Raw genomic sequence first — 110843 nt, forward strand, 5'->3', positions numbered from 1 at the left:
CAGCGCATGGACATAGTCCTCGCTGTGCAGCAATTCCCACAGCCGGTTCGCGCCGCGCCGTGCCAGCGTATGCTCGACCGCGACCGACCCGCGCAGCTTCGCGACATCGGCGGCGGTGTAGGGGCGGGTGATCCCGTCGAAGCGGCCGGGCGGGGCGGGGACCAGATCGGCGATATCCATTGTCATGTCCTTCACAGTATCGGTTGTCGTTGACACCGATATGCCGCGGTGGGCGCGACCTGCGCAGAGGGCATGTGCGAGAATTACAGTTGCAATGTCGCGCCACGCGGGCTTTCCTTCGTAAAGCTGTAAATTCATGACAGGAAGCAGCCATGGAAACCAAGCTCTTCGCCGGTCACGCCGTCCGCCGCCTCCGCCGCGGACAGGCGCTGACGCAAGCGGCGATGGCCGAACTGCTCGGTGTCTCGCCCAGCTATCTCAACCTGATCGAGCGCAATCAGCGTCCGTTGACCGCGACGTTGCTGGTGGCGCTCGCCGAACGCTTCGGGTTCGACGCGCGTACGCTGGCGGCGAGCGAACCGGCCGGCGGCGCCGATGCGCTGCGGCGGCGGCTGGCCGACCCGATGTTCGCCGACCTCGCGCTCGATCGTGGCGACGTTGCCGAGTGGCTGGCCAGCGCGCCGGGCGGTGCCGAGGCCTTTGCCCGCGCCTTCGACCGGCTGGGCAGCGGGGCAGGGGAGACGATCGCCGCCGACCCCGCGATCGAGGCCCGCGCCGCGATCGAGCGCTGGCGCAACCATTTCCCCGATCTCGACGCGCAGGCCGAGGCACTCGCCGACGACCTTCGCCAGAGCGGCGGTGACCCGGCGGCGGCGATGGCCGATCGCCTGCGCGTCCGTCATCACCTCTCGGTCCGCCTGCTGCCGGTCGAAGCGATGCCCGACCGCCTTCACCGCACCGATCTGCATGCGCGCCAGTTGCAATTGTCCGAACGCCTCGACCCCGCCTCGCGCAGCTTCGCGCTCGCCCGCGCGCTGGGTCATGCCGAGGCGCGCGCCGAAGTCGATGCGGTGGTGCGCGGTGCCGGCCTGACCGATCGTACCGCCGAACTCTGGTTGCGCCGCCATCTCCACGGCTATTTCGCCGCCGCCGTCATGATGCCCTATGCCCGCTTCCTGCGTGCGTGCGAGGCGACCGGCTATGACATCGCACTACTCGGCCGCCGCTTCGGCGCGGGGTTCGAACATGTCGCCCACCGCCTGACCACGCTCCACCGCGTCGGCGCGCGCGGCCTGTCCTTCTGCCTGCTGCGCATCGACCGCGCCGGCCAGATCTCGAAACGCTTCGCCGGTGCCAGCCAGTCGCCGCTGGTCGAGGGCGCGCCCTGTCCGCTGCTCGGTGCGTTCGACGCCTTCGCCCGCAGCGGCGAGGCGATCGTGCAACTGGTCGAACCCGAAGCCGGCGGCCGCTGGCTGACCATCGCCCGGACCGTCACCCCGCCCGGCGCCCTTGCCGGCGAAGTCCGGGCGCGCTTCGTCGTCATGCTCGGCATCGCCGCCGAACAGGCCGCCGGCCTCGCCGCCGCGCGTGGCCTCGACCTCACCGCGCGCGGCGCGCCGGTCGGGGCGGGGTGCCGCGCCTGCACGCGGGGCGACTGTCCGCAACGCTCCGCCCCGCCCGCCGGCCGCGCCATGCGCCTCGACGATCGCGACGGCGGCCTGACCCCCTTCGCCTTTGCCGGGGATTAGGATTATCGTGGCTTTACATCTCCGTTAACCAAGTTCTGGCAGGAACAGGCCATGCGAGTCCTCCATATCCTCGATCATGGTCTGCCGCTGCACAGTGGGTACAGCTTCCGCACCCGCGCGATCCTGACTGCGCAGATGGCGCGCGGCTGGAGCGTCGCGGCGGTCACCGGCGCGCGGCAGGGGACGAGCCACATCGCAGGCGAGACGATCGACGGCATCGACTTCCATCGCACCGTGCCGCCGCGCAGCCTGCCCGCACCCCTGGGCGAACTCGCCGAAATCCGCGCTTTCGCCGCGCGCATCGACGACGTGGTCGCGCAATTCCGCCCCGATATCCTCCACGCCCATTCGCCGGTGCTCGATGCGATCGCCGCACTGAAGGTCGCCCGCAAGCGCGCCTTGCCGTTGGTCTATGAGATCCGCGCCTTTTGGGAGGACGCCGCCGTCGGCAACGGCACCGGCACCGAAGGCTCGCTCCGCTACCGCGCGACTCGCGCGCTCGAAAGCTGGGCGGTGCGTCGCACCGATGGCGTCGCCGTCATCTGTGAGGGCTTGCGCCGCGACTTGATCGCGCGCGGCATCGATCCCGCCAAGATCATGGTCTCGCCCAACGGCGTCGACCTGACGCTGTTCGGCGATCCGCCCGCGCCCGACGCGGCGCTCGCCGCCGAACTCGATCTGACGGGCCGGGAAGTGCTCGGCTATCTCGGCAGCTTCTATGACTATGAGGGGCTCGACACGCTGATCGCGGCGATGCCCGCGCTGGTCGCCGCGCGGCCGAACGTTCGCCTGCTGCTGGTCGGCGGCGGCCCGATGGAATCGGAGCTGCGCGCCCAGGCCGAGGCGTCCAGCGCGGCCCGTGCGATCCGCTTCATCGGCCGCGTGCCGCATCACGAAGTCGAACGCTACTATGGACTCGTCGATCTACTCGTATATCCCCGTAAGGCGATGCGCCTGACCGATCTTGTCACCCCGCTCAAACCGCTCGAGGCGATGGCGCAGCGCCGGCTGGTCGTCGCGTCGGACGTCGGCGGTCACCGGGAGCTGATCCGCGACGGCGACACCGGCACGCTGTTCGCCCCCGACGATCCCGCCGCGCTGGCGACCAGCGTCGCAGCCTTGCTCGCCGACCGGTCGGGGTGGGAAGCGATGCGCGACCGCGCACGCGCCTTCGTCGAATCGGAACGCAACTGGGCGGCAAACGTCGCGCGCTATCAACCGCTCTATCAGCGGCTGATCGGTCGTAACGCACCTGCAACCACTGCGCCCGCCGGGCCGTTGGTCGACGCATGAAGCGCTCGCAGGTCCCGATCGTCGCGATCTTCACCGCGCTGACGGTGGCGCTCGTCATCGCGCTGCTGCCGGTGTGGCGGATCGAGGCTGCGGTCGAGGCCAGCGGCCTGCCGGCGCTGCTCCCCGCCGCCGCGCCGCCGCTGGGCATGACCGCGCGCGTCACGCTGATGCTCGCCGCCGCGACGCTGATCGCCGGGCCGCTGTGGATCGGGCTATGGCTGCTGCTGCCCGCCAAGCGCCGCCGCCGCGCCGCCGGTGCCGAACCCAGTGTCCGCCGTGCCGACGCCCATCCTGACGCCCCGCCACGCCCGCCGGTCCGTGCCGCGCGCGACCTCGGCAAGCCGTTCCTCGACCCGCTCGATCCGGTCGAGACCGAAATGGACCTGCCGCGCGACCTGAACGTGCCGATGGCGATCTTCGACCCTGCCGCCGTGCCCCCGGTTCCCGCCGCCCCGGCACAGGCGGTGCGGCCGCTCTTCCGCCCGACGCCCGCGCCTGTCGACGAACCGACCGTCGCACCCGACGCCTTCTTTGCGCCCCCCGAACAGGAGGCGCCCGTGCCGCCGACGCCCGTCGAACCGCCGCATACCGAAGAGCCGCTCGCCGAAGCGCTGCCCGCCGAAGCGCCGACGCAGGAAGATGCCGCGCCGCTGTTCGCGCCGGAGCCGCCGGTGGTGCTGGAACCTGTCGCTACGTCCGAGCCGGGCGAGGTTGCGCCGTTTGTGACCGAAGTGCCCGTCGAACCCGAATGGGTGGACGTCACTCCGTCGCCCGCCGCCGAATCGCCGGTCGCGGAAGCACCAGCGGCCCAACCCGATATCGCGCCCGCCGAACCGGCGATCGAACCGGCACCCTTGCCCAGCCTCGACGCGCTGCTCGACCGCCTCGACGAAGGGCTGCAACGTCGCCGGACCGCCGAAATCGAACGCCACGAAGCCGCGAAGGCCCAATCCACCGGCCTCGCCTCCGCGCTGGGCGCCCTGCGCCGCATGGCCGGCGGCGAGTAACCCAATACCCTCTCCCCGGACAGGGGAGAGGGATACCGAAGCTTGCCAGCCTGCTGGCTAGCGCAGCTTGGGAGAGGGGTGAGCGAGCCAACGGCTCGCGCGCTCGCTCAAGCGAGCGCTCACCGCTCCTCGACGGTCAGCACCTCCACCACCACCGCATCCCCCGTCCGCGCCACCACCGCGACATCCGCGACCAGATGCCCGCGTAGCGGCAGGTTCGCCTCGGCCAACCCGACCACCCAGGCATCGAACGCCACGCCCGTTCCGCTCAGCGTCAGCCGATGCCGCGCCCCGACAAAGGTCGCGCTGGCCCAGCGGGTCCAGTCCGCCTCGCCGACCGTGACCACGACCCCCGCCGCCTCGGCCGCGATCCGCAACCGCCGTTCGAGCAGCGTCGCCGCATCGGGACCCCGGCTCAATGCCGACGCTCCTGCGCGTCGATATAGGCTTCGATCTTCGCGATCAGCGGCGGGCGTGGCTGCCGCCCGTTGCGCAGGTCGCCGACCAGTCGCGGATCGCCCGCCGCCCGCCGCCCGAACAGCGTTTCCGGCGTGCCCGTAGCCTGCAGATGCTGGCTGATCCGTTGCAAAATCGTATGCATTCATACCTCCCGTCTGCCCCTTCGACTCGATATGTGTTCATGATCTGTTCCTTGAAATCCAACTTGTCTAGGAAAAATCCTACGGCTAGGAATTGGCTATGGAATCGAACGACATCCGTGCCGCGATCGCGCGCCTCGCCGGGGAACGGGGCGTCAGCCTCGCGGAGCTGTCCCGCGTGCTGGGGCGTAACCCCGCGTATCTTCAGCAATTTATCGAACGTGGTTCACCGCGGAAGCTGGCGGAGGCCGATCGGGCGACGCTCGCGCGCTATCTGGGCGTCGCCGAATCGGTGCTGGGCGGCCCGCCCGAAAACCCGCTGATCGCGATTCCCCGGATCGATGCCGCCGCCTCCGCCGGGCCGGGCGGACTCGTCGAGGATGATCTGGGCGACGGCGCGCTACGCATCGATGCCGCGCTGCTGCGGCAATTGCGGGTCCGCGCCGAAAACGTGTCGATGATTACCGTCGCGGGCGATTCGATGCAGCCGACACTGTCCGATGGCGACGCGATCCTCGTCGATCGCGGCGACCGGCGCGGCGTGTCGGGCGCCATCCATGTCGTGCGCCATGACGGCGTGCTGCTGGTCAAGCGTCTGGCCCGCACTCGCGACGGCGTCGAACTGCTCAGCGACAATCCGGCCTATCCGCCGATTGCGGTGACCGGCCGGCCCGACATCATCGGCCGCGTCGTGTGGCTGTCGCGCTCGCTATAGCATTTCCTACAGGTCCGGCATTTGCGAAGGTCGCCGGGTTCCCTGCCATGTCCGAAACCGCCAAGCCGCCCGGTGTCACCTTATCCGTCGAAAGTAACGCTCAAGTCCTTATAAACGAACCGGTCTGCCCGCCGCACGACCCTGACATCGTGTCACCTTCGCCAACTTTCAGCGGCGGTCGCGCTGCCAGATTATCACGGCAATTCCGATACCCAGCGCCAGCCCGACCAGAAACCCGATCGTCGCCTCACCGAACACCGCGCCGATGATGGCACCGCCTAGCGTGCCGAGCGCGATCGGCATCCCGCCGGCCTTGGGGCTTTGCGAAGGTCTATTCATTGCCGACCTTTGCCACACGCGCCGCGCCCGCGCCACCGCGTGCCGTCCGTGCCGCTCCGGCACGCCTCGCCGTCCCGAAACGGGATGGCGGTGACGGCGGTAAACATCGTCTCCCGCGGCTGACGCGGTCGGTACGGTTCCGGCACGAACCGTGATACAAGCGCGGCCATGCTCGATTCGATCGCCCTTCCGCCCTATATTTCCGATGCATCCGATCTGGCGACGGCGCATGAGCTGATCTCCGATTTCGGCACGCGCGCCGCCGACGAAGCCGTTGCGCGGGCCGCCGATGCCCGCGACAACGATAATGTCATCCAGTTCTGCCGCTGGCGACAGGTCGCGCGCCTCGTCAATCTGCTTGCACGTCCGGGCGTTTGGGGCACGATTCACTAAGCTTGGCCCTTGGCGGGGGTGGTGCTGCTCCGCTAGGAGCTTCTCATGTCGAGCTGCCGGCTTGCCGTGCTGTTGAGCGCCGGATGGCTCGCTTTCGCGGGCCCGGCGGCGTTCGCGCAGGAAACGCCGCTCGATCCCGATGCGCCGATGACCGACCTGCCCGATATCGGCGTGGCGTGGCCCGACCTGTCGACCGCGCCCGCCGATCCCGACGCGACCGCCGGTCCGCAGCGTGCCGGCGGCGAATTCCGCTATAATTACCGCATCACCGGCATCGACGGCATCAATACCGACCTGTTTCGTCAGCGGTTCAACGAACTCTCGACGCTCCGCGCCAATGAGGGCGACCCCGCCAACGCCGCGCAGATCGATCGCCGCGCGCGCGAGGACGCCCGCCTCCTCGACGAACTGCTTCGCAACGAAGGCTATTTCGACGCGCGTATCTCGACCAGCGTCCGCCCGGAAGGCGACAGGCTGATCGTCTATCTCGAGGTCGAACCCGGCCAGCTCTACCGCTTCGCGCAGGTCCGCACGCCGGGCATCGCCGCCGCGGGTGACAAGGCACCGGAACTGCGCGACGCCTTCCCGATCAAACCCGAAACCCCGGTACAGGGCGACAGCGTCGTTGCCGCGCAGGACCGGCTGACGCAAACGATCGGCCGCGAAGGCTTTCCCTTTGCCAAGGTCGGCGAGCCGGAGATCACCGTCGACCACGCCACTCGCACCGCGACGCTCGACATTGCGGTCGCGCCCGGCGGCGAGCGCCGCTTCGGCCGGATCGTCACCGCGCCCAACCGCATCTTCGACGGCGACCATGCGCAGGACATTGCGCGGTTCAAGCCCGGCGAAACCTATGATTCGACGCTGGTCGACGATCTGCGCCGTGCCATCGTTCAGACCAGCCTCGTGTCGCAGGTCCGCCTGACCCCGGTCGAGGGGACGACGCCCGGCACCGTCGACCTGAACCTTGCCATGGAACCCGCCCCGCCGCGCACCATCGCCGGCGAAATCGGCTATGGTACCGGCGAAGGCGCGCGGGTCGAGGCGAGCTGGACGCATCGCAACCTGTTCCCGCCCGAAGGGGCGCTGACGCTGCGCGGCGTGCTCGGCACGCTCGAACAGGTCGCGGCGGTGACGTTCCGCCGCAACAATTTCCATGGCCGCGACCGGGTGCTGACGGCGCAGGTCGCCGCGACCCACCTGGTCCGCAACGCCTTCGAAGCGAACACCGTCTCGCTCTCGGCCGGGCTGGAGCGGCAGACGAATATCTTCTTTCAGAAGACCTGGACCTGGTCGCTCGGCGGCGAACTGGTCGCGACCGACGAACGCGACGTCATCGCCGCCACCGGCGAACCGCGCCGCCGCACCTATTTCATCGGTGCGCTCCCCAGCAGTCTGAATTATGACGGCTCGGACGACCTGCTGAATCCGACAAAGGGTTTCCGGCTGGGCGGGCGGATCAGCCCCGAATTGTCGCTGCAGGGGCAGGTGTTCGGCTATACCCGTGCCCAGATCGACGCCAGCATCTATCGCCCGGTCACCGGCCGCGTCGTGCTGGCCGGCCGTACCCGCATCGGTTCGATCCTCGGTGCCCCGCGCGATGCGGTGGCACCCTCGCGGCGTTTCTATGCCGGGGGCGGCGCGTCGGTGCGCGGCTATGGCTTTCAGGATATCGGTCCGCGTGACCCCAACAACGATCCGATCGGCGGCCGCAGCCTCGCCGAATTCTCGCTGGAGGCGCGCGTTCGCGCCTTCGGCAATTTCGGGGTCGTGCCGTTCCTCGACGCGGGCAATATCTACACCTCGACGCTGCCGCGCTTCACCGGCATGCGTTTCGGCACCGGCATCGGCGTGCGCTATTACAGCAATTTCGGCCCGATCCGCGTCGATGTCGGCACCCCGATCAATCCGCAGCGCGGCGACCCGCGCGTCGCGGTCTATGTCTCGCTGGGGCAGGCCTTTTGACCGAAGCGCCCGCCGACACCGCGCCCGGGCCGAAGCGCCGCATCGGCTGGGGCCGCCGTTTCGTGCAGCTGGTGGCGGCGATCGTCATCGCCATCGCCGGGCTGCTGGTCGTGATCGATACCGGCCCCGGCCACCGGTTGATCGCCAACAAGATCGCGACGCTCAAACCCGCCAACGGCATGCGCTATCGCATCGGGCGTATCGATGGTTCGATCTATCGCAAGGCGCGGCTGATCGACGTGCGCATCTATGATCCCAAGGGGCTGGTACTGCGCGCGCCGGTCGCCGATCTCGACTGGCGGCCCTGGGAATTTTGGTCGAACCGGCTGGCGATCACCAGCCTGACCATCCCCCGCGCGATCCTCGCCAAGCTCCCGCAGCCCAACCCGACCGGACGCAAGAGCCCGATCCTGCCGAGCTTCGACATCCGTATCGGCCGGCTGAGCGTCGAGCGGCTCGAACTGGCCAAGGCGGTGACCGGCACCGCCCGGGTCGGCCGCCTCGCCGGACAGGCCGATATCCGCTCGGGTCGCGCGCTGGTCGACCTCGCGCTCGACATCGCCAATAGCGACCGACTGCGCCTCCGCCTCGATGCCGAACCCGATCGCGACCGGTTCGATGTCGACCTGCGCGCGCGCGGCGTCGCCGACGGCCTGCTCGCGACCGCCAGCGGCATCCGCCGGCCCCTGTCGGTAGAGGTATCGGGCGACGGCCGTTGGGCGGCATGGGACGGGCGTGCGGTCGCCGATGCCGGCCGCGCCCGCCTGCTCGACCTGACGCTCGGCGTCCGCGCCGGCCGCTATACGCTCGGCGGCACGCTCGCCCCCTCGACGCTGTTGCAGGGCAAGCTGCAGCGCCTGACCGCCCCGCAGGTCCGCGTCACCGGCAGCGCGACCTTCGCCAACCGGCAGATCGACGGCGTCCTCGCGCTGCGCAGCCCGGCGCTGGCGCTGGAGGCCGACGGCATTGTTGATCTCGGCACCAGTGCGTTCCGCGACCTGCGCCTGCGTGCGCGCCTGCTGCGCCCGACCGCGCTGTTCCCCAACATGACCGGCCGCGATATCGAACTGCGCGCGATCCTCGACGGCGAATTCGCGACCGCGCGCTTTGACTATCGCCTGCGCGCCGCCCGACTCGCTTTCGACCAGACCGGTTTCGAGCAAGTCGTGGCCGCAGGGCAGGGGCGCTTTTCGAAGGCACCGGTGATCGTCCCGGTCCGGCTGGCGGCGGCGCGGGTTACCGGGGTAGGCGATGTCGCGGGCGGCATCCTGCGCAACCTGTCGGTCACGGGCAAGCTCGCGGTCGGCACGCGCACGCTGGTCGGCAACGACCTGATCGTCCGCTCGGACAAGCTCAACGGCCGGATCATGCTGACGCTCGACCTGACCACCGGCCGCTACGAGGTCGGGATCAGCGGCGCGCTGCAACGCTATCTGATCCCCGGCCTCGGGCTGGTCGATGTCCAGACCCGGCTGACCGCGGTGCCGATCCCCGGCGGCGGTACCCGCATCGTCGGGCGCGGACTGGCGCAGGTTCGCCGGCTCGACAACGGCTTCTTCCGTTCGCTGACGCAAGGGTTGCCGCGCATCGAAACCGGGCTGGAGCGCGGCAGGGACGGCATTCTGTACCTGCGCGGCCTGCGCCTGACCTCGCCCGGCCTGACCCTCAGTGGCAACGGCTATCGCCGCCGCGACGGAACCTTCCATTTCGAAGGCAGCGGGCGGCAGGCGACCTATGGCCCGGTGCAACTGGTCCTCGACGGCAATATCTCCAAACCGACGCTCGACCTGCGTTTCGCATCGCCCAACGCCACGCTGGGTCTGGCCGACGTCATCGCCCATCTCGATCCCACGCCCGAGGGTTTCGCCTATCGCGCCGCCGGTGGATCGCGGCTGGGACCCTTCACCGCCAATGGCCGCATCCTGTTGCCGAGCGGCGGCACCGCGCGCATCGCCGTCGACGAACTGGAGGTCAGCGGCACCCGCGCCAACGGCGCGATCGATATCGTCGAGGACGGCTTCCTCGGTCAGTTGAACGTCGATGGCGGCGGCATCGCCGGCACCATTGCCTTCCGTCCGCAGGGCAGCGACCAGCGCATCGATATCGCGCTCGACGCGACCCGCGCCCGGCTGGGCGCCGCCGGCATGGTCCGGCGCGGCCGGCTAGAGGCGGGCATCGTGCTGGCGGAGGGCGGCACGACCCTCGACGCGACCTTCACCGCGCAGGGCTTTCGCCGAGGGCAATTGTCGATCGCGCGGCTGGCCGGCAGCGCGAAGCTGGTCGACGGCGTCGGCGAGGTCCGCGCCGCCATCGCCGGATCGCGCGGCCGCGCCTTCTCGATCCAGAGCGTGACGCAGGTCGCCACCGACAGCTATACGATCTCCGCCGAGGGCACGCTCGACCGCCGCCCGCTCAAACTCGAAACCCCGGCGGTCCTGCGCCGCGAAGGGGAAGGCTGGCGCCTCGCCCCGACACGCTTCAGCCTCGCCGGCGGCACCGCCACGGTCGGCGGTGCGTTCGGTGCGACTGCCAGCGAACTGACCCTCGACGTCGCGCGCATGCCGCTGGCGGTGCTCGATATCGGCTATCCGGGGCTTGGCCTGGGCGGCACCGCATCGGGCAAGATCGCCTATGCGCTGACCGGCGATACGCCCAGCGGCCGGGTCGACATGATGATCCGGGGCCTCAGCCGGTCCGGGCTGGTGCTGTCGTCGACCCCGATCGATGTCGGCATCGCCGCCGTGCTCGACGCCAATCGCGCGGGGGTGCGCGCGGTGATGGCCAGCGGCGGCAAGACGATCGGCCGCGCCCAGGCCCGGCTGGCGCCGCTGGGGCAGGGCGACCTCGCCACCCGCATCGCCAACGCGCCGCTGATCGCCCAGCTTCGCTATGGCGGCCCCGCCGATACGCTGTGGCGGCTGACCGGCATCGAATTGTTCGACCTGTCCGGCCCGGTCGCGGTCGGTGCCGACGTGTCCGGGCGCCTTGCCGACCCGCGCATCCGTGGCGTCGTCCGCTCGAGCGGCGCGCGCATCGAAAGCGCGATCACCGGCACCGTGCTGACCGGCGTCGAGGCGCAGGGCCGCTTCGACGGATCGCGGCTGGTGATCGATCGCTTCGCCGCCAGCGACGGGCGGCAGGGGCGGGTGACCGGCACCGGCGCATTCGAATTCGCCTCGGTGCGCGGCTTCGGCATCGACCTGTCGCTCAACGCCGATCGCGCGCGGCTCATCAACACCGATTCGATCGGCGCGACCGTCACCGGCCCGATCGCGATCCGCAGCGACGGCGCGGGCGGCACCATCTCCGGACAGGTGCGGATGGACGGCAGCCGCTATCGCCTCGGCCGCGCCACCGCCACCGCGCCGCTGCCGCGCCTCAATATCCGCGAGATCAACCGCCCCGATGGCGACGACGAGAGCGCCGCCGCCGTCGTGCCGTGGAAGCTCGACCTGAAAGCCCGCGCCCCGGGCGGGCTGATCGTCACCGGCCTCGGCCTGACCAGCGAATGGTCCGCCGACCTTGCCATCACCGGCGAGCCGACCAATCCGATCATCAACGGCCGCGCCGATCTGGTCCGCGGCGATTATGAATTTGCCGGCCGCGAATTCCGTGTCGATCGCGGCGTGTTGCGCTTCAACGGCGAAAGCCCCGCCGACCCCGCGCTCGACATCGTCGCCGCCGCCGACACGCAGGGGTTGAACGCGACGATCCGCGTCGCCGGCACCGCGACCCGCCCCGAAATCAGTTTCCAGAGCGTGCCGGCCCTGCCCGAGGACGAACTGCTGTCGCGGCTGCTGTTCGGCACCTCGATCACCAATCTGTCGGCGCCCGAAGCGTTGCAACTCGCCGCCGCCGTCGCCGCGCTCCAGAATGGCGAGGGTGGTCTCAACCCGATCAATGCCGTCCGCCGTGCGGCCGGCCTCGACCGCCTGCGCATCCTGCCCGCCGATCCGCAGACGGGGCAGGGGACGTCGGTCGCGGCCGGCAAATATCTGACGCGGCGTTTCTATGCCGAAATCGTCACCGACGGGCAGGGCTATTCCGCCACCCGCATCGAGTTCCAGGTGACCCGCTGGCTGTCGCTATTGGCGTCGATTTCGACGCTGGGCCGCCAGAGCACCAACGTGCGCATTTCGCGGGACTACTAGTCCCCTCGACTCACTCCGTTCGGTTCGAGCAGCTTCGAGCTTGTCGAGAAGCGTCCGTCGAGAACGCGCCACCGCCCTTTCCTACAAACCGGCGGACGGTCAGAATGCCCGCGCTCTTTGACACGTCCAGCCCATCAATGCCTTCTCGACGTTGCTCGAAGCAAACGGGGGAAAAGTTACTTACGCAGGAAAGCCACACACCGCACAAACCGTGCACGAATGTGAACTTCGTGAACTTTGACCCGCTCAAACCACCGCGCGCACCGGCACGGCCGCGCTGTACAGGCTCTTGCCCGCCTCGTCGCGCAGGTCGAACGACAACAGGTCGCCCGCCACCTGCACCATGCCGAATCCGGCCGCCGCGCGGCAGAAGCGCGTGCCTTCGACCGGCGATACCGGCCGCGCCTCCATGCCCCCGCCGCACTGGATCATGTCGATCCCGTCGCGGCGGATATGCTGCAGGTCATGGTCGTGCCCGGCGATATAGGCCTGCACACCGTGCCGATTCAGGATCGGTAGCACCTGCGCGATGATCTCCGGCTGATCGCCATGGCCGCTGCCGCCCGAGCGGATCGGATGGTGGCCGGTGACCAGCTTCCATTTCGCCCGCGACTGCGACAGCGCATGGTCGAGCCACGCCAGCTGCGCCTTCGTATCCTGCGACCGGGTATTGCTCCCGATCAGGCCGTCATTGTCGCGATAGCGCCCGACGAAGGGCGAGGTGTCGATCGCGAACAGATCGGCATCGGCGCGGACCAGCGCCGCATCGGCGACCTGATAATAGCGCGCCGGCATCCGCCACCGCTTGCTGCGCGTCGCATAGTCGAGCTGCGCCTGCGGATTGCCGCGATAGTCATGATTGCCGAGCAGGGCATACCACGGCACCTGCAACGCCGGGTGAGTATAGACCCCCTCGAACACCGACTGCCATAGCGGGTCGTCGACCGACGCCACCCCGTCGCTGTAGAAATTGTCGCCGATCGCCAGCACGAAGTCGCTCCGCGCCGCCGCCGCCGCCCGACCCATCGCCGCCGCGACATGATGCTGTTCCGGCGTGTCGCGGCCCCAGTCGCCGAGCACGGCGAAGGTCGCGCCTTTCGGCTGCTTCTCTCGCGCCGCGGCGGCGGGCGGTACGGTCAGCCCGGCGGCCCCGACGGCGAACCCGCTCAACAATGTCCGGCGGTCGAGAAGGATGGTCATGCGGGCAGGTCCTGCTGGCGGGTTGGTGGGAAGCGATAAGACACGGGGATGTGACGTTTCTGTGGCAGGCGCTGCGGTTGCGGTCGGTGGCAGTGTCGCCTGAACGTAACCGCCGGATCTCTGCCGCGCGCCGATGGGGACTTTCGATCGAACATGGTCGCCCGCACTCTTCGACGCTTTTGGCGTCTTTTCCTTCTCCCGGCGGGAGAGGGTGGGAACGGCCCAGCCGCGAAAGGGTGAGGTGATTCTTCAGCGGTTGCCGCCGAACCCCGACCGCGCGAGCCGTCGGTCCCGGTCAAGCCTCAACGGGCAAGGAAAAAGGCGCCGGGATCGCTCCCGACGCCTTTCTCATCTCTGCGCGACGTGGCCAAGCCACGTCGTCGGTCCTCGCCCTGAGGCGAGGCCGGCCGACAGCGCGTATGGCGCTTTGCGCCACCGGCTGTCGGCACGACAGCCTTACGCGCTGTAGTACATGTCATATTCGACCGGGCTCGGGGTCATTTCCCAGCGAGCCACTTCGCCGCGCTTGATCTCGATATAGGCTTCGATCTGGTCCTTCGAGAACACGTCGCCCTTCAGCAGATAGTCGTAATCGGCTTCGAGGCTGTCGAGCGCTTCGCGCAAGCTACCGCACACGGTCGGGACCTGCGCGAGTTCTGCCGGCGGCAGGTCGTACAGGTTCTTGTCCATCGCCTCGCCCGGATGGATCTTGTTCTGGATGCCGTCGAGGCCGGCCATCATCAGCGCCGCATAGGCGAGATACGGATTGGCCATCGCGTCGGGGAAGCGGACTTCGACGCGCTTCGACTTGGGACCCGTGCCGTACGGGATGCGGCACGATGCCGAACGGTTGCGCGCCGAATAGGCGAGCAGCACCGGCGCTTCGTAACCCGGGACCAGGCGCTTGTAGCTGTTGGTCGTCGGGTTGGTGAAGGCGTTCACCGACTTCGCATGCTTGATGATGCCGCCGATGAAATACAGGCACATGTCCGACAGGCCGGCATAGCCGTCGCCGGCGAACAGCGGCGACCCGCCGTTCCAGATCGAGAAGTGGGTGTGCATGCCCGAGCCGTTATCTTCCTTGATCGGCTTCGGCATGAACGTCGCGGTCTTGCCATAGGCATGGGCGACCTGATGCACGACATACTTGTAGATCTGCATGCGATCGGCGGTCGTGGTCAGCGTGCCGAAGGTCAGGCCCAGTTCGTGCTGCGCGGCGGCGACTTCGTGGTGATGCTTGTCGCAGGGCAGGCCCATTTCGAGCATGGTGCTGACCATCTCGCCACGGATGTCGACGGCCGAGTCGACCGGTGCGACCGGGAAATAGCCGCCCTTGGCGCGGGGACGGTGGCCCATATTGCCGGCTTCGTACTCACGACCCGAATTGCCCGGCAGTTCGATGTCGTCGATCTTGTAATAGCTGGTCGAATAGCTGTTCTCGAACCGGACGTCGTCGAACATGAAGAATTCGGCTTCCGGGCCGACATAGACGGTGTCGCCGATGCCGGTGGTCTTCAGATACGCCTCGGCGCGCTTCGCGGTCGAGCGCGGGTCGCGGGCATAGAGTTCGCCGGTCGACGGCTCGACCACGTCACAGAAGATGACCAGCATCGGCGTCGCCGAGAACGGATCGGTATAGACCGCGTCCAGATCAGGCTTGAGCACCATGTCGGACTCGTTGATCGCCTTCCAGCCCTCGATCGACGAACCGTCGAACATCAGGCCGTCGGTCAGCTCGTCCTCGCCCAGGATCGACGCGACCATGGTGAGGTGCTGCCACTTGCCCTTGGGATCGGTGAAGCGAAGATCGATCCATTCGATCTCCTCGTCCTTCACGCGCTTCAGGATGGTGCTGGCGGAAGTAGCCATCGAAAACTGCCCTTTCTGATTAAACCCCGCATTCCGACGCAACGTATCGTGCCGGAACGCCCCTCGATTCGAAACTTTGCTGCGCTGCGTCAGATCGCGTCGTCGTTGCGCTCACCCGTGCGGATGCGCAAGGCGGTCTCGACCGGAATGACGAAAATCTTTCCGTCGCCGATGCGGCCGGTCTGTGCGGCGGCCGCGATCGCCTCGACGACGCGTTCGGCAAGGCTGTCCTCGACCACGACTTCCAGCTTCACCTTGGGCAGGAAGTCGACGACATATTCGGCACCGCGATACAGTTCGGTATGGCCTTTCTGCCGGCCGAATCCCTTGGCTTCGGTCACGGTGATGCCGCTCACGCCGACTTCGTGCAGCGCCTCCTTCACCTCATCCAGCTTGAACGGCTTGATGATGGCCTCGATCTTCTTCATGCGCCTTGCCGATCCCCTCGGACACGGCCGGTCTGGCCGTTTACGTCCCGTTAAACAAAGATTGTGCCAACCGGCGATTCGCCTCGGCTACGATCATCGGGGATTTGGTCGGGGGTGTCGATATTGCCCGCAGAAGGGGCAGGGTGCCGGTTTTTCGGGCAGCGATTTTGAGAAATCCTCCCCGGCACGGGGAGGGGGACCATGCGCAGCATGGTGGAGGGGGGCCTCCTCCTCCACGACGGTTGCGTTTTGCGGAAACCCCCCTCCACCAGCCTGCGGCTGGTCCCCATCCCCGTGCCGGGGAGGAATTTACAGATACGGCGGCTTCGTGTAGCCCTTCGGACTGAGCGTAAAGATCTCGCAGCCATCCTCGGTAATGCCGATCGAATGTTCGAACTGCGCCGACAGCGAGCGGTCGCGGGTCACCGCCGTCCAGCCATCGTCGAGCATCTTCACGTCGGGCCGGCCGATATTGATCATCGGCTCGATGGTGAAGAACATGCCCGGCCGCAGCTCCGGCCCGGTCCCTGGACGGCCGGCATGGATCACTTCCGGCGCGTCATGGAACAGCCGGCCCAGGCCGTGGCCGCAGAAATCGCGGACCACGCCATAGCGGTGCGATTCGGCATTGCGCTGGATCGCGTGCGCGACATCACCCATCCGGTTGCCGGGCTTCGCCTGTTCGATACCGATCATCAGGCATTCATAGGTCACGTCGACCAGCTTGCGCGCCTTGATCGGCACATTGCCGACCAGATAGGTGCGGCTGCTGTCGCCATGCCAGCCGTCGAGCAGCGGGGTGACGTCGATATTGGCGATGTCACCGTCCTTCAGCGTCCGGTCCGACGGGATGCCATGGCATACGACATGGTTGATCGAGATGCAGGTCGAATGTGCATAGCCGCGATAGCCGAGCGTCGCGGGCACCGCGCCGCCCTCGCGCATCAGGCGGAAGATGATCGCGTCCAGCTCGGCAGTGGTGACGCCCGGTACGACATGCGGCGTAATCTCGTCGAGAATATGCGCGGCCAGCCGCCCGGCGCGGCGCATCCCTTCGAACCCGGCGGCATCGTGCAGCTTGATCGCGCCGGTCCGGGCCAGCGGCATATCGGTGGTGACGGTCTGATATTCGGTCATTACGCCCATATAAGCGAGGAAGTGGTGCTAGGCGAGGGTGGGCCGCCACGCTATGTCCGCGCGCATGACCGACCGCATCTGGACCGCCGCTTTGATCGTCATCGGTGACGAAATCCTGTCCGGCCGGACGCAGGACAAGAATATCGCGCAGTTGGCCAGCTGGCTGAACGTGCAGGGCATAAGGCTGGGCGAGGTCCGCGTCGTCGCCGATCGCGAGGAAGCGATCGTCGAGGCGGTCAACATCCTGCGCGCGCGCAACGATTATGTCTTCACCACCGGCGGCATCGGCCCGACCCATGACGACATCACCGTCGACTCGATCGCGGCGGCGCTGGGCGTGCCGGTCATCGTCCATCCCAAGGCACGCGCGATCCTCGAAGCCTATTACGAGACGCGCGGCGGCTTGACCGACGCCCGGTTGCGCATGGCACGGGTGCCCGAGGGCGGCGACTTGATTGAAAACCGCATGTCGGGAGCGCCGGGCATCCGTATCGGCAACATCTTCATCATGGCCGGCGTGCCGCATATCGCCGCCGCGATGCTCGACAGCCTTACGGGCACGCTGGAGGGCGGCCGGCCGGTCGTCTCGGCGACGCTCGGCTGCTGGGTCGGCGAAAGCGAGGTTGCCGACATCCTGCGCGACGTCGAGCGCGCGCATGACGGCGTCGCGATCGGCAGCTACCCGTTCTTTCGCGAAGGTCGCACCGGCGCGAACTTCGTCGTGCGCGCCACCGATACGGCCGTGGTCGACGCGTGTATCGCCGATCTGGCCGAGCGGTTGCGCACCGCCGGGCGCGAGCCGGTGACTGGCGGAATCTGAGCGAAGCCCAGTTGCAAGGCCGCCGTCCTCCCGATATGTCGGACTAATAACCCATCAGGAGAGCGACGTTGGCTAACGCCCCGACCCGCATCGCGTTGGCCGGTATCGGCAAGATCGCGCGCGACCAGCATATCCCGCACATTGCCGCCAGCCCCGATTTCGAACTGGTCGCCGCCGTCACCGGCCACAGCGCGCCCGAGGGCGTGCCCGGCTTCAGGACGATCGCCGAGATGATGGCATCGGTGCCCGATGTACAGGCGATCTCGATCTGCACCCCGCCGCGCGGCCGGCTGAACCTGATCCAGCAGGCGCTCGACCACGGGCTCGACGTCATGATCGAAAAGCCGCCCGCCGCGACCCTGTCCGAGGCGCAGGCCTTTGCGAAGGCCGCCGAAGCGGCCGGCAAGCTGTTGTTCGCGACATGGCATTCGCGCGAGGCCGCCGCCGTGGAGCCGGCGCGTGCATGGCTCGCCGAGCGCACCATCCGCCGGGTCGAGGTCAATTGGAAGGAAGACGTCCGCGTCTGGCATCCGGGACAGGCATGGATCTGGGAACCGGGCATCGGCGTGTTCGATCCGGGCATCAACGCGCTGTCGGTCATCACCCGTATCCTGCCGCGCCCGTTGCTGCTCGACGCCGCCGAACTACGCTTCCCGTCGAACCGTGACGCGCCGATCGCCGCCGATCTCGACTTCACCGACACCGCCGGGGTGCCAGTGCGAGTCGAATTCGATTTCGACCAGACCGGACCGCAGACGTGGGACATCGATGTCGAAACCGACAACGGCCATCTGAAGCTGTCGATGGGCGCATCGCAGATGGCGGTCGACGGGGTCGCGGTCGACGTCGGCGACGAACCCGAATATGCCCGCCTCTATCGCCGCTTCGCCGAATGCCTGCGCGACCGGGTGAGCGACGTGGACCTGTCGCCTTTCGTCCATGTCAACGACGCGTTCCTGCTGGGCCGCCGGGTGACGGTGGGGGAATTCAGCGAGTAACGACCGGTCCGCGCGCCATCGCATCGGCGATGGCGTCGCGGGCGCGGCCGGCGACCGCCTTGCGCCCCAGTCCGGCCGGATCGAACGGCGGCAGGAACTGGATCGTCAGCCCGATCCGGCCCGGTCGCGCGAGGATACGCGCGGCATTGGTCGTGCCCGGTTCGTCGCCGATCCACGCGACCTCGTGCGCATCGCCGTAATCGAGATAGACCGGCTGCACCCGCAGGCCCGGCGGCGGCGGATCGATCGCACCGAGCAGCGCGGCCTTGAACGGCAGCAATTCGCCCGGATGTGCCGTCGTCCCTTCCGGAAACACCGTCACCGGATGATCGGCGAGCAGCGCCTGCCGTAGCGTATCGATCTGCCGCGCTACCCCCAGCCGGTCGCCGCGGTCGACAAACAACGTGCGGTTGAGCGTACACAGCCACCCGACCAGTGGCGCATCGCGCAATTCGCCCTTTGCGACGAACGCGCTGCCGCTGGCCCCGGCAATGGCAAGAATGTCGATCCAGCTCTGGTGATTGGCGAGATACAGCACGTCGCGCGCGACCGGCGTGCCGATCACGGTCGTCCGTACCCCCACCACCCGGGCAATCGCTCCGAGGAAGCGCGGTGGCCATGGCGAGCGCAACCGCACCATTCGCCAGAGGCCATGCAGTATCAGGTAGAGAAGCAGTGTCGCCAGCATCGCTGCCGCACGCGCCGTCAATCGCAGGCGCGCGCCGGGCGACATGCGATCAGCCCTTGCGTTCGAGGCTGACGCCGTAAAGTTCCATACGGTGATCGACGAGGCGGAAGCCGAGGCGCTCGGCGATCTGCTTCTGCAGCAATTCCAGTTCGGGATCGACGAACTCGATGACCCGCCCGCTTTCGACGTCGATCAGATGGTCGTGATGCGCTTCGGGTGCCGGCTCGTACCGGGCGCGCCCGTCGCCGAAATCATGGCGGTCGAGAATGCCGGCCTCTTCGAACAGGCGGACGGTGCGATACACTGTCGCGATCGAAATGCCCGGATCGATCGCCGATGCCCGCTCATAGACCTTCTCGACATCGGGATGGTCGTCGGCTTCGGACAGCACGCGTGCGATCACGCGGCGCTGTTCGGTGATGCGCAGCCCTTTTTGTTGGCACAATGCTTCGAGGTCGATCTTGCGGGGCATGCGGTCCTGTACGTCCAGAGGAGGTGCGCCGACACTAACGCGCCCTGCCGCCGAGTGAAAGCCGCTAAGTGGCGTCGGGGCCGTCATCGGTCCGAACCGACGCGGCCCCGCGCGGATCAACGCGTGCGGCGTTGCGTGCCCAGACCGATTTTCTTCGCCAGCGTGCGACGCTGTTCGGCATAGTTGGGCGCGACCATCGGATAGTCGGCGGGCAGGTTCCACTTGGCGCGATATTGTTCGGGCGTAAGATTGTAATGCGTCATCAGGTGACGCTTGAGCATCTTGAGCTTCCGTCCATCCTCCAGACAGACGATGAAGTCGGGCTTCACCGACGCGCGCACTGGCACCGCCGGTTCGGCGGGCGGGGCGACGGGTTCGGCCGGCGTGCCGAGGTCGTTCAAGGCGTCGTGTACGCTGCGGATCAGGACGGCGATATCGCCGACATCGACATGATTATTCCCGACATGCGCCGCCACGATGTCCGCGGTCAGGGCAATGAGCGTGTCGTCGCGCTCCGCGTGGATGTCCATTCTATTCCCTCTTTACTCAACCGCCCGAGCGGTTCCCGCCTGATATCGGACCAGAATGGAGGCGGTGCAACAATATTCCCGACTTTTTTAGAATATCGCCGACGTCATTCAGCCTCTGTTACATTTTCGCCGGAACGGGGTCGGAAAGCGATCGGACATAGGTATGGGCGTCAAACCGTTCGCCGCTGCGACCGCCATAATAGTTGCGACGTTCGCCGCATTTGACGAAGCCTTCGCCGACATATAACCGCGTTGCATCGTTCCCGGCGCGCATCTCCAGACAGACACGCACCGCACCCCGCGACCGCGCTTCGGCAACCGCGCGTTGCAGCAGCGCCCGCCCGATCCCGCAGCCGCGCCGGTCGGGCAGAACCGCGAGCAACAGCAATTCGGCGTCGTCGGCGACCGTCCGCGTCAGCGCGAAACCCGCCAGGCCGTCCGCATCCTGCGCCAGCGTCAGCCAGACTCCCGGCAGCGACAGCATGCCAAGGCATTGCGAGGCCGTCCATGCCTCGCCGAAGCGCGGGTCGAACGCCGCCTGCATGACGCGGTCGACCGCGTCGACATCGGCGGCACTGCCCGTCGCCAGCGCGATGGCGCTCCGCACGTCGCTCATGCGCGTACGCTCGGCACTGCATCGGGCGCCCGGCCATAGAGCGGGGCGGGGGGCAAGCTGCGCTGTTCGGCGCTCAGCAATATCGCATCGGCAGCGTCCGGCAGGCGATCGCAGGCGGGCAGGGCGGGGTCGATCGTCCGCAACCGGGCAAGGCCCTGACCGACCACGCGCCGGCCGTGCAACGCGGCAACGGCATCGTCCGGTTTGCGGGAGATGGCGGGGCCATCGGCGATCAGCGCACCGTCGAATCCCTGCTGGAACACTTCACCATGGCCGCCGTCGAGCACCGCGACGATCGCATCGCCGGGCTGTTCGGCCAATGCGGCGGCGGCGATCGATGCCAGCGACGAATAGCCATGCACCGGCACGCCCCAACCGATGCCGAGTCCGCGCGCCGCCGCCAGCCCGACGCGGACGCCCGTGAAACTGCCCGGCCCGCAATCGACGAGGATCGCATCGGCGCGGCCGTGGCCGGGTAGTCCGGCAATGATCGGCACCAGTCGTTCGGCATGGCCGCGCCCGACCACGACATGGTCGCGCGCGATCACCGCGCCATCCTCGATCAATGCCACCGAACAGGCGGCAGTGGCGGTTTCGATGACGAGCGTCCGCACGTACGCGTCAGACGACCCGGTTGAACTTCGCGAAATCGGGCCGGGGCGACCGCGGGTGCAATGTGTTCCTGTCGCCATAGCCGAGCGTCGTGATGAAATTGGCATGGACCGATGGCGTGTCGGCAAAGAACGCCTTGTCGACCGCGCCGGCATCGAACCCCGACATCGGTCCGGTATCCAGCCCCAGCGCGCGCGCGGCGAGGATCAGATAGGCACCCTGCAACGACGAATTGCGGAATGCCGATGCCTGCCGCAACTCGGCATTGCCGTCGAACCACGATTTGGCGTCGGCATGCGGGAGCAGTTCGGGCAGATACTGGTGAAACTCGGTATCCATGCCGATGATCGCCGTGACCGGCGCGGCGCGGATCTTGTCCGGGTTCGTGCCGGTGGCACATGCCGCCAGCTTTTCCTTCGCCTCTGCCGAGCTGCACCACAGGATGCGTGCGGGCAGCTGATTGGCGCTGGTCGGACCCCATTTCATCAGGTCCCAGATCGCCTGAAGATCGGCGTCGGTCACCGGCCGGTCGGTATAATGATTGAAGGTCCGCGCGCTGCGGAACAGGGTATCGAGCGCCTGATCGTCGAGCTTGGCCATTAGACTGCACGAACCTCCGTGACTTCGGGAACATAATATTTGAGCAGTTGCTCGATCCCGTTCTTGAGCGTCGCACTCGACGATGGGCAACCGGAACAGGCCCCTTGCAGCTGCAGATAGACCTTGCCCTGGTCGAAGCCGCGATAGACGATGTCGCCGCCGTCATTGGCGACCGCGGGGCGGACGCGGGTCTCGATCAGTTCCTTGATCTGTTCGACGATATCGGCATCGGCAGGATCGTCGGTGAAGCTCGTCTCTTCGGCCGGTACCGAAAAGCCCGCGCTCCCGGTCGGGTTGAACAACGGCATGCGTCCGCCGAAATGATCGAGCATCAATGCCAGCACATCGGGCTTCAGGTCGGCCCATTCGCTACCCGGCGCCTTGGTCACCGACACGAAGTCGCGGCCGAAGAAGACGCCGACCACATCGCCCAGCGCGAACAGCTGCGTCGCGAGCGGCGATGCCTCGGCCTCTTCGGGGCTGGCGAAATCGCGGGTGCCCGCGTCCATCACGACCTGCCCGGGCAGGAACTTCAGCGTCGCCGGATTGGGCGTGGATTCGGTCTCGATCAACATGGCGCTCATTTGGCGTCCGGCGGACAAGGGATCAAGGGCAGGACATGGAAACGCTCCGTTGATGGGGAAGCGCGGCGCGTTGCCTCGATCGTTACGCTCCTGTACGAGCCGGCAACTGCAAGAGGGGAAGGCACCCGTGATCGAGACGCATCTGGCGAAATTGCGCGCGCGCGACACGATTTCGGTGGAGGAGGAACGGGTGATCCGTGACTCGCTGGGGGAGGTGCGCTCGCTGCCGACGCAGCATACCTGCATCCGCGCCGGCGAACGCCTGCATTCCAGCACGCTGTTGCTGGAAGGATTAATGTGCCGGTACAAGGATTTGCCAGGCGGTGATCGGCAGATCACCGAACTGCATGTCGCCGGCGACTTCCTCGACCTGCACAGCTTCTCGCTGAAGCAGCTCGACCATAATGTCATGACCCTCACGCCGTGCCGGGTCGTGCTGGTCCCGCATGCGAAGCTGAAGGACATTACCGAACAGCATCCGCATCTGGCACGCGTCTACTGGTTCCTGACCGCACTCGATGCCGCGATCCACCGCGAATGGGAATTGTCGCTCGGCCGGCGCAGCGCGATCCAGCGTATCGCGCACCTGATCTGCGAATTGCGCGTCCGGCTGGGACTGATCGGGCAGGCCGATGACGATGGCTTCGGACTGCCGCTGACGCAGGCCGACCTGTCCGATTGCACCGGGCTGACCCCGGTGCACGTCAACCGGACGCTGCGCGACCTGCGGGAGCGTGGCCTGATGGATTTTCGCGGGCGGCGCGTGACGATCACCGACCTGCCGGGATTGCAGGCGATCGCCGAATTCGACGATTCCTACCTGTATCTGCGTCGCGAAGACCGCTGATACCGAAACTGAGCGGACGCTGAACGGCGGAACCCCGACAGCTTTATATTTCGCGCCGTTTGTCGATACTGGTCGGGGCGTTGCAACGACGCTACACCTTGGCGCATGGCATTTCCGTTCCGCTTGGCCACGGGCGCGTTTTCGACCCTGGCCCTGATCGCCGCGCCGCTTGCTGCGCAGACCCCGCCCGCATCGCCGGCCCCCGTCCGCCAACTCCCCCCGCTCGAACCGGTGGCGCAGGGGCCGGACACGCCATGGCTGTTCAAGGGTAGCGACATTCCGCCCGACCGGTCCTGGACCTATGGGGTACTGTCCAACGGTCTGAAATATGCGGTGCGCAAGAATGGCGTACCGCCGGGGCAGATCGCGATCCGCGTCGCGATCGGCGCCGGCTCGCTCATGGAAACCGACAGCGAACGCGGCTTCGCCCACCTGATCGAGCATCTGTCGTTCCGTGGTTCGGCCTATGTCCCCGATGGCGAATCGAAACGGGTGTGGCAGCGGCTCGGCGTCACCTTCGGCTCCGACAGCAACGCATCGACCAGCTTCACGCAGACGGTCTACAAGCTCGACCTGCCATCGGCGACGCCCGCCGGCCTCGACGAGAGCATGAAGATCCTGTCGGGGATGATGACCGAACCGACGCTCAGCCAGGCGGCACTCGACGCCGAGCGGCCGGTCGTCCTGTCCGAACAGCGCGAGCAGCCGGGGCCGCAGGTGCGGCTGGGCGATGCGACCCGTGCGCTGTTCTTTGCCGGACAGCCACTCGCCGACCGCTCGCCGATCGGCAATGTCGATACGCTGCAAGCCGCCACCGCTGCCAGCGTCAAGGCGTTCCACGACCACTGGTATCGTCCCGACCGCGCGATCATCGTCATCGCCGGCGACGCCGATCCGGCGATCCTCGAAGCGATGGTGAAGAAGCATTTCTCCGCTTGGGCCGGCACAGGCCCGGCACCGGCCGAGCCGAAATTCGGATCGCCCAAGGCCGACGAACCGGTCGCGGCGACGGTCAGCGAACCGACCATCCCGACGCTGTTGCAGATGGCGGTGCTCAGGCCGTGGACGGTCGGCGACGACACGATCGTGTTCAATCAGGAGCGGATGATTGACCAGATCGGGTTGCGGATACTCAACCGGCGGCTGGAGAGTCGGGCGCGCAGTGGCGGCAGTTTCATCTCCGCGGGCGCCAATCTCGACGACGTGTCGCGATCGGCGAACATCACGCAGGTGTCGATCCTGCCGCTGGGCGACGACTGGGCGGCAGCTTTGCGCGACGTGCGACAGGCGATCGCCGATGCGATCCGCACCCCGCCGACCCAGGCCGAGATCGACCGCGAGGTCGCCGAGATCCGCGCCGGCATGGAAAACGAGGTCCGTACCGCGCCGGTGACGGCGGGCGCGCTGCTCGCCGATAATCTGATCGCCGCGACCGATATCCGCGAGACCGTGGCCGGGCCGGAAACGTCGCTGCGTATCTTCGAAGGCGCGGTGACCAAGAAGTTCTTCACCCCCGCCCGGGTGCAGGCGGCGACGAAGAAGGTGTTCGAAGGGACCGCCACCCGCGCGCTGGTCAACACCCGCACTCCCGATCCGACGACGCTGGCGAAGCTGACCGCCGCGCTCAACGAAAAGGTCACCGGCACCAACGCGAAGCGCGGCGGGCAGGCGGCGATCGGCTTCGATCGCCTCGCCCCGCTCGGCAAGCCCGGCACGATCGCCACGCGCAGCATGGCGCTCCCCGATCCGCCGGTCGAGCGCGTCGACTTCGCCAATGGATCGTCGCTGCTGCTGTTCCCGAACGAGTCCGAGACGGGCAAGGTCTATGTCCGGGTCCGCTTCGGCCGGGGACTGAACGCGCTGCCCACCGATCGCCGGACCCCGGCCTTCGCCGCCGATCTCGCGCTGGTCGCCTCGGGCATCCAGACGCCGAAAGGCGTGCTGGGGCAGGAGGAACTCGACCGGCTGACCGGCGGGCGGCAGATCGGATTGTCGTTCGGCATCGACGACGACGCCTTCATCATGGCCGGCACGACCACCGCCGCCGACCTGACCGATCAGTTGAAGCTGATCGCCGCCAAGCTGCAATCGCCGGCATGGGACCCCAGGCCAGTGGCGCGGGCGCGGGCGGTGATGCTCGCCAGCTACGACGCGCTGGGTGCTTCGCCCGACGGCGTCATGGGCCGCGATCTCGAAGGACTGCTGCACGCCGGCGACGCACGCTGGGTCAGCCCCGACCGCAAGGATATCGAAGCGCTGACCCCCGCCAGCTTCAAGGCGTTCTGGGCGCCGCTGCTCGCGACCGGCCCGATTGAGGTGCAGGTGTTCGGCGACGTCCCGCAACAGGCGGCGATCGATGCAGTCGCCGCGACGATCGGGGCCATGACCAAGCGCCCGGCGGATACCAGCCCGCCACCGTCGGTCCGATTCCCCGAACATGTCGCGCAGCCGGTGACGCGCACCCATGGCGGCCAGCCCAATCAGGCGGCGGCGGCGATCGCATGGCCGACCGGCGGCGGCAGCGCCGGCCTGACCGAAAGCCGCAAGCTGGAGGTGCTGGCGGCGGTGTTCCGCGACCGCCTGCTCGACCGGCTGCGCAGCCAGGCGGGGGTCAGCTATTCGCCGAACGTCGACAATAACTGGCCGGTCGGGCTGCCGGGCGGCGGGCGGATCATGGCGATCGGCATGGTGCCGCCCGACCGGACCGGCTTCTTCTTCGACCTCGCGCGCGAACTCGCCGCCGATCTGGTCAAGACCCCCGTGCCGGCCGATGAACTCGACCGCGCCAAGCTGCCGGTGATCCAGCTGATCGCCCGCATGTCGAGCGGCAACATGTTCTGGATGAACCAGACGCAGGGCGGTACCCGCGATCCGGCCCGGCTGGCGGCGATCCCCGGCATCATCAACGACATCCGCGGCACGACGCCCGAGGAATTGCAGGCACTCGCCGCAAAGTACCTTGTCCCCTCCAAGGACTGGTCGATGGCTGTGGTCCCGGAGAAGAAATAATCCTCCCCGCGCTGCGGGGAGGGAGGCCATCCGCAGGATGGTGGAGGGGGGGCGTCCACAGGCGTCCCCCTTCGTTACAAGAAGATCGGTTCACGCGAAGGCGCGAAGGCGCAAAGTAGAGTTGGTTCGCGCAGAGGCGCAGAGGCGCGGAGGGGTTGCGTGCGTTGCTCGATCGCCCGCGTAAGCGGCCTTAGCACTCCGCTGTCCCGTCGCGGACGGTCTCCCGTCCGTAAAGCGCCTGCCCGGAACGCAACCCCTCCGCGCCTCCGCGCGAACCCCTTCCTCTACTTCAAGGAATCAGGCCGCCGCCCGCCGCCGCACCGGCGCGCCGGCCATCACCGCCAGCCCCCAGATCGCAAATCCGCCCAGCGCCAGCCCGGCCCCGACGATCCCGGTGGAGGTCCAGCCATAGCCGGCAGCGATCGCCAGTCCGCCCGCCCATGGCCCGATCGCATTGGCGGTGTTGAACGCCGAATGGTTGAGCGACGCGGCAAGGCTCTGGCCGTGCTCGGCAATATCCATCAGCCGCGTCTGCAGCACCGTGCCGAGCGCACCGCCGATGCCGATCAGGAACACGATCACCAGCATCGACCACAACTGCCCCGCCGCCAGCGGATACAGCGCCAGCGTCGCCGCGCTCCACAACAGCAGCCCGCCCGCGGTCGGCATCAGCGCGCGGTCGGCGAAGCGTGGCACGACCAGATTGCCGACGGTCATGCCGATGCCGAATACCGCCAGCACCACCGGCACCATCGCCGCACCGGCCCCCGTCACCTCGATCAGCGTCGAGGCAAGATAGGTATAGACCGCGAACATGCCGCCGAAGCCGATCGCGCCGATGCCGAGCGTCAGCCACAACTGCCCCGAACGCAGCACGCTCAGTTCGGCAAGCGGGCTGGCCGACCGGTCCGGCCGGTCATGGGGGGCCATCCATGCGACCATCGCCATCGTCGCCGCCGCCAGCACCGCGACGACGCCGAAACCCCAGCGCCACCCGATCGCCTGTCCCAATGCATTGGCGAGCGGCACACCGACGATCGTCGCGGTCGTTAGCCCCAGCATGACCCGCCCGACCGCCTGCGTCCGCTTTTCGGCCGGAACCAGCGACGCCGCGACCAGCGCCGCGATCCCGAAATAGGCACCATGCGGCAACCCGCTGAAGAACCGCGCCACCAGCATCGCGTCGTAATTCGGCGCGAGCGCGCTCGCCGCATTGGCGATACCGAAACACGCCATCAGCGCGATCAGCACCGTCCGCCGCGCCATCCGCGCGGTCAGCACCGCCAATAGCGGCGCGCCGACCACCACGCCCAGCGCATAGGCACTGATGACATGCCCCGCCGTCGGTTCGTCGATGCCCAGCCCGGGCGCGAAGAAGGGCACGAGGCTCATCGTCGCGAACTCGGTCGTCCCGATCGCGAAACCGCCGAGCGCAAGCGCAAGGTGGACGAGGGCAGGGTTACGGGTCACGGGCACGCTCCTTGCTGCGACGCAGCATTTCACAGCGGGCCATATGGGAGGGGATGGCGATCGATCAACCGGTCAAACGGCTATCCATACGTATTCGTCATTTTAGGGCCTTGAGGATGCCTTGGGCGGCTTCACCGTAGAAGGAGCTAATATCGAACCACAATTCGCGATCTTTGCCATCGGCATCGGTACCCATCAGCATGTCGAACATCCTCCCATCCTGTTCGATCAGCGCCTGCCCACGAGTTCGCACGCCGAGCTTGCGGGCGATCTGATATTCTTCGGCGACGCTGTCGACCTTGTAGGCGGTTGCCGCCGACGCGCCATCACGACCGACATTCGCCTTTTCCAGCCGACGCGGCAGTCGTGGGTCGACCAGTTCGGCCGGCGTTCCGGTGAACGCGAGAAGGAGAGCCAGCAGCATGATTTTTTCCCCCGGTTTTTGCGAAGGCTGTCGCAAGCGGGTCTTGCCGTCAATCGGGAAGAGTGATGCTATCGCAAGTTATTCCATTTTAAATCAATGTCGTACGTCGGTGTGCGTTTCGACGCTGCAACAGTGGGATCTTTGCAAAGAGCTTGTGCCAATCCCCGAGCCCTCGCGTGCCTCCGCGAAGGCGGGGGTCCAGAGCCACGCAAAATCAAGGCTTGCGAATGCGGTCCTGGGTCCCCGCCTTCGCTGGGACACGATATAGCGGACTTTCGGCAAGGGTTCGCAAGAGCGGGACCCCGGATCAAGTCCGAGGTGACGATCTGGCTGGTAGGTAACGCCTTCGCCTTTCCGATCGCCGCCAGCCCACAAACGTCTTTCCTACAGCCCGGACCGCATGCGATGCCCGAGGCGCACTCTGTCTCACCATCGATCCCGCATCGCCGCCCTCGCCAGCCGAGCGCGCGCCGCGCAACATGCGCGCGAGTGTGAACTTCGTGAACTTTGGCGCCGCGTCACCCCCGGTACAACGCGTCCAGCCGTTCGCCATACACGTCCTTCAACACATGCCGCCGGATCTTCAGGCTTGGCGTAAGTTGCTGATTTTCGATGGTGAACGGTTCGTCGGCGATGATGAAGCGGCGGATGCGTTCGGTGACCGACAGGTCCTTGTTGACCCGCTCCACCGCCGCGCCCAGCGCCGCGCGATAGTCGCTGTCCTCGCGCAGTCGGGCGAAGTCGCAGCGCGCGCCGCCCTTCGCGCAGAATTGCTGGGTCCAGTCGGCATCGGGCACGATCACCGCGACCATGTAGGGCCGCCGGTCGCCGACGATCATCGCCTGCGCGATTTCGTCCTGCAGGGTCAGCATCCCCTCGACCTTTTGCGGCGCGACATTGTCGCCCTTGTCGTTGACGATGATGTCCTTCTTGCGATCGGTGATGCGGATGCGCCCCCGGTCGTCGATCTCGCCGATGTCGCCGGTGTGCAGCCATCCGTCCTTCAGCACGCGCGCGGTCTCGGCCTCGTTGCGCCAATAGCCGTGCATGACCAGCTCGCCGCGCACGAGGATCTCGCCGTCCTCGGCAATGCGGACTTCGGTATCGGCGAGCGGCGGGCCGACCGTGTCCATCTTGACCCCCGCCGCCGGGCGGTTGCACGAAATGACCGGCGCGGCCTCGGTCTGGCCATAGCCTTGCAGCAGGCACAGTCCCATCGAGTCGAAGAAATTACCGATATCGGGATTGAGCGGCGCGCCGCCCGACACCATCGCCTTCAACCGCCCGCCGAAGCGTTTGGCGACTTTGGGCTTGAGCAGCGTGTCGACCAGCAGCTTGGCCGGACGGTCGGTCAGGCGCGGCCCGCCTTCGCGTGCGCCGATCTCGATCGCCCGATCGAGCAGCCACGTCGACATGCGTCCCTGCTTCTGGATGCCCTTGGTAATGCGCGCCCGCAGCACCTCGAACAGGCGCGGGACTACGACCATCAGCGTCGGGCGCACTTCCTCGATATTGCCCGCCAGCTTGTCGAGCCCTTCGCTGTAATAGATCTGCCCGCCCAGCGCGATCGGGAAATATTGCCCGCCGGTATGTTCATAGGCGTGGCTGAGCGGTAGGAACGACAGGAACACCTCGTCGCGCCAACCGAAGTCCTCGGCGATGACGACGCAGCAGCCATTGACGTTGTGCAGGATCGCGCCGTGATGTTGCATCACGCCGCGTGGGGACCCGCCGGTCCCGGAGGTGTAGATGATGCAGGCAAGGTCCTCGCGCTGCATATCGGCCGCGGCCGCGACCTGCGCTGGATCGGCCGGATGCCGCGCGATCAGATCGTGCCAGTCGTGGAATTCCAGACTGCCCTGCTGCGCGGTCTTCATCGGTTCGATCGTGATGATCTTTTCCGACGAATTGGTCGCGCGCAGCGCGGCGGGCAGGACGGTGCGCGCCAGCTTTTCGGTCGACACGATGATCGCGCAGGCGCCCGAATTCTCGATGATATGCCCATGATCGCGCACGGTATTGGTGACATAGGTCGGCACCGTCACGCACCCCGCCGCCATGATGGCGAGGTCGGAGATGCACCATTCGGGCCGGTTCTCGCTGACCAGCATCACCCGGTCGCCGCGCTTCAGCCCGATCGCCTTCAGCGCGGTCGCCAGGGAGGCGACTTGTCGGGCCGCGTCGGCCCAACTGATCGACACCCACCCGCCGCCGGTCTTGCGCCAGAGGAAGGGCGCATCGCCGCGCTCGCTGGCCCGCGTGAAGAACATCGTGATTAGATTGGGGAATCGTTCGAGCTGCCGGACCATTCGTCATCCTTCTCCAGATGCCAGGGTGTAGGCAGACGCTACGGTCTCGGCAATGTCCGAACATGGTCCGAACGCGGGTGACGGGGCGGATCGTCTTGGTTAGACACGGCAGCCATGAGGAAATTGACGATCGCCGCCGCCCTGCTCGCCACCGTGTCGCTGGGGGGCTGCAACCTGTTGCCGTTCGGCAGGCCCGAGGTCGCGGCCCCCGCTGCGCCTGCCTCCGCCCCCGCCGCCCCGGTCGCGGAACAGCATCAGAAGTTCGTGGTGTCGGCCAATCCGCTGGCCAGCGAAGCCGGCATGGCGGTGCTGCGGCGCGGGGGCAGCGCGGTGGACGCGGCGATCGCGGTACAGGCGATGCTGTCGCTGGTCGAACCGCAGAGTTCGGGCGTGGGCGGCGGTGCGTTCATGACCTATTTCAATGCGAAGACCGGCAAGGTCGAAATCTATGACGGACGCGAGGTTGCCCCTGCCGGCGCGACGCCGACGATGCTGCTGGGTGCGGACGGTAAGCCGCTGCCCTTTGCCGAAGCGGTGCTGGGCGGGCGGGCGACCGGGGTGCCCGGCGCGGTGCGGATGCTGGGGCAGGCGCATGACGACCATGGCACGCTGCCATGGGCCGACCTGTTCGACGATGCCGAGCGGACCGCGCGCAAGGGCTTCGTCATCTCGCCGCGCCTCGGCCGCTTCCTGACCGGGCGCTTCCCCGAGTTGCAGGCGGAGGATGTCCGCCGTTACTTCAAGGGGAAGAACGGGGCGGTGGCCACCACCGGCGACCGGATCAGGAACGGTGCCTATGCCGATTTCCTCAAGCGGCTGGCGAAGCAGGGACCGGATGCGCTCTATACCGGCGAGACGGCGAAGCGCATCGTCGCACGCACGACGACGGGCACGCTGCCGGGCACGATGACGCTCGCCGACCTGGCCGGCTATCGTGCGGTCAAGCGCGATCCGCTGTGCGCGAACTGGCGGGTCTATATCGTCTGCACCCCGCCGCCGCCCTCCAGCGGGGTCGGGCTGATCGAGCTGCTCGGCATTCTCGGCCGCACCGATATCGACCGGCGCGGGCCGAACGATCCGCAAAGCTGGTATCTCTTCGCCGAGGCGAGCCGGCTGATGTACGCCGATCGCGACCTGTATGTCGGCGATCCCAAGTTCGTGAACGTGCCGGTCGCCGGGCTGCTGGCACCGGCCTATCTGTCCGAGCGGGCGAAGCTGATCGGCGCGACCGCCGGTCCGGCGCCCGCGGCGGGGGTCCCGGCTGGCACGGTGACGGCGGCGGCGGACACGACCCGCGAACCGGCGGGAACCTCGCATTTCATCGTCGGCGATGCGGCGGGCAACGTCGTGTCGATGACGACGACGGTCGAAAGCATCTTCGGCAGCGGCCGGATGGTCGACGGCTTCTTCCTGAATAATCAAATGACCGACTTCGCCTTCTCCCCCGTCGATGCGCAGGGCCGCGCCGCCGCGAACGCGGTCGCACCGGGCAAGCGGCCGCGATCGTCGATGACGCCGCTGGTGATGATCGACCGGCAGGGAAAGTTCGCCGGCGCGCTGGGATCGGCGGGGGGCAATGCGATCCTCGCCTATGTCGGCAAGTCGCTGATCGGCGCGGTCGAATGGAAGCTGCCGATGCAGCAGGCGCTGGCGCTCCCCAACCTCGTCGCGCGCGGCGACAGTTTTCAGGGGGAGGTGACGAAATTCTCGCCGGAAATCCTCAGCGCGCTCGCGGCGAAGGGCATCCGCCTGCAGCCGGGGCAGGGCGAGGATTCGGGACTGCACGGCGTGATCGTGCGCGACGGAAAGATCGATGGCGGCTTCGATCCGCGGCGTGAGGGCAAGGTGATCGTCGAGTAGACTGGTTCACGCGAAGGCGCGAAGGCGCGAAGGGTTGCGAACGAGGCGATACCTCCGCGACCGGAAGACCTTATCCTTCGTTGCCGCGACGGAAGAGGCCGCTGACGCGGATAAGGTTGCCAACGGCACCAGTTCCTTCGCGTCTTCGCGCCTTCGCGCGAACCGCTACTTCTTCCGCCGCGCCTGCGCGAAATGCTCCGCCCGTTCGAGCAGCAGCGTCAGATCCTCCGGCGCAATGTCGAACGCATCCGGCGTTTCGGCCAGCGCCGCGTCGATGTCCTCGACCCGGATCCCGCCCGGCTCCACCGCCGCTGCAACTGCAACCGGGGAGGCCGGCTCGTGCGGATAGCTGAGCGCGGTCATGCGGTGATAGAAAATGCCGATCGACACCAAAGCGATCGAATTGATCCCGACCGGCGCGAAGGCGAACGCATAGCCCGCGTCGTGGATACCTGCGCTGCCGATCACCGCGGTCAGCGCCGCCGCCCCGCCCGGCGGGTGCAGGCAGCGGCACAGCGACATGGCGAGGATCGCGCAGCCGACCGCGACCCCGGCGGCGACGGTGACGTTCGGGATCGCCTGAAACGCCGCCACGCCGACCAGCGTCGACAGGATATTGCCCCCGACCACCGGCCAGGGCTGCGCCAGCGGACTGGCCGGGACCGCGAACGCCAATACCGCCGAGGCGCCCAGCGGCGCGACGATGATCGGCAGGTCGCCTTCGATCCACGGCACCTGCGAACACACGACCATGGTCAGCGCGATACCGATCGCGGCACCGATACAGGCGACCAGCCGCCGCCCGAACCCGGCATTGGCGAGCAGTGGCCGGAACAGCGGGATCACAGCCCGTCGACGATCCGCCGGGCGAGGCCGGGCCCTTCATAGACCAGCGCACTGTACAGCTGGACGAGGCTGGCCCCGGCATCGAGCCGCCGCCGCGCTTCGTCCGCCGACCCGATCCCGCCCGCCGAGATCAGCGGGATCGCGCCGCCGGCGATCTCGCGCGCCTCGACCAGCTTGGCCAGCGCGAGCGGGGCGAGCGGCGCGCCCGACAGCCCGCCGGTTTCCTTGGCATTCCCCGACCGAAGCGTTTCGGGACGCGATATGGTCGTGTTCGACACGATCAGCGCATCGACCCCGCCATCGACCGCCGCGCGGATCGCGACTGCCAGCCCGTCGCGCGACAAATCGGGCGCGACCTTCAGGAACAGCGGCACCCGCTTGCCCCCGACATGGCGCGCGGCGTCGCTGGCGGCGATCAACTGCCCCAGTTCGGGCTGCGATTGCAGGTCGCGCAAGCCCGGCGTGTTCGGGCTGGAGATGTTGATGGTGACATAGTCGGCGAGCGGCGCGGCCTTCGCGACGGCCGTCCCGTAATCGGCGATACGGTCGGTCGAATCCTTGTTCGCGCCGACATTGATGCCGATGATGCCGGGGCGGGGGGTCAGGACTTCCACGCGCGCCAGCGCCGCGTCGATGCCGCCATTGTTGAACCCCAGCCGGTTCACCACGCCCCGGTCCTCGGGCAGGCGGAAGATGCGCGGCTTGGGATTGCCCGGCTGGGGCTTGGGCGTCAGCGTACCGACCTCGACAAAGCCGAAGCCGAGGCCGAGGAAACCCGCGACCGCGCGCGCATCCTTGTCGACACCCGCCGCCAGCCCGACCGGATTGGGGAAGCGGATGCCGGCGACCGTCACCGCGTGCTTGCTGTTGGTGCGGGGTGCCATCGGCGCGCCCGCCTTGCCCCACGCCTCCAGCATGGCGATCGTCAGCGAATGCGCGCGTTCGGCGTCGAGGGCGAAGAGGAGCGGGTGATACCAGGCCATGGGTCGCGCTGTATCGCCGGCGGGCGGCGGAAGGAAGATTCGGTTTCACGCGAAGGCGCGAAGGCACGAAGAAGATTGGTTCGCGCAGAGGCGCGGAGGCGCAGAGGGGTTTCATCTGGACCAGCCGATGCAGTTCCTCCACCGCATACGTCATCCCGGCGAAGGCTGGGATCTCTGCGTATCGGCCCGCTCGCCTCGCCGCAGAAGGCCCCAGCCTTCGCTGGGGCGACGTCGTATCTGGCTAGTGACCAGGCGGGTTCGATACACGAGGCGCACTATCCCTCGCGCCTCTGCGCGAACCTCAAACCTCCTTCTCTTCGTGCCTTCGCGCGAACCAAATCCTTCAAGTCCCAAACAATCGATCACAACGATCGAAACAATCCCGGTTGACCTCACGCCCCCGCGCGACCACATGCCAATCCGACCGGAATGATCCGATTAAGGAATCCATGCGCCTTTCCAGCCTTGCCGACTACGCCGTCGTCCTGCTTGCCGCCACCGCGCGGCGGGACGGGGACGTGCGCGTGACGGCGACCGCGCTGGCGGAGGAAACCGGCCTGCCGCTGCCGACCGTGCAGAAGCTGGTCAGCCGCCTGTCCGCCGCCGGACTGATCGAGACGGGACGCGGTACCGGCGGCGGTTTCCGCCTTGCCCGCGCGCCCCACGCGATCGACCTGGCGCAGATCATCGAGGCGATCGAGGGGCCGATCGCGCTCACCACCTGCGTCGATGCCGCGCGGCACGATTGCGCGGTGGAGACGAACTGCATGATCCGACCCCATGCCGGCACGGTCAACGCCGTGGTCCGGGGCGCTCTGGCGGGCGTGACGCTCGCTCAACTCGCGAACACCGGGGCGATGCCCCAAGAGGTAGTGTGATGGCCACCAAGAATGCCGAGGCGCTCGCCGCCGCGAACAAAAAGTACGAGTGGGGTTTTTCCTCGGACATCGAACAGGACTTCGCACCCAAGGGGCTGAGCGAGGATACGGTCCGCTATATCAGCGCCAAGAAGAACGAGCCCGAATGGATGCTCGACTGGCGGCTGAAGGCGTTCCGCCTGTGGCAGACGATGGAAGCGCCCGACTGGTCGAAACTGAACATCGATCCGATCGATTATCAGGACGCCTATTATTACGCGGAGCCGAAGAAGAAGCCGACCCTGTCGTCGCTCGACGAGGTCGATCCCGAAATCCTGCGCGTCTATGAAAAGCTCGGCATTCCGATCGAGGAGCAGAAGGTGCTCGCCGGCGTCGAGGGATCGCGCAAGGTCGCGGTCGATGCGGTGTTCGACAGCGTTTCGGTCGCGACGACCTTCCGCAAGGAACTCGAAGCCGCCGGCGTCATCTTCCGCTCGATCAGCGAAGCGATCCGCGAATATCCTGATCTGGTTCGCAAATGGCTGGGCAAAGTCGTGCCGCAGCGGGATAACTTCTTCGCGACGCTCAACAGCGCGGTCTTTTCGGATGGCACCTTCGTCTACATTCCGGAGGGCGTGCGCTGCCCGATGGAGCTGTCGACCTATTTCCGGATCAACGCGGAAAATACCGGCCAGTTCGAACGGACGCTGATCGTCGCCGACAAGGGTAGCTATGTCAGCTATCTCGAAGGCTGCACCGCGCCGATGCGGGATGAGAACCAGCTGCACGCGGCGGTCGTGGAACTGGTCGCGCTCGACGACGCCGAGATCAAATATTCGACCGTCCAGAACTGGTATCCCGGCGACGAGAACGGCAAGGGCGGCATCTACAACTTCGTGACCAAGCGCGCGCTTTGTCAGGGGAAGAACAGCAAGGTGTCGTGGACGCAGGTCGAGACCGGCTCCGCGATCACCTGGAAATACCCATCCTGCGTCCTGGCGGGCGAAAACAGCGTCGGCGAATTCTACTCGGTCGCGGTCACCAACAACCGCCAACAGGCCGATACCGGCACCAAGATGATCCATCTGGGCAAGGGATCGCGCTCGACCATCGTGTCGAAGGGGATCAGCGCGGGCCGCAGCGACAATACCTATCGCGGGCTGGTGCGCGTCGGCCCCTCGGCGGAGGGCGTGCGCAACTTCACCCAGTGCGACAGCCTGTTGCTCGGCGACCAGTGCGGCGCGCACACCGTGCCCTATATCGAGGTCAAGAACCCCTCGGCGCAGATCGAGCACGAGGCGACGACTAGCAAAATTTCCGAGGACCAGATGTTCTACGCGATGCAGCGTGGGCTGGATTCGGAGGCGGCGGTCGCGCTGATCGTCAACGGCTTCGCCCGCGAAGTGCTGCAACAGCTGCCGATGGAATTCGCGGTCGAGGCGCAGAAGCTGCTGGGCATCAGCCTCGAAGGGTCGGTGGGGTGATCGCGCTGCTACTGGCGCTGCAGGCGGTCGCGCCGACCGCGCCCTATGCCGAATGCCTGTCGGAGCGGATCAATACCGATCCGCGCATGGCCAAGCCGCCGACCGAGGCCGCGGCGCGGGTCGCGATCTTCGACGATGCGGCGAAGGCTTGCGCACCGGTGCGGGCAAAGGTTGCGAAGGCACATGCACCGATGCTCGACAAGATCGACGCATCGATGAAGGCGGTGCTGACCAACCCGGACGCCGCCGAGGCCGAGTTCGGCACCGAACCGGTTGCTGGCGAGACGCCCTAAGCTTTTGAGATACGCGGGCGCGGCCCCGCACGAACAGGACGGAACATGCTGAACATCGACAATCTCCACGCCGAAATCGACGGTAAGGAAATTCTGAAGGGCCTGTCGCTCACCGTGAATGCGGGCGAGGTCCATGCGATCATGGGGCCGAACGGCGCCGGCAAGTCGACGCTCGGCTATGTGCTGGGCGGGCGGCCCGGATACGAAGTGACCGAGGGCAGCGTGACCTTTGCCGGCGAAGACCTGCTGGAGATGGAGGCCGATGCCCGCGCCGCCGCCGGCCTGTTCCTCGGCTTCCAGTATCCGGTCGAGATTCCGGGCGTGTCGAACGTCCAGTTTCTGCGCGAGAGCCTGAACAGCCAGCGCCGCGCCCGCGACGAAAAGCCGCTGTCGGGTGCCGAATTCCTGAAGCTCGCCCGTGCGCAGGCCGACGCGCTGGGCATGGACATGGACATGATGAAGCGGCCGGTGAATGTCGGCTTTTCGGGTGGCGAGAAGAAGCGCAACGAGATGGTGCAGATGGGCATCCTCGACCCGAAGCTCGCCATCCTCGACGAAACCGACAGCGGCCTCGACATCGACGCGCTGCGCATCGTCGGCGACGGCATCAACCGCATCATGCGTCGGCCGGACAAGGGCGTAATCCTCATCACCCATTACCAGCGCCTGCTCGACTATGTGCAGCCTGACTTCGTCCATGTGCTGGCCGACGGCCGCATCGTCCGTTCGGGCGGCAAGGAACTGGCGCACGAGCTGGAACGCGAAGGCTATGGAGCGGTGGCGGCTTAATGGCGACGCTTCCTACCAACGCGCAAGAGGCGTTCCGCTGGACCGACCTGGCCGCGCTGACCGCCGCGGCCGGATCGGCCCGTGGTGCAGCGGCGAGTGCGGACGGCTATTGGCTCGACCTCGCCGGCCCACGGATCGTGTTCGTCGACGGCGTCTATGCGCCCGAGCGCAGCACCCCCGGCCATGTCGCGTTGTCGCCGCTGACGCTCGACACCGCGCACCCGCTGGGCGTGCAGGCATCGGGGGCGGCGGGCTGGTCGATCGACCTGTCGGCGGCCGAGGTCGTCGAACCGGTGCAGATCGTCCATATCGCGACCGGTGCGGAGAACCATCTCCCCGCACGGCTGACGCTCGACGAGGATGCCGTCGCCTCGGTCGTCGAGACCTATGTCGGCAGCGGCTGGACCAATCGCCTGACGCAGATCGACCTCGAACGCGGTGCGCGGCTGATGCGCAACGTCCGCCTGCTCCAGACGGACGGCTTCGTGTCGATCCGCGACGAAGCGGTGGTGGGGGAAGCGGCGAGCCTCGTCAGCCAGTTCCTCGGCGCCGGCGGCATGGGCAGCCGGATCGACGCGCAACTGACGCTCGATGGCGACGCCGCGTTCGTCGATTATGGCGGTGCGCTGTTGACCCGCGAACAGCAGCGGCAGGAATGCGCCGTCGCCGTCCGCCACGCTGCCCTCAACGGATCGAGCCGCCAGACGTGGCGCGCCGTCGCCGCCGATCGCAGCCAGGCAAGCCTTGCCGCCCGCGTCGAAGTCGCGCGCGGGGCGCAGAAGACCGATGGCGAACAGTCGCTGCGCGGCCTGCTGCTCCAGCGGACGGCGACGGTGAACCTGAAGCCCGAACTCGAAATCTTCGCCGACGACGTGAAGTGCGCGCATGGCGCGACGGTCGGCGAACTCGACGCCCGCGCGCTGTTCTACCTGCGCAGCCGCGGCGTCGGCGAGGCGCGGGCAAAGGCGTTGTTGACCCATGCGTTCGTCGCGGATGCGCTCGACCGGATCGGCGACGACACGGTGCGCGAAGCCTTCGCCGCCGACGCCGACGCATGGCTGGAAGCGGCACTTTGACCAGCACTACCCCCCTCGACCGCGTCGGCGACTTCCCGGCAATCCCCGCCGGCTGGTCGTATCTCGACACCGCCGCGACGTCGCAAAAGCCGCAAGCCGTGATCGACGCGATCACCCGCGCGTATGATACGACCTATGCCACCGTGCATCGCGGCGTGTACCAGCGTTCGGCCGACATGACGCTGGCCTATGAGGCAGCACGCCGTCGCGTCGCGGCCTTCCTCGGTGCCGGCGCGCCGGAAGAATGCGTGTTCGTGCGCGGCGCTACTGAGGGAATTAATCTTGTCGCGCAAGGTTGGGCCGAGCGGCATCTGAAGGCCGGCGACCGTATCCTGTTGTCGATGCTGGAGCATCATTCGAATATCGTGCCGTGGCAGCTGGTCGCCGAGCGGATCGGCGCGGCGATCGACGTCGTCCCGCTGACCGCCGACGGCAGGATCGATCTCGACGCGATGGCGGCGATGATCCGGCCGGAGCACAAGCTGGTATCGCTGGCGCATGTGTCGAATGTGCTCGGATCGGTCCTCGACGCGCGGCGTGCCGCCGATATCGCCCATTCGGTCGGCGCGAGGCTGCTGCTCGACGGGTGTCAGGCGGTGCCGCGGATCGCGGTCGATGTCGCCGCACTCGACTGCGACTTCTACGTCTTTTCGGGCCACAAACTCTACGGCCCGACCGGCATCGGCGTGCTGTGGGGCCGCGCGGAACTGCTCGAAGCGATGCATCCGGTGCAGGGCGGCGGCGCGATGATCGACCGCGTGACGTTCGAACGCACCACCTATGCCCCGCCGCCCGCACGGTTCGAGGCGGGGACGCCGCATATCGTCGGCGCGCTGGGCCTGCATGCCGCGATCGACTATGTCGAGAGCATCGGGCTGGACGCGATCCACGGCCACGAAGCGGCGTTGGTCACCGCGACGCGTGAAGCGCTGGGCCGGATCAACTCGGTCCGGCTACTCGGGCCGGACGATGCCGCCGGGATCGTCAGTTTTGTCGTGGAGGGGGTGCATCCGCACGATGTCGGCACCATCTTGGACGAGGAACGCGTCGCGATCCGCGCCGGCCATCACTGCGCACAGCCGCTGATGGACGTGCTGGGCGTCCCCGCCACCGCGCGGGCGAGCTTCGGCGTGTATAACGGACGGACCGATGTTGACGCGCTGGTGCGCGGACTGGAACGGGTAAGCAGGATTTTTGGATGAACGACGAACGCCATTTCGAGATCGAGGAGGTGAGCGCAGTGCCGTCGCCACCGCGCGCGCGCGTGACCGATGCGGAGGAGGCGCCGCCGCGTCGCCGCGACTATCTCGAAGGATTTCTGGCGCAAAAGCCCGAACCGCAACCGGCGGGAGAGCCGGGCGGTGACCTGTACGAAGCGGTCATCGCCTCGTTGAAGGAAATTTTCGATCCCGAGATCCCGGTCAACATTTACGATCTCGGGCTGATCTACGGCGTCGATGTCGCGGACAACGGCCATGTCGCGGTGACGATGACGCTCACCACGCCGCATTGCCCGGTCGCGGAGTCGATGCCGGCCGAGGTCGAATTGCGCGTCTCGGCGGTGCCGGGCGTCTCGACCGCCGATGTCAACCTCGTCTGGGATCCGCCATGGGATCCGCAGAAGATGTCTGACGACGCCAAGCTCGAACTGGGAATGCTGTAATGGCCACGCGCGTCCGCCCCGCCGCGATCAACCTTACCCCGAACGCCGAACGCCGCGTCGCCGATTTGATGGCGAAGGCACCGGCGGACGCGATCGGCGTCAAGCTGTCGACGCCCCGGCGCGGCTGTTCAGGCCTTGCCTATTCGGTCGATTACGTCACCGCCGCCAATGCGATGGACGAACGGATCGAAACGCCGGGCGGTACCTTCTTCGTCGATGGCGGATCGATCCTCTACCTGATCGGTTCGACGATGGACTGGGTCGAGGACGATTTCACCGCGGGCTTCGTCTTCGCCAATCCGAACGCCAAGGGCGCGTGCGGGTGCGGGGAAAGCTTCACGGTCTGATCGTCCCATAAGGGGGCAGGCGTGAAGCGTTTTCTGTGGGTGCTGGCCGCATGGCCGGGCGTGGCGGTGGCGCAGGACGTGCCGGACATCGTCGTCACCGGCCGTGGCCTAGATGATGCACCGGGCGACCGGGTCTATGACATCGTCACCATCGATCGCGACCGTATCCTGTCTTCGGCGAGCGGCCGGGTCGAGGATGTGCTGCGCGACATCGCCGGCTTGCAGCAATTCCGCCGGTCGGATTCACGCACCGCCAACCCGACCAGCCAGGGCATCACCCTGCGCGGCCTGGGCGGCAATGCGTCGAGCCGTGCGCTGCTGTTGCTCGACGGCGTGCCGCAGGCCGATCCGTTCGGCGGCTGGGTCGCCTTTCCCGCCTATGCCACCGACCGGTTGGGCCGGGTCCGCGTCACGCGCGGCGGCGGCAGCGGCGTTGCCGGACCGGGCGCGCTGGCCGGCACGATCGAACTCGACAGCGCTACGCCCGACGACCTTTCACCACTTTCCGGCTCGCTGAGCTATGGCAGCAGGGAATCGATCGATGCGCGCGGCACCGCCGGCCTGACGCGGAGTGGCGGTTTCGCCACCTTGTCGGGCGCTTATGCCCGGGGCGATGGTTTTATTCCCATCGTCGCGGGCAGTCGCGGTGCCGCCGATCGCGCGGCCCCGTATGAACAGGCCAGCGCCGCCGCGCGCGCGGTCGTACAGGTCGGTGCGGCGACCGAATTGCAGGCGAATGTCTCCGCCTTCACCGATCGCCGCGATCGCGGCCTCGACTTCACCGATAACCGCAGCGAAGGCGCCGATGCCAGCATCCGGCTGGTCGGGCGGGGAATCACCGGCTGGTCGCTGCTCGGCTATCTCCAGACCCGCGCCTTCGCCAGCCGCTTCGCCAGCGTCGGGGCAGAGCGCGCGACGACGGCATTGACGCTTGACCAGGTCAATGTCCCCGCGACCGGCATCGGCGGCCGGGCGGAAATCGCCCCCATCCTCGGCGACGTGTCGCTCCGTTTGGGCGGCGATGTGCGCGTCGTCAGCGGCGAGACGCAGGAGCTTTACACCTATGTCGCCGGCAACCCGACCCGGCGGCGCGTCGCGGGCGGTCGCAACACGACCGGCGGCCTGTTCGCCGACGCCAGCCTTACCACCGGCGACATCGTGGTGAGCGCCGGGGGCCGGATCGACCGCTGGACGATTGCCGCAGGCCGGCTGCAGGAAGCATTGCTGACGGGTGCCGCCCTTACCGACCAGCGGTTTGCGACCCGCAGCGGTTGGCAACCGACCGGTCGCGCGGGCGTCGCATGGACGCTCGACCCGGCAGTGACGCTCCGTGCGGCGGGCTATCGTGGCTGGCGGCTGCCGACGCTGAACGAACTCTATCGTCCGTTCCGGGTCGGCGCCGACGCCACCGCCGCCAATGCCGCGCTGTCGCCCGAAACGCTGTGGGGCGGCGAGGTCGGCGTGGAATTGCGCCCCGCCGCGCGCACCCGCATCGCCGCGACCGGCTTTGCCAATGATCTGCGCGACGCGATCGCCAACGTTACCGTCGCCAACGGCCCCGGCACCTTTCCCGGCGTCGGCTTCGTCTCGGCCGCCGGGGTGTTTCGCCGTCGCGCCAATCTCGACCATGTGCGCGTACGCGGCGCCGAACTCGACGCGTCGACCGGCTGGGGTGCATGGGAGGCGCGGCTGTCCTATGCCTATACCGATGCGCGGGTCGTCGACGGTGGCGTGCTCGACGGCCTTCGTCCGGCACAGACACCCGCGCATAGCGGATCGGCGACGCTCGGCTGGCGGCAGGGGCGGTGGCAGGCGGCGACGACGCTGCGCTATCTGTCGGGTCAGTATGAGGATGATGCGAACCTGCGTCGCCTTGCCGAGGCGGCCACGCTCGATGCGGTGGTGACGGTACCGCTGTTGCGGCGGCTGTCGCTGGAGGGCAGGGCAGAGAATCTGACCGACGCGCGGATCGAGGCGGGGGTCGGCGGCGATGGCGTGGTCGAACGCGCATCGCCGCGGACATTATGGGTTGGGGTGCGGTTCGGCGGCTGACCGCCTGGCCCGGATTCAGGCCCCGGTTTGCGACGCCATGCTGCCGCGCGGCGCGACCATCGACGGGACCGGTCCGGTCGCGGGACGCAACGCCTCGCGCTCGGAGGCCGGAACGGCGGCGGTCGGATCGGGGCGGAAGGCGTCGGGGGCGCGGTCGGTCGCCGTCGGATGCGGCTTGTCGAGGGCGAGGTCGGGCGCGGCATGACCTTCGCCCGGCGTCTTGCGCCGCGCGAGCAATACGCCGAACAGTCCAACGGCGATTCCGGCAGCACCCAGTGCCACGGTCCGCAGCGTCGATACCCCGGCCTTACGCGATTTCGGCTTTTGTTTCTTGTGCTTGGCCATCGATTTTACCTTTCGCTTGTCGTCCGCTCCAACGACCGGACGCCGCGCAGGTTCAATCGTGGGCCAGCGTTTCGGCCCGGCGCACGGTGGCGGCTTCGCGGATCAGGCGCTGTTCGGTAGTGCGCTCGGCGCGCTCGGCCATCTCGGTCCATGCGAGTTCGGCGCGGCGGCAACGATCACGGACATTGTCGAGCGTCGCGGCATCGGCGTTCGCGCGTTCGACGGCGGCGCGGGCGCGGTAGGCTTCGGCGGTATCGGCCAAGGGGGCAGGACCTTTACGTGCTGGAGGAAGGCGCGGACGGACCATCCGCCCGCGCCCGGATCGATCAGTCGGCGGCGGTCAGGTTCACCGCGCTCACGCGACCGCGGCCATCCTCTTCCAGCTCATATCCGACGCGCTGGTTCTGGTTCAGCGTCACCATCCCGGCGCGTTCGACCGCCGAGATGTGGACGAAGGCATCGCCGCCGCCATTGTCCGGCGCGATGAAGCCATAGCCCTTGTCGATGTTGAAGAATTTTACGGTGCCAAGCGTGGCCATGCAGGTTCCTTTCTGTTTGCGGGCGGCGGAACGCCCGTCACCCGCGCCGTAGGCAGCAGGGAAAGAAGGAACTTGCCGCAAAGCAGGAAACCGTCGATTTGCGACTGTAGCAGGAACTAAATGGGGATCGGCCCGCTTCCTTGCAAGGGAGCGGACCGATCGAGTGGTTTCGACAGGGTCGGATCAGCGGCAACGCACGTTGTTGCGGTCGATCGCCTGGCCGCCGGCCGCACCGGCCGCGCCGCCGAGCAGCGCGCCGAGCAGCCCCGACCCGCCCGGGCGCAGCGCCGTACCCAGCACGCCGCCGGCGATCCCGCCGATGATCAGCCCGGTGGTGCCATCGTTGCGGCGGCAATAATAGCGACCGTCCTGTCCGACATAGACCCGGTCGTTCTGCGACAGGCGCCGCTCGCGATAGCGCCGGTCGTCGCGATAATAGCGTGCGGCGTCATAGCCGTTATAGGCGGGGTCGGGCCGGTCATAGTCGTAGCGGCCATAGCCCGCATCGGCATAGCGCGGACCGCCGCCGCCCAGACCATAGTCGGAACAGCCGGAAACCAGGGTAGCAGCGGCGACGAGGCCGAGGGTAAGCGCACGCATGTCGACGGGTCCTTCGCTTGATATCGATCAAGCCCGAATGCCGCGCGCGGGGGGTTGTTCCGTAAAACCTGTTCTGCGGTCGCGCTTTACCAGCGCCCGCCCGCCGCCTCGATCGCCGCCAATAGCGCCCGCTTGCTCTCGGTGCGGTTGTTGCCGGCATTGCGCGGCGGCTCGGGATTGCCGAGCGCGGCGCGGCGACGCGTCAACTCACGCCCGAACGCTTCGAGCGTCATCGCCTTGGCGGCGGGAGCGGAGGGTTGCGATGCCATGTTCGTTCAACGTTTCTTCGCGTATCCGACGTTCCAGATAATCCATGTCCGCATCGGAATAAAGGTCGAACAGCGTTTGCGCTTGTCCCAGCATATCCGGTGCACTGCCCGACGCATATTGACCCATGCGATCCGCGATCAAGTCTTCGACCGAAATGATTTCGAAATCGTCAGCGGCGCGGGAGGAGAACATGCGCACCCTGCTGCGGTCGGCGGCACCGTCGAGCAGGACTGAATCGACGATCTCGAATCCCATCCGCAACTCACGATACACCCAGCCGCGGGTGGCGACCCCGGCACCGCGCGGCCGTTCGAACCCCAGCGTGACGAACACGTCTTCCAAAACGTCGTTGCGGCCGACGACGATGTCGAAATCCCCGGTGGCAATGATGCCGCCCGTATAAATTTCGACCGCCGCGCCACCGACCAGCACCGGCCGGGTAAAACCCCGCCGCTGCATCTCGGCACTTACCCGCCCGAACAGCTCCAACCCCGCGACGAATTCATCCCGCCATGGATCCATAATCCCCCCGTTAAGGCTTACTCCGCCGCCTGCGCCCGTGCCGGATCGAGCAACGGCTTCAGATATTTCCCCGTAAAGCTCCCCTCGACCGCTGCGACCTTTTCCGGCGTGCCTTCGGCAACCACGCGCCCACCCTTGACGCCGCCTTCGGGGCCCATGTCCAATATCCAGTCGGCGGTCTTGATGACGTCGAGATTATGCTCGATCACCACTACCGTATTGCCCTGTTCGACCAGTTGGTGGAGCACCTCCAGCAGTTTGCGCACATCCTCGAAATGCAGGCCCGTCGTCGGTTCGTCGAGGATATACAGCGTGTTGCCGGTCGCTCGCCGTGCCAGTTCCTTGGCCAGCTTCACCCGCTGCGCCTCGCCGCCCGACAGCGTGGTCGCCTGCTGCCCGACCTTGACGTAACCGAGACCAACCTCGGCCAGCATCGCCATCTTGTCGCGGATTGGCGGCACCGCCTTGAAGAACTCGACCGCGTCCTCGACGGTCATGTCGAGCACGTCGGCGATGCTCATCCCCTTGAACTTCACCTCCAGCGTTTCGCGATTATAGCGCGCGCCATGGCACACGTCGCACGTCACATAGACGTCGGGCAGGAAGTGCATCTCGATCTTGAGCACGCCGTCGCCCTGACAGGCTTCGCACCGGCCGCCCTTGACGTTGAAGCTGAACCGGCCGGGCTTGTAGCCGCGCGCCTGCGCCTCGGGCAGTCCGGCGAACCAGTCGCGAATCTGGGTGAACGCGCCGGTATAGGTCGCCGGGTTCGACCGCGGCGTGCGGCCGATCGGCGACTGGTCGATGTCGATCACCTTGTCGAGATGCTGGAGTCCGGTAATCTTTTCATGCTTGCCTTGTACGATCCGCGCGCCGTTCAGCGTGCGGGCGGCGGCGGCGTAGAGCGTGTCGATGGTGAAGCTCGACTTGCCCGATCCCGACACGCCGGTGATGCAGGTGAAGGTGCCGAGCGGCAGCGAGGCGGTGACGCCGGTCAGGTTGTTGGCGGTGGCATTGTGCACCGTCAGCTTCTTGCCATTGCCCTTGCGCCGCTTGTCCGGCAGGGGCACCGACCGCGTGCCGTTGAGATAGTCGGCGGTGATCGACCCCTTCGACTTTAGAATCTGCTTCAGCGTCCCCTTGGCGACGACCTCACCGCCATGGACACCGGCGCCCGGCCCCATGTCGATGACATAATCGGCGGTACGGATCGCATCCTCGTCATGCTCGACCACCAGCACGGTGTTGCCAAGGTCGCGCAGCCGCCGCAGCGTCGCCAGCAGCATGTCATTGTCGCGCTGGTGCAGCCCGATCGACGGTTCGTCGAGCACGTACAGCACGCCCGACAGCCCGCTGCCGATCTGCGAGGCAAGGCGGATGCGCTGGCTCTCGCCGCCCGACAGCGTGCCGCTGGTCCGGTCGAGGTTGAGATAGTCGAGCCCGACATTGTTGAGAAAACCCAACCGCTCGACGATCTCCTTCAGGATCGACTGGGCGATCGCGCGCTGCTGGTCGTTGAAATGCTCGGGCAGCGATTCGAAGAAGCGCAGCGCATCGACCACCGACAGATGCGTCGCATAGGCGATGTCCTGCATCGCGACCTTCACCGCCAGCGCCTCCGGCTTAAGCCGTGCGCCGTGACAAGTCTCACATGGCTGCGACGCCTGATATTTCGACAGTTCCTCGCGCATCCACGCGCTTTCGGTCGACAGCATCCGGCGGTTGAGATTGCCGAGCACGCCCTCGAACGGCTTCTTGACGTCGTACGACTTCTTGCCGTCGATGAAGGTCAGCGTCACCGGCTTGCCGGCGGTCCCGTGCAGGATCACCCGCTGCGCCTCTTCCGGCAAATCCTTCCACGCCGCGTCGAGTGAAAAGCCGTACGCCTTGGCCAGCGATCCCAGCACCTGCATGTAATAAGGCGAGGGCGGGTTGGACTTCGCCCACGGCACCACCGCGCCCTTCTTGATCGACAATTCGTGGTTCGGGACGATCAGATCCTCGTCGAACTCCAGCCGCTCGCCAAGGCCATCGCACGCCGGGCACGCCCCCTGCGGCGCGTTGAAGCTGAACAGGCGCGGCTCGATCTCGCTGATCGTGAAGCCGCTGACCGGACAGGCGAATTTCTCCGAGAACACGATGCGGTTGTCGGGAATGCCGGCACCCTTCAGCTTGCCGGTCTGGGGTGCAGCTTCGGTCGCACGGTCGCCCTGTTCACTGTCCAGCGGCGGATTGCCCGACTGCGCCTGCGCCACCGTCGTATCGACCAGATCGACATAGGCGAGGCCATCGGCCAGCTTCAGTGCGGTCTCGAAACTCTCGGCCAGTCGCGTCGCGGCATCGGCATTCACCACCAGCCGGTCGACGACGATCTCGACATCATGCTTGAACTTCTTGTCGAGCGCGGGCGCATCCTCGATAAGGTGGACTTCGCCGTTGATCCGCACCCGCTGGAACCCGGCCTTCTGCCATTCGGCCAGTTCCTTGCGAAACTCGCCCTTGCGCCCGCGTACCACCGGCGCGAGCAGCAGCAGCCGCGTTCCCTCGGGCAGTGCCAGCACCCGATCGACCATCTGGCTGACCGTCTGCGCGCTGATCGGCAGGCCGGTGGCAGGGGAGTAGGGCACGCCGACCCGCGCCCAAAGCAAGCGCATGTAATCGTAGATCTCGGTGACCGTCGCGACGGTCGATCGCGGGTTGCGGCTGGTCGTCTTCTGCTCGATCGAGATCGCCGGCGACAGCCCCTCGATATGCTCGACGTTCGGCTTCTGCATCAGCTCGAGGAACTGCCGCGCATAGGCCGACAGCGACTCGACATAGCGCCGCTGCCCCTCGGCATAGATGGTGTCGAAGGCGAGGGAGGACTTGCCCGAACCCGACAGGCCGGTGATGACCGTCAGCGTATCGCGCGGGATGTCGATATCGACGCCCTTGAGGTTATGCTCCCGCGCACCGCGGACGGAGATATGGGTCAGGCTCATGCGGTCCGTTCTATCTTCGTTCTTTTCGATTGGCTAGGGCGTGACATGGTGTCGGCGCCCGCCGGTTTCGAGGGGGGCTTGCCGCGCCAGTCGAGCGAGCGGCGGTTCAATTCGGCCAGATCGACATCGCCGGCAATTGCCGCCTCGCCCAGCGCCACGGCGCGGGCGAGCGCCGCCGGGTCGGCATGGATATAGGCGGGACGGGCGTGAACATGATCGTACCAGACTCCGCCAAACGCATTGTCGAGCAGGATGCGCTGGAAACAATGATCGGCCCGTACCGGCCAGCCCCGCGCTCCGGCCAGCGCCGGCAGTTCGCGCCGCGTCAGCTCCAGCCACCGCGCCCGCACCGCATCGATCGTCATGCCGGCAGGTCGACCGAGATGCGCCGCCACCGCGCCTCGACGAAGCTGTAGATGCCGAACGCGACGAAGCCGAGGCCGGTAGCGGCCAGCAGAAACTGTCCGCCGGTCTGCCGCTGCAGCGTCGCCAGCGCATGCGCCATGCCCCCGGCTTCATCGGCATCCGCCGCCCATGCCGCGCTGACGAAGAACAGCGCGATCAGCGCGAACACCAGCGCGCGTGCGCCGTATCCCACCCGACCGATGGTACAGACGTGATCGGGCACCGGCGTACCGCGCGACAGGTCGCGGGCGAAGCTGCAATCCCATGCCTTCTTCGCCTGTTGCAACGCCGCGCCGATCAGCCCGGCGGCAATCAGCGCCACCAGCATCCGGCCCATCGGCTGGTCCAGCAGCCACGCGGTCCAGTCGCGCGTGCTCTCCTCGCCGCCGACCCGGCCGCCGGCCTCGCGTGCATGGACCGCCAATTTCGCCGCCGTCCATGCAAGGATCACGTGCGCGATGCCGCTGATCGCGTGGCCGGCGCGCTTGAACGCGCCCTTGGCGGTCGTTCCCTGCGCCTCGGGGTCGGTGATCGCCTCGGCCAGCCGCCACAGCGCATAGCCGGCAAGGCCCGCCGCCATCACCGCCAATATCCATTCGCCTAACGGTTCGTCGGCAAGGCTGGCGATCGCCCCCTGATTGTCGCCGACCTTGCCCCCGCGCAGCGCCGCATCGATCGCGAACCAGCCGACGAGGCAATAGACGATGCCGCGTGCCGCAAAGCCGAGCCGGGCGAGGAGGGTAGCGCCGGAGCGGGTGGTCATCGCACGCAAGCCTTTCAAATCGTTTCGCGCGGCCAACCATTTGCGGAGGGCTGCGGTTCCGAACGCACCGACGCTTGCGGTTCGATGGGGACGCTGGCAGCCTTGCGATGGGGAATGGGGGAGGATGCGATGCGACTGTTGCTGTCGGCTGCGTTGTTGATCGGACAGGGGGGCGTGGCCACGCCGCCGCCGCTTTTGGCTCCAGCCAGCCGTTGGACGGTCGAATATGCCGAGAAAATGTGCGTCGTCGCTCGTGGCTATGGCGATCCGGCGCATCCGATCTTCGTCGCCTTCAAACCCACTCCCTTCGGCGAATTCATGCAGGCGGTGGTTCTCGGTAATCGTGCGCAACTCGGCAAGGAAGGGTGGTTCGATCTGACGTTGGAGGCGCCCGGACGCGCCTTCGACAAGAAGCAGAGCGGAACCCGACTCTATTTTCCGGAAGGCGACAGGGCAGTACTGACCTTCTACATCAGCCGCGCCGAATTCGAAGGACTGGTCGATGCGCCGACCTTCACCGTGCGTCCGAAGAACGGACCGGTCATCTCCGTCGCGCTGGCGATGACCAAGGCGCTGCTTCCGGCGTTGAAGAAATGCGAAGTCGATCTGATGCAGCGGTTCGGCTACGATCCCGAAAAGGTCGCCGCGGTCGTGACCCGCGCGGAAGGCGAGCGTCCGGGCGAATGGATCAATCAGGACGATTATCCGGCGTCTTCGCTCTCGAAGGGTGAGCAGGGGGTGGTGGTCATCGCATGGACCATTGCTGCCAATGCTCGCGTGACCGATTGCAAGGTGATCCAATCCTCTGGATCGAACGATCTCGACAAGGCCGCCTGCGATGCCATTCTCCGCCGTGGCCGCTACCTTCGCCCGGCACTTGATGCTGCGGGCAAACCGGTGGAATCCTATTCGACCCGCCGCGTAATGTGGCAGTTGCCACGGCGCGGATAGCCGTCACCGCCCAAACGGCAACAACGCCTCGTAAACCTCGAGCGGCGGCTTGTCCTTCACCGCCACCCCCTGTCGCAACAGAAAGGCATGGCGGACGATCTCCGCCTGCTGCTCGATGCCATACGCCTCGAACGGCTTGCCCGGAACGATCGCATAGCGATAGGTACACAACGGATGCCGCATCAGCGGCAGCCAGTATCGCCCGCGATGCTGCGTCTGATGGACATGCATCATCTCGTGCAGGAACAACGCCGCCAGGTCGCGCCCTGCGCTCGCGAAATCGTCGCGGTAGAGCGTGCCGCCCGGGTGGAAATGGATGCAGCCGGTCGGCGCCATCGCCACCTGTTTCGGCTGGAAGAACGCCCATTTCGCATTCGCCACCCGCGCCCGGCCATAATCTATATCGTCGCCGAACATCGTCCGGGCAAGCTCAACCTCGGCGGGGGTGAGGGGGCGTTTCATCGCCGACAGATGGGACCGGCCCCCGCGCCGGTAAAGGACGCGGGGGCCGGCAATCGTCAGAAGCGATAACCGATCGCGAACTGGAAGATCGGATAGACCTTCACCTTGTCGACATCCTTCTGGAGCGACAGCCGCTCGGCCTCCAGATCAGCGCGGAAGGTCGCGTCGTTGCGCGCGGTGCCGGTCGACGTCAGTGGATCGATCTTGAACGACCCCTGGAACAGCACGCCGCTCTCCACGCCGACCATGAAGCCGCGACGGTTCTTGCCCGACCAGCCGAACGTCAGCGCCGGCGAGAATTTCTTCGGCGCGGCACTGGTGCTCAGCGTACCAACCTCCTGCGGTGAATATTCATTGCCGTTGATCTCGACATCGACATTGGGCGTGGCGGCTAGGCCGATTTCGTTATTGTTGATCCGCGCGCCGCCCGACAGGCGGAAATTCCCGCCAAAGGGATAGACGTCGACCATCGCACCGAACGAATTCAGCTTGATCTTGCCGTCGAAGCTGACGTCCTCCGGCTCGAACGATGCGCTGACGTTCAGGAAGTTCGCCCCGCCGCGAATGCCGACATGGTCCGACAGGCGCCAGCCGATCTCTGGCCCGATGCCGAGCGACCCTGCGGCAACCGCCGCCGAAAAGGTCGAACCCGGATCTTCGTCCGTCGACGACATGGTCGGTTCGACGGGGCCGGCGGGCGTGGTCTGTGCCGCGGCGGGCAGGACGAACAGGCAGGTTCCGGCAATCGCGCCGGTCAGAAGCTTACGCATGATTCCCCAAAGCTATGGTCCGGTGCGGCGCCGGCCTCCCCGACCGTCGCCGGGCTGCCTCATCCGATGAAACGGACGGCGGCGGCATCCCACAAATAAGGTATACCAGCGGCGGTCGCTGAATTGTACCATTGCAGGGCTAGGAGCGGCGACAGGTCGGCACAGTGGCAGGGGGCGGTGCGATGGATGTGACCGGTATCGTTGACCAGTTTCGGCGAGCGGCGTTCGGGATGGACGACTGGCAGGATGGGTTGCGATCCGTCGCCACGGCGACCGGAGCGCAGGTCGTACATCTCTCCGGTCTCGACCCGACCGGCGCGCCGATGGTGAACCTGATCCACGGGGTGACGCTCGACATGCTCGACCTCTTCGTCCGGCATGGCGGTTTCGATCCGCGAAGGAACCCGCGGGCCGGCGTCGGGGGAAAATGGCCCTCGCTGCGAACGGTTGTCGACGAGGATATCGTGACCGAACGCGACCGGGATGTGCTGCCGATCTATAGCGACCTGTTCGTACCTGCGGGGGCCGGCCGTGCCGCAATGAACCGGCTCGACATTCCGCAAATCCGAGGATTGCTGGCGGTCATGCGTCCCCGTTCCTATGCGGATGGGGGATGCATGGAGAGGCGACTGCTCGAAGCGATCACGCCTGCCATTTCCGAAATCGTGATGCAGGCGATGCAGCTCGGCGGGCAACAGGACCAGATGATCCGGTCGACGGCCGAGGCGCTGGAGCGGTCGGTGCTGCTGCTCGACAGGACGCGACGCATCGTGCTGATGTCGCAATCGATCGAGCATTGGTTCGAACAGGGCGGTCCGCTGACCGTGCGGGGCGGGGAGGTGCTTGCGCGCGACCCCGCCAGCGAAGCCGCGCTGGCAACGGCGATCGCCAGCGCCCGCGATCCCGCCCGATCGCTTCGCCCGGGTCGAAAGGTCGTGTTGCGGATGGCGGCGCCGCATCTCGCCGGCGGGGTCGAAAGGCTGATCGTAACGGTCAGCGCGGTACCGCAACGTCCGTCCGGGCCGCTCGGGCGGGCGCAGGTAATGATCTCGGGCAAGCGGGTCGCGGAGCCCTCGGCGGATGTCTATGCCGAACTGTTCGACCTTACCCGCGCGGAGGCGCATATCGCGGTTCTGCTGGCGCAGGGGCATAAACTCGCCGCCATCGCCGCGCTGCGCGGTTGCAGCGTGCTGACCGTTCGGACCCAGTTGCGGACGATCTTCGAAAAAACCGATACCAACAGCCAGAGCGCGCTCGTCACCCGGCTACATGCCGTCGACTGACGTTCGGCGGTCCGCTCAGGGCGCCGGATCGCCCGCCGCCGCCAGCTTCGCCTCGACAGTCACCTTCGCCCCGTCCTCGAATGCGAAGGTCATCGGGATGGTGCCGCCCGCGCGCAGGTCGGGCGACAGGCCGAACAGCATGATATGCTTGCCGCCCGGGTCGAAGCCGACGGTCCCCTTGACCCTCACCCTGTCGAGTGGCTGCATCGCCATCATGCCGCCATGGCCGGCCATGCTCTCATGCAGTTCGGCACGCTCGGCCGCCGGGCTGCTCACGCCGACCAGCATCCGATCCGAAGACCCGTCGCCCCGCACCGTGGCATAGCCCGCCGCCGGCCGTCCGGGCACCGCGGGCAGGCGCACCCATGCATCTTCAACGCCCGGCCCCTGCTGGCATCCGGCCAGCGCCACTGCCGCCATCAACGCCGCCCATCGTGTCTTCACGCCCACGCTCCTGTGCCGATACGGTTCCCTATGCCGCGCATAATCTTGCGGCAAGCCGAACCCTGCCTATATCCGCCCTCGGAACGATCGGTCGGCACCTCCCCGTGCCGGTCGTATCAACGCTTTATTTCAACCCGGGGGCCAATGAGGGACCATGGCTAAAGTTATCGGTATCGATCTGGGCACGACGAACAGCTGCGTCGCGGTGATGGAGGGCGGCAGCCCCAAGGTCATCGAGAACGCCGAAGGCGCGCGGACCACGCCGTCGATCGTCGCCTTCGCCAAGGATGGCGAGCGTCTGATCGGCCAGCCGGCGAAGCGTCAGGCGGTGACCAACGGCGACAACACGATCTTCGCGGTGAAGCGCCTGATCGGCCGTCGTTTCGACGATCCGGTTACCAAGAAGGATACTGAACTGGTTCCCTACACCATCGCGCGCGGGCCGAACGGCGATGCGTGGGTGAAGGCGGGCGGCGAGGAATATTCGCCGTCGCAGATCAGCGCGTTCATCCTGCAGAAGATGAAGGAAACCGCGGAGTCGTATCTCGGCGAGACCGTGACGCAGGCGGTCATCACCGTGCCGGCCTACTTCAACGATGCCCAGCGTCAGGCGACCAAGGATGCCGGCAAGATCGCCGGTCTCGAAGTCCTGCGCATCATCAACGAACCGACGGCGGCGGCGCTCGCCTATGGTCTCGACAAGGACAATAACAAGACCATCGCGGTCTATGACCTTGGCGGCGGTACCTTCGACATCTCGGTCCTCGAGATCGGCGACGGCGTGTTCGAGGTGAAGGCGACCAACGGCGACACCTTCCTCGGCGGCGAAGATTTCGACGCGAAGATCGTGCAGTTCCTCGCGGACGAGTTCAAGAAGGTCGAGGGCATCGACCTGACCAAGGACAAGCTGGCGCTCCAGCGCCTCAAGGAAGCCGCCGAAAAGGCGAAGATCGAGCTTTCCTCGGCGCAGACCACCGAAGTCAACCTGCCGTTCATCACGGCGGACGCGACGGGTCCGAAGCATCTCGTCAAGTCGATCACCCGTGCCGACCTCGAACGTCTGGTCGAGGATCTGGTCAAGCGCACCCTCGAGCCGTGCAAGAAGGCGCTGGCCGATGCCGGCGTGCAGGCGAGCGCGATCGACGAAGTGGTGCTGGTCGGTGGCATGACCCGCATGCCGCGCGTCCGCGAAGTCGTGAAGCAGTTCTTCGGCAAGGAACCGCACACCGGCGTCAACCCCGACGAAGTCGTGGCGATCGGTGCCGCGATTCAGGCCGGCGTGCTGCAGGGCGACGTGAAGGACGTGCTGCTGCTCGACGTGACCCCGCTGTCGCTGGGCATCGAGACGCTGGGCGGCATCATGACCCGCATGATCGACCGCAACACCACCATCCCGACCAAGAAGTCGCAGGTCTATTCGACCGCCGACGACAATCAGGGGGCGGTGACGATCCGCGTGTTCCAGGGCGAGCGCGAAATGGCCGCCGACAACAAGATGCTCGGCCAGTTCGACCTGGTCGGCATCCCGCCCGCCCCGCGCGGCGTGCCGCAGATCGAGGTCACCTTCGACATCGACGCCAACGGCATCGTCAACGTGTCGGCAAAGGACAAGGGCACCGGCAAGGAGCAGCAAATCCGCATCCAGGCATCGGGCGGTCTGTCGGACAGCGACATCGACCAGATGGTTCGTGACGCCGAACAGTTCGCGGAAGAGGACAAGAAGCGTCGCGCTTCGGCCGAAGCCAAGAACAATGCGGAATCGCTGATCCACACCACCGAACGCCAGCTGGCCGACAATGGCGACAAGGTCGACGCCTCGCTCAAGGCCGAGATCGAAGCCGCCGTCGCCGAGACCAAGGCAGCGGTCGACAGCGGCGACAGCGATCGCATGACCGAAAAGAGCCAGGCGCTGGCACAGGTCGCGATGAAGCTGGGGCAGGCGATCTACGAACAGCAGCAGCAGGCCGAGGCCTCGCCCGCTGCCGACACCGCGCAGGAGAAGAAGGCCGACGACGACGTCGTCGACGCCGAATTCTCGGAAGTCGACGACAGCCGCAAGGCGTAACCACTACTCCCTCTCCCCTTCGGGGGAGAGGGCCGGGGAGAGGGGGCTTCATCGTGACTTTCCCTCTCCCAACCCTCTCCCCTGAAGGGGGGAGGGCTTTTGGGGTTTTCGAATGACCACCGAAGTCGATTTCTACGAACTGCTCCAATGCGAGCGCACCGCCGATGCGCAGACGATCAAGTCCGCCTATCGCAAGCTCGCGATCAAATATCACCCGGACAAGAATGCCGGCTGCAAGGATTCCGAGGCGAAGTTCAAGGCGATCAACGAAGCCTATGACTGCCTGAAGGATCCGCAGAAGCGCGCGGCATATGACCGCTACGGCCATGCCGCCTTCCGCCAGGGCGCGGGCGGCGCCGGCGGCGGCGCGCAGGATTTCAACGGCTTTTCCGATATCTTCGAAAGCGTCTTCGGCGAATTCATGGGCGGCGGGCGGCAGGGAGGTCGTTCCGGCCCCCGGCGCGGCGCCGATCTGCGCTACGACATGGAAGTCACGCTCGAAGAGGCGTTCCACGGCAAGAGCACGCAGATCACCGTCGATGTCTCGACCAGCTGCGGCCCGTGCGGCGGCAGCGGCGCGTCGCCGGGCACCAAGGCGCGGACGTGTCAGACCTGTGCCGGCCATGGCAAGGTACGCGCCCAACAGGGCTTCTTCGTCGTCGAACGCGCCTGTCCGACCTGCCACGGCGCCGGACAGGTGATCGCGGACCCATGCCCGGTCTGTCATGGCGAGGGCCGGGTCGAACAGACCAAGACGCTGGAGGTCAACGTCCCCCCCGGTGTCGACGAAGGCACGCGCATCCGCCTGTCGGGCGAGGGCGAGGCGGGCGCGCGGGGTGCGCCAGCCGGCGACCTCTACATCTTCCTCCACGTCAAACGTCATCCGCTGTTCGAACGCGAAGGGACCGCGCTCCACGCGCGCGCGCCGATCAGCTTCACGACGGCGGCGCTGGGCGGGATGATCGAGATTCCCGGGCTCGACGGGCAGAAGCACAGCATCCGCATCCCGGCCGGCATCCAGTCGGGCAAGGAACTGCGCCAGCGTGGCGCCGGCATGCCCGTGCTGCAGGGGCGCGGCCATGGCGACATGGTCATCCATATCGAGGTGGAGACCCCGACCCGCCTGTCTGCCCGGCAGAAGGAATTGCTCGAAGCGTTCCGCGAAACCGAGACCGGCGACGAATGCCCCGAATCGAGCGGCTTTTTCAGCCGCCTGAAGACCGCGCTCGGTGGCTGATTGGCGTCCGGCGGTGGCGAGCGACGCCACCGCCATCGCCGCACTCGCCCGCGCCGAACTGGGCGACTATGGCGAGGCGGCCGACCTCTACGCCGAACGCATCGCGCTTGCTCCCGCAGGTTGCTGGGTGCTGGTCGACGAAGCCGACACGATCCTCGGTCACTGCATCAGCCACCCGTGGCGGCGGCGTGCGCCTCCGGCGATGCACAAGCTTCTCGGCACACTCCCGTCGCGACCCGACTGCTGGTACCTTCACGACGTCGTCGTCGCCCCGCCAGCGCGCGGTACGAAGGCGGTCGAACGCCTGCTCCCGATCCTGAACGCCGTCGCCGTCTCGCGAGCGATCCCCACGCTCGCGCTCATCGCGGTTGGCGGTGCCGATCGTTATTGGTCGCGACAGGGCTTCGTTGCCACGAACGGCGGTGCCGAAGGGTTCGGCGCAGATGCGGTCTATATGGAACGGGCCGGCAATTCAAAAGAACCGTAACGGATAGACCATCTCGTTGCCGCTTGATCTTCGCCCAGTTCCCTCCACTATCGAAGACGGGGGGAATCATCATGAATGAATTGAGCGTTGCGGCTATTCGAGGTCGCTCCCGTGGCGCTTTGGCGCTTGATCGCGTCGAGCGCCTTTATCTTACGTTACTGCGGGGTGCGGTTCTCGTCGTAGCAACGATAATCTTGATTTGGGCGGCATGGCTCGCGGTTTCGTCGATCTACCGGATAACACGTTCGACCGACAGCGTGACGGAGCGGCCGGTTTCCGTCGGCGCGGCCGAGTTGGAGCCGGCAAAAGCTGCTGGAGCCGCCGACGTTGCGAAGGACGGCCCCGTTGTCGCCACGCCCGCCGAGCAGAAATTCTTTCAGGATTTCGTCGGTCGCTATTACCGGCTTTACCGTACAAAATTTGAGGCGTTTCGCCGTAGCGAGGACAAGCGCCTTACGCGCGATGAATTTGACGACAATTTCGTTCAGTCGACCAAGCGAATGGAGAGCGTCGCCGGGTCTCCCGCGACCTTCAATCGTGAGCGGAATGATCTTGAAGCGCTTCTGGTGACGATGCAGACTGCCGCCGATCTTCCGGCAATCAGGTCAAAATTGAAGGAGTATCAACAGGCGCAACGCCGAACCGTCGAGCGAGAGGTGCGGCGTACCCGCACTGAAACGCGCCGCGGCTGGGATTCTTACAGCACCGATTGTTCGAACTGGTACGAGTCACCCATGGGTTGTGCAGTCAACCGTCAAGTCAGCGTGCCTTACACGCAAAAGGTTCGCACAACTGCACTTCCCGAAGGAATCGCTTCGCATACGCAAACCTTCCGCTCGATGCAGGATCGGTACTTCAGCCTTCTCGAAGAGCGGCGATCGCAGGCCGCGAGCGACGTCAATTCCGAACGGGATGCGATCTCGATCGGGAATGCCGAGGGCTGGGCTGGTCTCAGTACATTGTTATGGGCATTGGGCGGATTTCTGATCCTGATGTTCTTCTTCGTACTGATCGCGATAGAGCGTCACCAACGGACGCGCGTGACCGATCGGCAACAAGCGACGATGTCGTAAGAAAGGTCTTCCCGATTACTGATCGTAATCGAACGGTTTAAACAGACGAACACCGTGGCCCCCGGGGAGCGCTCCGAATTCCCTATTGATCCCCGCCGGACCCGATGCCCGGCGAGGCGCGCTTCAATCACGCCTGTCCGAACACCCGCGCGAAGATCGTGTCGACATGCTTGTAGTGATAGCCGAGGTCGAACCGGCTCTCGATCTCCTCCGCCGACAGCGCGGCGGCGACGTCCGGGTCGGCCTTGAGCAGTTCGAGCAGCGACAATGCGCCGTCCGATTCCCACACCTTCATCGCGTTGCGCTGGACATAGCGGTACGAATCCTCGCGGCTCACCCCCGCCTGGGTCAGCGCCAGCAGCACGCGCTGCGAATGGACGAGGCCACCCATCTTGTTGAGATTCTTCTCCATCCGCGCCGGATAGACGACCAGCTTGTCGATCACCCCGGTCAGGCGGGCGAGCGCGAAGTCGAGCGTGATCGTCGCGTCAGGGCCGATGTACCGCTCGACCGACGAATGGCTGATGTCGCGCTCATGCCACAGTGCGACATTCTCCAGCGCCGGGGTCACGTAACCGCGGACCATGCGGGCGAGGCCGGTCAGATTCTCGGTCAGCACCGGATTGCGCTTGTGCGGCATCGCCGACGAACCCTTCTGCCCCGGCGAGAAATATTCCTCGGCCTCCAGCACTTCGGTGCGCTGCAGATGGCGGATTTCGGTCGCCAGCCGCTCGATCGACCCGGCGATCACGCCCAGCGTCGCGAAATACATGGCGTGGCGGTCGCGCGGGATGACCTGCGTCGACACCGGCTCGACGGTCAGCCCCATCTTCTCGGCGACATGCTCCTCGACGCGCGGGTCGATGTTGGCGAAGGTGCCGACCGCACCCGAGATCGCACAGGTCGCAACTTCCGCCCGCGCATTCTTCAGCCGGGTGCGGCAGCGATCGAACTCGGCATAGGCCTGTGCCAGCTTTAGCCCGAACGTGACCGGCTCGGCATGGATGCCATGGCTGCGGCCGATCGTCGGGGTCAGCTTGTGTTCGCGCGCGCGCCGCTCGATCACCGCCAGCAGCTTGTCGAGATCGGCGAGCAGAATATCCGACGCGCGTGCCAGCTGCACCGCCAGACAGGTGTCGAGCACGTCCGAACTGGTCATGCCCTGGTGCAGGAAGCGTGCCTCCGGCCCGGTCCGCTCCGAGACGTGCGTCAGGAAGGCGATGACGTCATGCTTGGTCTCCGCCTCGATCGCATCGATCCGCGCGACGTCGAAATCGGCGTCGTTCATCGCCCAGATCTTCTCGGCAGCCTCGTTCGGCACCACCCCCAGCTCGGCGAGCGCGTCGGTGGCGTGCGCCTCGATCTCGAACCAGATGCGGAATCGCGACTGGGGTTCCCACAAGGCGGTCATTTCGGGGCGGGAATAGCGCGGAATCATGTGTGGGCCTTTCAAAACGGGCGAACGGTTGGCCGCGCCCTAGCAACAAGTCGGGGATGAATCGAGCCTGTCCTGCGATAGACGAGCATCGAAAGGGGCTTCAATCGACGCCGAAACGACTTAAGTAGGTTCCGTCATCGCAAAGTCGTCCGGATGATGATCCGAATGACGGGATGAACTACCGAACCAATCCGAAAGGAGAAATTCGATGATGAAGCCTATTCTTCTCGCCAGTGCCGTTCTGATGTCGACCCCGGCATTTGCACAGGATGCTGCGCCGGCGCAAACGACTGCCCCGACCGCGCAGACGGTCCCTGCCGAGCCGACGACGACTGCGGCTGATCCGGCGGCTGCTGCGACGCAGGCGGCACCGACGGCACCGGCCGATCCGTCGACGCAGACTGCGCAGACCACTGCCGAAGCGGGACAGCCGGCCAGCGGCACCCAGATCGCGCAGATTGTCGAGGCCGAATTCCCGAAATATGACAAGGACGGGAAGGGCCAGTTGAGCGAGCAGCAGTTCGGCGAATGGATGGTGGCCCTGCGCTCGGCGAGCGAGCCCGGCGTCACTGCCGAGAAGCCCGAGGTCAAGAAGTGGGTGAAGCAGGCCTTCGCCCAGGCCGACAAGGACAAGTCCAAGGCGGTGTCGAAGGCCGAGCTCACCAGCTTCCTCAGCCAGAGCGCCTGAACGTCGCCAAATGCTGATATCGATGCGACCGCCGGGAGCGATCCCGGCGGTCTTTTTTTGTGACGCGCGCCATACCCAGCCGGATCTCAGGCGGCTGGTAAGAAGAAATTGGTTCGCGCAGAGGCGCGGAGGCGCTGAGAGGGGAGCGCCAGCGGCAACCTTCCCCGCGGCAGCGGCCTTCATTCCGCTTGCCGAAGTGGAAAGGTCTCCCGTTCGCGTTCGGCTTGCCCGTTGCGGAACCCCTCCGCGCCTCCGCGCCTCTGCGCGAACCAATTTCTTCTACGCCGGACTACCGAAGCCGAGCCGGATTCCCCACCACCGTCGCCCCGGCCGGCACCTCGCGAGTCACCACCGATCCTGCCCCGATGATCGCATCGTCGCCGATCGTAACCCCCGGCAGCAACAGCGCCCCGCCGCCGATCCACACATTCGCGCCGATCACGATCGGCCGCCCGAACTCCAGCATCTGCGCCCGCACCGCCGGATCGCGCGGATGGTCGGCGGTAAGGATCTGTACCCCCGGCCCGATCTGCGTCCTCGCGCCGATCGTCACCGCGCACACGTCGAGGATGACGCAGCCGAAGTTCAGGAACACCCCGTCGCCGAGCGTGATGTTGTACCCGTAATCGATGTGAAACGGCGGCCGGACGTTGACGCCGTCGCCGACCGACCCCAGCCCGGCGCGCAGGATCGCCAACCGCTCGGCCGGGTCCATCGCCAGCGTCGCGTTATAGCGTTCCATCCACCGCCCCGCCGCCGCGCAATCCGCGACCAGTTCGGGATCGCTCGCGTCATACAGGTCGCCGGCGATCATCTTCTGCTTGTTCGACAAGGTCATAGCATTCCCTGCGCGCGCAGGCTCGTATGCCCCTTCGCGCCGATGATGAGATGGTCGTGGACGGTGATGCCCAGCGGCTTGCCGGCGGCGGCGATCTGCCGCGTCAGGTCGATATCGGCGCGGCTGGGGCTATGGTCGCCGCTCGGATGGTTGTGGACCAGGATCAGCGCCGCCGACCCCAGGTCGAGCGCGCGGTGGATCACCTCGCGCGTATAGAGCGGCGCTTCGTCGAGCGTCCCCTCCGCGACCAGTTCGTCGCGGATCAGCAGGTTGCGGGTGTTCAGATGCAGCACCCGGATCCGCTCGACCGCCTGATGCGCCATGTCGGCATGCAGGTAATCGAGCAGCGCCTGCCAGTTCGACAGCACCGGCAGCGCCAGCACCTGTGCCTGCAACATCCGCGTCGCCGCGCACTGCGCGATGCGGATCGCGGCAACGGCGGTATCCCCCATGCCGGAAACCTTGCCCAGCGCTGCCGGATCGGCCGACAGCAGCCCGCCGATCCCGCCGAACTCGTGCAGCAGCGTCTTGGCCAACGGCTTGGTATCGCGCCGAGGAATGGCGAGTGTCAGCAGATATTCGACCAGTTCATGATCGAGCAGCCCGTCGCCCCCATGCTCCAGCAACCGCCCCCGCAGCCGCGCGCGGTGGCCGGTACCGTCGGTTTCGGGCGGGGTGTTCATGGATAGGGGCGTAGCCGATCGGGCGACGCGGGGCGAGGGGGCGGCTCAATCCTCGTTCCCGGCCCGCCGATCGTCATCGGACGGCGAATAGTCGAGAATGTCGCCCGGCGTGCAGTCCAGATAGTGGCAGATCGCCGCCAGCGTTGCGAAGCGCACCCCCTTCACCTTGCCCGATTTGAGTAGCGACAAGTTCGATTCGGTGATGCCGATCGCCTCGGCCAGTTCCTTCGACCGTATCTTTCGCTTCGCCAGCATCACGTCGAGATTGACCACCACCGGCATCAGACGAAATCGGCCAGTTCGTGCTCAGCGCGGATGCCGGCTTCCAATGCCCAGATGGTTGCGTAGGCGGCAAAGGCGAGCATCAGGAGGAGGAAGGTCGTCTCGACGTTGATCGGAGAGGCCAAAACCTCCGCCTGGTCGAACGCGTTGGCGAGCAACAGGCTCTGCACGATAGGTGCGATCACCCGTGCGAAAGACAGCACGATCGCAGCGCGCGATGCCCGTCGTAACCACGGCAGCGCATCTGCCAACGCATTGCGCCGCTTCTGCCCCAGCCGGCGCAATGCCATGCCGACCGCGAACAGCAGGATGGGCATCGGTCCCGATTCCAGCAGCACGACGGCAGCAAGGCCAATGCGGATGCCGGGCGACGCCACCCACGCATCGAATTGGTGGCGGGCCGCCGGATCGCGGTTCAGTTTTGTCCGTGTTTCGTCAGGCAGCAGGTTCGCGGCATCCGCGCCGCCGGCGCAACGCTGCCCGGAACCGCAATTCCAATAAGGTCCCGGCGCCGCCGCTGCGACGATCGTCAGTACCCCGAACAACGCCGCGATGACGACAAACAGCGTGCCGACACCGCGGCTCGTCCGCGCCTTCTTCGTTGGTAAGGAATATCCGTCGGACACCACATACTTTCTGTTTTACAGCAATTATTGTCGATGATACGACATCGATAACGGCAAAGCGACTGCCGTTTGCGGGAAGGGGTTCACATGATTCGGTTGCGAAGGGGCGTCTTGGGCGCGATGTTGGCGTTCGTCTCCACGACGGCGATGGCGCAGGAGGGGCCGGCACCGGCCGCTCCACGCGAAGCGGCGGAGGTAGCGATCGGTGTGCTGCATCATGGCGCCAACTTCCACCCGCTCGGCAGCAAGCTGATCTTCGACCTGCCCAAACTACCGCCGGGACAAATATATGAAGGGTCGGAAGAGGACGGCACGGTCGACGTCCAGATCGCCTATCGCACCGCGCCGCTGCGCATCCTGCTCAAACCCCGCCTGACCGCCAAGGCGCAGATCAACACCGCCGGACGTACCAGCTTCTTCAGCGTCGGTGCGGAATGGCGCCAGCATATCCTGCGCGGTCGAGTCTATGGACAGGTCGGGATCGGTGCGACGGTCATCGACGGCTACCGCTTCGCGCCCGACCCGTTCCAGCCGGGCATCTCCGATGCAGAGGCATGGCGCCGCTACGACATCTATCGCCGGCGCACCTCGTTCGGTTCGAAGATCCTGTTCAATCCCAATGCGTCGATCGGGGTGCGGGTCGACCGGCGCTGGGCGGTCGAACTGGCATGGGAACATTACAGCCATCGCCAAATCTTTTCCGACACTAATCCGGGGATCGACAATGTCGGCATCCGCATCGTCCGCCGGCTCGGACGCTGATGATCGCCATCCTCGCCGCCATCGCGCTGCTGGCGCAGACCGCTCCGCCCGCGTCGACGCCCGATGACGAAATCGTGGTGATCGGGCAACGACTGCGCAATATTCGGATAATGGCCAAACGCGACCGCCGGACCGGCATCAAGCGTTGCGTGTTGAAGCCGACCACCGGTGATCCGCTGCTCGATACCGGCGTCTGCCAAGCGTATTCAGCCTGTGTACTGACGGCGCGGACCGCAGGGGAAATGGAGGCGTGTATGCGTCCGCCGCTCGAACGGGAAATGAAAGCCTGGCAGGAGCGGCGCAAGGCGGCAATGGCGACGCGCTGACCTTTTCCCCTATCCCGGCGGGAGAAAGCGGTGCAGCCGCGGAAGGGCGAGGGTGATTAACGCCGGTCGAATTCGCCCCTACACCACCTCATCCCGGCGCAGCGTCAGCACCTCGACCCCGGTCGCCGTCACCGCGACCGTATGTTCGAACTGGGCCGACAGCTTTCCGTCGCCGGTCACCACCGTCCAGCCATCCTCTTCGGTCTCGACGCGCCGCGTACCCTGATTGACCATCGGCTCGATCGTGAAGGTCATGCCCTCGCGCAGTCGCGCGCCCTTGCCCGGCTTGCCGAAATTCATCACCTCGGGGGCCTCGTGCATCTCGCGGCCGATGCCGTGGCCGCAATATTCGCGGACCACCGAATAGCCGTGCCGCTTGGCATGGCGCTCGATCGCGAAGCCGATATCGCCCAGATGCGCGCCGGGCTTCACCTGCCGGATGCCCTGCCACATCGCCTCCTGTGCGACCTTCACCAGCCGTCGCGCGGCCGGTGCGACCTCGCCGACCAGATAGGTCTTGCTCGAATCGGCGATGAACCCGTTCTTTTCCATCGTGATGTCGAGGTTGATGATATCCCCGTCGCGCACGACCGTGTCGGCATCGGGTACGCCGTGGCACACGACCTGATTGATCGAACAGTTCAGCACGAACTTGAAGCCATATTGCCCCTTGCTGGCGGGGCGCGCGGCGAGGTCGTGGGTGATGAAGCGTTCGACCAGATCGTTGATCGCCAGCGTCGACATGCCGGCAAGGTCGGTCTCGTCGAGCATCTCGAACACGCGCGCGAGCAACCTGCCCGAAATCCGCATCAGCGCAAGTTCGTCGTGCGTCTTGACCATGTCAGGCGGCGATCGCGTCGGCGAGCGGGGTCTGGACGGCGGCCAGCTCGGCACGGACGATTTCGGTGAAAGGCAGCGTCGGGTTCGCTTCGGCCAACATCCCGATCTTCATCCAGAATTCGGCCTGTGCGTTGATCGACCGGCACATCACCGCGCTCGCCCTGCGAACTTCGGCGTGCAATTCGTCGTCGATCTTCACGATCCCCATGGTCGTCGCTCCTCCAAATGCTCGATACGAACCATATATGGTTCATATGCTCCGGGGTCAAACCGGACCATTCGCTACGTGTAACCTTCGCCAACTTCCGTTGCGCAGCCGGAACCGTTTCGCGCCTCTCGCGCTTGACCCGGGCGGGCCGAACCGCGACGAACGGAACGAAGCAGCGGAGTGGGTGTTCTGGACGACGACGACGATCGAGCGCAACGGGCCGAAGCGTCGCCGCGCCGCGCCGGTCGCAAGCGGCGTCGCTTCGCGCGGGTGCTGCTGGTCGTCTGCCTGATCGTCCTCGCGCTGGCGGCTTTGCTCTGGACCCAGCGCCGCTCGATCGCCGACGATATCGTCCGCCGCGAGCTCGAACGTCGTGGCGTCACCGCCCGCTATCGCGTCGCCGAAATCGGCTTTGGCCGCCAGCGGTTGGTCGACGTCGTCCTCGGCGATCCCAACGCGCCCGACCTGATCGCCGACTGGATCGAGGTTGATACCAGGGTCGAGCTGAACGGCGCGCAGGTCACCGGTGCGCGGGTAGGGCAGGCCCGCCTGCGCGCAACGCTGCGCCCCGATGGGTCCGTCTCGTTCGGGCAGATCGACCGTCTGCTCCCGCCGCCCTCGGGCAAGCCCTTCGCGCTCCCTGATTTTACCGTCGCGGTCGATGACGGGCGCATCCGCCTCGCCACGCCTTACGGCCTGATCGGCGCGAAGCTCGCCGGGCGCGGCAACCTCGCCAACGGTTTCGTGGGGCAGTTGGCGGCGGTATCCGAACGGCTGTCGCTGAACGGCTGCGGCATCGATCGCTTGGCGCTCAACGTCTCGCTCCGCACCGCTACCGCCGGGCCGTTGCTGACCGGCCCGGTCCGCGCCCGGCAGGCTGGCTGTGGCGACGTCCGCTTGCGGTCGCCGGTCGTCCGCCTCGACGCGCGGCTGGGGCCTGGCTTCGACCGTTGGCAGGGTCGGGCGGGCGTCAGCGCAGAAGCGGTCGACGCCCCGCAGACCCGCGTCGCCGACCTGTCAGGCACGATCGGCTTCAACGGCACTGCCAAGGGCACGCGCGGGACACTCGACCTCGCCTCGGGCCAGTTCGACCTGCCGCAACTGGACGGGGCAGGGCTGTCGATCGCCGGCCGCTACGAGGTCGGCGGCGTCCCGGCTTTTGAAGGGCGCCTCGGTGCACGCGGCGCGCGGCTGAACGATGAACTGATCCGCCGCATCGAAGCGACAGGGCGCGTGGCCGACGGCCTGCCGGTCGCGCCCTTGTTGCAGGCCGCGACGCGCGCGGCGGGGCAGGCGGCACGCCGCTTCGACCTGTCGGCGGAGGTTGCCGCCCGTCCGCTTGCGGCACGAATCGATCGGCTGGCCTTCATTGCCGCCAACGGTGCCCGCGCGACGTTGCGCGACGGACCGGTGCGCTGGGTTTCGGGCAAGGGGGCGACGCTCGACGGAACGCTGGCGATGGGCGGCGGCGGACTGCCGGTGGCGAGCATCCGCCTGTCGCATGCCGGACCCGGCGCGCCGGTTACCGGTACCGCCATCGTCCAGCCCTATGCTGCGGGCGATGCGCGCCTCGCTTTGGCTCCGATCCGTTTCCGCACGGCCGGCAACGGCGCGACCCGGATCGAGACGCGCGCCGAACTCAGCGGCCCGCTCGGCGACGGTCGCGTCGAACGGCTTGCGCTGCCGATCGATGCGCGCTGGGACGGGGGCGGGCGGCTGACCGTCAATGCGGAATGCGTGCCGGTCGGCTTGGATCGGCTGCGCGTGTCGGCGCTGAACCTCGACGCCACTCGCCTGCGGCTATGCCCACGGGAAGGTGCGATGCTGCGGGTGGCAAATGGTCGGATCGGTGGTGGCGTCGGCATCGGTGCGACCCGCTTGCAGGGGCGGCTCGGCGGCACCCCGGTGACGCTCGCAGCGGCGGGCGGGCGCTTCGGTCTGGGCGAGATGTCCTTCGCGCTCGATGGGGTGAAGACCCGGCTCGGCAGCCCCGACCGGGTCAGCGTCCTCGATGTCGGTACGCTCACCGGCCGCGTTGCGAACGGCACCGTTATCGGCCGCTTCGACCGCGGTGAGGGGCAGATCGGCAACGTCCCCCTACTGATTCGCGACGCATCGGGTGGCTGGAAGCTGGCGGGCGGTGTGCTGTCGCTCGACGGCGATGTCGGTGTCCGCGACGCTGCGCCCGAGCCGCGTTTCGAACCGCTGCGCAGCGATGATTTCCGTCTGACGCTGAACGGCAACGACATTCGTGCCGGCGGGACACTGAAACACCCGACCAAGGGCGTGAAGGTCAGCGACGTGACGATCGTCCACGACCTTGCCACCGGGCGTGGCGACGCCGTCCTCGACGTGCCCGGCATCGCATTCGGCGACTCGTTCCAGCCCAACGAACTCACCCGCCTGACCTTCGGCGTGATCGCCGATGTGAAGGGCAGCGTGTCGGGCCGCGGCGATATCGCATGGAGTCCCGAAGGCGTCACCAGCACCGGAACGTTCCGCACCGCCGGCACCGATCTCGCCGCCGCCTTCGGCCCGGTCACCGGCCTGTCGGGCGAGATCCGCTTCACCGACCTGCTGGGGCTGGTCAGTGCGCCGGGGCAGGTGGCGACGATCGCCGAGGTCAATCCAGGGATCGCCGTCACCGATGGCGTCGTCCGCTATCGCCTGATCGAGGGGCAGCGGGTGCAGATCGAGGGTGGGCGCTGGCCGTTGGGCGGTGGCGAGATGATCCTCGAACCGACCATCCTCGATTTCGCCGAAGATCAGGAACGCCGCATGACCTTCCGCGTGAAGGGGGTCGATGGCGGGCTGTTCCTGCAGCAATTCGCGTTCGACAATCTCAACGCTTCCGGCACGTTCGACGGCGTGCTGCCGATGATCTTCGATGCCAATGGCGGCCGGATCGAGGGGGGCAGGCTGCAATCGCGGGGAAGCGGCAACCTGTCCTATGTCGGCGAAGTGTCAAAGGAGGATGTCGGCTTCTGGGGCAATCTGGCGTTTCAGGCGCTGAAGTCGATGAACTATCGTGGCCTGACGATCGAGATGGACGGACCGATCGCCGGCGAGATGGTGACCGCGATCCGCTTCTCCGGGGTCAGCCAGGGGCAGGGGACGTACAGCAATTTCCTGATCCGCCGGCTGGCGCGGCTGCCCTTTGTCTTCAACGTGCGGATCAAGGCCCCCTTCCGCCAGCTGATCGATTCGGTGCAGAACTATTACGATCCGAAGCGGTTGATCGAACGCAATCTGCCGGCATTGCAGGCCGAACAGCGCCGCCGCGAACAGGGCTTGCCGCCTGCGCCGCTCGATACCACCATTCAGCCTTCCGAAAGCGAGACCGTGCCATGACGCGAACCGTGACGATGCTGCGATCCCTGACGATTGGCGCCGCTTCCTGCGCGGCGGCCGGGTGCGTGAACGTCTCCGCGCCCGACAAGCCGATCGTCATCAACTTGAACATCAACATCACGCAGGAAGTGGTGTACCGTCTCGACGGAGAAGCGAAGACGCTGATCCAGGACAATCCGGGGATATTCTGACCATGCATGCTTTCGTGAAATACGGCCTTGCCGCAGCCGCCATCGTCGCGGTCGCCGGGATTGCCGGCACCGTATGGGCCCAGCGCGACCCGGCCTATCAGGCCGCCCGCGCCGCCGGACAGGTTGGCGAGCAGCCCGACGGCTATCTGGGCGTCGTGGGCGCGGGCACGCCCGAGCTTCGTGCGCTCGTCGCGAACATCAATATCCAGCGCAAGGCGGCGTATACGCGCGGTGCGCAAGCGGGCGCGACGGTCGAACAATTCGCGTTCGTATCGGGTTGCAACCTGATCGCGCAGACCAAGCCGGGCGAGAAGTACAAGACACCGGGCGGCCAGTGGGAAACGCGCGGCAGCGGCGCTCCGGAGCGCGATCCGCGCTGCTTGTGAGGGCACTGTGTTGAAACCGCAGTGTACGGATGTTATATCAGGCATGCGACTTCAGCAGAGTATCGCTTCCTTGAACCCCGGTCATGCCAGTGGCCGGGGTTCTTTGCATTCGGGGACCGGGCGAACCCGGCCCCCTCCCGTCATTTCGAACGGGCTACCTCGATGATTTTCAGCACTAAGGTAGTGAATGCCACCATCAGCGTGCCAGCGCCGATGATGATCGTTGCGACTTCAGGGGTCAGAGTAATCACCCCCTTTCTGACCGACATGCCGGTCGTCGGTTGGCTAGCATCGGCTCACTCCGCCTACAAACGGCTTGCGTCCGTCATCCTCCGTTCATCGTCCGGAAAGCTTTCGGCGCGAACGCTATGGTTGACTCGAAACCGTCACCTTCCTAAAGCGCGCCTGCCTTGGCGGGCTCGCCATCCGGCGGATTCCGGCCCGGCCTGTGCAGGTCCAGGGAGGAAGCATGGCGGAGAACGAGCCCGGACTAGACCCCTTGCCCGAAGACGCCCGGATCACCTCGCTCGACGCGCGGCTGAACCAGGCGAAGAAGGACGAGGCGATCCGGACCGGTCAGGCGCGCGACGAAGCGGGGGAAAAAAACTACCGCCTCGGCAATCGCGTGCTGGCCGAACTGATCGGTGGAATGGTCGGGGGGGCAGTGATCGGGGGAACCCTCGACTATCTGCTCGGCACCTCGCCTTGGCTTCTGCTCGTGTTGCTGACCCTCGGGATAGTCAGCGCGTTCAGGAATATCATCAGGATTTCGAACCGGCGTCCGGACTGAAAGTTTCGGGCGCCTTGGCATATCGGGGCGAAGCGACGTGGCGCAGGCAGGCAAGATCGATCCGATGCACCAGTTCGAGGTGCAGACGATCTTCAACATTCCCCTTGGCGATCACGTCCTGCCGTTCACCAATTCGGCACTCTGGATGATCGTCGCGGCGGTCGCGTTGTTCGTGTTCATGATCGGCGGCATGAAGCAGCAGCAGGTGCCCGGTCGCTGGCAGATGGCGGTCGAGGGCTTCACCGGCTTCATCGACAAGCTTTTGGCCGCGAATATCGGGCATGAAGGGCGCAAGTATCTGCCCTATGTCTTCTCGCTGTTCATGTTCATCCTGTTCGCGAACGTCGTCGGGCTGCTGCCCTTCGGGCTGGTCGGGCTGCACCCGTTCACCGTTACCAGTCACTTCACCGTGACCGGCGTCCTCGCCATCGCCAGCTTCTCGATCGTGCTGATCGTTGGCCTGTTCAAGCACGGCCTGCGCTTCTTCAGCCTGTTCGCGCCGAAGGGCACGCCGATCCCGGTGCTGCTGCTGGTCGCGCCGATCGAGTTCGTGTCGTTCATGGTCCGCCCGTTCAGCCTCGCGCTGCGACTGTTCGTCGCGATGACCGCAGGCCATATCCTACTCAAGGTGCTGGCGGGCTTCATCATCAATTCGAGCGCCGCCGGTGCGGGCATCGGCGTGCTGGTCAGCGTGCCGAGCTTCGCGCTGATGGTCGGCGTGTCGGCCCTCGAAATGCTGGTCGCCGGCGTGCAGGCCTATGTCTTCGCGCTGCTGACCTCGCTCTACATCAACGATGCCGTGCACCTGCACGACCATCACTGATCCCAACCCAAACAAAGATTTTTCCAAGGGAGTTTTCGACATGGAAGCAGACGCCATCAAGTTCCTCGGCGCCGGTCTGGCCGCCATCGGTGCCGGCCTCGCGGCACTCGGCGTGGGCAACGTCTTCGCCGCTTTCCTGCAGGGCGCACTGCGCAACCCGTCGGCCGCTGCCAGCCAGCAGGGCAACATGTTCATCGGCTTCGCGGCCGCCGAACTTCTGGGCCTGCTGGCGTTCGTCGTCGCAGTGCTGCTGATCTTCGTCGCGTAACTGCGTGACGCCCGGCGCGGGGTTTGCCCGCGCCGGAACTCCGGCCCCTTACGGGCCGGTTTCGGCCGGGCGATGGCGCCCGGTCGACCAGACCAATACGGGACGTTTCATGCCGCAAATCGAGCAGCTCGCCGCGACCTGGGGGTCGCAGGTCTTCTGGCTGGTGCTGACCTTCGGCATCGTGTTCCTCGTCGTCGGCCTCGGCATGGTGCCGAAGGTGCAGGGCACCGTCGACAAGCGCGACCAGTGCATCGCCGCCGATCTGGCTGCCGCCGATCAGGCGCGCAGCGCAGCCGACGCGACCGAAGCGGCATGGCGTGCCCGCGAAAATGCCAGCCGTGAGGCTGCGCAGAAGCTGCTGGCCGAAGCGCGCGCCAAGGGCGCCGCCGCCGCCGCCGAAAGGCTGGCCGCCGCCAATGCCGATGTGCAGGCGCGCGTTGCCCGGGCCGAAGCGGATATCGCCGCCCAGCGTGGTGCGGCGATGGCACAAGTCGAACAGGTCGCTGCCGAAGCGGCCCAGGCGATCGTCGCCCGCGTGTCGGGCGTGCAGGTCAGCGAACAGGACGCGCAGGGCGCGGTGAAGGCGGTGCTGCATGGCTAATTCCGAAGCGGCTGCGCATGTCAGCCCGACGCTGAACGAAGCGATCCACGAAGAAGGTGTGCCGAGGACCGGCGCGGACGCGGTCGAGAGCGAGCACGGCAGCACCACCGCCGCCAACCATCCCGATCCGACCGCACTGGGCCTCGACGGCACGGCATGGGTCAGCGCGGCGATGCTGCTGTTCCTGATCGTGCTGGTCGTCAAGGGCGTGCCGGCGGTGATTTGCCGGCTGCTCGACGGGCAGATCGCGACGATCCGCACCCGTCTGGACGAGGCACGCAAGCTGCGCGCCGAGGCCGAGGCGCTGCGCGACGAATATACCGCGAAGATCGCCGGGATCGAGGCGCAGGCCGCCGAGATGGTCGCCCATGCCGAAGCCGAGGCGCAGGGGCTGCTGGCCAAGGCCGAAGCCGATGCCGCCGACCTGACCCAGCGTCGTGCCAAGATGGCGACCGACAAGATCGCCGCTGCCGAGCGTGCCGCCATCGCCGAGGTCCGCGCGACCGCCGCCGATGCCGCAGCCAAGGCAGCGACCGCGCTGATTTCGACGCATCTGTCGGGCGAGGCCGATCGCGCGCTGATCGACCGGACGATTGCCGGTCTGGATGGCAACCGGCTGAACTGATACAATTTACTATCATAGGAACGCCGCCCTGCCGATTTGGTGGGGCGGCGTTTCGCGTTTGGGGTGGCGCCTCTTTCGGGTTTCCGGCGCGCCCTCCCTTCATCGAGCCCGCAGGGAGAACGCCATGGCATGGGCCATATTGGCGGTTGCGGTCGTGTGTGAGATCGTGTGGGCGCTCAGCCTGAAATGGGCGGCGGGGCAGGGCACGCTGGCCGCCTCCGCCGTGCCGATCACATTGTCGTTCGTGAACATGGGGTTGCTGGCGCTGGCGATGCGCGGCATTCCGGCGGGAACCGCCTATGCGGTGTGGACCGGGCTGGGCGCGGTCGGCGTCATCATCGGTGGCGCCATGCTGTTCGGGGAGCGGATCGCCCCGATGCAGGCGGGGTTCATGGTGCTGATCGTGGTGGGTGTGGTCGGCACGAAACTGTTCGCGCAAGGGTGAAGGCGGCCAGCGGAAGTTGACGAAGGTTGCACATTTGCAACCTTGTGACGGACGGGGTTTCGGCGATTCCAGCGAACGCGCATATCGTAGCCGGGCTGTTGCCTGTAGGACAGTGCGGATATTTAGCGTTCTTTCACAACGGCTTGCAGCGGGTTCCGAACAGCCGGGTGGAACGGACCGATCGATCGACTTCCCGAGTGGCAGGGCCGCGCGGCGCGTAGATGCGGCGAAGTTGACACCGAGGTGCGGAGAGGGCGTCGAGGCGCGACGGCTCGGGCTAACGTTAACGCTAACAGAATCGTTGGACAAGCGCGGCGCTGCCCGGAATACTCGCCTGATAACAAAGGGAGAGGACCCGTCATGCAAGCAAAGAACCACGCGCGGCTGCGCCGGTTGGCGACGATCATCGGTACGGCGTTGACCGTCACCATGTCGCCGGCACTGGCGCAGAGCGACAAGATGGAGCCGATCGCGATTCCGGCGCAGCCGGACGCGATCCCGCTCAAGACCGGCACACTGCCCGACGCCAAGGCGCGCGAGGCGTGGCACCAGCAATATGGCAGCGTGTTCGCGCGCAACGTCACCGATGCGACGCTGACGCCGTTCCTGCCCGATCCGGCCAAGGCCAATGGCACGGCGGTGATCGTCGCGCCGGGTGGCGGGTTCCGTACGCTGTCGATGCAGAATGAGGGCTGGGACGTCGCCAAGGCGCTGGCGGCGCGGGGCGTCGCGGCGTTCGTGTTGAAATACCGGCTGAACCAGACGCCGGCCGACATGGCGGGGTTCGAGAAATCGATGACCGCGATGTTCTCCGCCACCGCGCAACGCCCGCCGCGACCCGCCCCGGCCGCCGCCGCGACTGCGCTGGCACCGCAGATCGCCGACGCCAATGCCGCCTTCGCACTGGTCCGCTCGCGCGCGAACGAGTGGAAGGTCGATCCCAACCGGATCGGCATGATCGGTTTTTCGGCCGGCGCGATGCTGACCATGGCGACGACGCTGTCGTCGAATGCGGCGAAGCCCGCGTTCATCGGCGACATTTACGGTCCACTCGCCGCATCGAGCGTGCCCGCCGACGCCCCGCCGCTGTTCGTCGCGCTGGCGGCCGACGACCCGTTCTTTGCCAATGGCGGGTTCGGGCTGATCGAGTCGTGGAAGGCGGCGAAACGGCCGGTCGAATTCCACCTGTACGAACAGGGCGGGCACGGCTTCGGCATGTATCAGAAGACGACGACCAGCACCGGATGGTTCGATGCGTTCGCGAAGTGGATGGAGATGCATGGTTGGATGAAGCGGGCGGGGTGAGGCGCGAGGGGACCAAAGTGTTCCTTCGGGGGCGCTTTGGTCGGCTGAAGAAGCAGCTGCACCCCGGATCAAGTCGAAACCTCTGCGAAAGTCGCTCAGTCGCCTGAAAACTGCCGTACCCCGGCGAAGGCCGGGGTCCAGTTGGGAAGGCTTCCCCGCACCTTACCGACGTCCCCCAACTGGGCCCCGGCCTTCGCCGGGGTACGAAGAGGGACTTTCGCCGACGTTTCGATCAAGCCCCGGGTAACGCGGCCTGGGGGCATCCAAGGTAGTTCCTCTTCGGGCATGGTTGGCGATACATCGAACCCACCCGCTTGGCGGCGGCAGGGTCGGGCGCTAAGCCGTTGTTCGGGCGCGCATGCCCATGGAGGGATTGCCATGAAATTCCTGATTACCGCCGCGTTGATCGCCATGCCGATCACGGCGTCGGCACAAACGGCACCGGCCGCGCCGGCCCCCGCCGCCGCGAAGCTGACCATCGACAGCAGCATCGAAAGCATCGCCGCCAACCCCAAGGGCAAGGCGATCCTCGACGCGACCTTTCCCGGCATGCTCGCGCACGAATCCTATGCGATGTTCAAGGGGATGAGCCTGAAGCAGGTCCAGCCCTATGCCAATGGCCGGATCACCGACGAACAGGTGGCGAAGGTCGCCGCCGAACTGGCGAAGATCGGCTGACATGGTGCGTGTCGGCCTGATCGGATTCGGCCTTGCCGGTGCGTCGTTCCACGCGCCGCTGATCGCGACGGTCGAGGGGATGGAGTTGGCGGCGATCGCGACGTCGCGGCCGACCGACCGGTTTCCGGCGGCGACGCGCCATGCCGATCCGCAGGCGCTGATCGACGATGACAGCATCGACCTGGTGGTGATCGCCACCCCGAACGACAGCCATGCGCCGCTGGCGCAGGCGGCGCTGGCGGCGGGGCGGCACGTCGTGGTCGACAAGCCGCTGGCGATCGATGACGAGGATGCCGTCGCGCTGGTGCAGCTGGCGCGTGGGGCGGGGCGGTTGCTGAGCGTATTCCACAATCGCCGCTGGGACAGCGATTTCCTGACGGTCGAGCGGCTGCTGCGCGACGATGCGCTGGGCGAGGTTATGCTGGCCGAGTTCCGCTGGGACCGGTTCCGCCCGGCGATCAAGCCTGGCTGGCGCGAGGAAGGCGGCCCGGGCAGCGGGCTGCTCAACGATCTGGGGCCGCACATGATCGATCAGGCGATCCGCCTGTTCGGCATGCCGGATGCGGTGGCGGGCGACGTGACCCAGCAGCGCCCCGCCGCCGGGGTCGATGATTATTTCGAGATCGTGCTGCGCTATGGCGCGCGGCGGGTGACGATCGGTTCGGCGTCGCTGGTCGCCGCGCCCCGCCCGCGCTTCGCGTTGCACGGGACCAAAGGCAGCTTCGTCAAATACGGCATCGACCCGCAGGAGGCGGTGCTGCGCGCGGGCGGTATGCCCGGCGACAGCGGCTATGGCATCGAGCCCGAGGCGCAATGGGGCGTGCTGACCGATGGCGAGGGCGCGGCCCGGCCGGTGCGGTCGGAGGCGGGCGATTGGCGCGGTTATTACCGGGCGATGCGCGACGCGATCCGGGGCGAGGGTGCGGTGCCGGTCGATCCGGTCGATGCGGTACGCGGGCTGCGGATCATCGCCGCGGCGCGGGCGGGATGAAAATACAGCCCGTTATCGGCTGTTAACGCCTGTCCGGTACGTATCGTCGGGCATGTTCGACCATCCCGACCTGGCGACGCTGCGCCAATGCAGCATCCTGTGCAGCGCCGCCTATACCGTGGTGTTCTTCTTCATGGCCGGGCGGCGGGCATGGTATCTATATTGGGGATGGGGCGCGTGCAGCTATTGCGCGTCGCTGATCCTCGCCGCGCTGGTCGGCGAACCATTTCCCGTCTGGACGCAAATGGTGACGGACGGGGTGTTGGCGTTCTCGATGGCGCTGGTACTGGCCGGCGTCCGGCGGTTCGACGGGGTCCGCGGTTTCGTGCCATGGATGTGGGGTGTTGTCGCGGCCACCGCGATCATGCCGAGTGCGGCGGTGGCCGCGTTGGGGCGGGGACCCGCTGCGTCGGCCTGCTGGTCGTTGACGATGGCCTGCTGCTCCTTCGTCCTCGCCGTGCCGCTGCTGCTCGGCCGCACGAACGACGGTAGCACCCGACCGCGCCGCATCGCCGGCTGCCTGCTGATGCTGTATGTCCCGGTCTATCTGACCGTCGCCGGCTGCCAGATGTTCGCGCCGCAGGCGGCGGCGACGCTGGAGGGGGTGCCGTTCCTTGCCGATCAGCTGCTGTTCGGCGCGGCCAATCTGGCGCTGCTGTGGATACCCGCGTCGCATTCGGAGCATCGGTTGCGGCAAATGGCGCTGCGCGATCCGCTGACCGGGGTGTGGAACCGCGCGGCGCTGGCGGCGAGCGAGGCCGAACTGTTGGTGCCCGGACGGGTGGCGCTGCTGGTCGATGTCGACCGGTTCAAGGCGATCAACGACCGCCATGGCCATGGCGTGGGCGATCGGGTGCTGGTGGCGATCGCCACCGCCCTGCAACATAGTGTCGGCGGCGATTTCGTCGCGCGGCTGGGCGGAGATGAATTCCTCGTCATCGCCAGCGCCGACGATCCCGCGACGATCATCGACCGGATACGCGGCCACTCTGGTGGCGACGAGGCGGAGTTGCCGGCATGGACGGTCAGCATCGGTGCGGCGCGGATCGAAGCCGGCGACCGGTCGATCGACGACGTCATCCAGCGTGCCGACCAGTTGATGTACCGCGCCAAGGATCGGGGCCGCACGCCGGTCGCCGCATGACGCTGGCGTTCGCTCGCCGCACTTCCTAAATCGGCGGCGATGTCGGAAACACCCAACGCGCCCAATCGCTTTAACGAGGACAAGGCCAGCTTCACCGTGCGCGGATCGGACGCGCCGGATATCGATGCCGGGATCGCCGCGATCCGCAACGTGCTGGCGACGCTGCCGGTGCGGCCGGGCGTGTATCGGATGCAGGATGCGCGCGGCGAGGTGCTGTATGTCGGCAAGGCGCGCGCGCTGAAGAACCGCGTCGCCAACTATACGCAGGTGTCGCGCCTGACCAAGCGGTTGCAGCGGATGGTCGCCCAGACGCGGTCGATGACGATCGTCACGACCAATAACGAGGCGGAGGCGCTGCTGCTCGAAGCGCAGCTCATCAAGCGCTATCGCCCGCCCTACAATGTGCTGCTGCGCGACGATAAGTCGTTTCCGTTCATCCTGTTGCGGGCGGATCATGACTTTCCGCGCATCCAGAAGCATCGCGGCGCGCGACGGGCGAAGGGCAATTATTACGGTCCGTTCGCGTCCGCCGGATCGGTGACGCAGACGCTGAACGCGTTGCAGAAGCTGTTTTTGCTGCGATCGTGCACCGACGGTTTCTTCAAGACGCGCGACCGGCCGTGCCTGCTGTACCAGATCAAGCGTTGTTCGGCGCCGTGCGTCGGGCGGATCGATCAGGCGGCCTATGCCGAGCTGATCTCCGACGCGAAGGACTTCCTTGCCGGCAAGTCGACCAAGGTGCAGGCGAAGCTGGGCGTGCAGATGCAGGCGGCGGCCGAGGCGATGGACTTCGAACTGGCGGCGGTGCTGCGCGACCGATTGAAGGCGCTGACCTTCATCCAGGGTAGCCAAGCGATCAATGCCGATGGCGTCGGCGATGCCGATGTGTTCGCCATGGCATGTCTGGAGGGGGTGATCGGCATCCAGGCCTTCTTCATCCGCGGCGGGCAGAATTGGGGGCATCGCAGCTTCTTCCCGGCGCATACTAATGACGTGCCCGAGGATGAGGTGCTGTCGGCCTTCCTGATGCAATTCTATGAAGAGGTGCCGCCGCCGCGCAACGTCTTCGTCGACCGCGAACTGGCCGAAGGGGAGGTGCTGGCCGAGGCGATGGCGGAGCGGGCCGGGTTCAAGGTCGCGCTGTCGGTGCCGCAGCGCGGCGTGCGGCGGCGGCTGCTCGATCAGGCGAAGCGCAATGCCGAGGAGGCGCTGCAACGGCGCAACGCGGAATCGACGACGCAGGCGCGGCTGCTGCGTGAGGTGGCCGAACTGTTCGAACTGGAAGGGCCGCCCGACCGGATCGAGGTCTATGACAACAGCCATATCCAGGGGACCAATGCGCTGGGGGCGATGGTCGTCGCCGGGCCGGAGGGGTTCCGCAAGGGCCAGTATCGCAAGTTCAACATCAAGCAGGCGCAGACCAACGACGACTTCGCGATGATGAAGGAGGTGCTGACCCGCCGCTTCGCCCGCGCACAGGAGGAGAATCCCGATCGCGAGACCGATCGCGACGGCAATGGCTGGCCCGACCTCGTGCTGATCGACGGCGGCAAGGGGCAGTTGAGCGCGGCCAAGGCGGTGTTGGAGGATCTGGGCATCGAGGATGTGTGCATGGTCGGCGTGGCGAAGGGGCCGCATCATGGCCGTGACGGGCGCGAGGTATTCCACCTGATGGACGGGCGCGAACTGACGCTGCCGGTCAATTCGCCGGTGCTGTTCTATCTCCAGCGGCTGCGCGACGAGGTGCACCGTTTCGTGATCGGCGCGCATCGCGACAAACGGTCGAAGGCGATCGGCGCCAGCCCGCTCGACGAGGTGCCGGGCATCGGTCCGGCGCGCAAGAAGGCGTTGCTGATGCATTTCGGCACGGCGCGGGCGGTGCGCAATGCCAGCCTAGCGGATCTGCAAAAGGCACCGGGGGTCAGCAAGGCGATGGCGCAGGGGGTCTATGACTATTTCCACGCCCGCTGAGCCGGTCGCGCTCGACGCGGCGCTGCTGGCGCGCGCAGGGGCGGCGGGGGTGGATGTCGTTGCGACCTGCCACGCGGCGCTGGCGCGGGCGATCGAGGAAGCGGCGCTGGCGACGCAGCGCGCCGAGAGCGCGGCGGCGATCGCCGAATGGAATGACTGGGCGGGGTCGCCGCCGACCGGCTAGCGGGACTCGTTACGCCATGGCGCGTTGCAGGAAGCTGCGGATCGCCAGCCAGCGCTGTGCCTCGCCCCGGTCGCCGCGGCACAGCGCGCCGGCGGTCCGGGCGGCGGCGACGTGCAACGCGTTGCGGCCGTGCTGCGCGACGAGGAAGATCGCGTCGGTCCGGTCGATATCGTCGCTCATTATGCCTCCGATATGGTTTAAATTCGGCCGCGTAACGGCCTGGCCGGCAATCCTGTTCCAGGGCATTTGCCGAAGAAAGCGATCCAATAGCGGGACTTGCATGATGCGCGCAGGCAATATCCGCGCCGAACTGCGGAGAAGGATGGTTAACGCATGCTTGGTCCTCAGCGTACCGAACTTGCCGGGCGAGCGCGATCGCTTCACCGCTTCTTTACGCGAAACGGGCAGGACAGCAGCATGACGACCCCCGTCTTCCTGACGATCGATACGGAATTGATGTGGCGGCATCACGCCGCCGGCCTGCCGGCCGATCGGGTCGTGCAGCGCTCGCTCGAACCCGCCGGGGTCGGGGTGACGTGGCAGCTCGAACGCCTGCGCGTCTATGGATTGAAGGCGTGCTTCTTCGTCGATCCGCTGCCTGCGCGGCTGTACGGCATGGCGGCGATCGCGCCGACCGTGGAGGCGATATTGGCGGCGGGGCAGGAGGTGCAGCTGCATCTCCACCCCAATTGGGCGCGGGCGACGCTGGACGATCGCGGCCGAGCGCATGTGTTCGAACTGGTCGATCTGTCGCGGCAGGAGCAGCAGGACCTGTTGGGCGAGGCGCGCGACCTGCTGCGGGCGGCCGGCGCGCCCGATCCGGTCGCGTTTCGCGCCGGGAGCTATAGCGCCAACGACGTGACGCTCGACGCGCTGGCTTCGCTCGGCTTCGCCTATGACAGCAGCCACAACGGCGCGCACCATCCATGGCCGAGCATGATCGCGCTGTCGCCGGACGCGATCGCGCCGGTCGCACATCGCGGGCTGATCGAGGTGCCGGTGACGACGATCGCGACGCCCGGCGGCGGGCGGCGGCATTTCCAGATTTGCGCGCTGTCGACAGCCGAAATGCGCGCGGCGCTGCTCCATGCCGCTGCGCACAACCACGCGGCGGTGACGATCGTCAGCCATGGCTTCGAACTCGCCAATCGGAGCGGCACGCGCGCGAACCGCATCCATGTCCGCCGGTTCGAGGCACTGTGCCGTACGCTCGCCGCGCAGGCCGATCGCCTGCCGACGACGCATTTCCGCGATCGTCCGGCATTGCGGCTGGGACAGGACGACCGGCCGCTGCCGGCCAGTGCGCTGCGGACGCGGTGGCGGCAGGCCGAACAGCTCTGGTCGAACTGGATCGAGGAGCGCGCCGCGTGACGCAGGTCCAGCCCTGGCCGATCAGGTTCCAGATTGGCGCGCGGACGCTGTTTTCGGTGCGGCGGCGGCTGGTGCGCGTGCCGATGGAGTTGCACGACGTGCTGGCGGGGGAGGTGCCGGTGCTGCCGCCCTTGCCCAAGGGGGCGGATGGCTGGTCGGTGACCTCGCTGCCCGAGCCGCTGACGCCGGCGGTCGTGGCGGCGGCGGGGATCGTGTTCGTGCGGCAGCGCTATACGCGCTATCACACCGACCTGACGATCGGCTTCGATGCGTGGTTCGCGGGCCTGTCGGGCAATGCGCGGTCCTCGCTCAAGCGCAAGCGCAAGAAGCTGGCCGAGGTGAACGAAGGCGCTCTTGACGTCCGCACCTATCGCACCGCGCAGGAATTGGCCGAGTTTCATGGCCTTGCGCGTCGCGTGGCCGAGCGGACCTATCAGGAAAAGCTGATGGGGGCGGGACTGCCGGCCGACGTACCGTTCCGCGCGGTGATGCAGGGCAAGGGCGCGCGCGGCGAGGCGTTCGGTTGGCTGTTGTTCGTCGGCGGGTCGCCGATCGCCTATCTCTACTGCCCGATGACCGGCGGCGATGTGCGGTACGACTATGTCGGGCATGATCCGAGCTGGGGCGAATGGTCGCCGGGCAGCGTGCTGCACATGGAGGCCTTCCGCACGCTGTTCGCCGAGCCGACGGCGCTGCGGTTCGATTTCACCGAGGGCGAGGGGCAGCATAAGCGGCAGTTCGCTACGGGCGGGACGGCGTGCGTCGATCTGCTGTTGTTGCGCGACAGTCGGGCCAATCGGGCGGTGGTAAGGGCGTTGCAGGCGTTTGACGGCGTGATCGAGCGGGTGAAGCGGGCGCGGGACTGGCCGGTGGTTGGGAGCGTTGTGGCTCGGGTACGGCGGGGATAGCCGGCATCGAATTACGAATTGGACATTTTTTCCTCCTCCGGCGAATTCGTCAGCAAGCCTCACCTTCTGGATTCAGGCAAATTCGAACCTATACGGGGCATTTCGAGTGCGATGACAAGAGCTAGGTCCGTTCGTGCTGAGTAGGGGCTGAGCCTGGCGAACACTCGTATCGAAGCACCTGCCCAAACGTCCTTCGATACGCCATTTCGACAAGCTCAATGGCTACTCAGGACGAACGGGTTCGCGTCATGTCGGTAGGCCATGAGAAACAAATTTCGGTCCAATCGATCGAAATGTCAGTCTTGTACCAGCATGATTTCACGCGTTTCCCATCCCTGTTAAACCAATCCCATGCACCTCAACACAACCGCCCTCCTGCTCTCCGCCCGCCCGCATGGCGAGCATGGCGCGGTGGTGCGGGCGCTGACCGCAGAGGCCGGGGTCCAGCCCGGCTATGTTCGCGGGGGGCGGAGCCGGGCGATCCGGCCGGTGTTGCAGCCGGGCAATATCGTGCGCGGCGACTGGCGGGCGCGGAGCGATACGCAACTGGCGGCGCTGAGCGTCGAACTGGTCGAGAGTCGGGCGCCGCTGTTCGCCGAGCCGGTGCCGGCGGCGGCGATCGACTGGATGTGTGCGCTGACCGCCTATGCGCTGCCCGAGGCGCAACCCTATCCGCGCATCCATGCCGCGCTCGACGGGCTGTTCGCGGCGATCGCGGCGGCACCGGCGGCGCGGGCGTGGATCGGGGCGCTGGTGCGGACCGAATTGCTGATCCTGTCCGAACTGGGCTTCGGGCTGGCGCTCGACGAATGCGTCGCGACGGGGGCGCGCGACGATCTGACCCATGTCAGCCCGAGAAGCGGCGGTGCGGTGTCGCGCGGCGCGGCGACGGGGCTGGAACACCGGCTGCTGGCGCTGCCCGCCTTTCTGGCGGAGGGCGGCCCCGCAAGCTGGGAGGCGGCGTTCGACGGCCTCGCGCTGTCGGGCCATTTCCTGTCGCGCGACCTGCTGGGCGGGCGGGGGCAGGACGTGCTAGCGGCCCGCGAACGGTTGATCGAGCGATTGAAAAGGACGGTTGCGTGACCCGCCCGGCTTGGGGCAGGGGCTTTTGCCGGTGAAACGCGCAATCTTCGTGCGCGAAACAGGAATGACGCAATGGCCTTGATCGCGATACTGCCCGGCGACGGGATCGGACCGGAAGTGGTGGCGGCGGCGCGCCGGGTGCTCGACGCACTGGGTCTCGACCTGACGTTCGAGGAAGCGCCGGTCGGTGGCGCGGCGTATCGCGCGCATGGCCATCCGCTGCCACCGGCGACGCTCGATCTGGCGAAGCGCGCCGATGCGGTGCTATTCGGCGCCGTTGGCGATCCCGAATTCGACAATGTCGCGCGCGGGCATCGCCCGGAGCAGGCGATCCTCGGCCTGCGCAAGGCATTGGGCCTGTTCGCCAATCTGCGTCCGGCCAAGCTGTTCGCCGGGCTGGAGGATGCCTCCGCGCTGCGCCCCGAAGTCGCCGCCGCGATCGACATGGTGATCGTCCGCGAGCTGACCGGCGACGTCTATTTCGGCGAGAAGGGGCGGAGCACGACCGCCGAGGGGCTACGCGAAGGCCATGACCTGATGCGCTATGACGAGTCCGAAGTGGCGCGCATCGCCCGCGTCGCGTTCGAGACGGCGCGGACCCGCAACCACCGGCTGTGCTCGGTCGACAAGGCGAATGTCCTCGAAACCTCGCAGCTGTGGCGCGACGTGGTGATCGAGGTGTCGGCCGACTATCCCGACGTCGCGCTGACCCACATGTATGTCGACAATGCCGCGATGCAGCTGGTGCGCAATCCGGGGCAGTTCGACGTGATCGTCACCGGCAACCTGTTCGGCGACATCCTGTCGGATCAGGCGAGCATGTGCGCCGGTTCGATCGGCATGCTGCCCTCCGCCGCGATCAATCAGGACAAGAAGGGGCTGTACGAGCCGATCCATGGCTCGGCCCCCGATATCGCCGGGCAGGGCAAGGCGAACCCGCTGGCGACGATCCTGTCGGCGGCGATGATGCTGCGCCATTCGCTGGGGCTGGCCGACGCCGCCGACCGGATCGAGACGGCGGTGACGGCGGCGCTGGTCGCGGGGCACCGGACGCCGGACCTGGGTGGGCATGCTACGACCGAGGACATGACGAACGCGGTGTTGGCGGCGTTGTGATCCCCCGGCGCACCCGTATCCCCGCGCAGACGGGGATCCAGTGCCGCGAAAGACATCGCATGTGGCTCTGGACCCCCGCCTGCGCGGGGGCACGGTAGCGCCTTTATGACTACCCTCGACCTCGCTATCGTCGTTCCCGTGTTCAACGAGCGCGGCAACGTGCCGTTGCTGGTCGCGGCACTCGACACGGCATTGGCCGGCCTCGCGTGGGAGGCGATCTTCGTCGACGACGACAGTCCCGACGGTACCGCCGACGTGGTACGCGACATCGCCCGGCACGACCCGCGCATCCGGGTGATCCAGCGCATCGGCCGGCGTGGCCTGTCGACCGCCTGTATCGAGGGGATGTGCGCCACCGCCGCGCCACTGGTCGCGGTGATCGACGGCGATCTGCAGCATGACGAGACGCTGCTGCCGCGCATGGCGGCGGCGCTGTCGGCCGATGCGGCGCTCGATCTGGTGATCGGATCGCGCTTCGTCGCGGGCGGCGGTACGGGCACATGGGATGCCGATCGCGTCGCCAAGTCGGCGCTCGCCACGCGCCTGTCGCGGCGGGTGCTGAAGGCCGATCTGTCCGATCCGATGAGCGGCTTCTTCATGATCCGCAGCGCGGTGGTGCGCAGCGTCGCGCCGCGCCTGTCGGGGATCGGGTTCAAGATATTGCTCGACATCCTTACCGCCGCGCCCGAGCCGTTGCGCTTCGCCGAACTCCCCTATGTGTTCCGCACGCGGGCGGTGGGGGAGAGCAAGCTCGACCATGTCGTCGCGCTCGAATATCTGATCGCGCTGTACGACCGGATGTTCGGGCGGGTGGTGCCGGTGCGCTTCGTCATGTTCTCAGCGATCGGCGCGGCGGGGGCGATCGTGCATCTGGCGGCGTTGGGGCTGCTGCTGGAGTTGGGCAGCGGGTTCGTGGCCGCGACGATCGTGGCGACGATGGTCGCGATGACGTTCAATTTCTTCCTGAACAATCACCTGACCTATCGCGACCGGCGGCTGCGGGGCACGAAGGCGTTGCTCGACGGCTGGGTGTCCTTCTGTGCGGTGTGTTCGGTGGGGGCGGTGGCCAATGTCGGGCTGGCGGCGTTCCTGTACGATGTGCGCGGGGGGGCGTGGGCGCTGCCGGCGCTGGCGGGAATCGCGGTCGGAGCGGTGTGGAATTTCGCGCTGTCGTCGCGCTTTACCTGGGGGCGGTACGGGCGGCGGCGGGCGGCGTAAGGGTTTCACGCGAAGGCGCTGAGCGATCAGGATTTTCGCGCAAAGGCGCAAAGTGCGCAAAGAGGTTGCGTTTGCCGCGATAGCGGCTTTCGACCGATATGGGGTAAGGGATGACGATCTTCCGATCGCAACCCCTTGGCGTCCTTTGCGCCTCCGCGCGAATATCTACTTTGCGCGAACTGATTCAACGCCAGCTATCGAACCACATCCAGCGGTTGAACGCTTGCGGTCCCGATAGCGGGGCGGCGGAGATGATCGGGTAGAAATAGACGAACAGCATGATCGCGGGCAGCGCGAACCATTCGTCGGCGCGGGCGAGGCGACCTTTCGCATGGGCGTGGAAGGCGGCGGCGAGTGCGAGGCACAGCCAGATGCTCGACAGATGATAGTAATAATAGAAGCCCAGCGATTTGGGGATCACCGCCCAGACCGCCAGCGACCCGACCCAGAGCAGCCCGACCCCCAGCAGCGCCGGTGCCCGCCGCTTCCATCCGCTCCACAGGCACACCGCGACCGCCAGCAATCCGCCCCACATGATCGCCGGATTGCCGAGCAGCAGCACGCCGCGCTGCACCCCGTCATCGGGTTCGTAGAAATACCAGATCGGCCGCGCGAGCAGTGGCCAGCTCCACCAGCTCGACTGATAGGGATGCGCTGCCAGTATCTGCGTCTGGCGCTGGTACATGTCCCATTGGAACGGCAGCAGGCGGGCGAAGGTCAGCGGTTCGGACGCGTAGAAGAAAGCCGGCGCGAAGGTCGCGAAATAGGTGGCGATGCTGACCAGCCCGAGGATCGCCAGCGCCGGGACCAGCCGCAGCCCCGGCCAGTAGTCGCGCTTGCCCGTCATCCCCCAGACCAGCAGCAGCCCCGCGCCCGCGACATAGGGCACCGCCGCCCATTTCACCCCGACCGCCAGCCCGAACAGCAGTGCCGCCAGCGTCAGCCGCCATGCCGCCCGCCCGCGCATCGACCAGAGCAACGCGGCAATGCCGAGCGTCACGAACGCACCGAGATAGACTTCCAGCATCGCGGTCCGCGCCTCGACCAGCAAGGTCTGGTTGAGGATCGCCATCGCCGCGCCGAACGCCGCGACATGCGTCCGCCGGAACAGCAGTTGCAGGATGGCAAAGACGCCGAGCACCGTCGCCGTCCCGGCCAGCGTGCCCATGATCCGCCAGCCCCATGGATTGTCGCCGAACAGCGCGATACCCAGCGCGATCAGTTCCTTGGCGACCAGCGGATGTTCGGGATTGGCCGGATAGGCGAGCGTCAGCAGGATGCGCGCGGCGGGGACGTAATGCACCTCGTCGAACGACAGCCTGCCCGGTCGGCCCAGCCCCCAGGCGAACAGCAATTGCGCCGCCACGCTGATCAGCAGCGCGGTGGTCCAGGGGCGATCGCGCAGGCGGGAGAGCATGGGGGGCGTGTAGCGGAAGAGGGGAAGCAAGCAAATCCTCCCCGGCACGGGGAGGGGGACCAGCGCAGCTGGTGGAGGGGCATCGCGGCGCAACGCAATGGTGCCGTATGCGGCCAATCCCCTCCACCATCCTGCGGACGTTAACAATCCTCCCCGGCACGGGGAGGATTGTTAACGTCCGCCCATGACTTGCCACATTCGGTCCCTAACGGACCGTTCATGGCACTGATCGACACGTTTCTCGCCCGCACGGTTCGTCGCGGCACGCTATCCTTGACCCATGCCGATGGCCGGACCGTCAGCTTCGGCACGCCCGATCCGGCCTTTCCCGACGTCGCGATCCGCTTTGCCAAGCCGGGCGTCGCCGGCCGGATCGTCCGCCATCCGGCGCTGGGCGCGGCAGAGGCGTATATGGACGGCGATCTGGTCATCGATCGCGGCGACATTCGCGATCTGGTCGAACTGCTGACCGGCAACACGCCATGGGGGCGGGGCGGCGGGCTGCAGCCGTCGCTGCCGATTCGCCTGTTCGATGCGGTCCGCCACCGCATCGACCGGGTCAATATGGCGCGCCGGTCGAAGCGCAACGTCGCGCATCATTACGACCTGTCCGACCGGCTCTACGCACTCTTCCTCGACAGCGACCTGCAATATAGCTGCGCCTATTTCACCGATGCCGACAATGGTCTCGAACAGGCACAGGCGGACAAGAAGGCGCATATCGCCGCCAAGCTGGCGATCCGGCCGGGAATGCGGGTGCTCGACATCGGCTGCGGCTGGGGCGGGATGGCGCTGTATCTGCATCAGAAGACCGGGGCCGAGGTACTGGGCGTCACCCTGTCCGAAGAGCAGATCAAGGTCGCGCGTCGCCGCGCCGAGGCAGCGGGCGTCGCCGACAAGGTCAGGTTCGAGCTGATCGATTACCGCCATGTCACCGGCCGGTTCGACCGGATCGTGTCGGTGGGCATGTTCGAACATGTCGGCCCGCCGCACTATGGCGCCTTCTTCCGCAAATGCCGCGAGTTGCTGACCGATGAGGGCGTGATGCTGCTCCACACGATCGGCCGGATGGGCGTGCCGGGCGTCACCGATACCTTCACGACCAAGTACATCTTCCCCGGCGGCTACAACCCGGCCTTGTCGGAGATCGTGCGCGGCTATGAGGGCACCAAGCTGATCGCGAGCGATATCGAGGTGCTGCGCGTCCATTACGCGCTGACCATCGATCACTGGTACGCGCGCACGGTGGCGGCGAAGGAGCAGATCGTCGCGCTGTATGACGAGAAATTCTACCGCATGTGGACCTTTTATCTGGCGGGCGCGGCGGCGGCGTTCCGCCATGGCGGCATGGTCAATTATCAGGTGCAACTGACCCGCGACCGCTGGGCACTGCCGCTGACGCGCGATTATATGGTCGAGGAAGAGCAGCGTTTGCGGGGGTAATCGGTACGCCGCCCCGGATCGGGTCCGGGGCGGCGCGTCCTTAGCCGACGGTGATGCCGACGACCTTCCATTCGGTTTCTTCCTGATCGAGCATCACCGTTTCGACCTGCTCGCCGCCCTTGGCGAAGCGGGTGCGGAACTTGACCGATTGATAGCCATAGGGCGGGGCGGGGACATATTCCTGTCCGATCAACGTCCGCGACACGACCGGCCCGAGTGGCGTGCGGACTTTTTCCGAGACATTCGCCCAGACCTGCTCGGTATTCAGCTTGCGAAAGGCGACGCCGAACCGGCGATAGCTGTCGGCCCAGCGGCCCTGATCGACCAGTTCGAGAAAGGCGCGCGCCGCTTCGGGGGCGGGGGTCGCCGGTGCGGTCGCGGGGGGCGGGGGCGGCGTCTGCACCGTTGCGGGTGTCAGGGTCAGCGCCAGCAGGCCAAGGGCAAGGGTCATCAGAAACGCTCCGATCAGAAACCGGGGCGACCGGACGGAACGCCCCGCGCCGTCGTCCGGCGCGGTTTCGACATCGGTCGCGCTGGCGGCCACGTCGTCCCCGTTTCTGTTGTCCCCCAGATTTTCGGGGGTCGCGCCCTCCGCCTCGAACAGCATCCGCGCCGCCTCGCGACTGCTCGACACCGCCAGCTTGCGCCGTGCATCGCGGAGCCGTTCGTTAATGGTGTGGACCGACAGGCCGAGCGTGACCGCCACCGACTTCGCATCATGCCCGCGCACGATCAGGCGCAGCGTCTGCTTTTCCTTGTCGGTCAGGGCGGCAAGCGCGGCTTCGGTCGGCTGGGGCATGGAGTTCGGCCTATGGCCGGGGCGGGGGTGGGGCCACCCCTAAAAATTTGGGAGGGCGGGTTCGCCAGTCTTCTCGCCTCCTTGAGACAAGCGTCGCCCCAGCGAAGGCTGGGGCCTCTTGCGGCTCCTGTCGTGTGCGATCACCGGGCGATCGCAGCCTGCGCTGGGATGACGTGCGCGGGGCTGGGTGTGCCGCCCCTAATCCTCGCCGAAGCGGTCCTCGACCAGTTGCGCCAGCTGTCCGACCACCAGTTCCGCGCCGTCGCCCGATGCGCTGATCGTGATATGGTCGCCCTTGGCCGCGCCCAGCATCATCAGGCCCATGATCGACGTGCCGGTGACGCACGATCCGTCCTTTTCGACGCTGACCTCGATCGGTTGCGCGGCGGCCATCGTTACGAACTTGGCCGACGCGCGCGCGTGCAGCCCGCGCCGGTTGGTGATCTGCACCGTGCGCGTGATCGTCATGCCGCTGCTTCCCCCAGAACCTCGCTGGCGACCGAGATATATTTGCGACCCGCCTCACGCGCGGCGGCGACCGCCTCGGCGACCTTCATCGCCTTGCGCGCGCCGCCCAGACGGATCAGCATCGGCAGGTTGATGCCGGCGATCACCTCGATCCGGCCGGTTTCCATCAGCGAGATGGCGAGGTTGCTGGGCGTGCCGCCGAACAGGTCGGTCAGCACGATCACGCCCTGTCCCGCATCGACCGCCGCGATCGCGGTGGCGATGTCGGCGCGGCGTTCCTCCATATCGTCCTCGGGACCGATACATACCGTCTCGATCCGCTCTTGCGGGCCGACGACATGCTCCATCGCAACGACGAACTCCTGGGCAAGACGACCATGCGTCACCAATACCAACCCGATCATGTTCGTCGTCGTTCCCACATCCGTCATGGCGCGCGCCGTGCGCCTTCCAGCGAATCCTGTGGCGCGGTGCCCAGATCGCGATGTTCTATCGTGGGGGAAAAACCCTGTTCGCGCAACCATGCCCCCATGCGTTCGGCGACATGGACCGACCGGTGTCTCCCGCCGGTACAGCCGAACGCGATGGTGACATAGGATTTCCCCTCCGCCTTGTAGCGCGGCAGCAGGATCGACAGCATCGTTTCGAACGAGGCGATGGCGGCATCATAGGCCGGATCTGCCTGCACATAGGCGGCGACATCGGCGTCGAGCCCGGTGCCCGGGCGCAGCACCGGGTCCCAGTGCGGATTGCGCAGGAAGCGCATGTCGAGAACGATATCGGCGTTGCGCGGCACGCCCCGCGCGAAACCGAACGACAGCACCGACAGCACCGGATCGGCGCTGCCCGGTGCGGCGAACGTCTCGCGCACCCATTCGGCCAGCGCGTTGCGCGAGAAGTTGGTCGTGTCGAGCAAGCGGTTGGCGAAGCCGCGCAGCGGTTCGAGCACCTCGCGCTCGCGCTCGATGCCGTCGGCGGCGGTGCGATCGGTCGCCAGCGGATGGCGGCGGCGCGTTTCGTTATAGCGCCGCTCCAGCTCGGCCTGGCTGCTGTCGAGGAACAGCACGCTGACCCCCAGATCGGGGCGGTCGCGGATCGACCGGACGATCGCCTCGGCATCGAAGCCGCGCGTCCGCGTGCCGATGCCGATCGCCAGTTGCCGGTCGGCATCGGCGGGGCTGGCGGCGATGAGGTTGCCGAGCAGGCGCAGCGGCAGATTGTCGACAATGTCCCAGCCGCTGTCCTCCAGCGTCTTGAGCACCGTCGATTTTCCCGCCCCCGACATGCCGGTGACGAGCAGGATATCGGCATGGCGCATTATCGGAGAATCCTGTCGAGCATGAGGTCGATCTTGGCGGGTGCCGAGGCTTCGAGCAACGCCAGTCGGTACGCGGGGATGGCGATGCCGGCGATGACCCGCGTCGCCGGTTCGGGCAGGCGATCGGGCGTACCGGCCTCGACGAACAGGGCGACCGGCACCCTCGCCAGGGTCGGGCGATCGACGATGCCGATTCCGCGCACCTCGATCCGCCCCGCAATGGTGGCGGGGGCGGTCGCGTGCAACTCGCCACCTTCGACGTGGAGCAGCGTATAATCGTCGCTGACCAGCACCGCGCCGCGATCGATCAGGCGTAGCGCGAGGTCCGACTTGCCCGATCCCGACGGCCCGGCGATCAGCACGCCGACCCCGCGCATCGCGACGCAGCCGGCATGGATCGGCGGTTCGCTCATGCGCCGACGATCGGCAGTTGCACGACGAAGCGCGCGCCTTCGCGGTTATCCCGACGTGATTCGGCGGCGATCATACCGCCATGCCCTTCGACGATGGTCCGGGCGATGGCAAGGCCGAGGCCCGAATGCTGGCCGAACGCCTCGCCGCCGGGGCGGACCGAATGGAAGCGGCGGAACACCGCCTCGCGCTGCTCGGGGGGCACGCCGGGACCGTCGTCGGTAATCTCGATCTCGACCAGATCGCCGTCATTGCCGCCGCTGATCCGCACTTCGCCGCCCGGCGGCGAGAAGGAGATGGCATTGTCGATCAGGTTGGCGAACACCCGTTCCAGCCGCGCGCCTTCGCCAAGCACCACCAGCGGATCGTCGCCGTCGCGCTCGAACTGCAGGGTGACGCCGCGTTCGACCCCGCGATCGACGCGGTAGGCGACCAGCGCCGCGATCAATGCGGCCAGATCGACATTCTCGAACTTCGCACGCGCCAATTGCGCGTCGAGGCGCGACGCATCCGAAATATCGGTGATGAGCCGGTCGAGCCGATGCACATCCTCCTGCACGATCGCCAGCAACTGGTCGCGCAGATCGGGGTCCCTGACCGTCGCGAGACCATCGACCGCCGATCGCAGCGAGGCGAGCGGGTTCTTGAGTTCGTGCGTCACGTCGGCGGCAAAGGCTTCGGTCGCGTCGATCCGGCTGCGCAGCGCGCCGGTCATGTCGGACAGCGCGCGGGCGAGCATCCCGATCTCGTCGCGGCGGCTGGGCAGGCGTGGGACGACTACCTCGCGGTCGCGGCCCAGCCGCACCCGGATCGCGGCGCGCGCCAGCATGCGCATCGGCCGGACGATGGTGCGCGCGAGGAACAGCGACAACAGCACCGACAACAGCACCGCGACGGCGAGGACCATGCTCAGGCGGGCGCGTTCGGTCCGCACCGTCTGGGTGATGTCGCGGGCATTGACCGTCGCCATCAGCACCCGGTCCTCGGGCAGCGGCGCGGCGGCGGTGACGACCGGTGTCCGGTCGGGCGCGCGCCACACCGTCGCCGCCGTGCCGCCGGTGGTGCGCACCGTCACCACATCCGGCCAGCGCAATCCGCGACCCGGCGCACGCTCGCGGTACAGCGGGTCGCGATCGTTGCGGACCACGGTATCGATCACCGCGTCCAGCGCGCGCGCCGCATCCTGTTGCCAGCCATCCTTGTCGGGGTCGAGCAGCTGGAAATTGCGCACGCCCAACTGCCGGCTGTCGGCGACCAGCCGCCCGCGCCGGTCGTAGATGCGCAGGCGCAGCCCCGATTTGCGCGCGAAATTGACCATTTCGTCGGTGCGCTCATCGGGCGCCAGCAGCGTCAGCGCTTCGGCGATCAACCGCACCTCGCGCTCGGCCTGCGCCACGCGGCCATCGACGATGCGCGCGCGGTAGCTGTCGAGATAGAAGAAGCCGCCCGCCAGCAGCGCGAGCGCGAAGATGTTGACGAACAGGATGCGCGGGGTCAGCGACACGCGGCCCGACCAGCGCAACGACAGCGCGCCTTCGTCGGGTGGACGGTCGATGGGATCAGCGGCGGGCATTCAGCGCATAACCCTCTTGCGCTTGGCCGCCAGCCAAAACCGTTCGTCCTGAGTAGCCGCTGAGCCTGTCGAAGCGGCGTATCGAAGGACCGCGACGGCAGATGCTTCGATACGGGTCTTCGACAAGCTCAGCCCCTACTCAGCACGAACGGTTTGATACGGTGCCACCTGCATCCTCAATCGTCGGCGAACCGATACCCCGCGCCATATAGCGTCTCGATCGCGTCGAAATCCTTGTCGACCTGCCGGAACTTGCGGCGCAGGCGCTTGATATGGCTGTCGATGGTGCGGTCGTCGACATAGATGTCGTCCTGATAGGCGGCGTCCATCAACTGGTTGCGGGTCTTGACGATGCCCGGACGGCTGGCCAGCGTTTCGAGGATCAGGAATTCGGTGACGGTCAGCGTCACATTCTCGCCATTCCACGTCACCTTGTGCCGCGCCGGATCCATGGCGAGGCGCCCGCGCTCGAGCACCGGCTGCGCGCTGTCGGCGCTGCCCGGCTCGCCCGGCTGGGCCGGTTCGGCCCGGCGCAGGATGGCGCGGATGCGTGCGATCAGCAGTCGCTGCGAAAACGGCTTGGCGATATAGTCGTCGGCGCCCATCGCCAGCCCCAGCGCCTCGTCCAGCTCATCGTCCTTGCTGGTCAGGAAGATGACCGGCAGGCGGCTGCGCTCGCGCAACCGGCGCAGCAGTTCGAGTCCGTCCATGCGCGGCATCTTGATGTCGAGTACCGCCAGATCGGGTGGATTCTCGGCAAAGGCCTTCAACGCCACCTCGCCGTCCGAATAGACGCGCGTCGTGAATCCTTCGGTCTGCAACGCGATCGAGACGGAGGTCAGAATGTTGCGGTCGTCGTCGACCAGCGCGATCGTGGCGGTCATGGCCTGGGGTCCGTCTGCATCGCGTGCAGGGTTAGGCGAAAGGGGGGCAAGGCTCAATGGCTTCGACAGTTCAAATCATCATATAATTATTCGACTTTCTCCTTTCGTCTCATATTGGTCGCGTACAGCAAACATCATGTCGATATTCGTGTTTAACGCGTTTGACGCGATGCTTTCCCAAGCATAGAGGAAGCACAGCGAACTCGGCGCGGGACGGCGGACATGGCGTGCGCTGCCCGTGATTCGACAGGGAGAAGGGCAGCATGGCGATCGTGACGCCGCAATACGGGCTGGCAGCGATGGGAATCGAAACCGGCGCCGATGTGCATTGGAATCTGCAGACGCCGCAGCTCGTCGAACAGGCGGTCGCGCGCGGCGAGGGTCGACTGGCCAAGGACGGCCCGCTGGTGGTCACCACCGGCCGGCACACCGGCCGCAGCCCGCAGGACAAGTTCATGGTCCGCGATGCGATCACCGAGGACACGGTGTGGTGGGGCAAGACCAACCGCGCGATGCAGCCCGAACATTTCGCGACGCTGAAGGCCGACTTCCTCGAACAGCTGACCACCGAACCGACGCTGTTCGTACAGGACCTGTTCGGCGGATCGCAGCCCGAACACCGGGTCAAGGTGCGCGTCATCAACACGCTGGCGTGGCATAACCTGTTCATCCGCACGATGCTGGTCCGGCCCGAAGCGGCCGATCTGGCCGACTTCATGCCCGACTTCACGATCATCGACCTGCCGACCTTCCGCGCCGATCCCGAACGCCATGGCTGCCGCACCGAAACGGTGATCGCGGTCAGCATGACCGAAAAGCTGATCCTGATCGGCGGCACGCAATATGCCGGCGAGATGAAGAAGTCGGTGTTCGGCCTGCTCAACTTCCTGCTGCCCGAAACCGGCACGATGCCGATGCACTGTTCGGCCAATATCGGTCCGAACGGCGACACGGCGGTGTTCTTCGGCCTGTCGGGCACCGGCAAGACGACGCTGTCGGCCGATGCCAGCCGCACGCTGATCGGCGACGACGAACATGGCTGGTCCGACACGGCGGTCTTCAATTTCGAAGGCGGCTGCTATGCCAAGATGATCCGCCTGTCGGCCGAGGCCGAACCGGAAATCTTCGCGACGACCAAGCGCTTCGGCACCGTGCTCGAAAATGTGGTGATGGACCCGGATACGCGCACGCTCGACCTCGACGACCCGAGCATCGCCGAAAATTCGCGCGCCGCCTATCCGATCGACTTCATCCCCAATGCCTCGGCCGACAATATGGGGCCGACGCCGCGCAACGTGGTGATGCTGACCGCCGACGCCTTCGGCATCCTGCCGCCGATCGCGCGGCTGACCCCCGATCAGGCGATGTACCACTTCCTGTCGGGCTATACGTCGAAGGTCGCCGGCACCGAGATCGGCGTGACCGAGCCGGAACCGGTCTTCTCGACCTGCTTCGGTGCGCCGTTCATGCCGCGCCACCCGTCGGTCTATGGCAATCTGCTCAAGGAGCGGATCGCCAAGGGCAATGTCGATTGCTGGCTGGTCAACACCGGCTGGACCGGTGGCCAATATGGCGAAGGGCGCCGCATGCCGATCAAGGCGACGCGCGCGTTGCTCAACGCCGCGCTCGACGGATCGCTTGCCGGGGGCGAGTTCCGCACCGATCCCAATTTCGGGTTCGAGGTGCCGGTATCGGTTCCGGGCGTCGACGCCGCGATCCTCGACCCGCGTTCGACCTGGGCCGATGGCGACGCCTATGACCGCACCGCCGCCAAGCTGGTCGACCTGTTCAACCATAATTTCGCGCAGTTCGCCGACGCGGTCGACGCCGGCGTCCGCGATGCCGCGCCGAAGACCCGCGAACTGGCATAACGGTCAGGAGAGGAGCGCCCCCGCCACGATAGCGGGGGCGCCGTTCCTGCGGATAGCAATCGCTCCTTCCGCGTTATGCCCCCGACCGGCCGACAGGGAAGGGGAGCGATGTTCTACGACGCCAACGCCTGGCCGCCGCCGCCCGACGGCTATGAACCGCCCCGTCCGCCCGCGCGGCTGACCCGGCCGCAGGAACGGGTGATGATCGGGACGATCGCGATCTTCCTGCTGGTGATGTTCGTCGGACCGCTTGCCGGATCGTCGGTGGTGATCGCGCTGCTGTCGCTCTTCACCTGAAGAGCCTCAGCCCCGCAAGAAGGTCCAGCGATCCCCTTCTGCCCCGGCAAAGCGATAGCCGTCGCTGTCGAAGCCCCGCATCGCCTCGACATCGGTCACCCGATGTTCGCACATCCACCGCGCCATCATTCCCCGTGCGCGCTTCGCGTGAAAGCTGACGAAGCGTGGTCCATCGGGTCCGTTCTCGCGGAAATCGACGTTTATCACCCGCACGCCGTCCGGCAGCTTGCCCGCCACCGCATGCCAATATTCCTGGCTGGCGAGGTTCAGCACCACCCCGTCGCCGCTCGCCGCCACATCCTCCGCCAGCAAGGCCGCGATCCGAGTTCCCCAGAAGGCGTAGAGATCGCTCGCCCGTCCCGGCGCCCAGCGCGTTCCCATCTCCAGCCGATAGGGTCGAATTACATCCAGCGGGCGCAACAGCCCGTACAGGCCCGACAGGATCCGCACGTGGTCCTGCGCGAACGCGAACCCCGGTTCCTCCAGCGATTGCGCATCGAACCCGGTATAGACGTCGCCCGCAAATGCCAGCAGCGCCGGCCGCTCGGGTGCCTGATCGAATTCGCGATAGCGCCGCGCGTTCAGCTCCGCGAGTTTGGGCGAAATCTTCATCAGCGTCGCCAGCTTGGCCGCCCCCAGCCGCGCCGCGCCGCGGGCGATCTGTCCGGTCGCTTCCCCCAGTCGCGGCATGCTGTGCTGCGGCAAATCGGGCAGGGCGGTATCGTAATCGAGCGTCTTGGCGGGGGAGAGGATGGCGATCATCGCCGCCGCCTATCGACCCGCAACGCCGCCGTCAAAGGGGGGCGAGGGAGCACAATCGTTCAACGCGCGTTCACGCGATGTCCGGCATCGGACGACGCGCGCGCCCGCTTGTGCGGATGCGTCGTTGGACTTACAGGAACGACGCCTGCCGGGCGTCGTTCCGGCATCAGTTTTCGGGAGAGATCACGGCATGACGTTCGTTTCCAAGGCTGCCCTCGCCGCCATGCTCGGCCTGGGTGCAACCCTGGTCGTCGCCCCGCCGGCCGACGCCCAGAAGCGCAAGAAGGAAGAAGCCGCCCCCGCCGGCCCGCAGGTCAGCGAAGCGTTCCGCACCGCCATCCTCGCCGCCGACGCCGCGGTGAAGGCCAAGGACTTCGCCACCGCCGACACGCAACTCGCCGCCGCTCAGGCCGCGATGACCGCCGGCAATCAGGACGAGGCCTATTTCCTCGCCCAGATCAAGGTGCAGGCGGCACAGGGCAAGAATGACCGCCCGGCGCTTGCCGCGGCGATCGACGAACTGCTCGCCAGCCCGAAGCTGAAGACCGAAGAGCGCGGCGGTCTGTATTTCAACCGCGGTATCCTCGCGCTCGACGCGAAGCAGGGCGACGCTGCCAAGCAGTTCTTCCAGCGCGCGCAGCAGGCGGGCTATAACGATCCCGATCTCGACCTGCGCCTCGCCCAGATCGAGATTCAGGGCGGCAATATCGACGCCGGCATCCAGAATATGGATAAGGTCATCGCCGCCAAGAAGGCCGCCGGTCAGCCGGTGCCGTCGCAGTGGTACGACTATATGGTATCGCAGCTGTACAAGGCGAAGCGGTCGGCCGATGCCGGCCAGTGGGCGCGTCGTCAGCTGACCGAATATCCGACCCAGGCGAACTGGCGCAAGGTGCTGATCCTGTTCCGCGATCGCGCCGACAATAACGGCGCGACGCTCGGCAATCAGGCGCGCGTCGACGTGCTCCGCCTTATGCGCGATACCAAGTCGCTGGCGGACCAGAACGACTATCGCGAATATGCGCAGGTCACGCAGGATATCGGCCTGCCGTACGAAACCGTCACGGTGATCGACGAAGGGCGCGCGCAGGGCAAGATTCCGGCATCGGCGACGGTGTTCAACGGCATCAAGACCACCGCGCAGACCCAGATCAAGGCCGACGGCTCGGTCGCGGCGCTCGAAACCCGTGCGAAGGCGGGGGCGAACGGCCGTGCAGCGGCTGCCGCCGGCAACGTCTATCTGGCGAATGGCAACAACGCCAAGGCGATCGAACTCTATCAGCTCGCGCTGCAGAAGGGCGGCGTCGATGCCGACGAAGTTAACACCCGCATCGGCATCGCCCAGGCGCGCTCGGGTAATGCGGCCGACGCCAAGGCGTCGTTCGCCAAGGTCACCAGCGGCCCGCGCGGCGAGATCGCGACCTTCTGGACGCTGTTCGTCGACCAGCCGCGCATCGTTGCCTCGACCCCGGTCGTCGGCAACAACTGATCGCGGTCAGCTTGATGCGGAGCGGCCCGGACAGGCGACTGTCCGGGCCGTTTTTGGTTTTTGTCCTTAGACCTTTCCGCACTCCAACCCGTTCGAGCAGCTTCGAGTTTGTCGAGAAGCGTCCGTCGAGAACGCGGCTTTGTGGCGCGGCCTTCTCGACTTTGGTTCTCGACAAGCTCGAACCTGCGCTCGAAGCGAACGGATGGAGGGCGAGCGGCGGCGGAGTAGGGGGAAAGCAGGGCTACCGCAGCGCCACCGGGAGATCGCCCCGGCAACCCGAACCCTATTCGGTAACCACCGGTATCCCCGGCAACGCCTTCGACGTCCGCACCGTGGGTGACGTCTTCACGCTCGCGACGTTCGGCGCGGTGATCAACTGCGTCGTCAGCATCGACTGGAAGCTTTCCAGATCGGCTGCGACGATCTTCAGGATGAAGTCGATCTCGCCGTTGAGCATATGGCATTCGCGGACTTCGGGAATCGTCGCGACATGCGCCTCGAACGCCGCCAGATCGCTGCCGGCCTGGCTCTTCAGGCTGACCAGCGCGAACACGGTGATGGTGAAGCCCAGCAGCCGCGGATCGAGCGCGGCATGATAGCCCTTGATCGCGCCCGCTTCCTCCAGCGCGCGCACGCGGCGCAGGCAGGGAGGCGCGGTCAGCCCGACGCGTTCGGCCAGTTCGACGTTCGTCATCCGCCCGTCCTCCTGCAGCAGCGACAGGATTTGCCGGTCGATACGATCGAAAGCCATAAGTTACGGTCCGTGGTTCTGTTCGAATGAAAGCCCTGCGTACAGCATCACAAAATTGCGCGGAAGCGTAATTGTCCCACATTGCGACGTACCGAAATTGAGCAGTTTCAGAATGCGGATCACCGCGTTAAGGGTTCCTTAGCGCCGCGGCTCCGCGGGGTGCTTTCATGGGTGGCTGGTGCATTTCGACGACACTCTCGAAACGGTTCTCGCTGCCGATTTGTCGGGTGAGGGCGCGCGCGCGTCGGTGTGGCGGCAGCTGGTCGACCTGATCGGTCGCGGCCGGGTATCGGCCGATCCGCGCGCCATCGCCCTGCTGCACGACCTGCGCGATCATGTGCCGCGCACGGTCCGCATCGCCAGTGCCCGCGACCTCGAATATGCCCGCCCCCCGGTGGAACTGGTCGATCTGCTCGCGACCGATGTGATCGAGGCGGCGCTGCCGGTGCTGCGTGGCGCGCATCTGTCGGTCGATCAGTGGCAGGCGCTGTTGCCGCGCCTGTCGCCGCCGGCGCGCGGCGTGGTCCGCAATCGCCGCGACCTCGACCCCGCCGTCCATCGTGCGCTCGACAGCTTCGGCTCGGTCGACCTCGTGCTGGGCGACGACCGCCCGGTCGAGCAGGCCGCGCCCGTCGCCATCGCGCCGCAGCCGGTCTCCGAGCCGTCCGTCGCCGAACAGCCCGTTCCCGAAACACGGCTTCCCGATCCCGCCGCCGAGCCCGATCCCGCCGGTCCGTTCCGCATTGCCGACGTGATGGCCCGGATCGAGGCGTTCGAGCGCGCGCATGACGGCGCGCCGCCCCCGCCGCCGCCGGTCGCGCCGCAGGACAGTTTCCGTTTCGAGGCCGACGCCACGGGCCAGATCCGCTGGGTCGACGGGGTCAGCCGCGCCCCGCTGATCGGTCTGTCGCTCGATTTCTGCGCGACGCCGGGCCATGCCCGGTTCGACGCGATCGCCGCCGGGGCGTTGCGCAAGCGGGCGCCGTTCCGCGATGCGCGCCTCACCATCGGCGGCGACAGCGACGCGACCGGCGAATGGTTCGTATCGGGCGTGCCGGCGTTCGACCATGCCACCGGCCGCTTCATCGGCTATCGCGGTACCGCCCGGCGGCCCTATCACGGCGAACGCGCCGAACCCAATCGCGACGCCGGCGTCGCCCAGCTGCGCCAGCTCGTCCACGAACTGCGCACTCCCGCCGGTGCGATCGCCGGCTTCGCCGAGATGATCCAGCAGGAATTGCTCGGCCCCGTGCTCCCGGTCTATCGCGACCGTGCCGGGGCGATCCTCAACCATTCGCGCGATCTGGTCGCGGTGATCGACGATCTCGACCTTGCCGCGCGGATCGACGGCGATGCGCTCGATCTGCGCGACGACCGGGTGGCGCTCGGGCCGTTGTTCGACGTGATTGCCGCCGATCTTGTCGCATTGTGCGAATTGCGCGGGACGTTGCTGGAGGTCGAGCCGACCGACATCGCCGTCGCCGGCGATCGTCGCGCGGTCGAGCGCCTGCTCGCCCGCCTGCTTGCGACCCTCGTCTCGGCGGGCGGCCGTGACGAATCGATCCATGTCCGCGTCGGCCTTGAAGGCGACGGCTATGTCGCGATCGTGCTCGACCGGCCGCAGGCGCTCGACGCATGGCCCGGTGACAGCGTGTTCGACGTCGATGATGGCGAAGAGGATATGTCGCTGCTCGGCACCGGCTTCGCGCTGCGCCTCGCGCGCAACCTTGCTCGCGAGCTCGAAGGTACGCTGGTGTTCGGGACGGCGACGCTGACGCTGCGGCTGCCTGCCGCCAATGTCGTGGAAATCGGGCGGGCGCAGCGGCGCTGATGGTTCCGTTCCGGCCCGACCAAGGCCGTCCGGTGACGTGGCGCGACGGGTTCGGCACGCGCTTCACCGTCTTCGTCGATACCGAAGAGGAATTCGACTGGCGCGCACCGTTCCGCCACGACGGCTGGGGCGTAAGCGCCGTCGCTGCCTTGCCCGCCGCGCATCGTCGTTTCGCCGGATATGGCGTGCACAGCTGCTATCTGGTCGACTATCCGGTCGCGACCGATCCGGCGGCGGTCGACGCGTTGCGCGGCGTCGTCGACCATGGTCATGCGACGATCGGTGCGCAGCTTCATCCCTGGGTCAATCCGCCGTTCGACGAGGCATTGACCGCGCATAGCAGCTTCGCCGGCAATCTGCCGCCAGCGCTGGAGGCGGCCAAACTCGACCGGCTGACCGAGGCGCTGACCCGCATCACCGGCACGCGCCCGACCGTCTATCGCGCCGGCCGCTATGGCCTTGGACCGGCGACGCTGGGGTTGCTGGCGGCACGCGGCTATGCGCTCGATAGCTCGATGCGCGCGCGCTACGATTACCGCGCGCAGGGCGGGCCCGACTATCGCGCGATTGGCAACGACGCTTTCCATACCGGTCCCGCTGGGCGCATCGTCGAACTGCCGCTGACCACGGTCTTCACCGGTCGGCTGCGGCGGGGGCGGCAGCCGTTGTACGAGGGCGCCGGTCGCGTCCCGCGCGGGCGTGGCGTGCTCGCGCGGCTCGGCCTGCTCCACCGCGTCGCGCTGACGCCGGAGGACATGCCGCTCGCCGACGCGCTGGAAGCGGTGCGGGTGGCGGTGGGGGAGGGGGTTCGCGTCCTCAACTTCGCCTATCATTCGCCCAGCCTCGTGCCCGGCCACACGCCCTATGTCCGCGACGCGGCCGATCTTGCCGCCTTCTGGCGCTGGTGGGATGCGGTCCTTGACCTGCTGGCGAAGCTGCACGTGCAATCGGCATCGAGCGACGACATCCTCGCTGCCGCCACCTGAATCTTTCGCGTCCCCCGCGCGTTACGCCGCGCGAAGGGAATTGCCGATGCTAACCCCCCAAGACGAACACTGGATGCGGCAGGCGATCGCGATCGCCCGGACCAAGGGCGACGACCCGTCCTGCTCGCCGCTCGGATCGATCATCGTCCGGGACGGGCGGGTGTTGTCGGCCGAACCCAACCAGACTCAGGAACTGCCCGACGCCACTGCGCACGCCGAGATGATGGCGATCCGCCGCGCCTGCGAGAGCGAGGGCGACATGGAGTTGCGTGGCGCAACGCTGTACTCGACGCTGCAGCCGTGCGGCATGTGTACCATGGCCTCGATCTGGTCGAAGGTGGCCCGCGTCGTCTATGGCGCCGGCCGCGCGGACGTGCATCGCATGTATTTCGAGGACCGGCATATCGACACGCTCGGCTTCATCGCCGATGCGTATCGTGACGATATCGTGATCGAGGGCGGCTGCCTGCGCGACGAATGCGCGGCGTTGTATTACGGGCCGGACGATGACGTTCCGGAGGAAGAACAGGGCAACCTGTAACTCCCTCTCCCCTTCAGGGGAGAGGGAAGGGGCCCGTCCGGCGCAGCCGGATGGGAAGGGAGAGGGGCACAGAAAAGGGGCCGGAAGCACGAAGCCTCCGACCCCTTGTTCTGCTTGTCGGCCGACGCGGGATTAAATCCCGCGTCGTCGGTCGGGGCCTTGCCCGCCGGCCGGCCTCGGGCCGTGCCCTGCGGCACGGCGTCGGCGCTTACGCGCCTGCGACCTCGGCCGTGTCGACCTTGATGCCCGGGCCCATCGACGAGCTGACCGCGACCTTGCGGACATACTTGCCCTTGGCGCCCGACGGCTTGGCCTTCACCACCGCATCGACCAGCGCGTCGAAGTTCGCGCGCAGGTCTTCGGCGGCGAACGACGCCTTGCCGATGCCCGAATGGATGATGCCGGCCTTTTCGACGCGATATTCGACCTGGCCGCCCTTGGCCGCTTCGACCGCAGCCGCGACGTTCATCGTGACGGTGCCGAGCTTCGGGTTCGGCATCAGGCCCTTCGGACCCAGGATCTTGCCGAGACGACCGACCAGACCCATCATGTCCGGGGTCGCGATGCAGCGATCGAAGTCGATCTTGCCGCCCTGGATCGCGTCCATCAGGTCTTCGGCGCCGACGACATCGGCACCCGCCGCGGTGGCTTCTTCAGCCTTCGCGCCGCGAGCGAACACGCCGACGCGCACGGTCTTGCCGGTGCCCTTGGGCAGGGTGACGACGCCACGGACCATCTGGTCGGCGTGACGCGGATCGACGCCCAGGTTCAGCGCGACTTCGATCGTCTCGTCGAACTTGGCGGTCGCATGGGTCTTGGCGAGCGCAATGGCTTCGTCGACGCCGTACAGCTTCTGCGCGTCAACGGCGGCGGCGAGGGTCTTCGCCTTCTTGGTCAGCTTGGCCACAGTCTTAGCCCTCCACCACTTCGAGGCCCATCGCGCGGGCCGAACCTTCGATGATCTTCGTCGCCGCGTCGATGTCGTTGGCGTTCAGATCCTTCATCTTCATCGTCGCGATTTCGCTCAGCTGCGAACGCTTGATGCTGCCGGCCTTCACCTTGCCCGGTTCCTTCGAACCCGACTTCAGGTTGATCGCCTGCTTGATGAGATAGGTCGCCGGCGGCGTCTTCGTCTCGAAGCTGAACGAACGGTCGGCATAGACGGTGATGATCGTCGGCAGCGGGGTGCCCTTCGGAGCATCGCCGGTCTGCGCGTTGAACGCCTTGCAGAATTCCATGATGTTCACGCCGCGCTGACCCAGCGCCGGGCCGATCGGCGGCGACGGCTTGGCTTCGCCCGCCGGCACCTGCAGCTTGATATAGCCGGTAATCTTCTTGGCCATGGTTCACTCTCTTTCAAGTTTAGCGGTTCGTGCGGCGCGATCCTGTCGGACCGGCCTCCCGCCATGGTTTCCAAAACTGTCGTTTGGGAAGCGGCGCGCTTAGCGCAAAGCGGCCCCCCTTGCAATGTAGGATTTCGCCTGATCCGATGGGGTCATGCCAGCCTCCGCCCCACGCCCCTATAGCCGCAAACAGGCCCTGCAGAACGCCGCGTTCCTGACCGAACTCGAGCGCAGCGGCAATGCCCGCGACGCCGCGCGCGTGACCGGCCTCAACCGCTCGATGCTCACCAAGCGTCGCAACGCCGACCCCGACTTCGCCCAGCGCTGGGAGGCGGCGCTGACCCTCGCCGCCGCCCGCCTCGCCAAGCCCGAGCAGACGGAAGGGCCGGCGCGCGTCGTCCGCTCGAAAGGCCGCCTGCAACTGCGCGTCTCGAAAACGCGGACCATCGACCGCGACGCCGAACAACGCTTCCTCGCCGCCTTGAGCGCCACCGCCAATGTCCGCCTCTCCGCCGCGGCCGCCGGCTTCGCGCACTCCAGCTTCTACGCCCGTGCGCGCAACAATCCCGGTTTCGCCCGCGAAATGCGCGTCGCGCTGGCGGTGGGGTCCGAACGCCTCGAACTGGCGCTGCTCGAAAGCTCGCTGCCCGAAGCGAACGTCCACGACCATTGGCAGCACAACGATCTCCCGCCGATCCCGGCGATGACCGTGCATCAGGCGATGCAGATGATCGCGTGGAACGACAAGCGGGCGAAGGGCCTCGCCGAACCCGACCTTGCCCCGAAGCGCGGCGAGAGCAACGCCGCGTATCTCGAGCGCAAGGCCAAGGACTATCGCGCCGGGTTGCTGCTGGCCGAGGAGGAGATGCGGATGGTCGAATATGCGCAGCTGGAGTGGCGGCGGGGTGGCCGCAGGACGCAGTGGGAGCCGGGCGGGTGGGAGGTGGCGTTGGAGATTGCGTTGCGGAAGGGGTGAGGGTTAGAAGCCCGGCATGTCGTAAACAGCCGAGCTTCATTCCATACTTACTTCGCCCGTTTTGCTAATCGGGCGTAGATCGAAGTAATATGCGAGAGCGTCGAATAGCAGGCTTTGCTCTTCCCCATACTCATTGGGTTATGACCTGCTATTTCCATGTATGCTTGTTTCGCTGCTTCGATTAATTCATCGTCCGAAAACATTTTCGGTTTCGATAAATCCCATTCACCTTTGTGCTTAGTTACGAACTCCGAGTGGGCGGCGATTATCGGAAAGATAACACCGTCCGGTACTTCGATAACTTTGCCATCCGCGCGTTCAATGGAACGTATCCTGGTTCCCTTAAACCCCTGATGCGATTTCCAGTGTTCGTACAGTTGCCAAGCTACAGGAGCGAGGTTCAAAAATGCACTATAGGTGTCACCATTCTCTTCAGCAATACGCTGAAAAAGTTTCAGGCAGCGTGTTTTTTGAGAATAAGTGAAAACCTTACTAGTCGAGTCGAGCCGATCAATCGATCGCAATACCTCGTCAGGCATCAGCGCAAACGTTACTTGTATCAATTTCTCGGTGTCGAGATATTTTCCATCCTGCGCTACAATATTTGTTTCAGACTTTCGCAAAAGCATGTCAGGATAAACTTCCTGCATTGCTTCTTCCAGCTCGTCGAGTTGTCCTCGGCGTCCGGCAATAGAAATAGCACGGACATCATTCTGAAAATTGCGCGCAATAGATATTTCTGCGATTAGGTCATCATCGGATGTGATAATCAGTTCGAACTTCACGCTAGGATCTAAGTCATTATCGGGATCAAAGCCATCTGCGAAAAACCGACGCAGTTCGCCTTGAGTTTGTGATCCGTTAATTATGCTCGGGCTAACGAGGTGTAAAATCTTATTAGTGTCATCAATCTTTCCGCCTCGCGCAACAAGCACCATTCCGCCGTTCAAAATGTTAAACTGGTCGGAGTGATCTTTTAAAGTTTTGCGTATTGCTTGGTGGACTAGCGTAGGAGATTGCTTTTGCTTGCCGGCTGCGTCCACGAGATACTCGCGTACGTTTTCGTCATCCTCAAAATCTAGGACGGCCGACGCAGCTGCTTGGCCCGAATAAACTCGCCGACCTGCAGCTTCATCCTCAGGTGAGCTAATATTGCGACACACACGATAGGCGAACGCGAACGTATCGCGCGTCAAAGTTTTTGTCATAGTAACTCCTGTCCAACAGTCGCTTGCTATTTGGCGCACCTCCCGAGGTGACCGAAGCGGACTGCATCGTCATAACTACATTAAGACGAAGCGGTTGCAATAACAAAAACGGCGCAGGGCCTTCACCCTACGCCGCTAACGTCGGTCGGGTTGCACCCGCCGGCCGGTGTCCGCCGTCTCGCAGTTAGCTGGCGCTAACTGCGTGCGGACAGCAAGTCAGGCGTTCGCCTTACTTGCTTCGTTCCACCTGCTCGAAATCCAGTTCGACCGGCGTTGCCCGCCCGAAGATCGACACCGAAACCTTCACCTTCGACTTGTCGAAGTCCAGTTCCTCGACCACGCCGTTGAAGCTCGCGAACGGGCCGTCCAGCACCTTGACCGAATCGCCGATCTCGAAATCGACCTTGATCTTCTGCTTGGTGGGCGAGGCGGCGGCCTCTTCCTTGCTGTTGAGCATCCGGGTGGCTTCCGCCTCGCTGATCGCCTGCGGCTTGCCCGACGATCCGAGGAAGCCGGTGACCTTCGGCGTATTCTTGACGAGGTGATAGACCTGGTCGCTCAGGTCGAGCTTGGCGAGCACATAGCCCGGCATGAACTTGCGCTCGGACTGCACCTTCTTGCCGCGACGGACTTCGGTCACATTCTCGGTCGGGACCTCGATCGCTTCGACCGCATGGTCGAGGCCGAGGCGCGTCGCTTCGGAGAGGATCGAATCGCGGACCTTGCCCTCGAACCCCGAATAGGCGTGAATGATGTACCAGCGCGACATGCGTATCCTTTGGACTATTCGAAGGGGGTAGGGGACGGGCCGGTTACTGGGCGAGCTTCAGCAGCGCCTTGACGATCGCGTCGAACGCCGAATCCACGCCGAGGAAGAACAGCGCGAGCAGCGTCGTCATGATGACGACCATCACCGCGGTCATTACCGTCTCGCGCCGCGTCGGCCACGTCACCTTCGCGGTTTCGGCCCGGACCTGCCGCATGAATTCGACTGGGGTAACCTTCGCCACGTGCCTGACCTTCGTTAACGGTTTGACCGACCGCGGGACACAAGGCCCCGTCCGGTTCCTTCTGGAAACCGGCGCTGCCCATCCACGCTGTCGGATTGGGCATGGTATCTAGCGATCTAGCGCGAAGGAAGCAAGCGCAGGGGAGAACGGGGCGGCACCACCGCCGCCCCGTGGCCGATCAGAAGCGGACGCCGATCCCGACCCGCGCCTGGACGCGCATGAAATTGACGCCGTCATACAGCGTCTCCTTGGTCATATACTGGGTGGCGGCAACATCGCCCTTCAGATAGGCGCCACCGCCCACGCCGAATTCGGCGCCGGCACCGATATGATAGCCGTTGTAATTCTCGTTGGTCGCGAAATCGAGCTCGGTGCCCGGCGCATCATAATCGAGCTTCAGCTTGGCGTTCGAATAGCCGCCGCGCAGATAGAGCTGCGACCGAACACCCATCGGGAAGCCGACGCGGACGCCCGCATATTGCGCGGTGCCGGCCTTCTGGCACAGTTGGTCGCCACCGAAAATCGGGTCGCACTGCTTCTGGGTGGACTTGCCGATCCCGGCATAGGCGCCGAGCAGCACCTTGCGGCTGACGGCGAAGTCGTAGCCGATCTCGCCGCCATAGCCGATGCCGTCATAGCCGTCATAATATTTGGTGTTGTCTTCGAAGTAATTGCCTTCGAGCCGGTCATAGCCGACCATCGCCTCGATCCGCAGGCCCTGCAGCGGATTGCGCGGCAGGCGCTCGCGCATTTCAGGATAGGTCTGCGGCGCGGTCGGTGCGACCTGCGCGACGGCGGGCTGGGCGAACGCCATGGTTGCGGCCAACACGGCCGCTGCCTGAAACTTCATCGATAATCCCCCTTCGGTCCGCGCGGTTGTCGCGTCGGATGGCGGCCGTTATCGTATAAGGGTTACGAAGTCGCCCATACTTTGGTCCGGTTCAGAGCAAACTGACTGCCGCGAACCCGCCGACCAGCGCGACGACCAGCAGCGTGCCGATCAGCGTCAGCCGCTTCTCGATGAACGCCTGCACCGGCTGTCCATATTTCTTGAGCAGGAAGGCGATCAGGAAAAAGCGGAAGGCGCGGGTGATGGTCGCGGTCAGCACGAACATCGCGAAGTTGAACTTGGCCAGCCCCGACGCGATCGTCACCAGCTTGAACGGGATCGGCGTCAATCCTTTCAGCAGGATGATCGCCGCGCCATACTGCGCGAACCCGGCCTGGAACTTCGCTGCCTTGTCCTGCAACCCGTACAGGTTGATGACCCACGCCCCGACCGTATCCCACAGGAAATAGCCGATCGCATAGCCGACCATACCCCCGATCACCGACGCGATCGTACAGATCGCCGCGATCTGATAGGCGCGACTGCGATGCTGCAGGATGACCGGGACCAGCACCACATCGGGCGGGATCGGGAAGAACGAGCTTTCGCAGAAACTGACGACGGCAAGGCTGCGGACCGCGTGCCGATGGTTGGCAAGGCGAAGCGTCCAGTCGTACAGCGCACGAAACATCGTCGGCATCCATTCGGGGTCGGCGCGGGGTGCGGTTGGTCGCAGCGAGCGATATCGCGGACCAGCCCGCTGATCGCGCCGGGCTTAAAGCATGGAACGTGACGGCCGCGCAACCGCATAAACCGGGCGAGCTACCGTTTCGACCGTCGCGATCGGTGCACGCCCGGTCCCTGCCGGCCAATCGCCGTCGCTGTCGCTTTTGCCGCAACATGTGGCCGCGCGAACGGTTGAAGCGGCATGACCCTCTCCACCGTCCCCTTCGCGCTCGTCGTCGACGACGATCCCCTCATCCTGATGGATACGACGATCATTCTGGAGGAAGCCGGGTTTCGTGTGCACGAAGCGATGGACGGCGACGAGGCGAGAGGCGTGCTGGCCGAACATTGGGAAAGCATCGTCCTGCTGTTCTCCGACGTCGACATGCCGGGATCGACCAATGGCTTCACGCTGGCACGCCATGTCGACGAACAATGGCCGCATATCGAAATCGTGATCGCATCGGGGCATGTGCTGCCGGAAGAAGGCGACATGCCGGCCCGGGCGACCTTCATCTCGAAACCGTTCAATGCGCGCATGGTGCATCAGCATCTGGCGCAGACGCTCCCCGACGAAAAGAAGCCCGAACCGCTGGCCAAGGCGATCTGACGATATCCGACGCTGGCGAGCGCTATGGCGTGATGACAACAGGCAGAACCGTTCGTGCCGAGTAGGGGCTGAGCGAAGTCGAAGACCGGTATCGAAGCACTTGGCCAAGACGGTCCTTCGATACGCCATTTCGACAAGCGCAATGGCTACTCAGGACGAACGGGTCAGGGTCTTGTCATCCGACCCTAGGTCCGCGACAGCGGCCCGCTCGCCACGACGGGGCCGGTCGGCGTCGAGATCGGCGAACCGCCCAGCGGCTCGATCGAAACCGCCAGCACTTCGTCGGTCTTCGGCAGGGTACCCTCGGCGGCCGGCAGCATCAGCCGCGTGGCGCCGGTGCGGTCGAGCAGGCCGATCGAATGCGGCACGCCGTCGCGGATGATCCACAGCTGTGCGTCCTTGCCCTCGCGCGCCAGTCCGGCGGCAACGACGCGAACCTCGCGATCGGTGAGATCGATCGACGCGGCGAAGGGGGTTCCGTTCCGGTCGGTCGGCACGAGGACGGCCAGCATCGTCTGTTGCGGCGGAGGCGCCGGCACTGGCGCGACCGGCGCGTCGGGCCGGGCCAGCAGCAGCGCCACCGATGCCGCGATAGCCCCGGCCAGGGGTACGAACGCCCACCGGAACCGCGACCGCGGTACCGTAGCCGCCGTCGTCGCCGCCGGAAGGATCCGGTCGATGCGGAACGCGGGTGCCGGTTCCGCGCGATATTCGTCGAACATCGCCGCGAACCGATGCCGCCACCCTTCGACCTCGCGGGCGAAATGCGGGTCCGACAGCGATCGGCGCAATGCCGTCGCCTGTTCGCTGCCCTCCAGCAGCCCGAGCGCGAACTCGGCCGCCATCATATCGGGATCAGGATCAGGCATCACCGACAGATCCACGCAATTGCAACAACCCGCGTCGAACCCAACTCTTCATCGTCCCGATCGGAACGTCGCGGGCGTCGGCGATTTCGGCATAGGTCATGCCATGGACGAACGCGGTACGGATCGCGTCACGCTGCGGCGCGCTCAACTCGTCCAGACAGTCATATAGCCGCTGCACGGTTTCGGCGCGTTCGGCCGCGACGCGCTGATCGGGCCGCTCGTCGGCGACGTCGACCGCCTCTTCGATCGGACGCGTCGCCCTCCGGCCGCTGGCCCGAACCCAGTCGATCGACCGGTTGCGCGCGATCGTCGCCAGCCACGCGATCGGGTAGATCGATCCGACTTGAAACGCGCCCGCCCGTTTCCAGATGATCGTGTACACTTCGTGCAACACGTCTTCGGCCGAACTGCGGTCGCCACAGATGCGCAGGCAGATGCCGAACAGCCGCGCCGACGTCATGCGGTACAGTTCGCCCAGCGCATCCCGGTCCTCGGCTGCGACCCGCCGGAGCATTTCGCATAGCTGGATCCGCTCGTCCAACGTGTCCGTCGTCATATCCCGCACCCGTCCTTGCTCGGCCCGTCGTCGATCGGACCCGCCGTGGTTATGCGCCAATGCGTTAGCGGACAAGGGGCAAGGGCGGGGATGCGTTGCGTGATCGTCTTTCGATCGTGCCGCGCTCGCGGAGGCAAGGCAGCATCCGGAAGGTCCTGACGATCCCGTTGTCGACAGCGCGCCGTATGACCTCTCGGCGGCGGTGCGCTGGCACGAGTGGAGGGATTCGAACCCCCGGCCCTCGGTTTTGGAGACCGATGCTCTACCAGCTGAGCTACACTCGTGTGCGGACGCGGCCTGTATCCCGGACGAACCGGAAGGGCAAGGCCGATTTGTGGTTAGGGGAGCGGCCGCTTGTAGGAAAGCGAAAAATGCCGCGCCGAACGATCAGGCGGCGATAGCGTAGGGCTTGATCTCGCCTTCCAGATACAGCTTGCGGGCCTTGGCGCGGCTGAGCTTGCCCGACGAGGTGCGGGGCAGGGTGCGCGGCGGGACGAGTTCGATGACGCAGTTCATGCCGGTAACCGACCGTACGCGCTCGCGAATTTCCTCGCGCAGCCGCTGGCGCTCGCCCTCGTCCGATGCGCGGCACTGGACCAGGACGGCAGGCGTTTCCTCGCCGCCCGGCGTGGTGATGGCGAAGGCGGCGATGTCGCCGGCCTTGAACCCCGGCAATTGCTCGACTGCCCATTCGATGTCCTGCGGCCAGTGATTCTTGCCGTTGACGATGATCATGTCCTTCGCCCGGCCGACGATATAGACATATCCGTCAGACAGATAACCCATGTCACCCGTGTCGAGCCAGCCATCGACCATGCAGGCGGCGGTCGCTTCTGGATCGCGGAAATAGCCGCTCATCAGCGACGGCCCCTTGCACCACACCTTGCCGATCGCGCGCTCTGGAAGCGGCGTGCCGTCCTCTTCGCGGATCTCGATCGCCATGTCGCGGACCGGTTTTCCGCAATTGACGATCGCGCGGTAGCGCTGCGGCCGGTCGGCGCGGCCGGCATGTCCGGAAAGCTCGGTTTCCTCGACAAGCTCGACGATGATCCCTTCGCCCGGCGGCATGATCGCCACCGCCAGCGTCGCTTCGGCAAGGCCGTAGGACGGCAGGAAGGCCGACGCCTTGAACCCGGCATCGGCAAAGGCGTCGACGAACGACTGCATCACGTCGGGACGGATCATGTCCGCGCCATTGCCCGCCAGCCGCCAGCGCGACAGGTCGAACCGGTCCGCCGCCTTGGTCTGGCTCGACATGCGCCGCGCGCAGATGTCGTAGCCGAAGGTCGGCGAATAGCTGATCGAATTACCCTGATTGCGGGTGATGAGGTCGAGCCATGCGAGCGGACGCCGCGCGAAATCCTCGGTCTTCAGATAGTCGGTCGACACCTGATTGGCGACGACCGACAGGAAACAGCCGACCAGCCCCATGTCGTGATACCAGGGCAGCCACGAGATGCAGCGATCTTCCTCGACCAGTTCCATGCCGTGGCTGTGCGCCGCC

Annotated in this window: 120 protein-coding genes and 1 tRNA gene (2 of these 121 running past the window's edge); 59 read left to right on the forward strand and 62 right to left on the reverse strand. The window is 66.5% G+C overall.

Annotation, left to right across the window (positions count from 1 at the left end):
- Positions 1-186, reverse strand: partial view of an isocitrate lyase gene (gene aceA / locus MF607_RS03460; RefSeq protein ID WP_242116059.1) — the 5' portion only. Its footprint begins 1095 nt before the window's first position; 186 of the gene's 1281 nt are visible here — the first part of the coding sequence; the start codon lies at positions 184-186; its stop codon lies beyond the left edge, outside the window.
- 146 nt (positions 187-332) lie between these two features.
- On the opposite strand from aceA, the gene MF607_RS03465 reads away from it, so the two are divergent.
- Genes MF607_RS03465 through MF607_RS03475 form a run of 3 tightly spaced genes read left to right on the forward strand, consistent with a single transcriptional unit; the run spans position 333 to position 4009 of the window.
- A complete protein-coding gene (locus tag MF607_RS03465; RefSeq protein ID WP_242116060.1) occupies positions 333-1709 on the forward strand; it encodes a helix-turn-helix domain-containing protein in 1377 nt (458 codons plus the stop codon).
- A gap of 51 nt (positions 1710-1760) precedes the next feature.
- Entirely contained in the window at positions 1761-3002 is a 1242-nt protein-coding gene (locus MF607_RS03470) for a TIGR04063 family PEP-CTERM/XrtA system glycosyltransferase (RefSeq protein ID WP_242116061.1), read from the forward strand.
- The gene (locus MF607_RS03475; RefSeq protein WP_242116062.1) at positions 2999-4009 is read left to right on the forward strand and encodes a hypothetical protein; all 1011 of its coding nucleotides are present in this window, start codon (positions 2999-3001) and stop codon (positions 4007-4009) included. The genes MF607_RS03470 and MF607_RS03475 overlap by 4 nt, the downstream gene beginning before the upstream one ends.
- Before the next feature lie 119 nt (positions 4010-4128).
- Here MF607_RS03475 and MF607_RS03480 read toward each other — a convergent pair whose 3' ends face one another.
- Both MF607_RS03480 and MF607_RS03485 read right to left on the reverse strand, forming a co-directional pair.
- Entirely contained in the window at positions 4129-4428 is a 300-nt protein-coding gene (locus tag MF607_RS03480; protein WP_242116063.1) for a hypothetical protein, read from the reverse strand.
- A complete protein-coding gene (locus MF607_RS03485) occupies positions 4425-4610 on the reverse strand; it encodes a hypothetical protein (RefSeq protein ID WP_056454395.1) in 186 nt (61 codons plus the stop codon). The genes MF607_RS03480 and MF607_RS03485 overlap by 4 nt, the downstream gene beginning before the upstream one ends.
- 98 nt (positions 4611-4708) lie before the next feature.
- Between MF607_RS03485 and MF607_RS03490 the strand changes: the two genes are divergently transcribed.
- Complete coding sequence (locus MF607_RS03490) at positions 4709-5323, forward strand: S24 family peptidase (protein ID WP_242116064.1); 615 nt, start codon at positions 4709-4711, stop codon at positions 5321-5323.
- A gap of 168 nt (positions 5324-5491) precedes the next feature.
- Here the strand turns inward: MF607_RS03490 and MF607_RS03495 are convergent, their stop codons facing one another.
- Entirely contained in the window at positions 5492-5662 is a 171-nt protein-coding gene (locus MF607_RS03495) for a hypothetical protein (RefSeq protein WP_242116065.1), read from the reverse strand.
- A 168-nt stretch (positions 5663-5830) separates the two neighbouring features.
- Between MF607_RS03495 and MF607_RS03500 the strand changes: the two genes are divergently transcribed.
- Genes MF607_RS03500 through MF607_RS03510 form a run of 3 tightly spaced genes read left to right on the forward strand, consistent with a single transcriptional unit; the run spans position 5831 to position 12171 of the window.
- Complete coding sequence (locus MF607_RS03500; RefSeq protein ID WP_242116066.1) at positions 5831-6055, forward strand: hypothetical protein; 225 nt, start codon at positions 5831-5833, stop codon at positions 6053-6055.
- Positions 6056-6100: 45 nt separating this feature from the next.
- The gene (locus tag MF607_RS03505; RefSeq protein ID WP_242116067.1) at positions 6101-8020 is read left to right on the forward strand and encodes an autotransporter assembly complex protein TamA; all 1920 of its coding nucleotides are present in this window, start codon (positions 6101-6103) and stop codon (positions 8018-8020) included.
- The gene (locus tag MF607_RS03510; protein ID WP_242116068.1) at positions 8017-12171 is read left to right on the forward strand and encodes a translocation/assembly module TamB domain-containing protein; all 4155 of its coding nucleotides are present in this window, start codon (positions 8017-8019) and stop codon (positions 12169-12171) included. The genes MF607_RS03505 and MF607_RS03510 overlap by 4 nt, the downstream gene beginning before the upstream one ends.
- Positions 12172-12417: 246 nt before the next feature.
- Here the strand turns inward: MF607_RS03510 and MF607_RS03515 are convergent, their stop codons facing one another.
- The 4 genes from MF607_RS03515 to map (MF607_RS03530) form a co-directional block, all read right to left on the reverse strand.
- Positions 12418-13371, reverse strand: a complete 954-nt coding sequence (locus MF607_RS03515) for a metallophosphoesterase (RefSeq protein WP_242116069.1) — start codon at positions 13369-13371, stop codon at positions 12418-12420.
- A 456-nt stretch (positions 13372-13827) separates the two neighbouring features.
- Complete coding sequence (glnA, locus tag MF607_RS03520) at positions 13828-15240, reverse strand: type I glutamate--ammonia ligase (protein WP_242116070.1); 1413 nt, start codon at positions 15238-15240, stop codon at positions 13828-13830.
- 89 nt (positions 15241-15329) lie between these two features.
- A complete protein-coding gene (locus MF607_RS03525) occupies positions 15330-15668 on the reverse strand; it encodes a P-II family nitrogen regulator (RefSeq protein WP_183112272.1) in 339 nt (112 codons plus the stop codon).
- 309 nt (positions 15669-15977) lie between these two features.
- Entirely contained in the window at positions 15978-16805 is an 828-nt protein-coding gene (gene map / locus MF607_RS03530; RefSeq protein WP_242116071.1) for a type I methionyl aminopeptidase, read from the reverse strand.
- Between the two features lie 64 nt (positions 16806-16869).
- Here map (MF607_RS03530) and MF607_RS03535 point away from each other — a divergent pair, with 64 nt between their 5' ends.
- Both MF607_RS03535 and MF607_RS03540 read left to right on the forward strand, forming a co-directional pair.
- Positions 16870-17625: a competence/damage-inducible protein A gene (locus MF607_RS03535; RefSeq protein ID WP_242116072.1), complete on the forward strand. Its 756-nt coding sequence runs from the start codon at positions 16870-16872 to the stop codon at positions 17623-17625.
- Positions 17626-17693: 68 nt separating this feature from the next.
- Positions 17694-18623, forward strand: coding sequence for a Gfo/Idh/MocA family protein (locus MF607_RS03540; protein WP_242116073.1), 930 nt, complete (start codon positions 17694-17696; stop codon positions 18621-18623).
- Here the strand turns inward: MF607_RS03540 and MF607_RS03545 are convergent.
- From MF607_RS03545 to MF607_RS03575, 7 genes are all read right to left on the reverse strand, one after another.
- Positions 18613-19356 carry a lysophospholipid acyltransferase family protein gene (locus tag MF607_RS03545; RefSeq protein WP_242116074.1) on the reverse strand — a complete coding sequence of 248 codons (744 nt, stop codon included), beginning with the start codon at positions 19354-19356 and terminating at the stop codon, positions 18613-18615. The two genes, MF607_RS03540 and MF607_RS03545, sit on opposite strands and share 11 nt — an antisense overlap.
- A gap of 4 nt (positions 19357-19360) precedes the next feature.
- Positions 19361-19783 (reverse strand): Fur family transcriptional regulator, encoded by a 423-nt coding sequence (locus tag MF607_RS03550; protein ID WP_056004519.1) that lies wholly within the window; start codon positions 19781-19783, stop codon positions 19361-19363.
- 116 nt (positions 19784-19899) lie between these two features.
- The gene (locus MF607_RS03555; protein ID WP_056454375.1) at positions 19900-20313 is read right to left on the reverse strand and encodes a Ros/MucR family transcriptional regulator; all 414 of its coding nucleotides are present in this window, start codon (positions 20311-20313) and stop codon (positions 19900-19902) included.
- A 118-nt stretch (positions 20314-20431) separates the two neighbouring features.
- The gene (locus MF607_RS03560; RefSeq protein WP_242116075.1) at positions 20432-20929 is read right to left on the reverse strand and encodes a GNAT family N-acetyltransferase; all 498 of its coding nucleotides are present in this window, start codon (positions 20927-20929) and stop codon (positions 20432-20434) included.
- Positions 20926-21543 (reverse strand): tRNA (adenosine(37)-N6)-threonylcarbamoyltransferase complex dimerization subunit type 1 TsaB, encoded by a 618-nt coding sequence (gene tsaB, locus MF607_RS03565; protein WP_242116076.1) that lies wholly within the window; start codon positions 21541-21543, stop codon positions 20926-20928. The genes MF607_RS03560 and tsaB overlap by 4 nt, the downstream gene beginning before the upstream one ends.
- A 7-nt stretch (positions 21544-21550) precedes the next feature.
- Positions 21551-22141, reverse strand: coding sequence for a malonic semialdehyde reductase (locus MF607_RS03570; protein WP_242116077.1), 591 nt, complete (start codon positions 22139-22141; stop codon positions 21551-21553).
- Positions 22141-22716 (reverse strand): NifU family protein, encoded by a 576-nt coding sequence (locus MF607_RS03575; protein ID WP_242116444.1) that lies wholly within the window; start codon positions 22714-22716, stop codon positions 22141-22143. Before MF607_RS03575 ends, MF607_RS03570 begins: the two co-directional genes overlap by 1 nt.
- A 136-nt stretch (positions 22717-22852) precedes the next feature.
- On the opposite strand from MF607_RS03575, the gene MF607_RS03580 reads away from it, so the two are divergent.
- Positions 22853-23572, forward strand: a complete 720-nt coding sequence (locus tag MF607_RS03580; RefSeq protein WP_056454362.1) for a Crp/Fnr family transcriptional regulator — start codon at positions 22853-22855, stop codon at positions 23570-23572.
- 105 nt (positions 23573-23677) lie between these two features.
- Positions 23678-26581: a M16 family metallopeptidase gene (locus MF607_RS03585; RefSeq protein WP_242116078.1), complete on the forward strand. Its 2904-nt coding sequence runs from the start codon at positions 23678-23680 to the stop codon at positions 26579-26581.
- Between the two features lie 297 nt (positions 26582-26878).
- Here the strand turns inward: MF607_RS03585 and MF607_RS03590 are convergent, their stop codons facing one another.
- The 3 genes from MF607_RS03590 to MF607_RS03600 form a co-directional block, all read right to left on the reverse strand.
- Entirely contained in the window at positions 26879-28051 is a 1173-nt protein-coding gene (locus MF607_RS03590) for an MFS transporter (RefSeq protein ID WP_431311893.1), read from the reverse strand.
- A gap of 97 nt (positions 28052-28148) precedes the next feature.
- The gene (locus MF607_RS03595) at positions 28149-28511 is read right to left on the reverse strand and encodes a DUF4919 domain-containing protein (RefSeq protein ID WP_242116080.1); all 363 of its coding nucleotides are present in this window, start codon (positions 28509-28511) and stop codon (positions 28149-28151) included.
- A 482-nt stretch (positions 28512-28993) separates the two neighbouring features.
- Positions 28994-30784, reverse strand: coding sequence for an AMP-dependent synthetase/ligase (locus tag MF607_RS03600; protein ID WP_242116081.1), 1791 nt, complete (start codon positions 30782-30784; stop codon positions 28994-28996).
- Positions 30785-30898: 114 nt separating this feature from the next.
- On the opposite strand from MF607_RS03600, the gene ggt reads away from it, so the two are divergent.
- The gene (gene ggt / locus MF607_RS03605; protein WP_242116082.1) at positions 30899-32644 is read left to right on the forward strand and encodes a gamma-glutamyltransferase; all 1746 of its coding nucleotides are present in this window, start codon (positions 30899-30901) and stop codon (positions 32642-32644) included.
- A 165-nt stretch (positions 32645-32809) separates the two neighbouring features.
- On the opposite strand, the gene MF607_RS03610 is transcribed toward ggt, so the two are convergent.
- Positions 32810-33487: an HPP family protein gene (locus MF607_RS03610; RefSeq protein WP_242116445.1), complete on the reverse strand. Its 678-nt coding sequence runs from the start codon at positions 33485-33487 to the stop codon at positions 32810-32812.
- Positions 33487-34473, reverse strand: coding sequence for a quinone-dependent dihydroorotate dehydrogenase (locus MF607_RS03615; RefSeq protein ID WP_242116083.1), 987 nt, complete (start codon positions 34471-34473; stop codon positions 33487-33489). The genes MF607_RS03610 and MF607_RS03615 overlap by 1 nt, the downstream gene beginning before the upstream one ends.
- A 449-nt stretch (positions 34474-34922) precedes the next feature.
- Between MF607_RS03615 and MF607_RS03620 the strand changes: the two genes are divergently transcribed.
- The 9 genes from MF607_RS03620 to MF607_RS03660 are packed head-to-tail and all read left to right on the forward strand — an operon-like array spanning position 34923 to position 43034.
- On the forward strand, positions 34923-35351 hold the full coding sequence (locus tag MF607_RS03620; RefSeq protein WP_242116084.1) for an SUF system Fe-S cluster assembly regulator: 429 nt from the start codon (positions 34923-34925) through the stop codon (positions 35349-35351).
- Entirely contained in the window at positions 35351-36814 is a 1464-nt protein-coding gene (gene sufB, locus MF607_RS03625; RefSeq protein WP_242116085.1) for a Fe-S cluster assembly protein SufB, read from the forward strand. Before MF607_RS03620 ends, sufB begins: the two co-directional genes overlap by 1 nt.
- Positions 36811-37107, forward strand: coding sequence for a hypothetical protein (locus tag MF607_RS03630; RefSeq protein WP_242116086.1), 297 nt, complete (start codon positions 36811-36813; stop codon positions 37105-37107). Before sufB ends, MF607_RS03630 begins: the two co-directional genes overlap by 4 nt.
- A 45-nt stretch (positions 37108-37152) precedes the next feature.
- Positions 37153-37896 carry a Fe-S cluster assembly ATPase SufC gene (sufC, locus tag MF607_RS03635; RefSeq protein WP_242116087.1) on the forward strand — a complete coding sequence of 248 codons (744 nt, stop codon included), beginning with the start codon at positions 37153-37155 and terminating at the stop codon, positions 37894-37896.
- On the forward strand, positions 37896-38972 hold the full coding sequence (locus MF607_RS03640) for a SufD family Fe-S cluster assembly protein (RefSeq protein WP_242116088.1): 1077 nt from the start codon (positions 37896-37898) through the stop codon (positions 38970-38972). Before sufC ends, MF607_RS03640 begins: the two co-directional genes overlap by 1 nt.
- Entirely contained in the window at positions 38951-40174 is a 1224-nt protein-coding gene (locus tag MF607_RS03645; protein WP_242116089.1) for a cysteine desulfurase, read from the forward strand. Before MF607_RS03640 ends, MF607_RS03645 begins: the two co-directional genes overlap by 22 nt.
- The gene (locus MF607_RS03650) at positions 40171-40635 is read left to right on the forward strand and encodes an SUF system Fe-S cluster assembly protein (protein ID WP_242116090.1); all 465 of its coding nucleotides are present in this window, start codon (positions 40171-40173) and stop codon (positions 40633-40635) included. Before MF607_RS03645 ends, MF607_RS03650 begins: the two co-directional genes overlap by 4 nt.
- Complete coding sequence (locus tag MF607_RS03655; protein WP_242116091.1) at positions 40635-40982, forward strand: HesB/IscA family protein; 348 nt, start codon at positions 40635-40637, stop codon at positions 40980-40982. Before MF607_RS03650 ends, MF607_RS03655 begins: the two co-directional genes overlap by 1 nt.
- Before the next feature lie 21 nt (positions 40983-41003).
- Entirely contained in the window at positions 41004-43034 is a 2031-nt protein-coding gene (locus tag MF607_RS03660; RefSeq protein WP_242116092.1) for a TonB-dependent receptor plug domain-containing protein, read from the forward strand.
- A 15-nt stretch (positions 43035-43049) separates the two neighbouring features.
- On the opposite strand, the gene MF607_RS03665 is transcribed toward MF607_RS03660, so the two are convergent.
- From MF607_RS03665 to MF607_RS03705, 9 genes are all read right to left on the reverse strand, one after another.
- Complete coding sequence (locus MF607_RS03665) at positions 43050-43379, reverse strand: hypothetical protein (protein ID WP_242116093.1); 330 nt, start codon at positions 43377-43379, stop codon at positions 43050-43052.
- Between the two features lie 52 nt (positions 43380-43431).
- Positions 43432-43641 (reverse strand): hypothetical protein, encoded by a 210-nt coding sequence (locus MF607_RS03670; RefSeq protein ID WP_242116094.1) that lies wholly within the window; start codon positions 43639-43641, stop codon positions 43432-43434.
- Between the two features lie 64 nt (positions 43642-43705).
- On the reverse strand, positions 43706-43918 hold the full coding sequence (locus MF607_RS03675) for a cold-shock protein (protein ID WP_242116095.1): 213 nt from the start codon (positions 43916-43918) through the stop codon (positions 43706-43708).
- A 183-nt stretch (positions 43919-44101) separates the two neighbouring features.
- Positions 44102-44518: a hypothetical protein gene (locus MF607_RS03680; RefSeq protein ID WP_242116096.1), complete on the reverse strand. Its 417-nt coding sequence runs from the start codon at positions 44516-44518 to the stop codon at positions 44102-44104.
- Positions 44519-44604: 86 nt separating this feature from the next.
- The gene (locus tag MF607_RS03685) at positions 44605-44751 is read right to left on the reverse strand and encodes a hypothetical protein (protein WP_242116097.1); all 147 of its coding nucleotides are present in this window, start codon (positions 44749-44751) and stop codon (positions 44605-44607) included.
- Positions 44726-45310, reverse strand: coding sequence for a hypothetical protein (locus MF607_RS03690; protein WP_242116098.1), 585 nt, complete (start codon positions 45308-45310; stop codon positions 44726-44728). The genes MF607_RS03685 and MF607_RS03690 overlap by 26 nt, the downstream gene beginning before the upstream one ends.
- 17 nt (positions 45311-45327) lie before the next feature.
- Positions 45328-48291, reverse strand: coding sequence for an excinuclease ABC subunit UvrA (uvrA, locus tag MF607_RS03695; protein ID WP_242116099.1), 2964 nt, complete (start codon positions 48289-48291; stop codon positions 45328-45330).
- Positions 48288-48656, reverse strand: coding sequence for a GCN5-related N-acetyltransferase (locus MF607_RS03700; protein WP_242116100.1), 369 nt, complete (start codon positions 48654-48656; stop codon positions 48288-48290). Before MF607_RS03700 ends, uvrA begins: the two co-directional genes overlap by 4 nt.
- Positions 48653-49459, reverse strand: coding sequence for a DUF1206 domain-containing protein (locus MF607_RS03705; RefSeq protein ID WP_242116101.1), 807 nt, complete (start codon positions 49457-49459; stop codon positions 48653-48655). Before MF607_RS03705 ends, MF607_RS03700 begins: the two co-directional genes overlap by 4 nt.
- Positions 49460-49588: 129 nt before the next feature.
- Between MF607_RS03705 and MF607_RS03710 the strand changes: the two genes are divergently transcribed.
- Positions 49589-50410, forward strand: coding sequence for an energy transducer TonB (locus MF607_RS03710; RefSeq protein ID WP_242116102.1), 822 nt, complete (start codon positions 49589-49591; stop codon positions 50408-50410).
- Positions 50411-50413: 3 nt separating this feature from the next.
- On the opposite strand, the gene MF607_RS03715 is transcribed toward MF607_RS03710, so the two are convergent.
- Positions 50414-50872 carry a vgr related protein gene (locus MF607_RS03715; protein WP_242116103.1) on the reverse strand — a complete coding sequence of 153 codons (459 nt, stop codon included), beginning with the start codon at positions 50870-50872 and terminating at the stop codon, positions 50414-50416.
- 56 nt (positions 50873-50928) lie between these two features.
- The gene (locus MF607_RS03720) at positions 50929-51642 is read right to left on the reverse strand and encodes a hypothetical protein (RefSeq protein ID WP_242116104.1); all 714 of its coding nucleotides are present in this window, start codon (positions 51640-51642) and stop codon (positions 50929-50931) included.
- Positions 51643-51830: 188 nt separating this feature from the next.
- On the opposite strand from MF607_RS03720, the gene MF607_RS03725 reads away from it, so the two are divergent.
- Complete coding sequence (locus MF607_RS03725; protein WP_242116105.1) at positions 51831-52925, forward strand: helix-turn-helix transcriptional regulator; 1095 nt, start codon at positions 51831-51833, stop codon at positions 52923-52925.
- 15 nt (positions 52926-52940) lie between these two features.
- Here the strand turns inward: MF607_RS03725 and MF607_RS03730 are convergent, their stop codons facing one another.
- Entirely contained in the window at positions 52941-53369 is a 429-nt protein-coding gene (locus tag MF607_RS03730) for a copper chaperone PCu(A)C (RefSeq protein WP_242116106.1), read from the reverse strand.
- A 154-nt stretch (positions 53370-53523) separates the two neighbouring features.
- Here MF607_RS03730 and dnaK point away from each other — a divergent pair, with 154 nt between their 5' ends.
- The 4 genes from dnaK to MF607_RS03750 all read left to right on the forward strand — a co-directional run bounded on the left by dnaK (position 53524) and on the right by MF607_RS03750 (position 58231).
- Positions 53524-55434 carry a molecular chaperone DnaK gene (gene dnaK / locus MF607_RS03735; RefSeq protein WP_242116107.1) on the forward strand — a complete coding sequence of 637 codons (1911 nt, stop codon included), beginning with the start codon at positions 53524-53526 and terminating at the stop codon, positions 55432-55434.
- 112 nt (positions 55435-55546) lie between these two features.
- A complete protein-coding gene (dnaJ, locus tag MF607_RS03740) occupies positions 55547-56671 on the forward strand; it encodes a molecular chaperone DnaJ (RefSeq protein WP_242116108.1) in 1125 nt (374 codons plus the stop codon).
- Positions 56664-57158, forward strand: coding sequence for a GNAT family N-acetyltransferase (locus tag MF607_RS03745; protein ID WP_242116109.1), 495 nt, complete (start codon positions 56664-56666; stop codon positions 57156-57158). Before dnaJ ends, MF607_RS03745 begins: the two co-directional genes overlap by 8 nt.
- Before the next feature lie 23 nt (positions 57159-57181).
- Positions 57182-58231, forward strand: a complete 1050-nt coding sequence (locus MF607_RS03750; RefSeq protein ID WP_242116110.1) for a hypothetical protein — start codon at positions 57182-57184, stop codon at positions 58229-58231.
- A gap of 127 nt (positions 58232-58358) precedes the next feature.
- Here MF607_RS03750 and purB read toward each other — a convergent pair whose 3' ends face one another.
- The gene (gene purB / locus MF607_RS03755; RefSeq protein WP_242116111.1) at positions 58359-59669 is read right to left on the reverse strand and encodes an adenylosuccinate lyase; all 1311 of its coding nucleotides are present in this window, start codon (positions 59667-59669) and stop codon (positions 58359-58361) included.
- A 208-nt stretch (positions 59670-59877) separates the two neighbouring features.
- On the opposite strand from purB, the gene MF607_RS03760 reads away from it, so the two are divergent.
- The gene (locus MF607_RS03760) at positions 59878-60357 is read left to right on the forward strand and encodes an EF-hand domain-containing protein (RefSeq protein WP_242116112.1); all 480 of its coding nucleotides are present in this window, start codon (positions 59878-59880) and stop codon (positions 60355-60357) included.
- 289 nt (positions 60358-60646) lie between these two features.
- On the opposite strand, the gene MF607_RS03765 is transcribed toward MF607_RS03760, so the two are convergent.
- Genes MF607_RS03765 through MF607_RS03780 form a run of 4 tightly spaced genes read right to left on the reverse strand, consistent with a single transcriptional unit; the run spans position 60647 to position 62789 of the window.
- The gene (locus MF607_RS03765; protein WP_242116113.1) at positions 60647-61195 is read right to left on the reverse strand and encodes a sugar O-acetyltransferase; all 549 of its coding nucleotides are present in this window, start codon (positions 61193-61195) and stop codon (positions 60647-60649) included.
- A complete protein-coding gene (gene radC / locus MF607_RS03770; protein WP_242116114.1) occupies positions 61192-61878 on the reverse strand; it encodes a RadC family protein in 687 nt (228 codons plus the stop codon). Before radC ends, MF607_RS03765 begins: the two co-directional genes overlap by 4 nt.
- A 45-nt stretch (positions 61879-61923) precedes the next feature.
- Positions 61924-62160 carry a helix-turn-helix domain-containing protein gene (locus tag MF607_RS03775; protein ID WP_242116115.1) on the reverse strand — a complete coding sequence of 79 codons (237 nt, stop codon included), beginning with the start codon at positions 62158-62160 and terminating at the stop codon, positions 61924-61926.
- Complete coding sequence (locus MF607_RS03780; RefSeq protein WP_242116116.1) at positions 62160-62789, reverse strand: hypothetical protein; 630 nt, start codon at positions 62787-62789, stop codon at positions 62160-62162. The genes MF607_RS03775 and MF607_RS03780 overlap by 1 nt, the downstream gene beginning before the upstream one ends.
- 117 nt (positions 62790-62906) lie before the next feature.
- Here MF607_RS03780 and MF607_RS03785 point away from each other — a divergent pair, with 117 nt between their 5' ends.
- Both MF607_RS03785 and MF607_RS03790 read left to right on the forward strand, forming a co-directional pair.
- On the forward strand, positions 62907-63548 hold the full coding sequence (locus MF607_RS03785) for an acyloxyacyl hydrolase (RefSeq protein ID WP_242116446.1): 642 nt from the start codon (positions 62907-62909) through the stop codon (positions 63546-63548).
- Positions 63548-63874: a hypothetical protein gene (locus tag MF607_RS03790; protein ID WP_242116117.1), complete on the forward strand. Its 327-nt coding sequence runs from the start codon at positions 63548-63550 to the stop codon at positions 63872-63874. The genes MF607_RS03785 and MF607_RS03790 overlap by 1 nt, the downstream gene beginning before the upstream one ends.
- Positions 63875-63952: 78 nt before the next feature.
- Here the strand turns inward: MF607_RS03790 and map (MF607_RS03795) are convergent, their stop codons facing one another.
- Together map (MF607_RS03795) and MF607_RS03800 are read right to left on the reverse strand one after the other, a co-directional pair.
- The gene (gene map, locus MF607_RS03795; RefSeq protein ID WP_242116118.1) at positions 63953-64714 is read right to left on the reverse strand and encodes a type I methionyl aminopeptidase; all 762 of its coding nucleotides are present in this window, start codon (positions 64712-64714) and stop codon (positions 63953-63955) included.
- A 1-nt stretch (position 64715) separates the two neighbouring features.
- On the reverse strand, positions 64716-64922 hold the full coding sequence (locus MF607_RS03800; protein ID WP_242116119.1) for a ParD-like family protein: 207 nt from the start codon (positions 64920-64922) through the stop codon (positions 64716-64718).
- A gap of 180 nt (positions 64923-65102) precedes the next feature.
- On the opposite strand from MF607_RS03800, the gene MF607_RS03805 reads away from it, so the two are divergent.
- The 3 genes from MF607_RS03805 to MF607_RS03815 are packed head-to-tail and all read left to right on the forward strand — an operon-like array spanning position 65103 to position 68850.
- Positions 65103-68273: an intermembrane phospholipid transport YdbH family protein gene (locus MF607_RS03805; RefSeq protein WP_242116120.1), complete on the forward strand. Its 3171-nt coding sequence runs from the start codon at positions 65103-65105 to the stop codon at positions 68271-68273.
- A gap of 14 nt (positions 68274-68287) precedes the next feature.
- On the forward strand, positions 68288-68464 hold the full coding sequence (locus MF607_RS03810) for a YnbE family lipoprotein (protein ID WP_242116447.1): 177 nt from the start codon (positions 68288-68290) through the stop codon (positions 68462-68464).
- A 2-nt stretch (positions 68465-68466) separates the two neighbouring features.
- The gene (locus MF607_RS03815) at positions 68467-68850 is read left to right on the forward strand and encodes a YdbL family probable chaperone protein (RefSeq protein ID WP_242116121.1); all 384 of its coding nucleotides are present in this window, start codon (positions 68467-68469) and stop codon (positions 68848-68850) included.
- 140 nt (positions 68851-68990) lie between these two features.
- Here the strand turns inward: MF607_RS03815 and MF607_RS22650 are convergent, their stop codons facing one another.
- Positions 68991-69119 (reverse strand): hypothetical protein, encoded by a 129-nt coding sequence (locus MF607_RS22650; RefSeq protein ID WP_268795262.1) that lies wholly within the window; start codon positions 69117-69119, stop codon positions 68991-68993.
- A gap of 200 nt (positions 69120-69319) precedes the next feature.
- Between MF607_RS22650 and MF607_RS03820 the strand changes: the two genes are divergently transcribed.
- The 12 genes from MF607_RS03820 to MF607_RS03875 all read left to right on the forward strand — a co-directional run bounded on the left by MF607_RS03820 (position 69320) and on the right by MF607_RS03875 (position 78675).
- Positions 69320-69640 carry an AtpZ/AtpI family protein gene (locus MF607_RS03820; RefSeq protein ID WP_242116122.1) on the forward strand — a complete coding sequence of 107 codons (321 nt, stop codon included), beginning with the start codon at positions 69320-69322 and terminating at the stop codon, positions 69638-69640.
- Positions 69641-69677: 37 nt separating this feature from the next.
- On the forward strand, positions 69678-70463 hold the full coding sequence (locus MF607_RS03825; RefSeq protein WP_242116123.1) for a F0F1 ATP synthase subunit A: 786 nt from the start codon (positions 69678-69680) through the stop codon (positions 70461-70463).
- A 40-nt stretch (positions 70464-70503) separates the two neighbouring features.
- On the forward strand, positions 70504-70731 hold the full coding sequence (locus tag MF607_RS03830; RefSeq protein WP_055998526.1) for a F0F1 ATP synthase subunit C: 228 nt from the start codon (positions 70504-70506) through the stop codon (positions 70729-70731).
- Between the two features lie 109 nt (positions 70732-70840).
- Positions 70841-71332: a F0F1 ATP synthase subunit B family protein gene (locus tag MF607_RS03835; RefSeq protein ID WP_242116124.1), complete on the forward strand. Its 492-nt coding sequence runs from the start codon at positions 70841-70843 to the stop codon at positions 71330-71332.
- The gene (locus MF607_RS03840; protein ID WP_242116125.1) at positions 71325-71957 is read left to right on the forward strand and encodes a F0F1 ATP synthase subunit B family protein; all 633 of its coding nucleotides are present in this window, start codon (positions 71325-71327) and stop codon (positions 71955-71957) included. Before MF607_RS03835 ends, MF607_RS03840 begins: the two co-directional genes overlap by 8 nt.
- A 124-nt stretch (positions 71958-72081) precedes the next feature.
- Positions 72082-72402 carry a DMT family transporter gene (locus MF607_RS03845; protein ID WP_242116126.1) on the forward strand — a complete coding sequence of 107 codons (321 nt, stop codon included), beginning with the start codon at positions 72082-72084 and terminating at the stop codon, positions 72400-72402.
- A 429-nt stretch (positions 72403-72831) separates the two neighbouring features.
- Positions 72832-73707 carry an alpha/beta hydrolase gene (locus MF607_RS03850; protein ID WP_242116448.1) on the forward strand — a complete coding sequence of 292 codons (876 nt, stop codon included), beginning with the start codon at positions 72832-72834 and terminating at the stop codon, positions 73705-73707.
- 378 nt (positions 73708-74085) lie between these two features.
- Entirely contained in the window at positions 74086-74385 is a 300-nt protein-coding gene (locus MF607_RS03855) for a hypothetical protein (protein ID WP_242116127.1), read from the forward strand.
- Position 74386: 1 nt separating this feature from the next.
- Positions 74387-75376, forward strand: coding sequence for an oxidoreductase (locus MF607_RS03860; protein WP_242116128.1), 990 nt, complete (start codon positions 74387-74389; stop codon positions 75374-75376).
- 52 nt (positions 75377-75428) lie between these two features.
- The gene (locus tag MF607_RS03865; protein ID WP_242116129.1) at positions 75429-76520 is read left to right on the forward strand and encodes a GGDEF domain-containing protein; all 1092 of its coding nucleotides are present in this window, start codon (positions 75429-75431) and stop codon (positions 76518-76520) included.
- Positions 76521-76559: 39 nt separating this feature from the next.
- Positions 76560-78491, forward strand: a complete 1932-nt coding sequence (uvrC, locus tag MF607_RS03870; protein ID WP_242116130.1) for an excinuclease ABC subunit UvrC — start codon at positions 76560-76562, stop codon at positions 78489-78491.
- Positions 78469-78675, forward strand: coding sequence for a type II toxin-antitoxin system CcdA family antitoxin (locus MF607_RS03875; RefSeq protein ID WP_242116131.1), 207 nt, complete (start codon positions 78469-78471; stop codon positions 78673-78675). Before uvrC ends, MF607_RS03875 begins: the two co-directional genes overlap by 23 nt.
- Before the next feature lie 9 nt (positions 78676-78684).
- Here the strand turns inward: MF607_RS03875 and MF607_RS03880 are convergent, their stop codons facing one another.
- Positions 78685-78855 (reverse strand): hypothetical protein, encoded by a 171-nt coding sequence (locus MF607_RS03880; protein ID WP_242116132.1) that lies wholly within the window; start codon positions 78853-78855, stop codon positions 78685-78687.
- A 237-nt stretch (positions 78856-79092) separates the two neighbouring features.
- On the opposite strand from MF607_RS03880, the gene MF607_RS03885 reads away from it, so the two are divergent.
- The 5 genes from MF607_RS03885 to MF607_RS03905 all read left to right on the forward strand — a co-directional run bounded on the left by MF607_RS03885 (position 79093) and on the right by MF607_RS03905 (position 84371).
- Complete coding sequence (locus tag MF607_RS03885; protein WP_242116133.1) at positions 79093-80046, forward strand: polysaccharide deacetylase family protein; 954 nt, start codon at positions 79093-79095, stop codon at positions 80044-80046.
- Positions 80043-80954, forward strand: coding sequence for a GNAT family N-acetyltransferase (locus MF607_RS03890; RefSeq protein ID WP_242116134.1), 912 nt, complete (start codon positions 80043-80045; stop codon positions 80952-80954). Before MF607_RS03885 ends, MF607_RS03890 begins: the two co-directional genes overlap by 4 nt.
- A gap of 351 nt (positions 80955-81305) precedes the next feature.
- The gene (recO, locus tag MF607_RS03895; RefSeq protein ID WP_242116135.1) at positions 81306-82037 is read left to right on the forward strand and encodes a DNA repair protein RecO; all 732 of its coding nucleotides are present in this window, start codon (positions 81306-81308) and stop codon (positions 82035-82037) included.
- Positions 82038-82109: 72 nt separating this feature from the next.
- Positions 82110-83153 carry a 3-isopropylmalate dehydrogenase gene (gene leuB / locus MF607_RS03900; RefSeq protein WP_242116136.1) on the forward strand — a complete coding sequence of 348 codons (1044 nt, stop codon included), beginning with the start codon at positions 82110-82112 and terminating at the stop codon, positions 83151-83153.
- A 105-nt stretch (positions 83154-83258) separates the two neighbouring features.
- A complete protein-coding gene (locus tag MF607_RS03905; protein WP_242116137.1) occupies positions 83259-84371 on the forward strand; it encodes a glycosyltransferase family 2 protein in 1113 nt (370 codons plus the stop codon).
- A gap of 184 nt (positions 84372-84555) precedes the next feature.
- On the opposite strand, the gene MF607_RS03910 is transcribed toward MF607_RS03905, so the two are convergent.
- On the reverse strand, positions 84556-85788 hold the full coding sequence (locus tag MF607_RS03910) for a phospholipid carrier-dependent glycosyltransferase (RefSeq protein ID WP_242116138.1): 1233 nt from the start codon (positions 85786-85788) through the stop codon (positions 84556-84558).
- A 219-nt stretch (positions 85789-86007) separates the two neighbouring features.
- Between MF607_RS03910 and MF607_RS03915 the strand changes: the two genes are divergently transcribed.
- Complete coding sequence (locus MF607_RS03915; protein ID WP_242116139.1) at positions 86008-87231, forward strand: SAM-dependent methyltransferase; 1224 nt, start codon at positions 86008-86010, stop codon at positions 87229-87231.
- A gap of 40 nt (positions 87232-87271) precedes the next feature.
- Here MF607_RS03915 and MF607_RS03920 read toward each other — a convergent pair whose 3' ends face one another.
- The 7 genes from MF607_RS03920 to MF607_RS03950 form a co-directional block, all read right to left on the reverse strand.
- Complete coding sequence (locus MF607_RS03920; protein ID WP_242116140.1) at positions 87272-88030, reverse strand: helix-turn-helix domain-containing protein; 759 nt, start codon at positions 88028-88030, stop codon at positions 87272-87274.
- 198 nt (positions 88031-88228) lie between these two features.
- A complete protein-coding gene (locus MF607_RS03925) occupies positions 88229-88498 on the reverse strand; it encodes an HPr family phosphocarrier protein (protein WP_242116141.1) in 270 nt (89 codons plus the stop codon).
- Positions 88495-88902, reverse strand: a complete 408-nt coding sequence (locus MF607_RS03930) for a PTS sugar transporter subunit IIA (RefSeq protein ID WP_056454184.1) — start codon at positions 88900-88902, stop codon at positions 88495-88497. Before MF607_RS03930 ends, MF607_RS03925 begins: the two co-directional genes overlap by 4 nt.
- A gap of 23 nt (positions 88903-88925) precedes the next feature.
- The gene (rapZ, locus tag MF607_RS03935; RefSeq protein ID WP_242116142.1) at positions 88926-89816 is read right to left on the reverse strand and encodes an RNase adapter RapZ; all 891 of its coding nucleotides are present in this window, start codon (positions 89814-89816) and stop codon (positions 88926-88928) included.
- Entirely contained in the window at positions 89816-90229 is a 414-nt protein-coding gene (locus MF607_RS03940; RefSeq protein ID WP_242116143.1) for an HPr kinase/phosphorylase, read from the reverse strand. The genes rapZ and MF607_RS03940 overlap by 1 nt, the downstream gene beginning before the upstream one ends.
- The gene (locus MF607_RS03945; RefSeq protein WP_242116144.1) at positions 90226-91800 is read right to left on the reverse strand and encodes a sensor histidine kinase; all 1575 of its coding nucleotides are present in this window, start codon (positions 91798-91800) and stop codon (positions 90226-90228) included. The genes MF607_RS03940 and MF607_RS03945 overlap by 4 nt, the downstream gene beginning before the upstream one ends.
- Before the next feature lie 176 nt (positions 91801-91976).
- Positions 91977-92684 carry a response regulator transcription factor gene (locus tag MF607_RS03950; protein WP_242116145.1) on the reverse strand — a complete coding sequence of 236 codons (708 nt, stop codon included), beginning with the start codon at positions 92682-92684 and terminating at the stop codon, positions 91977-91979.
- A gap of 263 nt (positions 92685-92947) precedes the next feature.
- Here MF607_RS03950 and MF607_RS03955 point away from each other — a divergent pair, with 263 nt between their 5' ends.
- Complete coding sequence (locus MF607_RS03955; RefSeq protein ID WP_242116146.1) at positions 92948-94555, forward strand: phosphoenolpyruvate carboxykinase; 1608 nt, start codon at positions 92948-92950, stop codon at positions 94553-94555.
- 108 nt (positions 94556-94663) lie between these two features.
- The gene (locus MF607_RS03960; RefSeq protein ID WP_242116147.1) at positions 94664-94852 is read left to right on the forward strand and encodes a hypothetical protein; all 189 of its coding nucleotides are present in this window, start codon (positions 94664-94666) and stop codon (positions 94850-94852) included.
- A gap of 6 nt (positions 94853-94858) precedes the next feature.
- Here MF607_RS03960 and yaaA read toward each other — a convergent pair whose 3' ends face one another.
- Positions 94859-95614: a peroxide stress protein YaaA gene (yaaA, locus tag MF607_RS03965; RefSeq protein WP_242116148.1), complete on the reverse strand. Its 756-nt coding sequence runs from the start codon at positions 95612-95614 to the stop codon at positions 94859-94861.
- A gap of 190 nt (positions 95615-95804) precedes the next feature.
- Between yaaA and MF607_RS03970 the strand changes: the two genes are divergently transcribed.
- The gene (locus MF607_RS03970) at positions 95805-97103 is read left to right on the forward strand and encodes a tetratricopeptide repeat protein (RefSeq protein WP_242116149.1); all 1299 of its coding nucleotides are present in this window, start codon (positions 95805-95807) and stop codon (positions 97101-97103) included.
- Between the two features lie 283 nt (positions 97104-97386).
- Here MF607_RS03970 and MF607_RS03975 read toward each other — a convergent pair whose 3' ends face one another.
- A complete protein-coding gene (locus MF607_RS03975; RefSeq protein ID WP_056454156.1) occupies positions 97387-97854 on the reverse strand; it encodes an Lrp/AsnC family transcriptional regulator in 468 nt (155 codons plus the stop codon).
- A 178-nt stretch (positions 97855-98032) separates the two neighbouring features.
- Between MF607_RS03975 and MF607_RS03980 the strand changes: the two genes are divergently transcribed.
- From MF607_RS03980 to MF607_RS03990, 3 genes are read left to right on the forward strand one after another with little or no spacing between them, the layout of a single operon-like run.
- On the forward strand, positions 98033-99685 hold the full coding sequence (locus tag MF607_RS03980) for a histidine kinase dimerization/phospho-acceptor domain-containing protein (protein ID WP_242116150.1): 1653 nt from the start codon (positions 98033-98035) through the stop codon (positions 99683-99685).
- A complete protein-coding gene (locus MF607_RS03985; RefSeq protein ID WP_242116151.1) occupies positions 99685-100671 on the forward strand; it encodes a polysaccharide deacetylase family protein in 987 nt (328 codons plus the stop codon). Before MF607_RS03980 ends, MF607_RS03985 begins: the two co-directional genes overlap by 1 nt.
- 46 nt (positions 100672-100717) lie before the next feature.
- On the forward strand, positions 100718-101212 hold the full coding sequence (locus MF607_RS03990) for a nucleoside deaminase (RefSeq protein ID WP_242116152.1): 495 nt from the start codon (positions 100718-100720) through the stop codon (positions 101210-101212).
- Between the two features lie 208 nt (positions 101213-101420).
- On the opposite strand, the gene rplA is transcribed toward MF607_RS03990, so the two are convergent.
- Together rplA and rplK are read right to left on the reverse strand one after the other, a co-directional pair.
- A complete protein-coding gene (gene rplA, locus MF607_RS03995; protein ID WP_242116153.1) occupies positions 101421-102119 on the reverse strand; it encodes a 50S ribosomal protein L1 in 699 nt (232 codons plus the stop codon).
- Between the two features lie 4 nt (positions 102120-102123).
- Complete coding sequence (gene rplK / locus MF607_RS04000) at positions 102124-102555, reverse strand: 50S ribosomal protein L11 (protein ID WP_242116154.1); 432 nt, start codon at positions 102553-102555, stop codon at positions 102124-102126.
- A gap of 154 nt (positions 102556-102709) precedes the next feature.
- Between rplK and MF607_RS04005 the strand changes: the two genes are divergently transcribed.
- Positions 102710-103531 carry a hypothetical protein gene (locus tag MF607_RS04005; protein ID WP_242116155.1) on the forward strand — a complete coding sequence of 274 codons (822 nt, stop codon included), beginning with the start codon at positions 102710-102712 and terminating at the stop codon, positions 103529-103531.
- Positions 103532-103578: 47 nt separating this feature from the next.
- On the opposite strand, the gene MF607_RS04010 is transcribed toward MF607_RS04005, so the two are convergent.
- The 5 genes from MF607_RS04010 to MF607_RS04030 all read right to left on the reverse strand — a co-directional run bounded on the left by MF607_RS04010 (position 103579) and on the right by MF607_RS04030 (position 107278).
- A complete protein-coding gene (locus tag MF607_RS04010; RefSeq protein ID WP_242116156.1) occupies positions 103579-104739 on the reverse strand; it encodes an AIPR family protein in 1161 nt (386 codons plus the stop codon).
- A gap of 229 nt (positions 104740-104968) precedes the next feature.
- Entirely contained in the window at positions 104969-105508 is a 540-nt protein-coding gene (gene nusG / locus MF607_RS04015) for a transcription termination/antitermination protein NusG (protein WP_055759843.1), read from the reverse strand.
- 43 nt (positions 105509-105551) lie between these two features.
- The gene (gene secE, locus MF607_RS04020) at positions 105552-105749 is read right to left on the reverse strand and encodes a preprotein translocase subunit SecE (protein ID WP_056454132.1); all 198 of its coding nucleotides are present in this window, start codon (positions 105747-105749) and stop codon (positions 105552-105554) included.
- Positions 105750-105927: 178 nt separating this feature from the next.
- A complete protein-coding gene (locus MF607_RS04025) occupies positions 105928-106599 on the reverse strand; it encodes a porin family protein (RefSeq protein ID WP_242116157.1) in 672 nt (223 codons plus the stop codon).
- A 91-nt stretch (positions 106600-106690) separates the two neighbouring features.
- Positions 106691-107278 carry a YqaA family protein gene (locus tag MF607_RS04030; protein ID WP_242116158.1) on the reverse strand — a complete coding sequence of 196 codons (588 nt, stop codon included), beginning with the start codon at positions 107276-107278 and terminating at the stop codon, positions 106691-106693.
- A 228-nt stretch (positions 107279-107506) separates the two neighbouring features.
- On the opposite strand from MF607_RS04030, the gene MF607_RS04035 reads away from it, so the two are divergent.
- Positions 107507-107914 (forward strand): response regulator, encoded by a 408-nt coding sequence (locus tag MF607_RS04035; protein ID WP_242116159.1) that lies wholly within the window; start codon positions 107507-107509, stop codon positions 107912-107914.
- A gap of 185 nt (positions 107915-108099) precedes the next feature.
- On the opposite strand, the gene MF607_RS04040 is transcribed toward MF607_RS04035, so the two are convergent.
- The 4 genes from MF607_RS04040 to MF607_RS04055 all read right to left on the reverse strand — a co-directional run.
- Entirely contained in the window at positions 108100-108783 is a 684-nt protein-coding gene (locus MF607_RS04040) for an anti-sigma factor (protein ID WP_242116160.1), read from the reverse strand.
- Entirely contained in the window at positions 108776-109339 is a 564-nt protein-coding gene (locus MF607_RS04045; RefSeq protein ID WP_242116161.1) for a sigma-70 family RNA polymerase sigma factor, read from the reverse strand. Before MF607_RS04045 ends, MF607_RS04040 begins: the two co-directional genes overlap by 8 nt.
- 208 nt (positions 109340-109547) lie before the next feature.
- Positions 109548-109623 (reverse strand) — tRNA-Trp (locus tag MF607_RS04050).
- 103 nt (positions 109624-109726) lie between these two features.
- Positions 109727-110843 carry the 3' portion of a fatty acyl-AMP ligase gene (locus tag MF607_RS04055; protein ID WP_242116162.1) on the reverse strand. 638 nt of this gene lie beyond the right edge of the window, so only the last 1117 of its 1755 coding nucleotides appear in the window; its start codon lies off the right edge, out of view — the gene reads right to left on this strand; the stop codon is at positions 109727-109729.

It is taken from the genome of Sphingomonas lacusdianchii, assembly GCF_022664395.1.
Taxonomy (GTDB): domain Bacteria; phylum Pseudomonadota; class Alphaproteobacteria; order Sphingomonadales; family Sphingomonadaceae; genus Sphingomonas; species Sphingomonas lacusdianchii.

Bases quoted from the DNA above. Each gene is read 5' to 3' on its own strand.
- MF607_RS03465 (WP_242116060.1), top strand. From the start codon at position 333: ATGGAAACCAAGCTCTTCGCCGGTCACGCCGTCCGCCGCCTCCGCCGC.
- MF607_RS03470 (WP_242116061.1), top strand. From the start codon at position 1,761: ATGCGAGTCCTCCATATCCTCGATCATGGTCTGCCGCTGCACAGTGGG.
- MF607_RS03475 (WP_242116062.1), top strand. From the start codon at position 2,999: ATGAAGCGCTCGCAGGTCCCGATCGTCGCGATCTTCACCGCGCTGACG.
- MF607_RS03485 (WP_056454395.1), bottom strand. From the start codon at position 4,610: ATGCATACGATTTTGCAACGGATCAGCCAGCATCTGCAGGCTACGGGC.
- MF607_RS03490 (WP_242116064.1), top strand. From the start codon at position 4,709: ATGGAATCGAACGACATCCGTGCCGCGATCGCGCGCCTCGCCGGGGAA.
- MF607_RS03495 (WP_242116065.1), bottom strand. From the start codon at position 5,662: ATGAATAGACCTTCGCAAAGCCCCAAGGCCGGCGGGATGCCGATCGCG.
- MF607_RS03500 (WP_242116066.1), top strand. From the start codon at position 5,831: ATGCTCGATTCGATCGCCCTTCCGCCCTATATTTCCGATGCATCCGAT.
- MF607_RS03505 (WP_242116067.1), top strand. From the start codon at position 6,101: ATGTCGAGCTGCCGGCTTGCCGTGCTGTTGAGCGCCGGATGGCTCGCT.
- MF607_RS03515 (WP_242116069.1), bottom strand. From the start codon at position 13,371: ATGACCATCCTTCTCGACCGCCGGACATTGTTGAGCGGGTTCGCCGTC.
- glnA (WP_242116070.1), bottom strand. From the start codon at position 15,240: ATGGCTACTTCCGCCAGCACCATCCTGAAGCGCGTGAAGGACGAGGAG.
- MF607_RS03525 (WP_183112272.1), bottom strand. From the start codon at position 15,668: ATGAAGAAGATCGAGGCCATCATCAAGCCGTTCAAGCTGGATGAGGTG.
- map (WP_242116071.1), bottom strand. From the start codon at position 16,805: ATGACCGAATATCAGACCGTCACCACCGATATGCCGCTGGCCCGGACC.
- MF607_RS03535 (WP_242116072.1), top strand. From the start codon at position 16,870: ATGACCGACCGCATCTGGACCGCCGCTTTGATCGTCATCGGTGACGAA.
- MF607_RS03545 (WP_242116074.1), bottom strand. From the start codon at position 19,356: ATGTCGCCCGGCGCGCGCCTGCGATTGACGGCGCGTGCGGCAGCGATG.
- MF607_RS03550 (WP_056004519.1), bottom strand. From the start codon at position 19,783: ATGCCCCGCAAGATCGACCTCGAAGCATTGTGCCAACAAAAAGGGCTG.
- MF607_RS03555 (WP_056454375.1), bottom strand. From the start codon at position 20,313: ATGGACATCCACGCGGAGCGCGACGACACGCTCATTGCCCTGACCGCG.
- MF607_RS03560 (WP_242116075.1), bottom strand. From the start codon at position 20,929: ATGAGCGACGTGCGGAGCGCCATCGCGCTGGCGACGGGCAGTGCCGCC.
- MF607_RS03570 (WP_242116077.1), bottom strand. From the start codon at position 22,141: ATGGCCAAGCTCGACGATCAGGCGCTCGATACCCTGTTCCGCAGCGCG.
- MF607_RS03575 (WP_242116444.1), bottom strand. From the start codon at position 22,716: ATGTTGATCGAGACCGAATCCACGCCCAATCCGGCGACGCTGAAGTTC.
- MF607_RS03585 (WP_242116078.1), top strand. From the start codon at position 23,678: ATGGCATTTCCGTTCCGCTTGGCCACGGGCGCGTTTTCGACCCTGGCC.
- MF607_RS03600 (WP_242116081.1), bottom strand. From the start codon at position 30,784: ATGGTCCGGCAGCTCGAACGATTCCCCAATCTAATCACGATGTTCTTC.
- ggt (WP_242116082.1), top strand. From the start codon at position 30,899: ATGAGGAAATTGACGATCGCCGCCGCCCTGCTCGCCACCGTGTCGCTG.
- MF607_RS03615 (WP_242116083.1), bottom strand. From the start codon at position 34,473: ATGGCCTGGTATCACCCGCTCCTCTTCGCCCTCGACGCCGAACGCGCG.
- MF607_RS03620 (WP_242116084.1), top strand. From the start codon at position 34,923: ATGCGCCTTTCCAGCCTTGCCGACTACGCCGTCGTCCTGCTTGCCGCC.
- sufB (WP_242116085.1), top strand. From the start codon at position 35,351: ATGGCCACCAAGAATGCCGAGGCGCTCGCCGCCGCGAACAAAAAGTAC.
- sufC (WP_242116087.1), top strand. From the start codon at position 37,153: ATGCTGAACATCGACAATCTCCACGCCGAAATCGACGGTAAGGAAATT.
- MF607_RS03640 (WP_242116088.1), top strand. From the start codon at position 37,896: ATGGCGACGCTTCCTACCAACGCGCAAGAGGCGTTCCGCTGGACCGAC.
- MF607_RS03645 (WP_242116089.1), top strand. From the start codon at position 38,951: ATGGCTGGAAGCGGCACTTTGACCAGCACTACCCCCCTCGACCGCGTC.
- MF607_RS03650 (WP_242116090.1), top strand. From the start codon at position 40,171: ATGAACGACGAACGCCATTTCGAGATCGAGGAGGTGAGCGCAGTGCCG.
- MF607_RS03655 (WP_242116091.1), top strand. From the start codon at position 40,635: ATGGCCACGCGCGTCCGCCCCGCCGCGATCAACCTTACCCCGAACGCC.
- MF607_RS03665 (WP_242116093.1), bottom strand. From the start codon at position 43,379: ATGGCCAAGCACAAGAAACAAAAGCCGAAATCGCGTAAGGCCGGGGTA.
- MF607_RS03675 (WP_242116095.1), bottom strand. From the start codon at position 43,918: ATGGCCACGCTTGGCACCGTAAAATTCTTCAACATCGACAAGGGCTAT.
- MF607_RS03680 (WP_242116096.1), bottom strand. From the start codon at position 44,518: ATGCGTGCGCTTACCCTCGGCCTCGTCGCCGCTGCTACCCTGGTTTCC.
- MF607_RS03685 (WP_242116097.1), bottom strand. From the start codon at position 44,751: ATGACGCTCGAAGCGTTCGGGCGTGAGTTGACGCGTCGCCGCGCCGCG.
- MF607_RS03690 (WP_242116098.1), bottom strand. From the start codon at position 45,310: ATGGATCCATGGCGGGATGAATTCGTCGCGGGGTTGGAGCTGTTCGGG.
- uvrA (WP_242116099.1), bottom strand. From the start codon at position 48,291: ATGAGCCTGACCCATATCTCCGTCCGCGGTGCGCGGGAGCATAACCTC.
- MF607_RS03700 (WP_242116100.1), bottom strand. From the start codon at position 48,656: ATGACGATCGATGCGGTGCGGGCGCGGTGGCTGGAGCTGACGCGGCGC.
- MF607_RS03705 (WP_242116101.1), bottom strand. From the start codon at position 49,459: ATGACCACCCGCTCCGGCGCTACCCTCCTCGCCCGGCTCGGCTTTGCG.
- MF607_RS03710 (WP_242116102.1), top strand. From the start codon at position 49,589: ATGCGACTGTTGCTGTCGGCTGCGTTGTTGATCGGACAGGGGGGCGTG.
- MF607_RS03715 (WP_242116103.1), bottom strand. From the start codon at position 50,872: ATGAAACGCCCCCTCACCCCCGCCGAGGTTGAGCTTGCCCGGACGATG.
- MF607_RS03720 (WP_242116104.1), bottom strand. From the start codon at position 51,642: ATGCGTAAGCTTCTGACCGGCGCGATTGCCGGAACCTGCCTGTTCGTC.
- dnaK (WP_242116107.1), top strand. From the start codon at position 53,524: ATGGCTAAAGTTATCGGTATCGATCTGGGCACGACGAACAGCTGCGTC.
- dnaJ (WP_242116108.1), top strand. From the start codon at position 55,547: ATGACCACCGAAGTCGATTTCTACGAACTGCTCCAATGCGAGCGCACC.
- purB (WP_242116111.1), bottom strand. From the start codon at position 59,669: ATGATTCCGCGCTATTCCCGCCCCGAAATGACCGCCTTGTGGGAACCC.
- MF607_RS03760 (WP_242116112.1), top strand. From the start codon at position 59,878: ATGATGAAGCCTATTCTTCTCGCCAGTGCCGTTCTGATGTCGACCCCG.
- MF607_RS03765 (WP_242116113.1), bottom strand. From the start codon at position 61,195: ATGACCTTGTCGAACAAGCAGAAGATGATCGCCGGCGACCTGTATGAC.
- radC (WP_242116114.1), bottom strand. From the start codon at position 61,878: ATGAACACCCCGCCCGAAACCGACGGTACCGGCCACCGCGCGCGGCTG.
- MF607_RS03775 (WP_242116115.1), bottom strand. From the start codon at position 62,160: ATGCCGGTGGTGGTCAATCTCGACGTGATGCTGGCGAAGCGAAAGATA.
- MF607_RS03785 (WP_242116446.1), top strand. From the start codon at position 62,907: ATGTTGGCGTTCGTCTCCACGACGGCGATGGCGCAGGAGGGGCCGGCA.
- MF607_RS03790 (WP_242116117.1), top strand. From the start codon at position 63,548: ATGATCGCCATCCTCGCCGCCATCGCGCTGCTGGCGCAGACCGCTCCG.
- map (WP_242116118.1), bottom strand. From the start codon at position 64,714: ATGGTCAAGACGCACGACGAACTTGCGCTGATGCGGATTTCGGGCAGG.
- MF607_RS03800 (WP_242116119.1), bottom strand. From the start codon at position 64,922: ATGGGGATCGTGAAGATCGACGACGAATTGCACGCCGAAGTTCGCAGG.
- MF607_RS03810 (WP_242116447.1), top strand. From the start codon at position 68,288: ATGCTGCGATCCCTGACGATTGGCGCCGCTTCCTGCGCGGCGGCCGGG.
- MF607_RS03815 (WP_242116121.1), top strand. From the start codon at position 68,467: ATGCATGCTTTCGTGAAATACGGCCTTGCCGCAGCCGCCATCGTCGCG.
- MF607_RS22650 (WP_268795262.1), bottom strand. From the start codon at position 69,119: ATGTCGGTCAGAAAGGGGGTGATTACTCTGACCCCTGAAGTCGCAACG.
- MF607_RS03820 (WP_242116122.1), top strand. From the start codon at position 69,320: ATGGCGGAGAACGAGCCCGGACTAGACCCCTTGCCCGAAGACGCCCGG.
- MF607_RS03830 (WP_055998526.1), top strand. From the start codon at position 70,504: ATGGAAGCAGACGCCATCAAGTTCCTCGGCGCCGGTCTGGCCGCCATC.
- MF607_RS03835 (WP_242116124.1), top strand. From the start codon at position 70,841: ATGCCGCAAATCGAGCAGCTCGCCGCGACCTGGGGGTCGCAGGTCTTC.
- MF607_RS03840 (WP_242116125.1), top strand. From the start codon at position 71,325: ATGGCTAATTCCGAAGCGGCTGCGCATGTCAGCCCGACGCTGAACGAA.
- MF607_RS03845 (WP_242116126.1), top strand. From the start codon at position 72,082: ATGGCATGGGCCATATTGGCGGTTGCGGTCGTGTGTGAGATCGTGTGG.
- MF607_RS03850 (WP_242116448.1), top strand. From the start codon at position 72,832: ATGTCGCCGGCACTGGCGCAGAGCGACAAGATGGAGCCGATCGCGATT.
- MF607_RS03855 (WP_242116127.1), top strand. From the start codon at position 74,086: ATGAAATTCCTGATTACCGCCGCGTTGATCGCCATGCCGATCACGGCG.
- MF607_RS03860 (WP_242116128.1), top strand. From the start codon at position 74,387: ATGGTGCGTGTCGGCCTGATCGGATTCGGCCTTGCCGGTGCGTCGTTC.
- MF607_RS03865 (WP_242116129.1), top strand. From the start codon at position 75,429: ATGTTCGACCATCCCGACCTGGCGACGCTGCGCCAATGCAGCATCCTG.
- uvrC (WP_242116130.1), top strand. From the start codon at position 76,560: ATGTCGGAAACACCCAACGCGCCCAATCGCTTTAACGAGGACAAGGCC.
- MF607_RS03875 (WP_242116131.1), top strand. From the start codon at position 78,469: ATGACTATTTCCACGCCCGCTGAGCCGGTCGCGCTCGACGCGGCGCTG.
- MF607_RS03880 (WP_242116132.1), bottom strand. From the start codon at position 78,855: ATGAGCGACGATATCGACCGGACCGACGCGATCTTCCTCGTCGCGCAG.
- MF607_RS03885 (WP_242116133.1), top strand. From the start codon at position 79,093: ATGACGACCCCCGTCTTCCTGACGATCGATACGGAATTGATGTGGCGG.
- recO (WP_242116135.1), top strand. From the start codon at position 81,306: ATGCACCTCAACACAACCGCCCTCCTGCTCTCCGCCCGCCCGCATGGC.
- leuB (WP_242116136.1), top strand. From the start codon at position 82,110: ATGGCCTTGATCGCGATACTGCCCGGCGACGGGATCGGACCGGAAGTG.
- MF607_RS03905 (WP_242116137.1), top strand. From the start codon at position 83,259: ATGACTACCCTCGACCTCGCTATCGTCGTTCCCGTGTTCAACGAGCGC.
- MF607_RS03910 (WP_242116138.1), bottom strand. From the start codon at position 85,788: ATGCTCTCCCGCCTGCGCGATCGCCCCTGGACCACCGCGCTGCTGATC.
- MF607_RS03915 (WP_242116139.1), top strand. From the start codon at position 86,008: ATGGCACTGATCGACACGTTTCTCGCCCGCACGGTTCGTCGCGGCACG.
- MF607_RS03920 (WP_242116140.1), bottom strand. From the start codon at position 88,030: ATGCCCCAGCCGACCGAAGCCGCGCTTGCCGCCCTGACCGACAAGGAA.
- MF607_RS03925 (WP_242116141.1), bottom strand. From the start codon at position 88,498: ATGACGATCACGCGCACGGTGCAGATCACCAACCGGCGCGGGCTGCAC.
- MF607_RS03930 (WP_056454184.1), bottom strand. From the start codon at position 88,902: ATGATCGGGTTGGTATTGGTGACGCATGGTCGTCTTGCCCAGGAGTTC.
- rapZ (WP_242116142.1), bottom strand. From the start codon at position 89,816: ATGCGCCATGCCGATATCCTGCTCGTCACCGGCATGTCGGGGGCGGGA.
- MF607_RS03940 (WP_242116143.1), bottom strand. From the start codon at position 90,229: ATGAGCGAACCGCCGATCCATGCCGGCTGCGTCGCGATGCGCGGGGTC.
- MF607_RS03945 (WP_242116144.1), bottom strand. From the start codon at position 91,800: ATGCCCGCCGCTGATCCCATCGACCGTCCACCCGACGAAGGCGCGCTG.
- MF607_RS03950 (WP_242116145.1), bottom strand. From the start codon at position 92,684: ATGACCGCCACGATCGCGCTGGTCGACGACGACCGCAACATTCTGACC.
- MF607_RS03955 (WP_242116146.1), top strand. From the start codon at position 92,948: ATGGCGATCGTGACGCCGCAATACGGGCTGGCAGCGATGGGAATCGAA.
- MF607_RS03960 (WP_242116147.1), top strand. From the start codon at position 94,664: ATGTTCTACGACGCCAACGCCTGGCCGCCGCCGCCCGACGGCTATGAA.
- yaaA (WP_242116148.1), bottom strand. From the start codon at position 95,614: ATGATCGCCATCCTCTCCCCCGCCAAGACGCTCGATTACGATACCGCC.
- MF607_RS03970 (WP_242116149.1), top strand. From the start codon at position 95,805: ATGACGTTCGTTTCCAAGGCTGCCCTCGCCGCCATGCTCGGCCTGGGT.
- MF607_RS03975 (WP_056454156.1), bottom strand. From the start codon at position 97,854: ATGGCTTTCGATCGTATCGACCGGCAAATCCTGTCGCTGCTGCAGGAG.
- MF607_RS03985 (WP_242116151.1), top strand. From the start codon at position 99,685: ATGGTTCCGTTCCGGCCCGACCAAGGCCGTCCGGTGACGTGGCGCGAC.
- MF607_RS03990 (WP_242116152.1), top strand. From the start codon at position 100,718: ATGCTAACCCCCCAAGACGAACACTGGATGCGGCAGGCGATCGCGATC.
- rplK (WP_242116154.1), bottom strand. From the start codon at position 102,555: ATGGCCAAGAAGATTACCGGCTATATCAAGCTGCAGGTGCCGGCGGGC.
- MF607_RS04005 (WP_242116155.1), top strand. From the start codon at position 102,710: ATGCCAGCCTCCGCCCCACGCCCCTATAGCCGCAAACAGGCCCTGCAG.
- MF607_RS04010 (WP_242116156.1), bottom strand. From the start codon at position 104,739: ATGACAAAAACTTTGACGCGCGATACGTTCGCGTTCGCCTATCGTGTG.
- nusG (WP_055759843.1), bottom strand. From the start codon at position 105,508: ATGTCGCGCTGGTACATCATTCACGCCTATTCGGGGTTCGAGGGCAAG.
- MF607_RS04025 (WP_242116157.1), bottom strand. From the start codon at position 106,599: ATGAAGTTTCAGGCAGCGGCCGTGTTGGCCGCAACCATGGCGTTCGCC.
- MF607_RS04030 (WP_242116158.1), bottom strand. From the start codon at position 107,278: ATGCCGACGATGTTTCGTGCGCTGTACGACTGGACGCTTCGCCTTGCC.
- MF607_RS04035 (WP_242116159.1), top strand. From the start codon at position 107,507: ATGACCCTCTCCACCGTCCCCTTCGCGCTCGTCGTCGACGACGATCCC.
- MF607_RS04040 (WP_242116160.1), bottom strand. From the start codon at position 108,783: ATGCCTGATCCTGATCCCGATATGATGGCGGCCGAGTTCGCGCTCGGG.
- MF607_RS04045 (WP_242116161.1), bottom strand. From the start codon at position 109,339: ATGACGACGGACACGTTGGACGAGCGGATCCAGCTATGCGAAATGCTC.